This window comes from Amycolatopsis marina (assembly GCF_900111885.1).
Classification (GTDB): domain Bacteria; phylum Actinomycetota; class Actinomycetes; order Mycobacteriales; family Pseudonocardiaceae; genus Amycolatopsis; species Amycolatopsis marina.
Window position 1 is genome coordinate 1 of sequence record NZ_FOKG01000003.1, and the last position, 113260, is coordinate 113260.

A 113260-nucleotide genomic window follows, 5' to 3' on the forward strand; every position below is an offset into this window, starting at 1 on the left:
GAGCCGTCGGAGTGCCCGGCATCGGCCTGGGCCTGCTCGCGGGCCATCTGGGCGGAGTCCTTTTCCTCGCTCATCCCGATGGGACCCAGTCGGCGACCGTTGAGGAACTGCTCCACCACCGGCTCGTCCGAGGTCAGCAACACCTCCCGCGGCCCGAACATCACCAACTCCTTGCGGAACAACATCCCCAGGTTGTCCGGCACCGTCCGAGCCACGTTGATGTTGTGCGTCACGATCAGAATCGTCGCGTCGATCTGCGCGTTCAGATCAATCAGCAACTGCGACAAATACGCCGTCCGAACCGGATCCAAACCCGAATCCGGTTCATCACACAGAATGATCTCCGGATCCAGCACCAACGCCCGCGCCAACCCCGCACGCTTACGCATGCCACCGGAAATCTCCCCCGGCAACTTCGTCTCCGCGCCGGCCAGACCCGTCATCTCCAGCTTCTCCAGCACGATCCGCCGGACCTCGGTCTCCGACTTGCGCGTGTGCTCCCGCAACGGAAAAGCCACGTTGTCATACAAGTTCATCGACCCGAACAACGCGCCGTCCTGAAACAGCACCCCGAACAACTTGCGGGTCTCGTAAAGCTTGCTCTCGGAACAGGTGACGATGTCGACACCGTTGATGACGCACCGACCACGGTCCGGCTTGAGCAGGCCGATCATCGACTTCAGGAAGACGGATTTTCCGGTTCCCGACGGGCCGAGCATCACCGACACCTCGCCCGGAGGCAGCGTCAGCGACACGTCCCGCCAGATGGCCTGCTTACCGAAGGACTTGGTCAAACCTTCGATGACCACCTCGGCACCCATCGCACCTCCCGGAGCAACGTCGTCGTCTTCCTCAGCCTTGCCTCACTCGCGGCTCGCGCCCTGGCGTTCTCGCACGCGTCGTCGCACGGCGAAACCCGCGTCAAACAGGTGCAACGAGTTGAGTGCGCACAGGTTACTCACCAGTTTTTCCGCATCCACCATCCGACCGGACATTGTTCTGTCCACATGGCCCATTCAGGTGGTGGCAGCACCGTAGCCCACCGAGCCCGAGAACGCCGCCCTACCACCTGTTCCCCACCCGGACATGCGAAAGGGCGGGCACCCGAACCGGGTGCCCGCCCTCGAACGCGCGTGTTACTTGATGGAGATCTTGGCGCCAGCGGCCTCGAGCTTCTCCTTGGCGGCCTCGGCGGCCTCCTTGTCGACCTTCTCGAGGAGGGCCTTGGGAGCGCCCTCGACCATCTCCTTGGCCTCCTTGAGACCAAGACCGGAGACGACCTCGCGGACGACCTTGATGACCTGGATCTTCTTGTCGCCGGCACCCTCGAGGATGACGTCGAACTCGTCCTGCTCCTCAGCGGCCTCGGCGGGGGCGCCAGCGGCGGCCGGCGCGGCAACGGCGGCCGGGGCGGCCGCGGTGACGTCGAAGGTCTCCTCGAACTGCTTCACGAACTCGGAGAGCTCGAGCAGGGTGAGCTCCTTGAAGGCGTCGAGCAGTTCGTCAGTGCTGAGCTTCGCCATGATGGCGTTCCTCTCTAGTTACGACCTCGCGGTCAGGGGTTTGTCAGTTCAGCTCTCGGCTGGTGCTTCGGCCGCGTCCGTCGATTCGGCCTTGCGCTTGTCCTCCAGTGCGGCCGCCATGCGGGCAACCTGGGACGCCGGTGCCTGGAACAGCGCGGCGGCCTGGAACAGCTTGGCCTTGAAGGCGCCCGCTGCCTTGGACAGCAGAACCTCACGGGTCTCGAGATCCGCGATCTTCTGGATCTCTTCGACGCTGACGGGGCGGCCATCCATGTAGCCGCCCTTGATGACCAGGGACCCGTTGTTCTTCGCGAAGGCCTTCAGCGCCTTCGCCGCCTCGACCGGCTCACCTTCGACGAAGGTGATCGCGGTCGGACCGACGAAGAGGTCGTCGAGCCCCTCGATGCCAGCGTCCTCGGCGGCACGCTTGACGAGGGTGTTCTTCGCGACCCGGTACTTGGCACTGGAGCCGAGAGCGCGGCGCAGCTCGCTGAGCTGGGACACGGAGAGGCCGGTGTACTCGGTGACAACTGTTGCCGAGCTGGTGCGGAACCGGTCCGCAATCTCGGCGACGGCCGCCACCTTGTCGGGCTTCGCCATGGTCGCCTCCTCTCTTGGCTGGTAACTGCAGAGTCGACCGTGGCCGTCCCAGACCCCTGAAACGACGAAACGCCCCAGCGCAGCAGGCGCGGGGCGTTGTGGCGCGCGCGACGCATCGCGCGGCTGGCCTCGTTCCTCCTGCGCGGGCCGCCCGTCAGTACGGGGCCTTCGTCCACTTCACCAGGTGGCGGAGTGAAAACCAGCGGTCTTCGGTAGAACCGTCGACAAGAGTACCCCGACGCCCTGCCGCCCGTCCCGGCACCCCCGCCGAAGTGCAGTTAGCGGGCTAAATGCACTTCGGGGGGGTGTCGACGTGGCGCACCAGCGCCTCCTTTTGGGTGTTGGTGGGAGACGGGCGGTGTCGACGTGGCGCACTAGCGCCTCCTTTTGGGTGGTGGTGGGCGACGGGCGGGCCAGGTGGGCTGCCACTGACCGTGCCTGTGCGGGCATCATGGGTCACGTGGCGGAACGCAACGGAGACCAGCGGCCTGGCCCGGACGAGCAGCAGGACGGCGAGCAGCCGCCCGGGACGGCGATCGAGCCTGCCTACCCCGCCCCGCCTGCGCATCCCGCGCAGCCCACACCCCCGATCCAGCCGCCCGGCCAGTACGCGCAGCAGCCGGCGGCCGACCTCGACGCCGAACAGCTGCGCCAGTTCCAGCAGTTCCAGCAGTTCCAGGACTTCCTGCGATACAACGAGGCGCAGCGCCAGGCCGGCGGGGACATGGTGCCGCAGCCGACCCAGCAGCCCGCGCCGCCGTACCCGCAGGGCGGACCTCCTGCTCCTCCCGGCCCTCCCCCGCAACTGGTCCCTGTCGCGCCCCAGGAACCACCCCGCCGCCGGAAGGTGCCCCGCTGGTTGCGGCGACTCGCCGCCAAGCTGCTCGGCTGGGTGATCGTCCTGGTCATCCTCGGGCTCGCGGCCAACTGGGCGTACGACCGAATCTTCGGGGTCGAGAACGAGGACCTGCCCGCCTCGATGACCGGTGGTGGCACGTACAAGACGAACGATCTGCTCTCCGACCTGCCGTACGAGGCGGTCCGGCAGGTCTACGACGCCATCGCCCAGGAGGACCCGAGTACCGGGGAGCCGCCGGTCGCGCAGGCCTGCGGGCGCTTCGCGGAGGCGGTCCAGCAGCGCTTCGCCGTGAACCTCGGTTATGCCGACTGCAAGCAGGCCGTTCTCGCGCTGCACACCGACGTCACCGACATCAACGACTACGCCGAGTCGATCCCCTCGAGCGTCTCCGAACCGGTGAGCAGCGAGACGATACGCATCGACTCGTGCGACTTCGACATCGCCGGAGGGCCGGCGCTCGGCGTCTTCACCGTCAGTCAGGTCGAACTCGGCCAGTGGCTCATCACCGGCCACGAGCCGGGCCCACGCACCTGCCCCGCCCCGACCAGCACCTCCCGCTGAGTGCGTTTAGCGGGCTAAATGCACTCCCGCCGAAGGCGACCACCCCACGGGACAGCACCGGGGCAACAGTGCCCCGGAGCCCGGGGGCGGGTCTGTGACCTGCAGTTAGCGGGCTAAATGCGGTTCTCGGTGACGAAGGCTGCCAGGGTGCGGGAGAACTCCGGGGCCATTACCGCGGTGAGGTGGTCACCAGGGACGAGCTGGAGGCGGGCGTCGGACAACGCCGCGGCCAGCCGGTGCGGCTCGGCCGCCAGCGGGTCCGCGTCGCCGGCGAGCACCAGTGCCGGAACGGTGACGGCGTCGAGGTCCACAACCTGCGTCTGGATGGCTGACGCCACCGCGGCGAGTGCCTTGCGGTCCGCGCCGAGGCCGTCGGCCAACGCGCGGAACGCGGCCCCCTCGGCCGGCGCCTGCGCAGGGTCATCGGCGAGAAGTGCGGTACTGATGGCCTCCCTGGTGACGACCCTCGTGTCGACTCCCCCGCAGTCGATCACCCCCGAGCCGACCCCGCCGATCGCGAGCCTGCGCACCCTCGGGTCCCTGCCCGCGACCACGAGTGCGATCACCGCACCCATGGAGTAGCCCACCAGGGAGACCTCGTCCAGCCCGAGCTCGTCGAAGAGCGCCTGGACATCCCGGGCCATCGTGTCCTCGCCATAGCTGGCCGCATCATGCGGTTTTGCCGAGCGCCCGTGTCCGCGTGCGTCCAGGGAGATCACCGTGAGCCCGGCCGTACGCAGCGCTTTCACCACGCCGGGCCCCATCCAGTTCGCGTTGGTGTCCGCGGCGAAACCGTGCTGCAGCACCACCGGCGGAGCCTCGGCGGTGCCTTCCCAGATCGTGTAGTTGAGCGTGAGTCCGTCGAACGACGCGAAAGTCGGCATGGCGCGATCATCGCCCACCGGCAGTCCGAGCGGGGCAGGTAAGTGAGGTACGACAAAGAGAGGCGGCCCCGCGAAAGTTCGCGGGGCCGCCTCTCTTGTTCGAACTCGGACTAGCTCGCGTCCTCGGCGAGCAGGTCGCGGGTGCGCGACGGATCGACCTGGATACCCGGGCCCATCGTCGTGGAGAAGGTGATCTTCTTCAGGAACCGGCCCTTTGCCGCGGACGGCTTCGCCCGCAGGACCTCGTCCAGCGCGGCCGCGTAGTTCTCCACCAGCTTCTCGGTGTCGAACGAGGCCTTGCCGATCACGAGGTGCAGGTTGGCCTGCTTGTCCACGCGGAAGCTGATCTTGCCGCCCTTGATGTCGGCGACTGCCTTGCCGACCGCGGGGGTCACAGTTCCGGTCTTCGGATTCGGCATCAGCCCACGCGGGCCGAGGATGCGGGCGATACGCCCGACCTTGGCCATCTGGTCCGGCGTCGCGATCGCGGCGTCGAAGTCGAGCCAGCCACCCTGGATGCGCTCGATCAACTCGTCGGTACCGACCGCGTCCGCGCCGGCGGCCTCGGCCTCAGCGGCCTTGTCGCCGGTGGCGAAGGCGATGACGCGGACGGTCTTACCGGTGCCGTGCGGCAGGCTCACGGTGCCGCGGACCATCTGGTCGGCCTTGCGTGGGTCCACCCCGAGGCGCATGGCGACCTCGACGGTGGCGTCCATCTTGACCCTGGAGGTTTCCTTCGCGAGCTTGGCGGCCTCGAGCGGCGCGTAGAGGCGCTCGCGGTCGATCAGCTCGGCGGCCTGACGGTAGGCCTTGCTGCGCTTGGTCATGCTCTGTCCTTAACTTAGAAATGGATCAGGTGTGGTTGGGGCCAGCGCCTGGCCCTCCCACGGTGTGCGATCGGCATACACATGATTGCGTCGCAGGACGCCAACACGTGTGCACAGAACGCAAACTCGGAAGTACTCGAGTCAGCTCACTCGACCGTGATGCCCATCGAGCGGGCCGTGCCCGCGATGATCTTGGCGGCCTGGTCGACGTCGTGCGCGTTGAGGTCGCTCTTCTTCGTCTCGGCGATCTCCTTGACCTGGTCCCAGGTGACCTTGGCGACCTTGGTCTTGTGCGGCTCGCCGGAGCCCTTCTCGACCCCTGCGGCCTTCAGCAGCAGCTTCGCCGCGGGCGGGGTCTTGAGCTTGAAGTCGAACGAGCGGTCCTCATACACGGAGATCTCGACCGGCACCACGTTGCCACGCTGCGACTCGGTCGCGGCGTTGTAGGCCTTGCAGAACTCCATGATGTTGACGCCGTGCTGACCCAGCGCGGGGCCGACAGGCGGAGCCGGGTTGGCGGCACCCGCCTGAATCTGCAGCTTGATGATCGCTGCAAGCTTCTTCTTCTTGGGTGGCATTTCTGTGTGTCCTTCTAACTATCGCGTTTCCCGCGAACCTGCCAGTACCGCGGGAACTGCCGACCCTGTCCGGGCCGTCAGATCTTGGAGACCTGGTTGAACGACAGCTCGACCGGAGTCTCCCGGCCGAAGATCGACACCAGGACCTTCAGCTTCTGCCCGTCCGCGTTGACCTCGCTGATCGTCGCGGGCAGCGTCGCGAACGGGCCATCCATAACGGTGACCGACTCGCCGACCTCGAAGTCCACCTCGACAGCGGGTCCACCGAGCGCGCCTTCGCCCGATTCCTGCTCGCCCTTGCCGGCCTTGGCCGGAGCGGCCTTCTCCACCTGGGGCGCGAGGAACTTCAGCACCTCGTCGATGCTGAGCGGTGAGGGCCGTGAGGTGGCGCCGACGAAGCCGGTGACCCCCGGTGTGTTGCGGACCGCGCTCCAGGACGCGTCGTTGAGCTCCATCCGGACCAGGATGTAGCCGGGCAGCACCTTGCGCTGCACCTGCTTGCGCTGGCCGTTCTTGATCTCGGTGACCTCCTCGGTGGGCACCTCGATCTGGAAGATGTAGTCCTCGACGTCCAGCGTCTGGGTACGGGTCTCGAGGTTGGTCTTGACCTTGTTCTCGTACCCCGCGTAGGAGTGCACCACGTACCAGTCACCCGGGGCCGCGCGGAGGTCGGCACGCAGCTTCGCGACCGGGTCCTCTTCGACGTCGGGCTCGGGCTCGACCGGCTCGTCCTCGGCGCCCGCAGCGTCAACAGCGCCGTCGGTGTCGGTGTCGTCGTTCTCGGAGGTCTCGGCGTCCTCACCGACCTGCGCGTCATCGGCGCGGTCATCGGCCACGTCGACGGGCTCGGTGCGCTCGGAGCTTTCCTCGCTCGCGACCGCGGGCACCTGCTCGTCGGAAAGGCCGGTCAGGTCCTGACCGGCTCCTGAGCCGTTCTCGGAGGTCACTTTCCGTCCTCTCAATTGATCACGTATCGGGTACGCGGCTGTTCCACCACTACCTACGGCCGCACTCCCTTGCAGGCGCCGGTGACGCCCGACGACTCAGTCGCCGAACACCAGGGCCACGACCTCGTTGAAGCCGAGGTCGAGCACGAACACCAGCGACACCATGAACACCACGAAGATCAGCACCGCAGTGGTGTAGGTGACCATCTGCTTTCGGTTCGGCCAGATGACCTTGCGCAGCTCGGCCCAGACCTCACGAAGGAAGCGGCTCAGCCGCCGGAACAACGAAGGCTGCTTCGTGTCCGGGCGGTCCCGCTTCGGCGTCGGCCGCTCCTTGCCCGGCGACGCTCCGGCCTTGTCGGCCTTACCCGACTTCGATGCGGCCGAAGCTTTGCCCTTCGGCGCGGGAGCCTTGGCGCCATCCGCGGCATCCGCCCCGGCGCCCTCGCGCCCGGCGGAGGCGCGGCGCGCACGCCGAGCCGCGGCGGTGTCCGGACGGGAAGGGCCCTTCGGGTCCTTCTCCTGGTCCTTCTCGCCGTCCTCGCTCACGGGCTACTCCTCCGCTTCAACCAGTCACGCGTCCATCCGGAATCCACCTGTTCCACTTACGCAGGGGTGACAGGACTTGAACCTGCAACCTGCGGTTTTGGAGACCGCTGCTCTGCCAATTGAGCTACACCCCTTCGAGCGGCCCCGGTAGGAACCCGCTCATCAGGACGCCTTCCACCCTCCCCGCAGCCGAGCGGGGCAAGCTGTCATGCGTTCCAAGTTCGGCAGTCTACGGCAAGCCGTACCGAGACCCGCAACCGCGCCTCCCGGAGACCCGACTAAAGGTCCACCGCGCACGTTCCACAGCCCCTGATCACGGCCCGCGGCACGGTCCCCGGCACGGCGCTTGACACCGAGCATGAAAACATGGGACGCATGGCTACCACCGGAAGTCCTGTCACCAGCCCTGCCTCTCGTGTCTCGGCGCGCATCGCCGCGATCAACCCCTCGGCCACACTGGCCGTGGACGCCAAGGCCAAGGAGCTCAAGGCACAGGGCAGGCCGGTCATCGGTTTCGGCGCGGGACAGCCGGACTTCCCCACGCCCGACTACGTGGTCGAGGCCGCTGCCGCCGCGGTGCGTGACCGGGCCAACCACGGCTACACCGCCGCAGCGGGTCTGCCCGAGCTCAGGGAGGCGCTGGCGGCGAAGACGCTGCGCGACTCCGGCTACGCGGTCGACCCGGCCCAGGTCCTGGTCACCAACGGCGGCAAGCAGGCCGTGTACTCGGCATTCGCCACACTGCTGGACCCGGGCGACGAGGTGCTGCTCCTCGCCCCTTACTGGACCACCTATCCGGAATCGATCACCCTTGCGGGTGGAGTTCCCGTGCAGGTGACCGCCGACGAGTCGACCGGCTACCTGACCACGGTCGAGCAGCTCGAGGCGGCGCGCACCGAGCGCACCAAGGTCCTGCTGTTCAACTCCCCCTCCAACCCGACCGGCGCCGTCTACCCGCGTGAGCAGGTGGAGGCGATCGGCCGCTGGGCACTCGAGCACGGCATCTGGGTCGTCACCGACGAGATCTACGAGCACCTGGTCTACGACGGCGCCAAGGCCGAGTCGATGCCGGTCGTGGTGCCGGAACTGGCCGACACCACGCTGGTTCTCAACGGCGTTGCGAAGACCTACTCGATGACCGGCTGGCGGGTCGGCTGGATCATCGGCCCGAAGGACGTCATCAAGGCCGCCTCGAGCTACCAGTCGCACCTGTGCGGCAACGTGTCGAACGTTGCCCAGCGTGCCGCCCTCGCCGCCGTGTCCGGACCGCTGGACGCCGTCGAGGAGATGCGGAAGGCCTTCGACGCGCGGCGCAAGCTCATCGTCTCGCTGCTGTCCGACATCCCGGGAGTCGAGTGCCCGACCCCGCAGGGGGCCTTCTACGCCTACCCCTCCGTCAAGGGCGTGCTGGGCAAGGAGATCCGCGGGGAGCGTCCGGCCAACACCCTCGAACTGGCAGACCTGATCCTGCGCGAGGCCGAGGTGGCCGTCGTGCCGGGTGAGGCCTTCGGCACCCCCGGGTACTTCCGCTTCTCCTACGCTCTCGCGGAGCAGGACCTCGTCGAGGGCGTCAACCGGGTCGCAGCACTGCTGGCCGAGGCGAAGTAGCCGGAGCGACCGTGCCCGCACACCGCAGCGTTCCCCGGCTGCTGCTGGCGACGCTGGGTGTGCCCGCGGTCGCGATCGCGGGCGGCTGGCTCACCCGGCAGGCGCTCGCGCCCAGGCTGCCCGACCCCATCGCGGTGCACTGGGGCGTCGACGGCCCCGACCGATCGGCCGGGCTCACCGGGTTCACCACGGCCGCGCTGCTGATCAGCGCGGGAGTGGCCCTGCTCGGTACGGCGCTCGCGGTGGCGGCCCACTATCGCGGTGGTGGGCTCGGCCGGGCGGCCATCGCCTTCCATGCGGGTGCCGCCTGCTTCCCCGCCGCGATACTCCTCGCCACGTTGCTCGGCAATCTGGACCTGACGCACTGGGAGCAGGCACCCGCCCCCGTCGCCGTGGTGGCAGTCCTGCTCGGCGTGAGCGGAGCCGGTGCCGCGGCGGGCTTCCTGGTGGCCGGGTCTGCCCGGCGCGGATCGCGAGCCGAGGCCGGCATGCCCGCGGCGGGCGCCGAGGACGTCAACTGGAGCGGCGGGGCGACGAACACGCTGCTCGTCTGGACCATGTTGCCGGTCCCGGTCGTCCTGATCACCCTGGCCCTCGTCGGTGGCACCGGCGTCCCCGCCCCGCTCTACGTCATCGTGGCCGCGGTCGGTGTGCTCGCCGCCCTCGGGCTCGGCAAGCTGCGTGCGCAGGTCGATCGCACCGGCGTCTCGGTCGAGTTGGGACTGCTTCGGTTTCCACGCGGGCACTTCGCCCTCGCGGAGATCGCCGAGGCGGAGGTACGGACACTGACCTTCTGGGGCGCGGGCGGCGTGGGCTACCGGGTGAATCCGGTCAGCGGTGATGTCGCTTACAAGTTGCGCGGCGGACGGGCCCTGACCCTGGTGCTGCGGACGGGCCGCAACGTCTTCATCACCGTCGATGCCGCGGATGAGGCAGCCTCGGCGGTGAACGCGTTGTTGGGTCGCACATCGCAGACCGACGCCGAATGAGCTAGAAACTGAGGCATGACCAGGAAGAGAGCCGGCCTCGCCGTCGGCGCGGCCGTGCTGCTCCTCGTTGCCATCGCGGGCGGGGGCTATCTGTGGCAACGCAGCGATGACTCGGCTCTGCCCTCCCCGGAGAGTTCAGCGCCTCCCGCGGCAGGCCAGTCGGCGACCGGCGGCGGCGAAGGGCAGTACGTGGCGCTCGGAGACTCCTACACCTCTGCCCCGCAGATCGGCCCCGCTGTCGGTCCGAGCGGCTGTCACCGGTCCGAGAACAACTACCCCCACCTCATGGCGGCGGAACTGGATCCGGCGGGGTTCGTCGACGTCAGCTGCGGCGGTGCCACGACCGCACACCTCACCACACCGCAGGACATCGGCCAGGAAGTCCAGCCGCCGCAACTCGACGCCCTCACCCCGGACACCACGCTGGTCACCCTCGGCATCGGTGGCAACGACGTCGGGCTGGTCCAGCTCGCCTCCGAGTGCGTCTCAAGCGAGCAGTCCAAGTCCCCGTGCCGCGACCGGCTCACCGCAGGCGGCCTCGACCGCCTCGCGGAGGCCATCAAGAGCACGGAGACAAAGGTCAGCGCGGCGCTGACCGAGATCCACGACAGAGCGCCACAGGCCAGGGTGCTGGTGGTCGGGTACCCCACGGTTCTGCCCGCACCCGGCGAGGGCTGCTGGCCGGAGTTGCCGATCGGTGCTCCCGACGTGGCGTACCTGCGGGACGCGCTGGACGCACTCAACACGATGCTCGACGAGCAGGCGGCCGCGGGCGGGGCCGAGTTCGTCGACACGGCGACGCCCACCCTCGGGCACGACATCTGCAGGCCGCAGGACGTCCGCTGGGTGGAAGGCCTCACCAGCACCGCCGACTCCGCACCGCTGCACCCCACGGCTCGTGGGCAGCAGGCGATGGCGGAGGCGGTGCTCGCGGAGCTGAACCGCCCCGGTCCGTGAGTTCGCGGCTCAGCCAGGGCGGATGACCGCGTTGGCCTTGCCGAGAACGGTCCTGCCCTCGAACTTCGCGGTGATGTCGACGCGGGCGGTCCCGTCCTCGCGAAGTTCGCCGACCTTTCCGGTGAACTCCACGAGCGCACCGTCGGAGTCGTCGGGAACCACGACGGGCCGGGTGAAGCGCGCCCCGTAGGACACGAGCCTGCCCGGGTCGCCGAGCCAGTCCGTCACCAGCCTGCCGCCGAGGGCCATCGTGAGCATGCCGTGCGCGATCACGTCCGGCAGCCCGACCTCCTTGGCGAAGCGCTCGTTCCAGTGGATCGGGTTGAAGTCCAGTGCGGCGCCGGCGTACCGGACCAGCTGGTCGCGGGTGACACGCACGGCCAGCGGGGGCAGCTCGTCACCAGCTTGGACGGTCGCGGGCATTCAGGACCCCTCCCCTCGGACGACGAGCTGTGCACGGGAGGTGCAGACGTGCTCGCCGTTGTCATCGGTGATCTCGGCGCGCACGGTCAGGAAGTCGTTTCCCGCGCGGGCCATGACGTCCTCGATGTGGACGGTGAGTTCGAGGCGGTCACCGGCGTGGGCGGGCCTGGTGTGCGTGAACTGCTGTTGCCCGTGCACCATGCGCGCGTAGTCGAGGCCGAGTTCGGGATCGGCGACGATGCGATTGATCGCGGTCAGGTTGATGACGGTCAGGAAGGTCGGGGGCGCGATCACGTCCGGATAGCCGGCCGCCCGCGCCACCTCGGGATCGCGATAGAACGCGCTGTCGTCGCCGATCGCCGCGGCGAACTCGACGATTTTCTCCCTGCTGACTTCGTAGCTGCCGACCGGCGGATATGTCCGGCCCTCGAATGACGGATCCAGAGGCACCCGGGCAGGTTACCCGGCGGCGAAAACCGTCAGGGCCACCCTGGCCGCGTCGGATGCGGCCAGGGTGGCCCTGAAGGCACGAAGCGGGTCAGTTCAGCTGGACACCGTAGGCGTTCAGCGCCTCCACGACGGGCTGGAAGAAGGAGCTTCCGCCGCCCATGCCGGACGTGATGCCGAGGCCGGTGCTGCCGGAGAACATGCAGCCGCCGGAGTCACCGGAGTTGACCCGCGCCGAGGTCTGCACCAGCTGGTACACCGCGCCCTGTGAGTAGTTGACCGTCACGTTGGTGCGCTGCACCGTCCCGCAGGTGAGCCGGGTCGTGCTGCCGCTCTTGCAGATGTTCTGGCCCACGTAGGCGTTGGCCGCCGAGCTGATCCGCTGGGTCGAGCCGTTCCACAGGGTGACCGCGCCGGGTGCGCTGCCCGTGGTGTTGCGGATCAGGCCGTAGTCGTTGCCAGGGAAGCTGGCCGCGACCGAGGGACCGACGTTCCAGTTGGAGACCGCGCCGGTGCAGTGGCCCGCGTCGACGATGTAGTTCGTGCCACCGCGGTTGGTGTTGAACCCGGCGGAGCAACGGCTGCCACCGCCGGTGATGGCCTCACCGTTGTAGATGGCCTTGCTCATGCCGCCCGCGACGTGCTCGACGCGGACGGTGTCGCCGAGCCGCTTCGCGGTCGCCAGCAGCGCGCCGAGCGCCTTGCCCTTGGCCTGCTCGGCGACGGTGACCACAACCTGGTTGGTCCGCACGTCGGTGCCGATCGACGTGTGCGGGACCGCGGACACCGCCTCGAGCGCGTTCTGGGCGGAGTCGAGCTGCCGCGCCGACCGGGAGACGATCTTCGCGGTCGCACCGGCGCGGCTCGCCTCGGCCGCTGCCGCTTCGGTGAGGACGTTGACCACGGGCTTGCCCTGTGCGTCCAGGTAGGTTCCGGCCAACTGCTGACCGAGTTGCTCGGTCACCGTGTCCAGGACCTTGACGCTGGTCTCCTGTGTCCGCAGCACGTTCAGTGCGGCGGTTTCCGTGATGCCCTTGCTGGAGCTCAGCGCCTCCACCGCGGCCTGCTGGACCTCGGTCGAGTAGCCCTCGACACCGCCAGGTGCGGCGGCGACCGTGGGGGCGAGGAAGCCGAGCGCTGTCGCGCCGGCGACCGCGGCGATCGCGGAACGGGTGACGTGTCGTCGACTCAGGAGACCGACAAACTTCTTACGCATACCGCCAACTCACTTTCGCAGGGGGTCGATCGACGCTCCCGCGTTACCGAAGCAGCGCGACCACGCCGATCACAGTGGGTTGTCCGGACACGTTTTCTGTGACCGGTACCGGTGAAAACCGGCACACGACAGAGTGAAGTGTGTCACCCAACGATGGGTAGGACCTTTCGTTGGTTTTCGGTTGGAGCACGTTTATTTCCAACGAAAGTTGCAGTGTTCGCCGCATGCCCCGAAGCCCGACACAGCACTGAGGCCGTCCCCCAGGATGGGGAACGGCCTCAGTGAGATCTGGGGAGAACGCGTCAGCGCGTCTCTTTGTGCACCCGGTGCGTACCGCAGTTCGGGCAGAACTTCTTCATCTCCAAGCGGTCCGGGTCGTTACGCCGGTTCTTCTTGGTGATGTAGTTGCGGTGCTTGCACTCCTCGCACGCCAGCGTGATCTTCGGTCGCACGTCGGTGGCAGCCACAGCAAAGCCTTTCTCTAACTAATAGTTTCCCCGCACCGCAGCCAACTCCGAACGGAAGCCGACCACACCGGGGGTCCAGGGGGCCTGCCCCCTGGCCGGGGTCTGGGGGCTGGGCCCCCAGGGCAATGCGAAGCGAGTCAAGGTTTGCGCAATCCGCAAACACAGCTCACCCAACTCGCGTAGCGGGAGCGGGACTTGAACCCGCGACACCACGATTATGAGCCGTGTGCTCTAACCACCTGAGCTACCCCGCCTCAACGATCACTTCGTGTTCAGCATACCTGCCGACACTTCGTGATCACCGAGCCCCAATACGGAATCGAACCGTAGACCTTCTCCTTACCATGGAGACGCTCTGCCGACTGAGCTATTGGGGCGTGCTCAACCTCAAGCCTCGGAAAGAGTACACAGAGCCGGAACTCGCGCTGCGACCGGGGTACCCCATCCGAGGAAAACCTCAGCTCAGCAGGGTCAGGACGGTCTCGGCCTGCCGTCCGGGCGAGCGCGTCGTCCTGGCCTGCAGCCAGGCCTCGAGACGCTCCTCGGACAGCGGACGGGAGATCAGGTAGCCCTGCGCCACGTCGCAGCCCATCGCCTCCAGCTGGTCGCGTGCGACGTCCTCCTCGACGCCCTCCGCGACCACGGTGAGGCCGAGCGAGTGGCCGAGTTCGACGATCGAGCGGACCACGGCGAGGTCGCCGAGATCGGTCCCCATGCCGAGCACGAAGCTCTTGTCGATCTTGACCTGGTCGACCGGAAGCTGCCGCAGGTAGGCCAGCGACGAGTACCCGGTGCCGAAGTCGTCCACCGCGAGCACGATGCCCAGCTCGTGCAGTTCGCGCAGGATCGGCAGGGCGCGCTGCGGGTCGGCCATCACACCGGACTCGGTGAGTTCGAAGGTCAGCAGCTTCGCGGGCACGTCGAACCGGTTCAGCGCGGCCACGACCTTGGCGGGGAAGTCCGCATCGGCGAGGTTGCGGACCGAAAGGTTCACCGCGGCCGAGATCCGCAGGCCCTCGTCGAGCCACTTGCGCACGCGCCGCAGCGACTGTTCGAGCACGAACTCGGTGAGCGCGCCGATGAGGCCTGCCGCCTCGACCGCGGGCACGAACTCGTCCGGGTCGAGCTTGCCGAACTCCGGGTGCTGCCAGCGCACCAGTGCCTCGACACCCTGCACCTGCCGTCCCGGCAGCGAGACCTTCGGCTGGTAGTGCACGCTGACCTGGCCGTCCTCGAGCGACTGCCGGAACTGGGTGACCAGTTGGAACCGGCGCATGAAGATCTGGCCCATGCTGGGCACGTACCCGCGAACCTCCTCGCCGCCGCGGGTGGCCCGGACGGCGACGTCGGCGCGCTGCAGCATGCCGTCCACGTCGACCGGCTCGTCGTTCTCCTCCACGACAGTGGCCGCGTAGCCGACCATGGCGTTGGCCTCGACCGTGAGGCGATCGACGGGGTACGGCTCGGACAGCTCGGCGCGCAGGCGCTCCGCGGTGTCGTGTGCCTGCTGTGGCGTGTGGTCCACCAGCAGCGCGGCGAACGACGCGCCTTCCAGCCTGGCCAGCGGGACCTGCGGGCCCAGTGCGTCCCGAATGCGCCTGCCCGCCGCGATCACCATCCGGTCGGCCCAGGCGTAGCCCAGAGCGTCGCTGACGGTGGAGAACACGTCGAGGTCAACCCGGAGCACCACCGCGCCGTCGCGCTCCCGCAGCGGGTCCTTGGCGACCTGCCGGAAGCCCGGCCGGTTCAGCAGGCCGGTGAGCGGATCGTGGTAGGCGTCGTGGCGCAGGGTCGCGAGCAGCCGACGGTTGTCCAGCGAGGTGGCCAGATGGCTGGCCATCGTGCCGAGCAGCTGAACGTCGTACTTGCCGAATCCCCGCCAGCGGGAGAGCCGGTCGTGGGCCTCGACGACGCCGAGCAGCTGGTTCGCGCTGCGCAGGGGAACGACCAGCGCCTCCTGTGCGCCGCGGTCGAGCAGCGCGGCGCGGACGTCGGGATTGGCCTCGGTGATCCGGAAGTGCCGCACATGCGCGCCAGGCAGCCGCATCAGCGGATCGTCCGCGACCGCGTCGCCCGGCGGCAGCGGCTCCCCGACCACGACCATGCGCATCACGTCGTCGGGTTCGAGGCGCAGCCTGAGCACGACCCTGCCCGCCGCGAGCTGGTCCTTGACGCGCTCCGCGATCGTCACCCACTCGTCGATGTCGACGCCCCTGCCGAACTCGTCGGTGCGGCTGGCGGGGCGGGCGGCGGCCTGCTGCCCCGACCTCGCGACCATCAGGCTCACGTCGGAGAGAGCTTCCATGTCGCGCTGCTCCCGGAGCAGATCGGAGTAGGCCCAGTAGAGCGCGGCGAGGCCGAGGAAGACGGCGAGCACCAGCGGCCAGGCAGCGGGCTCGTTCGCGATGACGAGGTACCCGGACAGCCCGACCGAGGCGTTGACGAAGCCGACCACCAGAATCCGGCCGGTCAGGCGCAGCGCGGTGCCGACGCGCATCCTGCGGCGCAGCACGCGTACGGCGGCCAGCGCGAGCAGGGTGCTGGCCAGCGGTGCGGTCAGCGTGCCCGCGAGCGCCGCGACCCAGGGCATGCCCTCCGCGCCCATGGCCTGCTTGACCAGGCCCGCGATGGCGAACGCACTGGTGATCTCGAGCAGGAACGCGCCCGCGTTGTAGAGCACGCGGCCGGAGACCCGGCGGGCGAGCAGGGTGCTGATCCCGGCGACGACGTGCGCCGCGAGCACGACCTCGAACGGCGCGATGAAAAAGCCGATGACCAGTGGGATCTCGGTGAAGGAGATGGTCCAGGAGATTCCGCTGCGGACGTCGACGTTGATTCCGAGCTGTTCCGCGAGCAGGAACGCCACCGCGAGCAGCGGGCCGATCCACAGGAGTTCGACGCCGCCCTCGAACGGCAGCCAGGACGAGACCGCTATGGCGGCGAGGATGCCCGACGTGAGCACGACCGCCGTGTACATCCGGAACCGGCGCTCGTCGGACCGCGATTCACCCCGAGCACTTCTGGGAGTCGCGCTTTCGGGGGCCGGAATAGCCGGCGGTGACACAGCCGAGGTCGAACCGGCGGATTGGCCGTGTGACTCCGGCATGCAACCTCCTCGTCCTCTGCGCGAACGAGAACTCACTGTACCCCGGAGGGCGTATATCGGCCGCGCAACGGGCCACATCAGATCACCTCTCCGTTAACACGGGGCCAACAAGGACGCCACGGACCGACCACCGGGTGACATCAGCCTGGAAGAGATAGCCCCGCGTGACCGGATTCGCCGCCGGTCTTTTATTCCCCGAATGAGCCGGATCGGCGCTCGCTACCAGCGAACGAGGAAGGGAAACAAACCACCTCTCCGCAAAGTTGAGCCTTATGCACTCAACAGACAGGAGCGGACAGACATGAGCCGAACACAGCTGCTCCCCATGCTCACTCTGCACGATGACGTTGTGCTGCCCGGAATGATCGTCCCGCTCGACCTCGGGGACGACGAGACGCGTGCGGCCGTCGACGCGGCGCAGGCCAGGACACCGAGTGCCGAGACCCTTCCCGGCATCAGGTCCGGGCAGACGCGCCCGGCAGAGGTGCTGGTCGTGCCGCGGATCGACGGCGAACTCGCCGAGATCGGCACGGTGGCGACCATCGAGCGGGTGGGACGCATGCCCGACGGCGAGCCCGCCGCACTGGTGCGCGGCACGCGCCGCGCGCTGGTGGGCGCCGACGTGCGGGACGGGGCCGACGACGACTCCGGCGAGGTCCGGTGGGTACTGGCCACCGACGCCGTGGAGACGCCGGTCGACGAGCGCACACGCGAGCTGGCCGCGGACTACAAGGCGGTCGTGATCTCGGTGCTGCAGCATCGCGGGATCGGTCAGATGATCGACGCGGTGCAGCAGCTCGACGATCCCTCCACGATCGCCGACCTCTCCGGCAACGCGCCCTACCTCGGCGCCGCCCAGAAGCTGGAGCTGCTGCGCACGCTGGACGTGGCCGAGCGGCTGGAGAAGGCGCTGGAGACGGGTCGCGAGCACCTGGCCGAGCTGGAAGTCAGCGACACCATCCGCAAGGACGTCGCGGAGGGTATGGAGAAGCAGCAGAAGGAGTTCCTGCTGCGCCGTCAGCTGGAGGCGATCCGCAAGGAACTCGGCGAGCTGGACGGCAGCGACGCCGAGGACGACTACCGCAGCAGGGTGGCGGCCGCCGAGCTGCCCGAGCACGTGCGCAAGGCCGCACTGGCCGAGGTGGAGAAGCTGGAGCGGACCTCGGAGCAGTCGCCGGAGGGCGGCTGGATCCGGACCTGGCTGGACACGGTGCTGGACATGCCGTGGAACCGGCGGACGACCGATGTGCACGACATCGCCGCTGCCAGGGCGATTCTGGACGCCGACCACGCCGGGCTGGCCGACGTGAAGGAACGGATCATCGAGTACCTGGCGGTTCGCCAGCGCCGCGCCGAGGCGGTGGCTGCCGCCGAGGCGCGGTCGGACACCGCAGAGCAGGGGTCGGCCGCGCTGCGCGGCAGGCACTCCGGAGCCGTTCTCGCACTGGCGGGTCCGCCCGGGGTCGGCAAGACCTCGCTGGGTGAGTCCGTGGCCAGGGCGATGGGCCGGGAGTTCGTTCGCGTCGCGCTCGGCGGCATCCGGGACGAGGCGGAGATCCGCGGGCACCGGCGCACCTACGTCGGCGCGCTGCCCGGCCGGATCGTGCGGGCCATCAAGGAGTCGGGCTCGATGAACCCCGTTGTGCTGCTCGACGAGGTGGACAAGGTCGGCGCCGACTACCGGGGTGACCCGACGGCGGCTCTGCTCGAGGTGCTCGACCCCGAGCAGAACCACACCTTCCGCGACCACTACCTGGAGGTCGAGCTCGACCTGTCCGATGTGGTGTTCCTGGCCACCGCGAACTCGCTGGACACCATTCCGGGGCCGTTGCTCGACCGGCTGGAGCTGGTGACGCTGGACGGCTACACCGAGCACGAGAAAGTCACCATCAGCCGCGACCACCTGCTCCCCCGCGAGCTCGAGCGGGCGGGCCTCGGCGCCGAGGATGTCCGGATCACCGATGCGGCGCTGAGCCGGATCGCGGCCGAGTACACCCGCGAAGCCGGGGTCCGCGAGGCGAACCGGACGATCGCGAAGGTACTGCGCAAGATCGCGACCAGGGTGGCGCTCGGCGAGTCGGATCTGCCGGTTGCGGTGGACACGGACGATCTGGACGACTACCTCGGGCGGCCGCGGCACGTGCCGGAGTCTTCGCTGCCGACCTCGACGCAGCGCACCTCGATCCCGGGTGTCGCGACGGGCCTCGCGGTGACCGGAGCGGGCGGCGACGTCCTCTATGTGGAGGCCTCACTGGCGGACGCGGAGACGGGCGGCACCGGCCTGACCCTGACCGGGCAACTCGGTGAGGTGATGAAGGAGTCGGCGCAGATCGCCCTGTCGTACCTGCGCTCCCGGGGTGCGGAGCTGGAGCTGCCGGTCGGCGACCTGAAGGAGCGGGGTGTGCACATTCACGTTCCGGCCGGAGCGGTGCCGAAGGACGGTCCTTCGGCGGGCGTCACGATGACCACGGCGCTGGCTTCGCTGCTGTCGGGCCGTGTGGCGCGCGCGGATGTCGCGATGACCGGCGAGGTGTCGCTGACCGGCAGGGTGCTGCCGATCGGCGGGGTCAAGCAGAAGCTGCTTGCCGCGCACCGGGCCGGGATGACGACGGTGATCATCCCGCAGCGCAACGAGGCCGATCTGGACGACGTGCCGTCCGAGGTGCTCAGCCAGCTCGACGTGCACCCGGTGGCCAGCGTGCGTGAGGTGCTCGAGCTGGCGCTGGCGCCCGCGGCGTCGCCGGTGGCGCAAGCCGCCTGATCCAACCCGGCGGGGTCGGTACTTTCGTCGGGAAAGACATCCCGAGCCTCTCGCACTTTCCCGGGAAAGTGCCGTCCCGTCCGGCGCACTTTCCCGGGAAAGTGCGTGGCCTGCCGCGGCTTCGCCCAGCCCAGGCGCCCCCCGGCCGCGCACTTTCGCGGGAAAGTGCGAGAGAAGTTCATCAGGGCGCCGATTCGTGTCGACCACCAACCGTGTCTGACTGAGTACTCTCCGATCCGCTCCCATCACTCCCTGCGGATTCTCGGAGGTACCCGTGAAGAGACGCCACTTCCTGCGCGCAGCCGTGGTCGGCGCCGGCGTCACGGCGTTCGGCAACACGCTCTCCCCTTCGGCGTTGGCCGATCCGGCGCAGCACGGAACGAGCCCGTACGGCCCGCTCGGGCAGGCCGACGGCAACGGAATTCAACTGCCGTCCGGTTTCACCAGCCGCGTCGTGGCCCGCTCCGGGCAGCAGGTGGCCGGTACCGGTTACCCGTGGCACCGAGCTCCGGACGGCGGGGCCGTGTTCGCCGACGGCGACGGCTGGATCTACGTGTCCAACTCGGAGATCACCCCTGGCGGCGGGGCGAGCGCGATCCGGTTCGGCTCCGGCGGCGACATCGTTGGCGCGCACCGGATTCTCGACGGTACAAGGCAGAACTGTGCTGGCGGCGCGATGCCGTGGCAGACCTGGCTCTCCTGCGAGGAGACCGACCGCGGTTACGTCTTCGAGTGCGACCCGCGCGGACCCGCCTCATCAGCGGTGCGGCGCGCGGCGATGGGCCGGTTCAAGCACGAGGCGGCGGCCGCGGATCCGGTGCGGAAGGTGATCTACCAGACCGAGGACGTGTCCGACGGCTGCTTCTACCGCTTCGTCCCGGACACCTGGGGCGAGTTGAGTTCCGGCACCCTCCAGGTGCTCACGGCCGGCTCGGCGACCTCCGGGTCGTTCACCTGGACCACGGTCGCAGACCCGGACGGCTATCCGACCGCGACGCGGAAGCAGGTCTCCGGGGCGAAACGGTTCAACGGCGGCGAGGGGCTGCACTACGCGAACGACACCGCCTGGTTCACCACGAAGGGCGACAACCGGGTCTGGCAGGTCAACCTCGCCTCCGGGACGTACGAGCTGGCCTACGACGACTCGCTGGTCAGTCCGGGCAACCCGCCCCTGACCGGGGTGGACAACGTGACCGGGGCGTCGTCGGGGGATCTGTTCGTCGCCGAGGACGGCGGGAACATGGAGATCTGCATCATCACCCCGGACGACGTCGTCGCACCGTTCCTGCGGATCAACGGCCAGAGCGGTTCGGAGATCACCGGACCGGCCTTCACCCCTGCCGGCGACCGGCTGTACTTCTCCTCCCAGCGCGGTACCTCGGGATCGTCGAGCGGCGGCATCACCTACGAGGTGCGCGGTCCGTTCCGGACGGCCTGATCACCTGGGTTTCCCCTGCGTCGTGGTGTTCGTCTCCGTGGTTCCCGCCACGGAGACGAACAGCCACGAACACCACGACGGCCAGCACGACAAGGCCGATCACGATCTTCTGGAACACGCTCGCGTAGTCCTGCACGAGGTGCCAGTTCTCGCCGAGGCCGAAGCCGGCGAGGACGAAGATCGTGTTCCACAGCAGACTGCCCAGCGTGGTGAGCGCGAGGAACACCGGGAACCGCATCCGCTCGATCCCGGCCGGCACCGAGATGAGGCTGCGGAACAGCGGCACCATCCGGCCGAGGAACACGGCCTTGGTGCCGTGGCGGGCGAACCACGCCTCCGTGCGGTCGAAGTCGGCGGCCTTGAGCAACGGAATCCGGATGACCAGGGCCCGTGTCCTGTCCCGGCCGAGCAGCATGCCGAGGTAGTACATGATGATCGCTCCGAGCACGGACCCAACGGTCGTCCAGGCGAGCGCTCCCGCCAGGGTGAACGTGCCCTGGCTCGCGGAGAACCCCGCGAGGGGAAGGACCAGTTCGCTGGGAATCGGCGGGAACAGGTTGTCCATGCCGACGATGAGCGCGGCTCCGGGACCGCCGAGTGAGTCCATCAACTGCACGGCCCAGCCGGCGAGCCCGTCGAGGGGTTCGGCGGCGGGAGGTTGAACGGTCATGAAGCGCCTTTCTCCTGACGAATCGGCCGGTACCGACGCTAGGAATCCGGCGTGGGGCACGCCATGGGGTACACGGCCCGGTACACCTGTGGAAAACCACAGTCCGCCGCGCACACGGGCTGGCTAGCCTGCCCATATGACCACTGCTGCCGACCCGAGCACTTCGCGGCGCGTGGGCCTGGGCACAGTCGGGTTGCTGATCGGCGGCGCGCTGGCCTTCGTCGAGTTCGGCTACGTCGTACTCACCGCTCCGCTGCTGCTGTTCCCGGTCACGCGAGCGAGGGTGCACACGGGCGCCCGCACCCTGGCCGAGGTGGAACGGTGGCGGATCGCGAGGTACCTGGACAGCGAGGCGTCGAGGGACTACGCCGGTTTCCGCGCGCTGCAGTACGTCGCGGTTCGGTCGGTGGTGGGCGGGCTCGGCGCGGGGATCTTTCTGTTGATGCTGTTCGGCATGATCGGCGGAGTGATCATGCTCGGGCAGGTGCTGAACGGGCTGCCGGTCGGCGGCGGGGACCCACTGGGCACGGACTCGGACTGGTACGACCCGTTCGCGGTCCTGTTGTTCGGCACGCTGCTGACGTTCCTCGCCGTACAGGGATTGCTGGGGGTGGCCTCGCTGGACCGGCGGCTGGCACAGCATTTTCTCGGGCCGACCTCACAGGAACTGTTGCGGCGCAGGCTTTCCTTCGTCACCCGGAGCCGGGCGGAGGTGGTGGACGCCGTCAACGACGAGCGTCGCCGGATCGAGCGCGCACTGCACGACGGGGTGCAGCAGCGGCTGGTCGCGCTCGGCATGGTGCTGGGCAGGGCCCGGCGTTCGTCCGATCCGGACCGGACGGACGAGCTGTTGCGCCAGGCACATGAGGAGGCGCAGCAGGCACTGCTGGACCTGCGCGAGGTCGCGTGGCGGGTGTACCCGGTCGCGCTGGACTCCGGCGGCCTGCACGGGGCACTGGAGGCCCTCGCCGAGCGGTCCGGTGTGCCCGTCGACCTGACGTTCACGCTGCCCGAGCGACTGGACACCGCGACCGAGACCGTCGCGTACTTCGTGGTTTCGGAGGGGGTGACCAACGCGATCAAGCACGCACGGGCGAGCCGGATTCAGATTGACGTGTCCCGAACCGGCGACCTGCTCGTCGTGCGCGTCCGCGACGACGGTGCCGGCGGCGCGAGACCGGAGGGCGACGGTCTCTCCGGCCTGGCGCGCAGGGTGTCCGCCGCCGACGGCACGTTCACAGTGGACAGTCCCGTCGGCGGTCCGACGACAGTCCGGGCGGAGCTACCGTGCGCATAGTCCGGCAATGCCCGTCCCGGCGGGGTTTGGAGCGCCTGAGGCGGGGACGGCAGGGAACGGGGTGGGGCAGCCATGCGGGTAGTGCTCGCTGAGGATTCGACGTTGTTGCGGGAGGGGCTTGTCCGGCTGCTGGCCGAGGAGGGGCACGACGTCGTCGCGTCGGCGGGCGACGGGGACGCGCTCCTGAACGCGGCCGGGGCGCATCGGCCCGACGTCGTCGTGACCGACGTGCGGATGCCGCCGACCCATACCGACGAGGGCCTGCGCGCGGCACTGGAGATCCGGCGGCGGTGGCCGGAGATCGGCGTGCTCGTGCTCTCGCAGTACGTCGAGAAGCGGTACGCGACCGAGCTGATCACCGGCGACACCGGCGGCGTCGGCTACCTCCTCAAGGACCGGGTGGTGCAGGTCGGCGAGTTCCTCGACGCGCTGGAGCGGGTGGCCACGGGTGGGGCCGCGTTCGATCCCGAGGTGGTGCGCCGCCTGCTGGCCCGGACCAGTCACGCCGATCCACTGTCCCGGCTGACCACCAGGGAGAACGAGGTCCTCGGCCTGATGGCCCAGGGACACACCAACGCCGGTATCGCCGGCCAGCTGTACGTGTCCCAGAGCGCGGTGGAGAAGCACGTGAATGCGATCTTCGACAAGCTCGACCTCGGCCACACCACCGGGTTCAGCCGCCGCGTGCTCGCGGTGTTGCGCTACCTCGGGTCGTAGGCCAGACCGGCTAACGGAGTTCACCTTCCAGTAAACCCATCGTGAACATGTCGTACCAACGGCCGTCACGCCGGAAAACCTGCCGCAGTCTGCCTTCGGTGACGAAGCCGACCTTGTCGTAGACGCGGCGTGCGGAGTGGTTCTCGGTGACGACGGTCAGCGTGATCTTGTGCAGGCGCATCTTCTCGAACCCGTACCGGCAGATCGTGCGCATGGCATCGGTGGCGTAGCCGCGCCCCCAGTAGTCCTTCTCGCCGAGGTAGATGTCGAGTTTGGCACAACCGATCTCCGGTTCCGCGTCGTGCAGCAGAACGAGACCGATGAGCTTCTCCTCGTTGATCGCCTCGATGCCGTAGACCACGTCGCCGTAGGCGTTGCGCGGGCGTTCGGCCAGCCACCGCCGGATCCTGGACAACGGCTGTGCGTAGTCGTCGTTCATCCATCGCATGACGTCCGGGTCGTGGTTCCAGCGCCACATCGCCTCGGCATCCCACTCGTCCATCGCCCGCAACGCGACCAGGTCTCCTCGCACCCGCAAGAAGTAGCACGGCAAGTTCGGCAGCTCAAACCAATAACAAGACCACAAGGATGCCGCGGGCCATCCGCCCGCGGCATCCTCGTGGGTCACGTCAGGTTGCCGTAGAACTTCCTGAGATCGGCGACGAGCAGGTCGGGAGCCTGGTGTGCGGTGTAGTGCCCACCACCGTCGAGTTCGGTCCAGTGCACGAGGTTCTTGTGGTCCCGCTCGGCGAACGGGCGGATGGACTGGAAGTCGCCCGGTGCCATCGCGAGTCCGATCGGGACGGTCGTCGGCTCGGTCGGGTGCTCGGCGTGCGCGTCCTCGTAGTAGATGCGCGCCGCGGAGTTGGCCGTTCCGGTGAACCAGTAGATCGCGACGTTGGTCAGGATGAAGTCGGGATCGAGCCCGCCGAACAACTGGGCGTTCCAGCCGAGCTGACCGACCGGCGAGTCGAGCAGTGCGTAGGACAGCGTCTGCGGCTGCTGCGCGTGCAACTGGTTGAACGCGGACATGTTGTCGTTGAACCACTTCAGGTGCTCGAGCGCGGCGAGGTCCTGCTCGCTGAGGTTCGCGAACTCGGCCGGGTCGCCCGAAGGGAACGAGAAGATCTGGGTTACGTGCACGCCGACAACGTGCTCGGGATCGATGCGGCCCACCTCGGGCGAGACGAACGAGCCACCGTCGTTGCCGACCGCTCCGTAGCGGTCGTAGCCGAGCCTGCCCATCAGTTCCGCCCATGCCGCGGCGATGCGGTACCGGTTCCACCCGCGCTCCCGGGTCGGACCGGAGAACGCGAAGCCGGGCATGGACGGGATGACCAGGTGGAACGCCTGCGCCGGATCGCCGCCGTGGGCGCGCGGGTCGGTCAGTGGGCCGATCACGTCCAGATACTCGACGAAGGACCCGGGCCAGCCGTGGGTGAGGATCAACGGCAGCGCGTCGGGCTCCGGGGAGCGGACGTGCAGGAAGTGGATGTCCTGTCCGTCGATGGTCGTGACGAACTGCGGAAACTCGTTGAGCCTTCGCTCCTGGGCGCGCCAGTCGAAGTCGTTCGCCCAGTACTCGGCCAGTTCCCGGACCTCCGTCAGCGGCACGCCGTAGTCCCGGCCGACGCCGGGCAGTTCGTCCGGCCAGCGGGTGGCGGCCAGCCTGGCCCGCAGGTCGTCCAGGTCGGCCTGCGGAATGTCGATGCGGAAGGGGTGGATCTCGCTGCTCTTCGTCATGAACACAAGCTATGCGGGCATTAGGAACAGCAGCTTCCTAATGCCCGCATCTTCCGGAAAACTTCCGCGATTCCGGTCAGCTAGGAGCCTGCCTCCTCGAGCCGGAAGCCGACCTTCATGCCGACCTGCACGTACCCGATGTCGTCGTTGTCGATCACGCCGCGGATCTCGGTCACCTCGAACCAGTCGAGACCGCGCAGTGTCTGCCCCGCGCGCTTGAGTCCGCCCCGGATGGCGTCGTCGACGCCCTCGGACGAGGTTCCGACGATCTCGGTCACGCGATAGGTCTTGTCGGACATGGCTGCCTCCAACTCGATCGGTGGCCTCCCAGTGTGCGACGCGAACCCGCCCGACGCAGTGCGCGAACACCCGGTCAGGCGAGCGCGGGTGTGCGTTCCCGGACGAACAGGTACAGCACCGCGGAGGTCAGCATGATCCCGCCCGCGACCCAGGTGCCGACCGCCCAGCTGCCGGTCACGTCGCGCAACACGCCACTGACCACGGGGCTCGCCACCGCACCGATCTCGGAGATCAGGTTCAGCAGCCCGAACGCCGAACCGCGTTGCGACTCGGGCACAAGATCGCCGGTGATGCCCTGGGCGATGGGCTGCAGTGCGTTGAAGAACAGGCCGGACACGAACAACAGGGCACCGAGCAACAGCAGGGACGGCTTCTCACCGTCACTGATGGACAGTGCGAACGCGAATACGAGCAGCGAGTAGATCACCGTGAACGAGACCAGCAACGGCTTCCTGCCCTGCCCCCTGCGCAATGCGCGGTCGGCGAGCCAACCACCGACCGGGAAGCCGAGGATGCCCGCCCCGGCGTTGAACGCCGCGGTCAACGCTGCCGCGAGCAGTGAGCTGTTGGCGGTCTCCCGGACGATCTCGACGGACCAGAAGCTGAAGAACCACAGGTTCCACAGAATGGCGGTGTATGCGATGTAGACGATCACGATGTCGCGGCCGAGCAGGGTGGCGGCCTCGGCGGTGCGGCGCAGGCGCAGCACGATCACGGCGATGACGACAGCGGCGAGCGCACCGGAACCGAGCGCGGTCGCCCAGGTCGGCCAGCGCAGCTTCTCCGCGACGACGAAGAGGAGCAGCACGGCGGCGAGCAGCGGGGCGGAGACGACCAGCAGGCGCAGCAGCGGCGGTCCCATCCGCAGGCGACCGCCGAGCTTGCGATGGAAGAAGGCCCAGCAACCGAAGCCGACGATCGCCGAGACGACGGCGAAGACGAGGAACGGCACCCGCCAGGCCTCATCGCCCAGGTTCATCCCGGACCCCCAGCTGATGAGCAGCGGCGTGCCGATGATGCCCGCGGTGAGGCCGATGGAGAGTCCGGAGATCACCACGCCGAGACCGAGGGTCCGGCGGCGGGGCGGTGTGTGGGTGAGGATCAGTGTGCGGTCGTTGGAGTAGAAGACACCCTCGCCGAGCCCGGTCAGGACGCGCGCACCGACGAACGCGATCAACCCGACCACCAGGCCGGACACCGCCGTCATGACCGCCGCCCACAGCAGCGAGACGACGATCATCTCGCGGTGGCCGAACCGGTCCCCGAGCCTGCCGCCGGGGTACTGGGTGAGCATGTAGCCGGTGAAGAACAGCGATCCGACCAGGCCGCCGAGTGCGCGCGGGTCCGTCGCCTCACCGATGAAGCCGACCTCGTTGGCGATCATCCAGCTGACCACGGGCCCGGTCAGGGTCCGGTCGGCGTAACTCACCACCCAGCCCAGCAGGAGCATCACCCACAGACCGCGATAGGGCGTACCGCCGGTCGTTCGCGTCGGCAGGAACGGGGTCGGACTGGGAGCACTCATGACGGCCTCTCCGCTGAGGTGAACAAGTCCAGTGTTCGCATAGTGAACTACTGTGACGAGAGCGAACAATCGAGGACCATAAGGATGTCACCCGACGGTGTCAATGCTTGCGTGAGCGGCCGCGGAAACCTGCGCGGGAAGCACGAATTCCTTTCACTCAATGAAAACAGCGATGGCGATCACAGGCCCGCTCCCCCGACGGTGTCGAGCACAGCTCACCCACCACCGAAGGAGCGCTGGGAGTCAATGCCGACATTCGCCCGCAACCAGTGGTACGTCGCCGCCTACGGCAGGGAGATCGGTCGCGAACTGTTCGCGCGCACGATCCTCGGCGAGCCGATCGTCTTCTACCGCACCGAAACCGGCGAGCCGGTCGCGCTCGCCGATCGCTGCGTGCACCGCCGATTCCCGCTCTCGGAAAGCAACCTCGACGGCGACCGGATCGTGTGCGGCTACCACGGCTTCACCTACGACACCACCGGCACGTGCGTCGCTGTTCCCGGCCAGAACCGGGTGCCACGCACCGCGCGAGTGCCCAGCTATCCCGTGATCGAGCAGGACTCCTTCGTGTGGGTGTGGATCGGCGATCCCGCGCGGGCCGACACCGCCCGCATCCCCCGCGCACCATGGCTCGCCGATTCCGGCTACGCCACCGTCAGTGGGATGGAACCGCTCGCCGCGCGCTACGAGCTGCTGGTGGACAACCTGATGGACCTCTCCCACGAGACCTACCTGCACGGCGGCTACATCGGCACGCCGGAGGTGGCGAGCACCCCGATCACCACGGAGGTGGACGAGGAGCGGGAGATCATCTACGTGAGCAGGCACATGGACGACGCCGAGTGCCCTGCGTTCTACTCGAAGTCGACCGGACTCGAAGGCCGCATCACCCGGTGGCAGGACATCGAGTACCACCCGCCGTGCCTGTACCTGCTGCACAGCAGGATCGCCCCGGTCGGCGTACTGCCACGCGAGGACGGCAGCGACCCGGATGCCTTCCATGTCGAGGTCGTCTACGCGATCACGCCCGAGACGGAGCACAGCACGCACGACTTCTGGGCCGTGGCAAGGGATTTCGCTCTCAAGGACGAGGGGGTGTCGGAGTTCCTGCGGGAGAACAACCGCACCGTGGTGCTCCAGGACGTCACGGCGCTGGACATCCTGGAGAAGGTGGTGGCCGCCGAGGCCGACGGGTACCAGGAGCTGAGCATCAACATCGACACCGGCGGCCTCGCGGCCCGGCGCTTCCTGAAGCGGATGATCGAGCGGGAACAGGAAGTCCGGGCATGACCGTCAGGGCGGAGATGCTCAGCGGGGACACCATCTTCCGCATCCACTGGCGACTGGGCACCGACCGGCTGGTCGGGGTGTGTCACTGCGGGGCCGAGCACGAGGCCGAGGACCCGATCGTGTTGTGGGACTGGCTGCTGGCCCATCCGCGACATCCGGAGGGTGGCGATGAGTGACCGCAGGGAACTCCTCGTCGCGGCCAGGGAACAGGTCGCGGACGGAGTGGTGCGGCTGACCCTGCGGGATCCGAACGGCGATCCCGTCCCGGCCTGGGAGCCCGGCGCGCACATCGACCTCCTGCTGGACGAGGGCCTGGAACGCCAGTACTCGCTGTGCGGCGACCCGGCCGACCGGACGGAACTGCGGATCGCGGTCCTGCGCGAGCCAGTGGGCCGAGGCGGTTCGGCCAAAGTGCACAGCGAGCTGGTGCCGGGCAGCAGGGTGCGGATTCGCGGGCCGCGCAACAACTTCGCGCTCGTCGATGCCAAGCGCTACCTCTTCCTGGCGGGTGGCATAGGGATCACGCCGATCCTGCCGATGCTCGCCGCCGCCGACGCGGCCCGCGCCGACTGGCGACTGGTCTACGGCGGACGCACCCGCGCTTCGATGGCGTTCGCCGACGAGCTGCGGGCCGAGTTCGGCGACCGCGTGACGGTCTGCCCGCAGGACGAGACGGGGCTGCTCGATCTCGACGCCCTGCTCGACGCGCCGGATCCGGCGACGGCGGTGTACTGCTGCGGGCCCGAACCACTGCTGGCCGCCGTCGAGCAGCGGTGCGGGAGCTGGCCACCGGGCGCGTTGCACGTGGAGCGTTTCGCCGCGGTGGCGGACAACGGGCCGCGCGCGGGGTTCGAGGTGGAGCTCGCGCGGTCCGGGAAGACGCTGACGGTGACGTCCGATCGCTCCATCCTGGAAACCGTCGAGGACGCCGGAGTCCAGGTGCTGTCCTCCTGCCGGGAGGGTACCTGCGGGACCTGCGAGACCGACGTCGTCGAGGGCACCCCCGACCACCGCGACTCGCTGCTCACCGAGCAGGAGCGGGAGGCGGGCGAGACCATGATGATCTGTGTCTCCCGGGCACAATGCGCAAAACTCGTGCTCGACCTGTAGCCGATGCGGCCGACCGTGTGCGCCGGGTATCGCACTTTCCCGGGAAAGTGCGATGGGGCAAGCCGGTGACCTGGGACGCGAATTTTCGGACTCGCACTTTCCCGGGAAAGTGCGAGTGGTGGTGTCGCCGTGCGGGATGGAGGAGGGCGTGGTGGACGGTGCAGTCGGTGAGGCGGCGGACGGGCGGTCGGTGACGGCCAAGGTGCTCGCGATGCTGGCCGCCTTCACTCCGACCACCCCGGCGCTGACGCTCAGCGAGCTGGCCCGCCGGGCCGGGATCTCCCTGCCCACCGCCCATCGGCGCGCCAGGGAGCTGCTGGAGTGGGGCGCGCTGGAGCGCGACGGCGACGGCCGCTACCGGGTGGGGCTACGGCTGTGGGAGGTCGCCTCGTTGGCACCTCGCGGGCTGCGGCTGCGCGAGGTGGCGATGCCGTTCCTTGAGGACCTGTACGAGGTGACGCACGAGAACGTGCAGCTTGCCGTGCGGGAGGGCCTGGAACTGGTGTTCGTCGAGCGGATCGCGGGCAGACACGCCGTTCCTGTGCTCACCAGGGTCGGCGGCCGGTTCGCTCTGCACGCCACCGGGGTGGGACTCGCGCTGCTCGCGCACGCCCCTGTCGAGGTGCAGGAGCAGGCGCTGACCGCGCCGCTGCACGCCTACACGGTCAAGACCGTCACCGATCCGGAGCGGCTGCGCTCGATGCTCGCGGCGACGCGGCGCGACGGCTACGTCGTCAGCGACGGCCAGGTCACCACGGACGCCTTGTCGGTGGCGGCGCCGATCCGTGAGGGCGGCGAGGTGGTCGCCGCGGTGTCGCTCGTGGTGCGGGCCGAGGGTGCACAACCGCTCGCGCTGGCCCCACTCGTGCAGGCCGCCGCCCGCGGGATCTCGCGCTCCCTCGGCCCCGGCCGGTGAGGCGAAAGTTCAGTCCTGTTTGGCCTGGCCCTCGGCGATCTCCTTGTGGACCTCGTCCATGTTGAGGTCGCGGGCCTGCCCGATCACGTCCTCGAGTGCGTTCTCCGGCAGCGCACCGGGGTTGGCGAAGACCAGCACCTTGTCGCGAATCACCGCCAATGTCGGGATGGACTTGACGTCGAAGGCGGCCGCCAGCTGCGGTTGCGCCTCCGTGTCGACGGTGGCGAAGACGACGTCGTCGTGCTTCTCCGAAGCCCGCTCGTAGACCGGGGCGAACTGCCGGCACGGGCCGCACCAGCTCGCCCAGAAGTCGATCAGAACGAAGTCGTTGCCGGAGACGATTTCGTCGAAGTTATCCGTGGTCAGCTCGACTGTGCTCATGACTGGATAACACTTCCAGCGTGCACACAATTCCGTCAACCGGCGATCGGGGGTAGCCGCACCTCCACCCGCAGGCCGCCGTCCGGCCCCGGTTCGGCTCGCACCTCACCCTGGTGGGCGTGGGTGACCGAGCGCACGATGGACAGTCCGAGACCCACCCCGGCGGCATCGGCCAGCCGCTCGCTCCCGAGCCTGCGGAACGGCTCGAACAGGCCGGCTATCTCCTCCTCGGGCACCTCCGGTCCGGTGTTGGTGACCACCAGCGAGCAATCGACGCCGACCTCGACGGTGACCGACCCGCCCCGCACGTTGTAGTGGACGCCGTTGCGCACCAGTCGACAAGGCGCTCCAGCAGGACCGGATCGCCGGAGACCGTGCAGGGCCGCAGTGCCTCGTCGACGGTGACACCCCGATCCCTGGCGAGCTCGCCCACGCCGGCCAGCAGCCGGCCCACCAGCTCGTCGAGCCGCACCGGGATCCGGCGGGAGAGCCCTCGGTCGCTGCGCGCGAGCGTGAGCAACCCGTCGATCAGCCGTTCGCTGCGCTCGCCGTTGTGCAGCAGGTGGGTCGCGAGCCTGCGCAGCTCCAGGTCGGCCTCCGGATTCGCCAGTGCGACCTCGACAAGGGTGCGCTGCACGGCGAGCGGTCCGGCGGACGAACCTGATCGACGAACAGGAGACGTCGGGGCTGTCGGTGGTGCCCGCGCGACCGGACCTGCTGGACGTGCTGGAGGGCACCGTGCACGACGGAACGTTCCTGAACCCGGCCAACTCGGAGTACCCGGTGGTGGTGCTGGGGTCACTGGCGGCATCGCGGCTGGGAATCACCGGCGTCGACGCGGCGCGACCGCCGCAGGTGTGGCTGGGCGACCGGTGGTTCACCGTCGTGGGCATCCTCGACCCGGTGACGCTGGCACCGGAGATCGACCGGTCGGCGCTGGTCGGCTGGGGCGCGGCAGCGAGACATCTCGGCTTCGACGAGCATCCGACGACGGTGTACGTGCGGGCCGAGGAGCACGCGGTCGAGGACGTCCAACGGGTCCTCGGGGCGACGCTGAACCCGCAGAGCCCGAACGAGGTGGAGGTCAGCAGGCCGTCGGACGCGCTGGCCGCCAAGGAACTGACCGACTCGGCCTACAGCTCGCTGTTCCTGGGACTCGGTGGGGTCGCGCTGCTCGTCGGAGGTGTCGGCGTCGCGAACACGATGGTGATCTCCGTGCTCGAACGACGGCGGGAGATCGGGCTGCGCAGAGCACTCGGGGCGACGCGGCGGCAGATCCGGGGACAGTTCCTCGCCGAGTCCGTGCTGCTCTCGTTGCTCGGCGGCGTGAGTGGGGTGCTGCTCGGGGTGCTGGTGACCTCGGGATACGCGTTGAGCCAGCAGTGGCCGGTGGAGATCCCGATCGTGGCGGCGCTCGGGGGCGTCGCGGCGGCCGCGCTGATCGGCGCGGTGGCGGGGGCATACCCGGCGGTGCGGGCATCCCGGCTCACGCCGACGGAGGCACTCGCCTGAGTACCGGTCCGGTGGCGTCTGTCGGGGTCCGGAGCGGGTCGCGAGTCGGGGGCGTCACCGGGCCGGTCTGGCTCAGTTACCCAGCAGGTTCAGCAGATAGGCCACGAAGAAGCCGACGCCGATCAGGATGACGAGCACCGCGGCGGAGATGCCGATGATCGGCCCCGCCTTGGATCGTTGTGGCTCCTGGTGACTGACCCCGGACACCTGGGCGGAGTCCGGCGGCGTGTCGCCCGGCCGTACTCCCCCGCCGGGCTCGAGGCCTGCCGTGTCCTTCGGATCGGGGTCCGGCGGTTGCGCAGTCATGAACGGCGGGTACCCCTCGATCCGGTTGTTCAATCGGCGGCGGTCCGGGTACCCGCCGGCATGACTTCGAACAGTGATCTCCGCGCATTGGCCCTGGTCTGCAGCCTCAAGCCCACGCCTGCCGAGTCGAGCAGTGAACTGATGGCGCAACAGGTGATTGACGCCCTCGGAGAGCACGGCGTCGACAGCGAGTGTGTTCGCGTGGTGGACCACGAGATCCATCCCGGCGTGAAACCGGACATGGGCAAGGGGGACGAGTGGCCGTGGCTGCGCGAGAAGCTGCGGCTGGCCGACATCCTGATCCTGTCGACGCCGACATGGGTCGGGCACATGTCCAGCGTTGCGCAGCGGGTGCTGGAGCGACTGGACGCGGAGCTGTCGGAGACCGACGAGCAGGGTCGGCCGTCGATGTACGGCAAGGTCGCGGTCGCCGCGGTGGTGGGCAATGAGGACGGTGCACACAAGATCGTGGCGGACACGTTCCAGGCACTCAACGACATCGGGTTCACCATTCCGGCGCAGGGCAGCACCTACTGGAACGGCGAGGCGATGCACCCGAAGGACTACGTCGAACTCGCCGAGACACCCAAGGCCGTGGCTTCGACCACGAAGTCCCTCGCGGCGAACGCGGCGCATCTGGCCCGCCTGCTCAAGGCGCAGCAGTATCCGGCGGATTGAGCCGGGCAGGGCAGGTCACGCGCGATCAAGGTCGACGCCGAGCGCTCACGAAGTGTCCGTCCCAGAGGTGCCGGCGGGGAGCGGGGGCTCGCCTGCCCAGGGTGGTGCCGTGGGCTTTGCCGGTGTGCCCTGCTTCTTCTCCTCCCCGTTCTTGCCCGCGTCGGTCTGACCGGCTTCGGTGATGGCCTCGTCCGTCGGCGGGACGTTTCCGCGGCGAACAGGTCCGGCCCGGCGTTCTCGCAGTGGATCGCGGCGCAGGTCGACCATGAGCGCGACACACAGCGCGACCATCACCACGACGAACGGCGCGGCGACGATGACCGTGAACGTCTGCAGGGCTCCCAGTCCGCCGACGTAGAGCAGTACCGCCGCAACCGCCGCGCTCAGGCCTGCCCACAGCGCGACGAGGTACTTGTTCGGCTCCCGCGCGCCGTGCGAGGAAAGTGTGGCCAGCACGAGTGCGCTGGAGTCGGCGCCGCTGATCCAGAAGATGGCCACGAGGATCATCACCATGATGCCGGTGGCGGTGTATCCCGGGTAGTTCTGCAGCACCGTGAAGAACTGCTGGGCCGTGCCGCCACTGCCCGAGATGTCGGCCCCGCTCAACTCGAGATCCAGCCCGGCCCCACCCAGCACGGTGAACCAGAGCGCCGAAACCGCGGTGGGCACGAACAGCACCCCCGCGACGAACTCCCGAACCGTTCGGCCGCGGGAGATGCGGGCGATGAACGTGCTGACGAACGGTGTCCAGGAGATCCACCAGGCCCAGTAGAAGATCGTCCAGCTGGAGAACCACTCGGTGCCACCGAACAGCGGAACCGAGAAGCTCATCGGCACCAGGTTGGACAGGTAGGCGCCGATGGAGGCCGGTATCAGGTCGAAGATGAACACGGTCGGCCCGACGATCAGCACGAAGAGCAGGAGCAGCGCGGCTAGCACCATGTTCGTGTTCGACAACCATTTGATGCCGCGACTCACTCCGCTGATCGCGGAGATGATCGCCAGTGTGACCAGCACGAAGATGACGAAGAACGCCGCTCCCTTGGAGCCGCGGCCTTCGGTGAAGCCTCCGCCGAGGTCGGTGACCAGGGCCAGCCCACCGGCGATCTGCAGGGCCCCGAGGCCGAGCGAGGTAGCACCGCCGAACTTGGTCGCCACAATGGACCAGATGTTGACGAACCGCCCCCACCACGTGTACTCGACCTCCTTGTCCCGGACGAGCGACTGGAACGGCGAGCTGATCAGATTGCCCCGGCCCTTCCGGAACGTCGAGTAGGCCAGCGCGAGTGCCACCACGGCATAGATTGCCCACGGGTGCAGTCCCCAGTGGAAGAACGTGTAGGCCATGGAATGGCGGGTGGCCTCCTCGGACGAGGGCGCGACGTCCAGACCTGGTGCGGGTTCCGTGAGGTGGGCGATGGGTTCCGCGACGCCGAAGAAGATCAGTCCGATCCCCATACCCGCGCTGAACATCATGGCGATCCACGAAGAGGTGGAGAACTCGGGCGGTTCGTTGTCACGGGACAAGGGAATACGCCCGTACTTGCTGAGCACGAGCCAGAATGCGAAAACCACGAAGCCGGTCGCGGCCAGCACGTAGATCCATCCGAGATCCGCGACCAGCCAGGACAGGATCGCCGACCCGACCTCGCCGACGCCGACAGGAAAGATCGCGCCGACAACGCAGAACGCGATGATCAGACCGAGCGAGATGCCGAACACCACTCGATCGATACGGGGTTTCTCTGTTGCGTCTGCCATGTTTCCCTCGCGGTGCTGCTCGCTCGGACCGGTGACGTGCTGCCGGTGGCCGGTGTACCCGTTGACCGGCAAGGAAAACCACGTCTTGAGCGATGTCGTGGCTTGATGGCTACGCTTTCGAGGTATGGCCGTTCACGAGCAAGCTGACGAAACCGAAACCCCGCGGTACACGCGGACGGGGGACGAGGGCTTCACCACTCTCGGTGATCGCAGTCGTGTCGAGAAGACGGATCCCAGGATCGCTGCCTACGCCGCCTGTGAGGAGGCGAACACGGCGATCGGGGTGGCACTCGCAGGCGGCGCCTTTCCGAAGAATGTCGCGACCGTGCTGGCCCGGCTGCAGAACGATCTCATCGAGGTGGAAGGCGACCTCGGAACGCCGACGAAAAGGCGTGGCGACCGGCAGACACGCATCGACGACGACTACATCCGGCGGGTCGAGGAGGCGTGCCGGCATTTCAGTTCCGAATTGCCTGAACTGAGCAGTTTTGTGGTTCCGGGCGGCACCCTGGGCGGCGCGATGCTCTATCGGGCCTACACCGATGTGCGGCGCGCCGAGCGCGCGACCTGGGCAGCGGTGGAGCAGTGTGGCGACGTCAACACCCTGGTCGGCCGCTACCTCAACCGGTTGGGCGAGCTGATGTTCGTACTTGCCCGCGCGGCCAATTCGGAACACGGCGACACCATGTGGGAACCCGGGCTGACGGCGCGCGTCGGCCTACTGCCCACTGAGGACGATGCCACGGCGCAGACCTGACGCACAGGCACACTCAGCCCCACCAGAAGGCGGTGGCGATGATCGCGTAGAGCGCGATGAGCGCTGCGCCTTCGAACCAGATCGCCTCGCCGTCCAGCACCACCACGACGGTCAGCACGACTGCCATCACCAGTGCGGCGACGAGCAAGGGTGGCAGCACGAGCGTGAACGTGGCCGCACCGAGCAGGGGCGCGACGAGCACCAGAACGGGCGCCAGCACGAGCGCGATCTGCAACGGGCTCTGCAGGATCACCGACACGGCGTAGTCCGGCTTGTTCTGCCAGGCGAGCTGCACGCCGACGACGTTCTCCACCGCGTTGCTCGCGATCGCGACGATGACGAGACCGGCGAACGCCTGGCTGATGTTCAGGGCCTCGATGGTCGGCTCGAGCGCCTCGACGAACCAGTCGGAGATGAATCCGGCGCCGACCCCGGCCGCAGCGAGCACCCCGATTCCCAGGGCGAACGGCCACTGCGGCGGTGGTCCCTCTCCTGACTCCTGCTGCTGTGACTTCGGCTCGGCGGCCGCTTGATCCTTCAGTTCGCCGCGTGGCTGTTCGTCGCCGGCCTGCTTGCTCGCCGTCGCGCGCAACGAGAGTGCGAACAGGACCAGCAGCACCACTGCCACCACTCGCGACAACCAGTCCTCGTGGCCCGCGGCCGGGCTGTGCAGGGCCGCGGTGAGCGAGGGGACCAGCAGCGCCGCCACCGCCAGCAGCAGCATCAGGCCGGTCAGCCTCGCCGACTGGGCACCGAACCGCATCGGACCGTGGCGCAGCCCGCCCACGACGAACGCGAGCCCCAGGATGAGCAGCACGTTGGCCAGGATCGAGCCGACGATCGCCGCCTGCACGACTCCGATCAGCCCGGCGTTCAGCGCGAACAGCGCGACGAACAGCTCGGGCAGGTTGGCGAACGCGCTCTGCACGACCCCGGTCAGGTTGGGACCGAGCCGGTCCCCGACCGCCTCCACGGCGACACCGATCAGCCGCGCCAGGAACGCCAATGCCACCGCGCTGACGGCGAAGGTGACGACATGCCCGATGCCGAAGAGCCGCGAGAGAAAGGTGGCGAGCACCGCCGCGACCACGAACGACAGCAGTCGCACGTCGCGTCCGCGAATGTTGAGGCGCTCCATGACAGAACCGGACTGCTCGCCCACGACACCACCCCGCTCGATCGCCTGCGCGCGAGAAGACCTACCCGGGCTCGCGAGGAGCAAACGTGGGGCGGTCGGAGTGACGCCGTACATACGAGAAACGCCCCGGTGGCCTGTCTGTGCAGGTCATCGGGGCGTTCTGGCCGGTGTGGCGAGTGAAGGATTCGAACCTTCGAAGGCAGTGCCGTCTGATTTACAGTCAGATCCCTTTGGCCGCTCGGGCAACTCGCCATGGCCGGGCGTGCCAGCCACGAACTATCGTACATAAGACGGTGGCGGCCCAACGACCACCCCCGGGCCGGAGCTAGGGTTGGGCCGACCCGACAGGCCGACGAACGAGGTGTGAGCACGTGGCGGATCCGTCATTCGACGTGGTGAGCAAGGTCGATCGCCAGGAGGTGGACAACGCGCTGAACCAGGCGAGCAAGGAGCTGTCCACCCGCTTCGACTTCCGAGGAACCGGCACCAAGATCGACTGGTCCGGCGAGGAGGCGATCGCGATCGAGTCGGAGACCGAGGAGCGCGCACTGGCCGCCGTCGAGGTCTTCAAGGAGAAGCTGATCAAGCGCAACATCTCTCTGAAGGCGTTCGAGGCAGGCGAGCCCGCCATCTCCGGCAAGGTCTACAAGATCAACGGCAAGATCATCCAGGGCATCTCGTCGGAGAAGGCCAAGCAGATCGCCAAGTACATCCGCGACGAGGGCCCGAAGGGCGTGCAGGCGCAGATCCAGGGCGACCAGCTCCGGGTGTCCGGCAAGAAGAAGGACCACCTGCAGGACGTCATCTCGGCACTGAAGAACAAGGACTTCGAGATCGCGCTGCAGTTCACCAACTACCGGTAGCCAGCCACGACACAGGGGCACGGCCCCGGTCGACTCGCCGTCGCCGGGGTCACCGCTCGTGTGCGGGGTCGCCGTTCACCGGGTCGTCACTCAGTCATGCACGGCGCCGTCGTTGTCGACGCGCCATCCGCCTCGCTCGGCGTGCACCTCCTCGCACGCCGAACAGTCGTAGACGTGCGGCGACTTCCGGCGCGAGCCCACCTCGTGGATGAGTCCGCACAACATCCCAACCACGGATCCGGGCGGCGGGTCCATGGAACGGCACGTGCGGTGCCGCACCCCACCGACCACTGGTCGGTACCCGGCCTTGAGATCGTCGGCGCTGCGGCTCGACATCGGGTAAAGGCGTCTGATCCACCACATAACGTCAGGGTGTCCGATATGCCGGTCTTAACCGTGTCACCGCGGGCAACCACTCGAACGAGCTACACCGGCACCGGCGGATCACCGCCAGCGACTTGCCCCGGGCATGCCGGATCTGGCGCAGCATGCGCGAACCGCGAACTGCGAACTCGGGCGCCGGAACTGCGAAGTCGGGCGTCGGAAGTGCAAAGTGGGGGCTTCGTGGTGTAATCGGGCGGTTGCTTAGGGGAAGGGGTGTGGCTGTGGGGCTCGTGCGGGGGTTGGTGTTGGGGCTTTCGCTGGTCTTGTTCGCGGGGATGCTGGCGCCGGTTTCGGCCGTGGCGGGTGGGCGGACGTTGCTGCACCCTGGCCAGGGTGCGTATCCGCGGCTGATTCGGCTGGAACACGGTGGGCTCGGGCGGGACGGGCGGATCATCGCCGTCGTCAACAGCCGGGACCGCGCCGGGCACTACACGCCGGTGTACGAGAGCCTCGACGAGGGCCGCTCGTTTCGGCGGATCGGTGAGATCCGCGATCCCGAGGGCAGGGGTGGCATGTGCTGCGGCACCCTCTACGAATTGCCCGAACGCGTCGGCGCGATGCGCGCGGGCACGCTGCTCTGGGCGGCCAGCTACGGCCATCAGTCCGGCCCCAACCGACGAATCGGCATCAAGGTCTGGGCCAGCCGCAACGGCGGGCGCAGCTGGACCTACCTCTCCGAGGCCGCCCGCTCGCACAACCACGACGGCGTCTGGGAGCCGGAGTTCAACGTCGACACTGGCGGCAGGCTCTGGTTGCACTACGCCGACGAGACCGAGGCCCCGAAGCACGCCCAGGTGCTCAACCGGATCTCTTCCACCGACGGTCTGACCTGGAGCAACAAGCAGCACACCCTGGCGATCTCCCCGCACCGGGTGCGCCCCGGCATGCCGATCGTGCGGCGCCTGCCGGACGGGCGCTACTACTTCGCCTACGAGATCTGCAACTACGGTGACCGCTTCTGCGACCCCTACTTCAAGATTTCCGCCGACGGCGCCGACTTCGGCGATCCGGGCAAGCCCGGCACCAGGGTGAGCGCGGCGGGCGGCAAGCACTTCCAGCACGCGCAGACCGTCACCCTGTTCCCCGGGGGCAGGAACGGCACCCGGCTGCTCATGGTGGGCCAGATCTACGTCGATGCGAAGGGGAAGCCATTGCCCGGCAACGGCCGCACCCTGCTCGCCAACGACAACTTCGGCTCCGGCAACTGGTACGAGGTTCCGGCCCCAGTCCATGTCACGAAGCCCTACGACAACTGGTGCCCGAACTACAGTTCCACCCTGCTGCCCGTGGACGGTGGGCGAAATGTTCTGCAGATCGCCGCCGACTACGACTCCGACCGGGTGTGCCGGGCCTACTTCGCCAAGGGCCCCGCGTCCTGACCGGAGTTCGACCGCGCCGCGAAGGCCACCCGATAGTGTGGGTCGCGGATCATCCAGGTTACCCAGTAGGGAGCAACGCATGAGGGGCATCGTGCTGGCCGGCGGCAGCGGAACACGCCTGCACCCGATCACACAGGCCGTCTCCAAACAGCTGCTCCCGGTCTACGACAAGCCGATGATCTACTACCCGCTCTCGGTTCTCATGCTCGCCGGGATCCGCGAGATCCTGATCATCTCGACCCCCGCGGACCTGCCCAACTTCCGCAGGCTGCTCGGTGACGGTGACCAGTACGGCCTGCGGCTCAGCTATGCCGAGCAGCCCAGCCCCAACGGTCTGGCCGAGGCCTTCATCATCGGTGACGACTTCATCGGCGACGACGACGTCGCGCTGGTTCTCGGCGACAACATCTTCTACGGCCAGGGCTTCTCCGGCCGCCTCCAGCAGGAGGTGTCCACTCTCGACGGCTGCACGCTGTTCGGCTACCCGGTGAAGGACGCCGAGCGCTACGGCGTCGGCGAGGTGGACGAGAACGGCAGGCTCATCTCGATCGAGGAGAAGCCGCAGCACCCCCGCTCGAACAAGGCGATCACCGGGCTGTACTTCTACGACAACCAGGTCGTCGACATCGCCCGCTCCCTCACCCCGTCGCCACGGGGGGAGCTGGAGATCACCGACGTGAACCTGACGTACCTGCGCCAGGACCGTGCCCGGCTGCTCGACCTGGGCCGCGGCTTCGCCTGGCTGGACACCGGGACCCACGACTCGCTGCTGGAGGCGGCACAGTTCGTGCAGGTGCTGGAACATCGCACCGGCGTGCGCATCGCCTGTCTGGAGGAGATCGCCCTGCGGATGGGATACATCGACGCGGACGCCTGCTTCGCGCTCGGCGCCAAGCTGGCCAAGTCCGGCTACGGCGAGTACGTGATGGCCGTGGCCAAGTCGGCCGGAGCCACGGGCTGATAGTTCCGCTCTCAGCGGTTCCAGCCCGCGGCCATCTGCTCGAGCCTGCGCACCCGGTCCTCCATCGGCGGGTGGGTGGAGAACATCCGCGACAACCGCTCGCCGGGCCGGAACGGGTTGGCGATCATCAGGTGCGACTGGGAGACGACCTTGGGTTCCGGCGCCAGCGGTGCGATCTGCGTCCCACGCTGGAGTTTGCGCAACGCCGACGCCAGCCCGAGAGGGTCACCGGTGAGTTCGGCCCCCGACGCGTCCGCCTCGTACTCCCGTGACCGGCTGACCGCCATCTTCACGACGCCGGCGGCGATCGGCCCGACCAGCACCACCAGCAGCATGACCAGTGGGTTGCCACCCTCGCGGTTGTTGCCGCCGAACATTCCCGCGAACATCGCGATATTCGCGGCCACACTGACCACACTGGCCAGTGCGCCCGCGACGCACGAGATGAGAATGTCCCGGTTGTAGACATGCGACAGCTCGTGACCGAGCACCGCGCGCAGTTCCCGTTCGTTGAGCAGTTCCAGGATTCCCGCCGTGCAGCACACGGCGGCGTTGCGCGGGTTGCGACCGGTGGCGAAGGCGTTGGGCGCCTGGGTGGGGCTGACATAGAGGCGGGGCATCGGCTGCCGCGCCGACGTCGCCAGTTCCCGCACGATCCGGTACATCGCGGGCTGCTCGGCCTCGGAAACGGGCCGTGCCCGCATGGCCTTCAGCGCCAGCGTGTCCGACTTGAAGTACGCGTAAGCGTTCATTCCCAGTGCCACAGCAAGGCCGATGACGAGCGCTCCCCTGCCGAACACCGCGCTGATCCCGACGATGATGGCGCTGAGCAGGCCGAGCAACAGCGCGGTCTTCAACCCGTTCTGATGCCTGTGCACTCCTGCGCCTCCAAATCCGCGACGTCCCCGCTGATGACAACGTGTGACAGCCGGTCAGAGTTCCGCCCACCGATCCTCACCCGGGCATTCGCGCAGCACAACAGGCGTGCAAGCGAAGATCGGGTTACCGTCCTGCCAGTGGCGTGATACCCACCCGGCTGGGGGAGGAACCGTGCGCGGACCGATCGAAGGCGGACTGTTCGTACTGGCCCTCACCGCCGCGCTCATCACGTCGCCCGCCACTCCCGCGGACGGCACCGGCGTGTTGCGGGTGCCGGTCGGCGACCGCCCGTTCGCCCTCGCCGTCGACTCCGCGACCGACACGGTCTACGTCGGCAACAGCGGCGACGGCTCGATCTCCATCGTGGACGGCGCGCGAGGTGTCGTGCGGACCACCGTGGACGTCGGTGGCAGGGTGACCGACCTCGCGGTGAACGAGATCACCCGAAAGTTGTACGCGAGCGATGCGGACAGCGGCACGGTCACGGTGCTCGACGCGCTCCGCGGGCGGGTACTGGCCACCATCGCCGCTGGTGCGGGCACCTCGACCCTGGCCGTGGACGAGGTGACCGACACGGTCTACGCGGCAGGGACGTCTTCCGGCCAGGTGGCCGTGATCGACGGCGGCACCGACACCGTGCGGGCGAGGGTCGCGGTGCACGACTCGGAACTGAACAGCGCGGCCACCGACCCGGATCGGGCACTGGCGTACTTCACCGCGGGCGACGACGACAAGCTCGTCGTGTTCGACACCGCGCAGGAGAGGGTCGTCGACCGGGTGCCGGTCGGCCGGGTGCCCGCCGATACCGCGGTGCACGCCGCCACGAACACCGTCTTCGTCGCCAACGCCGGAATTCACCATCTCTCGGTGGTGAGCGGAAACATCTGGCAACAGGTGTCGACGATCCTGTTGCACAGCGCGGGCTCCTCGGTCGCGGTGCACCAGAAGAGCGGTGACGTCTACACCAACGGCGGACCGAACGGACTCATCAGGATCAGCGGCGCGACCGGCGCGACCGACGGCGTGGTCTCGCTCGGCATCAACCCCGGTCGCATCGCGGTGAACCAGCTCGACGGCACCGTCTTCCTCACGGATCCACTGCACGACGCACTGACCGTCATCCGCGATTTCTGAACGGCCAGAGCGACCGCCCGAGCTGGAGTGACTCCGGGGGTACGTTGGAAAACGCAGACATCCCACGAGAACCGGAACGGAATGCACATGCGACTTGGCCTGCAGATTCCCGACTTCACCTGGCCGAACGGTTCCACGGCACTCGGCCGGGAACTCGCGACCGTTGCCCGTACCGCGGACGAGGCAGGCTTCGACTACCTCGCCGTGATGGACCACTTCTTCCAGATCTCGGTCGTCGGCCCACCCGAGAACGACATGCTGGAGGCCTACACCACGCTCGGATTCCTCGCCGCGCACACCGAGCGCGCGAAGCTGCTGACCGTGGTCACCGGCGCCTTCTACCGACACCCCGGATTACTCGCGAAGGCAGTGACCACATTGGACGTACTGTCCGGCGGCCGCGCGATCCTGGGTGTCGGCGCTGGCTGGAACGAGGAGGAGGCGAAGGGTCTCGGCTTCGAGTACCCGTCCACAAAGGAGCGTTTTGAACTACTCGAGGACGCGTTGCAGTACTGCCTGCGTATGTGGGACGACACCGAGGAGCCCTTCGCCGGCAGGCACGTGAACGCCGAGCGGATGCTGAACGTGCCGCAGGCCCTTTCGCGCCCGCACCCACCCATCATGATCGGCGGCGGAGGCGAGAAGAAGACGTTGCGATTCGTCGCCAGGTACGCGCAGGCCTGCAACCTGTTCAACACGCCGGACCTCGAGCACAAGCTCACCGTACTGCGCGAGCACTGCGAGCGTGAGGGGCGCGACTACGACGAGATCACCAAGACCGTCTACCAGCCGATGGACACCGGCGACAACGGCGAGAAGACCGATGAACTGCTGACCGAGCTGCGCCGGCTGGCCGGGCTCGGCGTCGACGCGGCCCTCGGTTACATGCCGCAGGTGCACGACACCTCGCGGATCGAGCGGTTCGGCAAGGATGTCATCGAGGTGGCCGCCGGGTTCTAGTGCTGACTCCGCCCTTGTCCGGCATGCTGTAGCTGACCCCGCACGGCAGCCGGACAAGGGCAGGTGAGATGACCAGCGGTGAGCAGGACGAGACACCCGGCACCGACCACGGGTACCGGCTGCGCGGCGGGCGGCAACCGGATGTCTCCGCGCTGACCAACGTGCTCGCCCATCGCGGCGCCGATGTCACCGAACCGCTGATCTTCCTCGCCTCCGGCGGCATCGGCGCCGGCTACGTCCTGTGGGAATTCACCCGCGACGGCAGCAAACCGCTTGTGCTGGGATTCCGTTCCCAGTGGCAGCACACCCAATTCTGGCTCAAGTCCACAGTGGAACGTCTCGGGCTGCGAATGGACCTACACACCACGCGCGGGGCGCGGGGTGCCGCGAAGCGGCTGTCCGCCGCGCTCGACGCGGGTGAGCCCGCGATCGTGCAGCCGGACCGTTTTCCACTCGGCTACTGGTATCTCCCCGAGGCGGCCGACGGAATAGGCGGCCATCTCGTCGTCGCGTACGCCCAGTCCGGCGACCGGGTGCACCTCGACGACCGCAATCGAGCCCCGCTCACGGTGGAACGCTCGGCACTCGACAAGGCGCGCGGCAGGGTGGGCTCGGCGAAGAACCTGCTCGCGGTGGTGCGCACCGGTGATCTCGACCGCGACCGCCTCGCCGACGCCGTCAGGTCCGGGCTTACCGACTGCACCCGGCGGCTCGCCGCCAAATCCACGTCGTTCGCGCTGCCCGCCTGGCGCAAGTGGGCCACCCTGCTGACGGACGAGCGTGCGGCGAAGGGCTGGCCTGCGGTGTTCGCCGACCGTCGCGGCCTCGTCGGCGCTCTGCTGTCGATCTGGGAGGGCGTCGATCCCGCGGGCATGGGCGGCGGGCACCTGCGCGACCTCTTCGCCGACGGCCTCGCCGAGGCCGCTGTCCTGCTGGACGCTCCCGAACTGGAAGCCCACGCGGCGAACTGGCGGGACATCAGCAGACGCTGGCGCGAGTTCGCCGACGCCGCGCTACCCGAGGACGTGCCCGAGTTCGGCTGGATGCGCGGGCTGACGGCTCGGGTACGGGAAGGCGTGACCGCGGGCGACGCCGGGCAGCAGGCCGCCGCCGAGGCAGGCACCGAGCTGTGGCGGCTGCGGGCCCACTACGACGCGGAGGATCCGTTCACCGAACGGCAGGCAGGGTCGTTGTTCACCGACCTCGGCAGCAGGCTGCGCGACATTCACACGGCCGAGACCGGCGCCGTCGCCGCACTCTCCCAGGTCACCACTCGATAACCCCCGTAACAACCACGGCCCGGCAGGCGAATCAGGAGACGACGTGACTGCCTTCCGGGCAGCGGAGGGGAGCCTGATGGAGATCAGCGTCTTCGGCCTGGGGTACGTGGGATGCGTGTCCGCCGCCTGTCTTGCCGGTCGCGGTCACCAGGTCGTCGGGGTGGATGTCAATCCGCTCAAGATCGATCTCGTCCGGGCGGGCAAGGCACCGGTGGTCGAGGAACGGATCGGTGAACTGACCTCGGAGGTCGTGCGCAGCGGTGCTCTGCGCGCCACCACCGACGTCGCGGAGGCGATCGCGAACAGCGAGGTCTCGCTGGTCTGCGTCGGCACCCCGTCCGCCCCCAACGGGAGCCTGTCCACGACCTACCTGGAGCGGGTGACCGAGCAGATCGGCGCGGCGCTCGCGGAGCAGGACCGCAGGCACACGGTCGTCTTCCGCAGCACGATGCTGCCGGGAACGTGCCTCGATCTGCTTGTCCCCATCCTGGAGAAGGCATCGGGACGCACCGCGGGAGTGGACTTCGGTGTCGCGGTGAACCCGGAGTTCCTGCGCGAGGGCAGCAGCGTCCGGGACTTCCTCGACCCGCCCAAGACCGTCATCGGTGAGCTCGACGCGGCCAGCGGCGACGCCGTGAGCCGCCTCTACGAAGGGCTGCCGGGCGAGGTGTTCCGGGTGCCGATCCCGGTCGCGGAGATGACCAAGTACGCCGACAACGCGTTCCACGGACTGAAGATCGGCTTCGCCAACGAACTCGGCGCGGTGTGCTGGGCGCTCGGGCTGGACTCGCACCGGGTGATCGACGTCTTCCTCGCCGACCGCAAGCTGAACATCAGCCCCGCCTACCTGCGTCCCGGCTTCGCCTTCGGCGGCTCCTGCCTGCCGAAGGACCTGCGGGGTCTGGTCTACGCCGCCCATCGGGCGGACGTGTCCGTGCCGATTCTGGAGAACGTGCTGCCCTCGAACGAGGAGCACCTCCAACGCGCGTTCGACCTGGTCGCGCGCACCGGGAAACGCCGGATCGGGCTGTTCGGCCTCTCGTTCAAACCGGGGACCGACGACCTGCGCGAGAGCCCATTGGTGGAACTTGCCGAACGGCTCCTCGGCAAGGGCTACGACCTGCGCATCTACGACGCGAACGTGAGCCTGTCGCGGCTGATGGGCGCGAACCGCGAGTACATCGAGAGCAGGCTGCCACACCTCGGCCAGCTGCTCGTCGGCTCCGTGGCGGAAGTGCTCGACCACGCCGAGGTCTGCCTGGTCGGCAGCACCGACCCCGCGGTACTGGCATTGCTGCCGCACAACGGGCCGACGCTCATCGACCTTGTCCGCATGCCCGACGCCGAAGTGCGCCGGGCCGAGGAAGGATACGTCGGCCTTGCCTGGTGAAAGAGCGTCGGAAATGAAGCTTTCACGTCCTCAGGGCGACAGCCGGAACGCGCCCACCGAAGGTCCGCTATCGGGGCGGCAGGGCAACACGCGCCCAGAGACGAGCCATCCCACCGCGGAATGCCCTGGCGACGCGATCGCGGGCGCGCGTTCGCGGGAATGCGGTGAAAGAGTTTCGGACGGCCGCAGGGCGCTCGTCCTCGTCGAGAACCTTTCCGTGCCGTTCGACCGGCGGGTATGGCAGGAGTGCACCACCCTGCGCGACGCGGGCTGGGACGTGCACGTGATCTGCCCACAGGGCACGAAGCGGGACACGGAGGCCGAGACCGAGATCGACGGGGTGCACATCCACCGCTATCCCCTGCGTGCCGCCACCGGCGGGCCCGCCGGGTACCTGCAGGAGTACGGGACCGCGCTCTGGCACACCTTCCGGCTCGCCAGGAAGGTACGGGCGCTGGGCCGGATCGACGTCGTGCACGCCTGCAATCCGCCGGACCTGCTGTTCCTGGTGGCGCTGATGCTGAAGCGCCAGGGCACCCGCTTCGTCTTCGACCAGCACGACCTGGTTCCCGAGCTGTACCTCTCCCGGTTCGACCGGGGGCGGGACCTGCTCTACCGCGCGGTGTGCGCCCTGGAACGACGCACCTATCGCGCGGCGGACGTGGTGATCTCCACCAACGAGAGCTACCGCGACGTCGCGCTGAGCCGGGGCGGGAAGCGTCCCGAGGACGTCTTCGTCGTGCGCAGCGCGCCCGCGGTGGAGCGGTTCCGTCCTGTCCCCGCCGAACCCGAGCTGAAGAACGGCAAGGAGCACCTGCTCTGCTATCTCGGCGTGATGGGCCCGCAGGACGGGGTCGACTACGCGCTGCGCGCACTCGCTCACCTGCAGGACGACCTCGGGCGCGCGGACTGGCATGCGGTGTTCGTCGGTTCGGGCGACACCTTCGACGCGATGGTGGACCTCGCGTCGGAACTCGGGCTCACCGACCGTGTGGAGTTCACCGGGCGGATCCCGGACGCCGACCTGGTCCGCTACCTGTCCACCGCGGACGTCTGCCTCTCCCCGGATCCGAAGAACCCGCTGAACGACGTGTCCACGATGAACAAGATCATGGAATACATGGCGATGAGCAGGCCCATCGTCTCGTTCGACCTGCGCGAGGCCCGGGTGTCGGCAGGCGATGCTGCCGTCTACGCCCCCGCCAACGACGAACTGGAGTTCGCGAAGCTGGTCGACCGGCTGCTGGACGACCCCGGTGAACGAGCGCGCATGGGCGGTCTCGGCCAGGAGCGGATCGAGGGACCGCTGTCGTGGGCGCACTCCAGGACGGCGCTGCTCGCGGCCTACTCCGCTGCCTGCCGGTGAACAACCCTCCGGGGTAACGCTCGGTTTCTTTTCGAACAACTCTCCGGCCCGGCTGTAACCAAAGCGATCAGCGGCGCGACGTGAGAGGAAAGCCATTCGCGGATCCGCGACCTGAGGGAGGCGCAGACGTTGGACGACGACCTCGTGCGTCTGCCCGTACTCGGGCGGATTCTGCGCAGACGGTGGCGCCTGCTCACCGTCCTCGCGGTGCTGGGCGCGCTCGTCGGCGCCGCCTCCTCGCTGGTGCTCTCCCCCGGCTACGTGACCTCGACCAGCATTCTGCTGCAGGGACCGCGGGAGCCGGACCAGATCCTCACCGAGACCCAGATCGCGACGAGTTCCGTGGTCCTCGACCGCACGGCAGCGGCGCTGGCCTGGGGCGTCAGCGGAACCGACCTCGCGCGTTCGGTCACCGCCGAGGCCGTCGACGGCAACGTGATCGAACTGGGCGCGACGGCCGAGACCCCGGAGAAGGCGCAGCAACTCACCGACCAGGCGGCCGCCGAGTACGTCACCTTCTCGACCCAGCTCGCGGGCAACAGCGGGGACGCCGCCGCCCAGTTGCAGACCGAGCTGCGCGAGACGCTGCAGCAACGGGTGACCGCGACGAACGAGCGCATCACCGAGTTGCACAACTCGATCGCGAACCAGGGCACGACCGTGGAGAGCGTCCAGATCAGCACCGAACTCGAAGCGCTTCGCTCCGCACTGCGCGACGCCATGACCAACCTGACCGAGGCCGGGGAAACCTCCGGCCAGTCCAAACAGGTCGTCATGGGTCCCGCGCCGAGACCGGCGGCCCCGGCCAGTCCGACCCTGCTCCAGCTCGTCGCAGCGGGCGCGGCGCTGTTCGTTCTGCTCGGCATCGCCGGGCATTTCGTCGCGGCGAGGGCGGACCGGCGACTGCGCGCGGAGTCGGACATCGCCGCCGCTCTGGGCGCACCGCTGCTCGGCGACGTCGACGTGCCGGACATCGGGGAAACACCGGCCTTCCGGGGGCCGTTGGGCAGGTTGCGCGAGCTCGTGCTCGGTCGGCGGCCGTGGAACGCGGAGGTCCGCGCCGGACTCGACGAACACGCGCAGGGCGTACGGGATCAGCGCGTCCTCACCCGGCTCCGGGCGGCGACCAGCACGCCCTCACAGGTGCTCCTGCTCGTGCCCGATGACGACCTCCCCGCACACCGCGTCGCGGACCGGTTGGCCGCGGCGGCGGCCACCGACCCCAAGGCCAGGATCACCCTGCGCGTCACCGCTGTCGCCGTGCACCGGCCGACGGTCGACGACGCAGGCCACCTTTCCGGAGCCGTCGTGGTGCTCACCTCGGGCAGCAGGACGGCGTGGGAACTCGTGGGCATCGCCGAGGCGTGCGCCGACTCGGGCCATGCCGTCCTCGGCGCCGTCCTCGCCTACCGGGCCGAACCGGTGGCTCGGGAGCGGGGTTCGGCCCCCGCGAAAGCCGGGGCGGCCGCGGCGTCCTCGGACTCGGCGATGGCGGGTTCGGCATGAGCACCGGTTCCCGTTCCGAGTCCCAGCCGCTGCTGGACCTGCAACGACTACTGGTGACCGTGCGCAGGCGACGGCGCACCTGGCTGTCCCTGGGGCTGCTCGGACTGCTGCTCGGCGCGGCGGTGGCGGTACTGCTGCCCGCGCCCCCGACCGCTGTCACGCAGCTGCTGGTCGTGCACGAGGACGACCAGCCCTCCGACGGCGGCAGCCTCATGCGCACCGACATCGCCCTGCTGCAGACGACCAGGGTCGCGACAGCGGCGCTGGAACTGCTGGGGTCGCCCGAACGTCCCACGGACTTCCTCAAGACCTACGAGGGCACCGCCATCACCGGCAACGTGCTGCAGCTGACGGTCAAGGGGTCGAGCGACGACGATGCGCTGGCCCGGACCACCGCACTGGCCGAAGCCTTCATCGCCGACCACGTCCAACGAGTCCAGGCGGCCGCGGACGCGGAGGCGAAGGCACTGAGCGACCAACGCGACCGGCTCCAGAAAGAACTATCCGAAGTGGACTCCACGATCGCCTCGACCGAGGCCGAGTTCGGGACGGAGACCGCACCGCAACTCGAGACCCTCTACGCCAGAAGGGCGGACCTCGCCGCACAGGTGTCCGAACTGGGCAGACGCGCGGACGAGGCGGGCATCGGCGCCCCCAGGGTCGCGGCAGGCACGCAGATCGTGGACGCACCACGGATGTTGCCCGGCTCGCTCCGCTCCACGGTCGCCCTGAACGCGCTGATCGGACTTGTCCTCGGGCTCGCGGCGGGCCTCACCCTGACCGCGATCACCGGCGTTGTCCGTGACCGGCCCGTCCTGCGGCGGGAGATCTCCGCCCACCTCGGGGCGTCCGTGGTCGCCCAGCTGTCCCGGCCCCGCAGGGGACCAGCCCGGCTCTGGCGCCGCTCCCCCGGCGTCACCCGGCGGGCACGCACGGCTGCCACCCTCGCCAGGTTGGTCCGGGAGAACGGCACCGGTGGCTCGGCCGCGGTGTCACTGCTGGACCTCGGCAGCCCGCGTACGACGGCGGATCTCGCGCTCGACATCGCGCGGGCACTCGCGGCCGACCGCCCGGTGACCGTCGTCGACGACCTGCCGGGTCAGCACCTGGCCTCGCGGGTCACGTCGGCCGAACCGATCCGGGTCGTGGCGTTCGACGACGCCGCGGCGGGAGACGGCGACACACCGGCCGCTGGCTCGCGGCGGCGTGTCGGCCTCGGCTCGGTAGCGCCGGGGACCGCGTGGACCGACCTCCGCCGCCTCGGCGGCGAGACGCTGCTCGTGGTGCGCGCGGGCCACGCGAACACCGCCTGGCTGCACACGGTCGCCAGGCAGCTGGCGGACAGCCGGATCCCGATCATCGGCGTCGTGCTGGTGGATCCCGACCCGCGTGACCAGTCCGACGGCACGCTGTGGGACGGGTTGCACACGGCGCTGCGCGGACGAGGAGCGCCGGCCGGGGGCAGTGCCGCACCCGGCGGCGGCAACAGCAATGGCAACGGCGGTGTCGTCCACGACGGGGACCTGCCGACGAAGCGCTTCCCTCCGGTCGGTTCCGCCGGGCTGCGCGGAACCGTGTGAACGCGAGTGGCGCGACAGGCAGGAGGGCGGGACAGCAATGTGCGGCATCGCAGGCACCTACTTGTGGCCGGACGGGGGCCCGCTGACCGACCGGCTCACCAAGGTCCTCGCCCACCGCGGACCGGACGGCAGCGGGCGGTACTCCCACCGGGCGGGCCAGGGTGAGGTCAACCTCGGCCACCGCAGGCTGTCGATCATCGACCTGTCCTCCTCGGGCGCTCAGCCGATGGTCGCCGACGGGCTCGCGCTGACCTACAACGGCGAGCTCTACAACGCGCCGGAACTGCGCACCGAACTCGAGGCCGCGGGCGTCCGCTTCCGCGGGACCTCCGACACCGAGGTCCTGCTGGCCGCGTGGCGGCGCTGGGGCACCGACTGCCTGCCCCGGCTGCGGGGCATGTTCGCGTTCGCGGTGTTCGACGAACGGACAGGGGAGCTGGTGCTGGCACGCGACCAGCTGGGGATCAAACCCCTGTTCCTGCTCCGCCGCGGCGGCGGGCTCGTCTTCTGCTCCGAACTCAAGGCGCTGGCGGGCGAGCTCGGCGGGTCGATGCGGATCGACGAAGCCGCGATGGTGGCTTCCCTGCTGTACTACTGGGTGCCGGACAGCCGTTGCGCGTTCCGGGACGCGGAGAAACTCCCGCCGGGCACCTGGTTGCGCCTGCGGCCGGACGGGCGGACCGAGCAGCGGCAGTACTACTCCCTGCGGGACGTCGCCACGGAGGGAGAGGCCGCTGCGCAGGACCCCGCGGCCCAGCCGGACCTGGCGTCGATCGTGGCCGATTCGACGCGGCGGCACCTGTTGTCCGACGTGCCGGTCGCGACGTTCCTCTCCGGGGGCCTCGACTCGAGCTATCTGACGGCCCTCGCGGCACAGCACCAGCCCGGCATCTCGGCCTACACCATCGGGTTCAGGGCGGAGGACGCGAAGTTCGAGGCGATGCCCGACGACCTGCGTTACGCCCGGCAGGTGGCCGCGAGGTTCGGCGTCGACCTGCACGAGATCGAGATCGCGCCGCAGGTGCTGGATCTGCTGCCGCGGATGACTTACCACCTGGACGAGCCGATCGGCGATCCCGCCGCGATCAACACGTTCCTCATCTGTTCCGCCGCGAAGGACGCGGGCGTCAAGGTGCTGCTGTCCGGGATGGGCGCCGACGAACTGTTCGCGGGATATCGCAAGCATCTGGCGAACCTGCTCGCCGCGCGCTACCAACGGCTGCCCGGCGTCCTGCGGCGGCCGGTGGCGGCGGGGGTCGGCAGGCTGCCGGTCGCGACCTCGCGCAGGGGCTACCGGTCGGTGCGGTTCGCCAAGCGCTTTCTCTCCTTCGCGGAACTGCCGGAGGAGACCGCCTTCCGCCGCAGCTACACGATGTACGACCGCCCCGAACTGCTCGGCCTGCTGAACCCCGACCTCGCGGGCGCCGTTGACGACGTGCTGACCGAGCACGCCGACACCTATCACGACAATGCGCTCAGCGATGTCGTCAACCGGATGTGCCTCGCGGACAGCCGGTTGTTCCTGCCCGGCCTGAACCTCGCGTACACCGACAGGTCGAGCATGGCCGCGTCGACCGAGGTGCGAGTGCCGTTCGTCGACGTCGAGGTGGTCAGGGCCGCGTTCGCCACCCCCGGAAACCGCAAGATCGTCGGCCGCAGGGGAAAGGTCGCGCTCAAACAGGCGGCGACGTCGATCCTGCCGGACGAGATCGTGCACCGGCCGAAGGGCCTGTTCAGCGCGCCGCTGCGGGCGTGGATGAGTCGGGACCTCGCACCGCTGGTGCAGGAGGTCATCCACGACGGCGCGCTGGTGAACTCCGGCTTCCTGCGGCGCGAGGCGTTGCAGCGGCTGGTCGCCGAGGACGCCGCGGGCAGGCAGGACAGGGCCAAGCACCTCTGGCACATCCTCACGTTGGAGTACTGGTATCGCGGCGCCACAGCCGCCGGTGCCGGTGAGTGAACACTTTCCCGGGAAAGTGCGGGACTGGAGACGTTCCGTCGCAGGTCGCGGGGTTGGTTTCTCGCACTTTCCCGGGAAAGTGCGAGACAGGGAAAACAGGGAGCAGCAGTGAAGCAGGTCGTACAGAACTACAAGAGTGGCGAGCTGACGCTCATCGATGTTCCTGAGCCCGCGTGCAAGCCGGGTGGGGTGCTGGTGCGCACAGACTTCTCGCTGATCTCCACCGGGACCGAGATGATGAAGGTCTCCGAGGCGAGCATGTCCATGCTGGGCAAGGCGAAGGCCCGGCCGGACCAGGTCGCCAAGGTCATGCAGAGCGTGGCGGGCAACGGTCTCGCGGCGACCTACCGGAAGGTGAACAACAAGCTCGACTCCTACACCCCCCTCGGCTACTCCCTGTGTGGCGTGGTGGAGGAGGTCGGCGCCGGTGCCGACGTGTCCGTCGGCGATATCGTCGCGTGCGCGGGAAACGAACACGCGCTGCACGCCGAGCTGAACTGGGTGCCCCGCAACCTGTACTCGCGCGTTCCCGACGGGGTGGATCCCCGTCACGCCGCTTTCGGCACCGTCGGCGCGATCGCGATGCAGGGGGTCCGGCGTGGTGAGCCGCAGCTGGGGGAACTGGCGCTGGTCATCGGCCTCGGGCTGATCGGGCAGTTGGTCGTGCAGTTGCTGACCGCCGCGGGGGTCCGGGTGGTCGGTGTCGACCCGGACCCGGATCGGTGCGCGCTGGCCGAACGCCTCGGGGCGCTGGTCTGCAGCGCCCCCGGTTCGGGCGTGGTGGACTCGGCCGTCGGCGAGCTCTCCGGCGGTCACGGCGTCGATCAGGTGTACCTGGCGGCGGGCGGCAGCACCAACGAGCCGGTGGAGCTGGCCGCGCGGCTGAGCCGGGATCGCGGCGTGGTGGTGGACATCGGCAAGTGCACCCTCAACCTTCCGTGGAACGCCTACTACGAGAAGGAACTGGACGTCCGGTTCTCCCGCTCCTACGGCCCCGGCCGCTACGACCCCGGGTACGAGCTGGAGGGCCGAGACTACCCGATCGGCTATGTCCGGTGGACCGAACGGCGCAACCTGGAGTGCTTCCTCGACCTCGTCGCGGCGGGCCGGATCGACGTCGAGCCGCTGATCTCGCACGTCGCGGACTTCGCCGAGGCGGTGCGGACCTATCGGAGGCTCAACGATGGCGAGCTGAAAGCGGTGGCCGTGCTGTTCGACTACCCGCGGCAGACGGCGGCAGCCGAACCCGCTACCCGGGCTTCCGTGCGACTGCCGGTTCCCGCGTCGGCAACGGTGTCCAGGCCGGTCGCGGCGAAGCACTCGCCGGTGCGGATCGCGTTCGTCGGAGCGGGCAACTACGCCTCGTCGATGCTGCTGCCGCATCTGGCGGAGCGCAAGGATGTCGAGCTGCGCCAGGTGGTCACCACCTCGGCGCTGTCCGCCGCCAACGCACAGCGCAAGTTCGGCTTCGCCACCGCCGCCACCGACATCGACACGGTGCTCGCTGATTCCACTGTGGACGCTGTGTTCGTGGTGACCCGGCACAGTTCGCATGCCGAGCTGACGCGGCGCGCGCTGCTCGCGGGAAAGGCCGTGTTCGTCGAAAAGCCGCTGGCCCTCAGCGAGTCCGAACTGGACGATGTCCTGGCCGCTGTCGAGGAGTCCGGCAACGACCGGCTACAGGTCGGTTTCAACCGCCGCTTCGCGCCGCTGCTGCGCAGGGCCAAGGGCCGCTTCGGCAGGCGTGTGGGTCCGGCGACGGTGCGCTACCTGGTCAACGCGGGCCGGTTGGAGCAGGGCAGCTGGTACGGCAAGCAGGACACCGAGGGTTCCCGGTTCGCCGGTGAGGGCGGGCACTTCGTCGACACGGTCAGCTGGCTGCTCGACGGGGATCCGGTTTCGGTGTACGCCTGCGCCACTCCGGGACAGGACGACCTGCAGGTCATGCTGCGTTATCCGGACGGGTCCACGGCCACGATCACCTACGCCACCACCGGTGCCGCGAGCTTCCCGAAGGAGACCCTCGACGTGATCGCCGACGGCAAGGTGCTGAAGTTCGACGACTTCCAGCGTGCCGCGTTCTTCGGCCGAAAACGTTCGGCGAGTCCGAAACTTCCGCGGGGGCGGGACAAGGGCCAGCGTGCGGAACTCGACGCGTTCGTCGACGCGGTACGGACCGGCGGGCCGATGCCGGTGCCCGTCGCGTCGCTGGCCAGGACCACGCTCGCCACGCTCGCGGTGCGGACGAGTCTGGCCACGGGTGCGCCGGTCCGCCTCGACGCCCCTTCCGTCGCGGCGCCCACCGTCCCTGCGCTCGTCGGCAGCAGGACACCGCGATGATGTCGCCGGGGTGGTACCTGCGGCGCCTGTCCCGAATGGGACCGAGGGAGATCGCGGGTCGCGTGACCGACGTGGTGCGCAGGCACCGTTGGCGGTCCGTGGCCGACAATCCCGGTTTCGCGGGCACAGGCACGCCCTGGCTGGCGAACCTGCGGTTCACCGCCGTACTGGACTCGCGGGTCATGGCAGGCGCCCCCGCCGATGCGGCTGCGCGCCTGCTCGCCACGGCGGAGGAGCTGATGGACGGTCGGGCCGAGTATTTCGGCGTCGTCCGCGACGACCTGGTCTCCCCGGACTGGTCGCTGGATCCGCGCACCGGAAGGCGGGCACCCGCGGACGCCTACACCTTCGACATCCCGTACCGGGACGAGGAGGCAGTCGGTGACATCAAACAGATCTGGGAACCGTCACGGCACCAGCACCTGACGGTTCTCGCCGCGGCCTACGCACGCACCGGGGACGAGCGGTTCGCCGAGCGGGTGGCCGACCACCTCAAATCGTGGTGGGCGGCGAACCCGCCGCTGCGCGGGGTGCACTGGACCAGCGGGATCGAGCTGGGCATCCGGTTGCTGTCGTGGGTGTGGGTGCGCAGGCTGCTCGACGACTGGCCCGGTGCCGCGGGTCTGTTCGAGGAGAACCCCGAGGCGCTGCACCAGATCCGGCAACACCAGCGCTGGCTGGCGGCCTTCCCCAGCCGGGGCTCCTCGGCCAACAACCACGTCATCGCGGAGGCCGCGGGACAGCTCGCCGCCGCCTGCGCCTTCGACTGGTATCCCGAGTCGGCGCGGTGGCGGGCACAGGCGCTCAAGTCGCTGTACACGCAGTTGCGGAAGAACACGTTCGACTCCGGGCTGAACCGGGAACTCGCGACCGAGTACCACGGACTCGTCCTGGAGCTGGGAATGGCGGCGGCGGCCGAGGCCCACGCCGCCGGAGTCGAGGTTCCGCTGTCGATGTGGTCGGTGCTGCTGCGGATGACCGATGCCCTCGCCGCCGTCCTCGACTCGCGACTGCGGCCGCCCCGGCAGGGCGACGCCGACGACGGACACGGCCTGATCGTCGACGGCGCGGGCACGGACCGCTGGGGATCGCTGCTGGCGACAGGGGATGCCTGGTTCGGCAGGCTGAACTGGTGGCCGTCGGCACCGGAATCCGACATCCGCACCGCATTGCTGACCGGGCTCGCCACCGCGGTGCCGGTACCAGCGGCCGTCGGCCGACCGCTGCGCAGGCCCGACCACTTCGCCGACGCGGGGCTGACGATTCTGCGCAGCGCCGCGGGCGACCCGCGGGGGGAGATCTGGTGCCGGTGCGACGGCGGCCCGCACGGCTTCCTCTCGATCGCCGCGCACGCGCACGCCGACGCACTGTCGGTCGAGGTGCGCCACGACGGGATCGACATCCTCGCCGATCCCGGCACGTACTGCTACCACGGTGAACCGCGCTGGCGGGCGTACTTCCGGTCCACGCTCGGCCACAACACGCTGGAGCTGGAGGGGCAGAACCAGTCCACATCGGGCGGTCCGTTCCTGTGGACACGGCACGCCCGAAGCCGGGTGCTCGTCACGGAGCAGCCGCCGGAAGGGGTCGCCCGCTGGCGTGCCCAGCACAACGGCTACTCGCGCAGGCGGCGTGCCACGATCCACCGCCGTACCGTCGAGTTCGACACCGCGGAGCGCGAACTGCGCATCCTCGACGAGGTTCGCGAAGGCGGGCCGGAGTGCAGGCTCGCGTTCCACATCGGACCCCGGATTGAGGTGCAACTCGCCGGGACCACCGCCCGGCTCGGCTGGGTCCCCGTGGACGGTGGCGCGAGGCGGGAGGCCGTGCTCGAACTGCCGCCGACGCTGACCTGGTCGGCGCACCGCGGCGAGACGGATCCCCCGCTGGGCTGGTACTCGGCGGGCTTCGGCCGCAAGGTCCCCGCCTGCACGCTTGTCGGAACCGGCCGGACGAGCAAGGAAGAAACCGCAGCACTGGCAACCCTGTTGCGGTTCCAGGCATAGGCCCGCCCACCCGAGAAGAGACGACACCGTGCGCCGACCGAGAAGACACGCCACGCCGATGGCGGCGTTCGGTGCGCTGTCCCTGCTGGTGCTCACCGCGTGCTCGCCCCGGGAACCCGCGCCACGGACGCCCGAACCCGTCCGGATCGCCGCTGTCTGCGACGCGACCCAACCCGGCCCCGCACAGCCACCCGACGGTGCGGTAAGGGTGGACCCGGCCGTACCGGGTGATCTCATCGACAAGACCGAGGCCAGTCCGGCGGGCACCACTTTCTGGCTATCCGCGGGCGAGCATTCCCTCGGCACCGGCCGCTACTCGCAGGTCGCACCCAAGCAGGGCAACACCTATCTCGGCGCTCCCGGTGCCGTCCTCGAAGGCGGCCAGGTCAACCAGTACGCGTTCACGGGGGACGCGGCGGACGTCACGATCCGGCACCTCACGGTCCAGGGTTTCGTCCCGCCGCACAACGAGGGCGTGGTCAACCACGACTCCGCCGACGGCTGGGTGCTCGAACACAACACCATCCAGCACAACGGCGGTGCGGGGCTGATGGCAGGCGCCAGGCAGCAGGTCCGCGGCAACTGCCTGCGGGAGAACGGCCAGTACGGCATCAACGCCTACAAGGCAGGCAACACCATCACCGGCCTGGTGGTGGAGGGCAACGAGATCGTCGGGAACAACACCGACGACTGGGAGAGCCGGATCGAGGGCTGTGGCTGCACCGGCGGGGTGAAGTTCTGGGCGGTGAACGGCGCCGACGTCGTCGGCAACTGGGTGCACGACAACCGGGGCGTCGGGTTGTGGGGCGACACGAACAACAACGACTTCCTGATCGCCGGCAATCTGATCGAGCGCAACGACAGCACCGCGATCTTCTACGAGACCAGCTACAACGCGGTGATCCGGGACAACACCATCCGCGCCAACAACTGGGTGGAGGGCCGGACGTTCGCCGAACGGGGCGACAGTTTCCCCGCAGCGACGATCTACCTTTCCGAGTCGGGGGGCGAACCCCGGATCCCGGCCCGCACCGACAGGATCGAGATCGTCGGCAACGTCCTGGAGGACAACTGGTCGGGCATCACGCTGTGGGAGAACGCCGACCGGTTCTGCAACAGCCCGGCCAACACCTCCAGCGGTTCGTGCACACTGCTCGTCGACGACCCGGCCACATGTTCCGCGCCGGGGATCGAGACCGAGCCGCTGCTCAGCGACTGCCGCTGGAAGACCCAGCGCGTGGAGATCCACGGCAACCGCTTCACCCTCGACCCCGCCGTCGTCGGGTGCACGGTGAGCTGCGGCCGGATGGCACTGCTGTCGAACTTCGGCACCTACCCGGACTGGTCGCCCTATGTGGACGAGACCGTCCAGGAGTCGATCACCTTCGAGCAGGACAACCAGTGGCACGACAACACCTATGTCGGCCCGTGGAGCTTCATGCCCACCGACACCAGTCAGGTGCTCGAACCGGAGCAGTGGCAGACCCCGCCGTACCGGCAGGACCAGGGCAGCACCTTCGCTCCGAACGGGGGTGGCTGAGGTGAGCACGGACGACACCACGCACCGGCAGGGCGGGACCGTGACCGCCGTCGCGGCCGGCGGACGGGGAACCACACCGCGGCAGGTCGGGCTGATCTGGGCGTTGCTGGTCCTCAACACGCTCGGTTCCACCGGTGCCGTCACGGTGGTCCCGATCCCGCGCCTGGTCACCCAGGTGCTGACGATGGGCGCGCTGGTGCTCGCGTTCGGGCTGGCCCTGCTGATCAACACCCGGCTGCGGGTGCGACCGAGCGCCTACCTGCTCCTGCTCACCCTGATGGTCCTGGTCAGCGTGATCGCCAGCGCGAATCTGGAATCGGGCTTCGGCGCACTGTTCCGCTGTGCGCGCTTCGCGATGTTCGTCGGGACGCTGTGGCTGCTCACGAGATGGTGGGACGGCACGCTCACCTTCGTGCGGCACCACATCCGGGTGCTCGCCGTGGTGCTGCTCACCGTGGGACTGGGCGCGCTCATCTCCCCGGGACTGGCCTTCCCGGACAGCTACGGCGGCAGACTCGTCGGCGCGCTGTGGCCGCTGACGGCTCCGCAGGTCGGCCAGTACGCCGCGATCACGGCGGGCCTGACCCTGTTGCTCTGGCTCGCGCGGCGCACCGATGGCCGCAGCGCCGCGCTGATCGCCCTTCCGGCGATCGGCATGCTCCTGCTCAGCCACACGCGAACGGCCGCCGTCGGGCTCGTCGCCGCCCTGCTGGCAGGCGGCCTCTCCCTCACCCTGACCAGCGCCCGTGCCCGCAAGGTGTTCACCTGGGGCGTCGCCGTGGCCGGGGTCGCCGCCGTGGCGGCGGGCCCCGCGGTCCAGGCCTGGTTCCAGCGTGGCCAGACCGAGGAGAACTTCACCAACCTCACCGGCAGGGCGAAGGTGTGGGACGCCCTGCTGGCCGCACCCCGGACGACGAGTGAGTACGTGTTCGGCGTCGGCCTGACGGACAAGTCGTTCGACGGGCTCCCGATCGACAGCAGCTGGCTGGCGGTCTACCACGAACAGGGCTACCTGGGCGTCGCGATCCTGGTGGCCTTCCTGCTCACCCTGGTGGTGGTCGCGGCGCTGCGGCCGCCTTCGGTGTCGCGGTCCTGCGCGATCTTCCTGATCGTCTACTGCCTCACCACGTCCTACACGGAGGCCGGGCTCGGCGACGCCTCGCCGTACCTGCTGCACCTCGCCGTCGCCTGTGCCCTGCTGGCCCGGCCTGCGACTTCGGAAGTGGTGAGGGCATGAGCGACCGTCCGTTGCGGGTTCTCGTGGTGCACAACAGGTACCGCTCCGAGCAGCCGAGCGGGGAGAACAACGTCGTCGACCAGGAAACCGCGCTGCTGGCGGGCGCTGGCCATCGGGTCGAGTCGTTCGAGCGGCGCAGCGACGACATCGCCGCGATGTCCCTGTTCGGCAAGGCCACCGTCCCGGTGCGGGTGCCCTGGAACCCGGCGGTGCGCGCCGAACTCACCGCGCTGCTGCGGGCACGGCGACCGGACATCGTGCACATCCACAACACGTTCCCGCTGCTGTCGCCGTCGGTGCTGGCCGCCTGCGCCGACGCGGGCGTGCCCGCGGTCGCGACGCTGCACAACTACACGATGACCTGCGCGCCGGGCACGTTGTACCGCGACGGCAGGGTGTGCACGGACTGCGTCGGCGGCTCGCCGTTGCCGGCCGTCCGCAACGGCTGCTATCGCGGCTCCCGGCTCGCCACCGTGCCACTGGCGATCGGCATGGCCGCCAACCGCGAGCGCTGGTGGTCGGGAGTGGCCCGGTTCTTCTGCATTTCCGACGCGCAGCGGCAGATCCTCGTGCACGCGGGCATGCCGGAGCAGCGGCTGGCGGTGAAGCACAACTTCGTCACCGACCCCGGCGCGGTGCGCACCGGGCCCGGCGAGCACGTGCTCTACCTCGGCAGGCTCACCGAGGAGAAGGGCGTGCGACTGCTGATGACGGCGTGGGACGCGGTGCGCGACCGGTCGGCGCCGCGGGTGCCGCTCGTGCTGGCGGGCACCGGCCCGCTGGAGGACGAGGTGCGCCGGTGGGCCGACGGTCGCGCGGACGTGCGGTACCTGGGTCTGCGGGACAAGGCCGAGTGCCGGGAACTCGCCGCGCGAGCCATGGCGATGGTCGCGCCGTCGACCTGGCTGGAGACCTTCGGCCTCGTGGTCGTGGAGGCGATGGCGGCCGGTGTCCCGACCGTGGCCGCGGCGCACGGCGCGTTCGTCGAACTGGTGGCGGACGGCCGGACCGGTCTGCTGCACCGCCCCGGTGACCCGGTGGCGTTGGCGAACTGCCTGCGGCGGGTGCTGGTGGACCCGGCTGCCGCACGGGACATGGGCACCGCGGCCCGGCTGCGGTACGAGGAGGGCTTCACCCCCGCGGTGGGGCTGCGGCGGCTGATCGCGGGCTACGAGTCGGTGCTCAGCGAGGCCCCGGCGGAAACCGGCGGAGAGGCGGGCGGGCATGGCACGCAGACTGTGCGATGAGGACAACTATCCCGCCGCGCTCCTCGCGGTGGCCGGTTACGGGCTCGCGGAGGCGACGCGGCCGTTCCCGACTGCCGCGCTGGACGACGCGGCGTGGGACCGGCTGCTGGAGGCCGCCCGGACCCACCGGTTGATCGGCCAGCTGCGCGCCGCCGCCGATGCCGGGACGATGCCCGCCACGCGGGAGCAGACCGCGCGGGTGCGCACCGCGCACCGGTCGATCCTGCTGCGGGTGTTGTCGCTGGAGGCCGAACTGGTCGGCGTCGCGGAGCTGTTGGGCGCGGCCGGTGTCGAGTTCAGGGTGCTCAAGGGCAGCTCCTTCGCGCAGCTGGACTACCCGCAGACCGCGCTGCGCTCGTTCATCGACCTCGACATCCTGGTCCGCGCCGACGACATCGACCACGCGGTCGCGGCACTGACCGAAGCGGGCTTCGCGCGAACTCTCGCGCAACCCCGGCCGGGCTTCGATCGCAGGTTCGACAAGGGCACGACGCTGCGGAACCCGAAGGGTTTCGAACTGGATCTACATCGGACGTTCGTGCTCGGTCCGTGGGGTGTGCTGGTCGATCTGGCCGAGTTGTGGCGCGAGGGTGAGACGTTCGGGGTGGGTGGCCGGACACTGACCGCCCTGTCGCGGCCGAACCGGTTCCTGCACGCGTGTTATCACGCGGCACTCGGTGACTGGCCGCTGCGACTGGGCTCGCTGCGCGACGTCGCGCAGCTGCTGCCGCACACCGACGCCGAGGGCGCCGCGCTGATCGGGACGGCCGAGCGCTGGGGGGTGCGCGCGGTGGTGGCGGCCGCCGTCGCCGACGCCACCCGCCTGCTCGGCCTCGAACTGTCCTGCGCGTTCACCGAATGGGCGCGCACCTACGTGCCGAACCGGCAGGAGGAGGGCTGGCTGGCCCTGCACACGCACGCGCACAAGACCTTCGCCGCACAGGCGATCGCGACCGTCCCCGTGCTCCCGAGCCTGCGGGACAAGGCGGCCTACCTGCGCGCCCTCGTACTGCCGGACACCAGGTACACCGAGGGCAGGCACGCCTCCGCCCTCTCCCGCTTCCGCTTCGCACTCCGCGAAGCCCGCCGCGGCCGCGGCTGACTCGGCAGATCCCCGGCCCGAGTTTGCAGATCCGGGGCCCGACTTGGCACTTCCGGCGGCCGAGTTCGCAGTTCAGGCGCTCCGGGCCGCCCGGTCGGACGCCAGCCACGCCTGCTGCAGCAGTGCCATGGACGGCGCGTGCGGGGTGTGGGAGAGCCAGTTCGCCCGAAGTGCCTCCGGATCGACGAGCTCGGGATCGACTCCGCCGCCGGTCCAGCCGCGGGCGAACTCCCTGGCGTGTTCGGTGAAGACCGCGTTGGTGAAGACCGCCTTGGTGCCACGCTCGAACACCGCCTGGGGCAACAGGTCGTCGAACAGGTGACGCATCGTGGCGGTCCGGCCGCTCCAGCCCCAGAACCCCGCCGCCGTGGCCACCGAGACGACCAGCTCGGGCTCCGCGAACATCTGGACGTACTCGACGTCGATCTCGGCTCCCAGCACCCGGATCGATTCGTAGGACCGCCTCGCGCACCGCCTGATGGTGAACTGCCAGGCGTTCCTGCCCGCGTGCAGCGCGTACGCGGCGGCATCGGCGGCATCCCTGCGCGCCAGCAGCGCCTCGACCGGCGCACGCAGCCACGGACGCCGGTAGCGCTGCCGCAGCGCCGTGTGCGAGCGCGTCCGCGCCGGCGCCAATGCCCGCACGACGTCCTGGTAGACCCCCGGGCGCACGCGGCCTCGCGCCTTGATCGACTTGGTCAGCGGGGTGATGCGCTTGAGCCCGAAGAGTTCGTCACCGCCCTCCCCGGTCAGCAGCACGCCGCCCCGCGCGAGGTCCATCATCCGCCAGGTCGGGGCGAAGTTCGGCGACCACACGATGCCGTGCCTGCGCAGCAACGGCGCGGCGATCGGCCCGATGGGATCGTGTTCGTCGTGCACGGTCAGCGTGACGCGCTCGGCGATCCCGAGGTGGTCCAGCACTGCGTGCTGCCACTCGGCCTCGTTCGACTTCGGCGCGTCCGGATAGGTCAGCGTGACCGGAATCGGCAGGGGCAGCCCCTCCCGGCGGGCAGCCGCCACCGCGGCGGCCAGTACCACCGAGGAGTCCCGTCCGCCGGAGAACGCGACCAGGCACGGCGACCGCCGCAGATGCCGCACCAGGAGCCGGTCGAGCACGCGGCGAGGGCCGTCGCCAGCGGCGGAGGGGAACGGCACGTCGTCGTATCCGTTGACCCAGCCGCCCGCGATCTCCAACGGGTCCATTGCGTACACGCTCACGGGTTGCCTTTCCTGGTCCCGCATCCGTTCGGGCGGATATGCCCGCGGGGCCGTCGTCCATTTCCGGCCCCGCGGCACACCGTCAGGAGTAGTTGTCGTCGTCACCGAGAATGGGCAGGATCCAGGTGAGACTGTCGGCTTCCTTGCCGAACAAGTTCGCCTGAGTCAGCTCCGTGACCGATCCCAGCATGGAGATCTCCGGTGCCTCGTATGGCTTGCGCATGTACACCTCCTCACACGCATAGATCGGACAAGCTCGACCCTGAGACCGAAGGTGACTTCCCGTCACTTTCGGCCCCATTTTCGTAGAGAAAAAACACACGCGGGCGATCTGGCTGAGCACTGTTTCTTGTACAAGTCGGGTGATGCACAGTCGTTGGTTCATCTGCTGCTTGTGTCTCACCCGCATACGCCCGCCACGAGCCGGCCTCCGCAAGCTCCGGCCGCCTCCTGTCGGTCGCATTGTGCATAACCCTCACGGTAGTGGATTCGGGCATTCAGCCGATCTGTTACACCCGAACGCAATATTTACCAGTCGGTGACGCAACCGGTATCCCAGTGCTCAGATCGGTTCCGTTTTTCCGGAAGTCAGCCTGAACGCGGCTACGCTGCAGCAGTGCATCCGGTCAGAATCCTGAAGTCAGCGACGGCGACGCCGCGACTGATCGTGGCCGCGGCCGGAGAGGTGGGCCGGGCCGACCGGGCAGGCGCCCTGGTCGCCTCGGTCTACCAGGTCATCGGGGCGGGATCGGCGCTCGGCGTGGTCGCGGCGGGCAAACTGACCTTCGACGCGCTGCTCACCCCGGAACAGGCCGCGCTCGGCCTGACACCGTCGATTCTGCTGCTGGCTCTGATGACCGCACTGTCCGGTTCGATCGGTCCACTACAGACCCAGCAGCACCGGCTGCTCGGCGAACGTGTCTCCCAGCGCGTCTGGGACAGGGTGCTCGACACCACCGCGAGAGCGGACCTCGTCACCTACGAGTCGTCCGGCTTCGCGACCGCGCTCGAACGGGTCCAGCAGCACGCGCTGACCCGGCCGTTCGCGGTCACCACGTCCCTGCTCGGCCTCTCCGGCAGCCTTCTCGGGGTCGGAGCCATGTCCGCCGTGCTGATCGGCGTCGAGCCCCTGCTGGTGCCGATCCTGCTCGCCGCGGGCCTGCCCGCGGTCCTGCTGTCCCGTTGGGCCAGCCGCACGGAGTTCTCGTTCGCGCACCGGCTCACCGGGCTGTTCCGGCGCCGCAACTACCTGCGGCAACTGCTGACGCAGCGACCGTTCGCCGCCGAACTGCGCGCCTTCGACTCCACCGGACCGTTGCGACGCAGGCACCAGGCAGGCAACGACGAGATCAACTCCGCGCTGCGCAAGCAGGTGCGCCGCAGGCAGCTGATCGCCACGCTGACCACCCTCGGCGTGGCGGCAGCCCTCACCGGTGCGCTGCTGGCCATCATCGAACTGGTCGAAAGGGGCCGGATCGGCCTCGCGGAGGCGGGCGCGGCCGCGATCGCCGTGCGCCTGCTCAGCGGCCAGCTGACCACCTTCTTCAGGTCGATCGGCGGGCTGCTCGAATCGGCGCCGTTCCTCGCCGACCTCGAGCGTTTCGTGGCCTCGGGCCCACCGGCTCCGCCGAAGGGGAACAAGCGTGCGCTCGCCGAGGGTGTGCGGCTGGACGGCGTCAGCTTCCGGTATCCGGGACAGGACCGCAGCGCGGTCGACTCGGTGGACATCGAGATCCACGCAGGCGAGGTCGTCGCCCTGGTCGGCGAGAACGGATCGGGCAAGACCACGCTCGCCAAGATCGTGGCCGGGCTGTACGAGCCCGAGGAGGGCACCCGGCACTGGGACGGCTCCGCTGTGCCCGCCCCGGACGTGCGGGCCTCGACCACGGTCATCTTCCAGGACTTCGTCCGCTACCAGATGACCCTGCGCGAGAACATCGTCATCAGCGACGGTTCCCGGTCAGCGGACACCGAAGCCGAGAACGACCGAGCCGTCGAAGCGGCCAGGCAGGCGGGCGTACTCGGCGCGGCCCGGCGGCTGGCCGACGGCATGGACACCATGCTGGGCCGCGATCTGGACGAGGGGGTCGACCTCTCCGGTGGCCAGTGGCAGCGAGTCGCACTCGCCAGGGCGTTGTACCGGGACACCCCGCTGGTGGTGCTCGACGAGCCCGCGGCAGCGCTCGACCCGCGCGCCGAGCACGAGTTGTTCGCCGACGTCCGCGCCACCCTCGGCGGCCGCGCTGCGCTGCTGATCTCGCACCGCTTCTCCAGCACCCGAATGGCCGACCGGATCTACGTGATGGACGACGGCCGGGTGGTGGAGTGCGGCACCCACGACGAGCTGATGGCCAGTGCGGGACAGTACGCGGAGTTGTACCGGCTCCAGTCGGCCGCCTACCGCTGACCCGTCCCCCTCGCATTTTCCCGGGAAAGTGCGCGACATGGCGACCCCGTTCCCAGGTCAGCGCCACCCACCCTCGCACTTTCCCGGGAAAGTGCGCTACCTGCTCAGGGGTACGGCGGGTGAGCGCACGGCATCCAGCAATCCGGTGAGCACCTCCGGCCGGAACGGCGGCCCCCAGGGGATCACCGCCTCGGCGACGGGCACCCGCTCGACCAGATCCGCCAGTGCCTGGAACGAGTCGCCCATCGTCGCCGGATCGCGCCAGCCGAGCACCCTGGGGAACTGGCTCAACCGCAGCAGGGCCCGCGCCGGGCTCAGCCGGTGCACCCCGACCTCGACGGCCTCCCGGCTCGGCCGGGGCACCACGCACGCCGCCAGCGGCAACGGGCCGTCCGCGACAGCGGCAGGTCGCAGTGACAGCCGCCCGTCGGCGGTCGGGCGCGCGGCACCCGCCGGGGCGCTGTCGGCGAGTTCCCTGGCTGCCGCCCGCAGCCGATTCTCGGTGCTGCCCGGGTACACGCGAGCGGCCGCCGCGCCGATGACGTCGACGCGCAGTACGTCGTCGGCCACCAGCGCGCATCCCGTGCCGCACAACGCGGCGGCGAGAGTCGACTTGCCCATTCCGGACGCCCCGACGAACGCCAGCGCGCGGCCGTCCAGCTGGACGGCGCTGGCGTGCAGCACCAGGTGGCCGCGCAGGGTGAGGTGCACGGCGAGCAGGGCACCCGCGGCCAGCACGGGCAGCAGGCCGCGGTCGGCAGCGGGGTCCCAGTGCGCGCTGACCCTGGCCAGCTCGTGATCGCCGACGAAGTCGCAGACGCCCGGATACCGCAGGATCGTGTGGTCGTCCCGCCGGACCAGGGTGTAGAAAACGGTGCCGTTCCGACGGTTCAGCGCGGCGAGCAACTCACCTTCGGGTCGTTCCTCCGGCACCGGCGCGTCCTCGCCGACGCGGAGCACGAAGTCCGGTCTCCCCGCGGGGGGTGGTGCCGGGGACAGCGGGAGTTCGGCTTCGCTACTGACGGCGAGGCCGTGCGCGCGGTAGTGGAACGCCATCGCGGCCGTCACCGGCGCGCCGAGCCCAGCGCCGCGTACGCCGAGGCCGCGGGATCGAGGGAGGCCCCGTCGATCTCCAGCCAGGAATGGGCCGAGAACTCACCGTTCGCGTCCCGCCGCACCCCGATACGCAACACGGGGCCGAGGTTGCGCAGCCGGTAGCCGATCAGCAGGCACCGGCGCAGGCAGGTGTCCCCCGCTGGCCAGCGCGACACGACGAAACACGCCACTCCGACGGTGGGGCGGGTCCTGCGCGGCAGCACCGCGTGCCGCGCGGCGGCCGGTGCCGCGCTCGTCAGGTCCCAGCCCACCCCCAGCCTGCGGCACGTCGTCGGCAGGTCACTGGTGCGCAGGCTGATCTCGATCAACATCATCGCGGAAACGGCGAGGAGCAGCTCCAGGACGAGCCGGACGCGCCTGCGCGGTGTCATGTCAGTGCAGGAGTTCGGCATCGCGAAGCCGGTCCAGGAAGAGCTCGATGTCCCGCCGGGCGACGGCCGGCTCGACCTCGTACTCCGCGATGATGGTTTCGACGAGTTCGTCGACGGAGGTGTCCTCGGCGAGCAGTTCGAACACCCTGGTGCCCACCCCGGTGATGGTGAAGTAGCGGGAGGTCGGCAGGTTGAGAATGATCGTTTCGTCCCCGATGGTGCGGGCGGAGACTTCGGCAGTTCGCAGGCGCATGGTCCGGTGTCCCTCTCTCTCCGCTGCTTGCCGGTGAATTCGCTGGTGAGCGCCCTCGTGTTACGCCGAACGGCCTTCTACACCGAAACGAAACCAAGGCCTGCGCCGATTCCGGAGAGGTGAAGCTCTCGTGATCAGTCCTCCCGTCGACAGCCTGCCCGCATCGCCCGCCGTTCCGGCTCCGCTGCGCCTGCCGCTCGGCCTGCTGGCCACGCTCGCCGCACTGGCGATGCTCACCCTCGGCCTCTACTACTCCGGGCACAGCTCCCCCGGAGACCTCGACCGGACCCTCATGTCCGCGGCCGGTGAACCCGCGGAGCCAGCCCGGACGCTGGCGTTGTTCGTCGACTTCGGTGGCGAACCGGTCGGCGCGGTGATCCTGGTGACCGTCCTCGGCGTGCTCTGCCTCGCGCTGCGCCGCGTCCGGCTCGCCGTGCTCGCACTGGCCGGTCCGGCGTTGACGGTCATCGCGACCACCCTGCTCAAGCCGGTGTTCGGCCGCACCATCAACGGCGAGCACCTGTCCTACCCGAGCGGCCACACCGCCATGGCCGCCGCACTGGCGGTCGTCTTCCTGCTCCTGATCGTCCAGCTCTTCGAGATCTCCCGGATCCCGGGCACGGCACTGGTGCTCGCGGGCTCCGCGGTGGCGGGCGCGGAGATGGCGTGGTCGCAGGTCGCGCTGGGCGCGCACTACCCCACCGACACCATCGGCGGCTACTGCACCGCGCTCGCGGTCACCCCGCTGACGGCCCTGGCACTGGACCGCGTCGGTGTCAGCAGTCCGGCGCGCCGCCGGTGAACGAACTGCACGTGTCCTGACCGTAGGGCTCCGACCGCCACTGCTCGGGCGTCAGCGCCCGCGAGGTGTCGTGCGCCAGGAACCGCCATGGACCCGTGTAGGTGTTGCCGTGCCAGCGGTTGTCCTGGCCGAACGTGATCGCCTCGGCGACGCCGTGCCCGTGATAGGGCGACCAGTCGGGGTACGTGCCGTAGTTCGCCAGCACGGCCATCCGTCCACACAGGTCGCCGTCGCAGTCGACGCGGGCGGGGTCGAAACGGAACGTGTTGTCCCGGATGTCCACCCGCTGGGTCTTCCATCGGCAGTCGTCGTACAACGGGGCCGAGGCGATCCCGGGCCGCGTGCACGTCGCACGGGACTCCACCAGTTCCGTGCAGTAGCCGCTGGAGGTGTTGGCCGGGCTGTTGCAGAACCGGTCGGCGTTCTCCCACAGCGTGATGCCCGACCAGTTGTCCTCGAAGACGTTGCCGTGGATCTCGATCCGGTCGGTCCTGGCGGGCACCCGCGGCTCGCCGCCCGCTTCGGACAGGTACACCGTCCCCACCGGGAAGTTGTCGCCGCGCTCGGCGAACCTCGTGCCCTGCACCAGTGTGTTGCGACGGAAGGTGTTCTCCCGCAGGACGAGGTTGTAGCTGATCTCGTAGAAGACGGCCTCGGCCTCGTTGTCCTCGAAGAGGTTGCCCTCCACCAGGAAGTCGTTGTTGTTCGTGTCCGCCCACAGCCCGGCGCCGTGGTTGTGGTGGATCCAGTTGTCCCTGATGTCGGCGCCGTCGACGGCCCAGAATTTCATCGCACCGCTGCAGCCGCAGCCGGGCACCTTGGTCTCCCAGTCATCTGTGTTGTTGCCCGAGATCTCGTTGGCCTCGACGACCAGATCCGTGATGGTGTCGCCCTCCTGGTAGGCGTTGATGCCGTACTGACCGTTCTCCCGCAGGCAGTTGTGCCGGATCACCTGCCGAGCCCCCGCCATCAGTGCCGCGCCCCGGTTGTGCTGGATGGTGCTGTTCCGGATCACCCAGCCGTCGCCGGAGTCGTGATTGACCACGCCCTGGTCCTGTGGTGCGACGAACCCCTGGATGGTGAGGCCGTCGATGACCACGTTCTCCGCGCGCTGGGTGAACGCGAACCGGTTGAGCCCGCGGCCGTCCAGCACCGCACCGGGTGCGCCGAGGTAGACGTTGCCGTCCTTCGGGATCACCTGGCCGAACTCGTCGTCGCCGAGGGTGTGCGTTCCGGGTGCGAGCCAGAACGTGGTTCCCGCCGGGCCGGCCGCGGTCTTGGCGTGCAGGTCGTTGTCCACCTCCGGCCGGACGGTCACAGCACCGGCGGGCGGGGTGCTGTGGTTCGCCGGCTGGTTGTCACAGGGAGCCGTGGGGCCGGGGCCGTCCGCCACGGCCGCAGGAGGCGAGACCAGTACCGTCTGCACCACGCACAGGGCGACGAGGACGGCAGCACATCTTCTGACCATTCTGGACAATCTACGCAGGTTCGCTCTGCGTGGACGTCACCCGAAAGCGTTGACCAGGAGGGCTATGCACAACTCGGTTGACGGGGGTCGCCCCCCGCTCCGGCAATCTTCTTCCACCGACATGGGGCGCTCGCGGCGACCGAGTGCAGGTGACACGCACGGCAGGCGCACCTACGTGTGTGCATAACACTCCTTCGCCCCAAGTCAGGAGATGTTAGGAAAAGCGGCGAAAGACCGGCCGTACCGGCCTGCCTCCGGTCCACGCCAAGGGATCCTCCGCGTCCAGCGCCTTGCGGTACGTCGCGCAGGCCTGCGCGACCACCTCCACCGTCCGGTCGATGTCCTCCTCGCTCAGCGCGCTGCTGACCACGAAGGACGGACCGAGGACACCACCGGCTACGAGCTGGCGCAGGAAAAGGGTGCGGTACTCCTGCGAGGGCCGCAGTTCTCCGTCCAACGTGGCGAAGACCAGGTTGGACGCCCGGCCGCGGACAACGACGTGCTCGCCGACGCCCATGCCGGCGGCGACCTCCCTGACCCCGGCGGCCAGCCGTTCACCGAGTGCGTGCAGGCGCGCCGTGATGCCTTCCTCCAGATAAGTCCGCAGGACCGCCATGGCCGCGGCCAGCGAGTGCGTTTCCGCGCCATGGGTCGTGGACAGCAGGAAAACCCGTTCCCTCGAATCCCGCAGACCGCCCTGTTCCAGCAGTGCCCGCCTGCCCGCCAAGGCCGAGACGGCGAACCCGTTGCCGAGCGCCTTGCCAAAGGTGGAGAGGTCGGGCACGACCCCGTACAGTCCCTGCGCACCCGCCTCGGACCAGCGGAACCCGGTGATCATCTCGTCGAAGATCAGCACACATCCGAAGCGGTCGGCCAGCGATCGCAGACCCGCCAGGTAGCCGGGCGGAGGCTCCTGCTGCCCTGCGGCCTCCAGCATCAGGCAGGCCACCTGACCATCGTGCTCGCGCAGCAGCGCCTCGGTGGCCGCCAGGTCGCCGTAGGGAAAGTTGACCGTGAGTTCCGTGGTCCGCCCGGGAATCCCCGCGGGCATCGGGGTGGTCCCGATGAACCAGTCGTCGGTGGAGAAGAACGGCTGGTCCCCGCAGATCGCCACCAGCGGGCGGCCGGTCGCCGCGCGGGCGAGCCGGACGGCGGCGGTGGTCACATCCGAACCGTTCTTCGCGAACTTCACCATCTCCGCGGTCGGCACGGTCGCCAGGAACTGTTCCGCCGCATCGAGTTCGAGGATGCTCGGGCGGACGAAGTTCGCGCCCCTTCCGAGTTCACGACGTACCGCTTCGAGCACCCTGGGGTGGGCGTGGCCCAGGCTGACCGACCGCAGTCCCGAGCCGTACTCGATATAGGAGTTGCCATCGATGTCCCATACGTGCGCCCCGTGCCCGTGGGAGATGACCGGCGCCATACCGTCGGGGTACTGGTCATCCCCTTTCGCGTAGGTGTGCGCACCGCCGGGGATCAGCTCGTGCAGGCGGGCGTTCGCCGCCGTCGAACGGGGCAGTGTCGAATCGGGACGGTCCGGGACCGTCATGGCGACACCTCGGCGGTGACGAATTCGCGCCGCAGCCGGTCCAGCACGTCCGCCAGGGAGGGCGCCTGCCTGTCCCGCTCCGACATCATCGAGACGGGCAGCGGCCACGGAATGGCGAGTTCTGGATCGGCCCAGGAGATCGTGACGTCCTCGGCGGGGTCGTGGGGTCTGTCGATCCGGTAGGACACGTCGGCTGGATCGGTCAGTGCCTGGAAGCCGTGGGCACAGCCTGCGGGGACATAGAGCGTGACCTGGGTCTGCCCGGACAGCTCGAAGTACTCCTTGTTGAGGTAGGTCGGCGAGTCCGGGCGCAGGTCGACGACGACGTCGAACACCTCGCCTGCCGAACAGCGCACGAGTTTCGCCTCCCCCGCACCTGATCGCAGGTGCATTCCGCGCAGTACCCCCAGGGCCGAGCGCGACAGCGAATCCTGCACGAAGCCGTCCGGGTCGATCCCCACCGACCGCACCACCTCCCGGTCGAAGGTGCGGGCGAAGAAGCCGCGCTCGTCGGCGTGCGGCGCGGGCTCGAAGAGATAGGCGCCCGCGATCGCCGGGACTTCGGTCACGTTCATCGTGCCTCCTCGACCTGGAAAGTTCCTTCGGTTCCGGGAAAGAGCCGCTCGCACAGGTCCCGAAACTGCCGCTCGAGTTCACGGGAGTACTCGGCGCCGCGCTCCAGCATTCCGCGCCGCAACTGCTCGCGCTGCTTCTCCAGCACATCGAGCTGCTTCATCAGCAGCTCGACGTCGACCGCCCGCGCGGACTGACAGAACTCGCCGAGACCCATGTCGATCATGATCTGGTCGCTTTTCGCCGAGTAGCTGATCGAGATCGTCGGCTTTCCGAGTTTCACGGCGCAGACGACGTTGTGATAGCGAGTGCCGACAACGGAGTCCACTGTGGTCATCTGCCGCATCAACTCCGGGAGCGAGGTCACCGGCTCCGCGATCACCCGGGCAGAGTCCGTTTCGGACCTGGTGCGACACACGTCGCCCAGGATCTCCGCCACGACCACCTCGTCCACCCGGTCGCCGGTGAACAACCGGACCCCGTGGCCCGCGTCCAGCAGCCGGTGCACGAACCGCACCATCGCGTCGGCGTAGTTCGAGCGGATCTCCCCCGCGTGTTCCCGGTCGTCGTTGCCACCATGGAAGTCCATGACGCCGACACCGATCGTCCCCGGCTCGGGAGACGTCGGCTCCGGTGCGGGTAGCGCGTACACGAGGTCGGGGTAGACCAGGTCCCGGGAGGTGTCCACACCCATCTCGCGCATGGCTTGCCGGGACAGTGCGTCGCGGAACGAGCGGTAGTAGGCCAGCCGCGCGGACGAGGTGGACAGCCACCGGGTGAGTCGCTGGCCGATGACGTTGGCGCCGACATTGACGAGGGCGACCCTTGTTCCGACCAACTTGCCCGACGCGCACAGCAGGAACAGAGCGTAGGGAAAACCCCATGGCCGCAACGGAAGCGTCGTCTCCAGCACGCCCATCCCCGGCACGATGACGACGTCGAAGCGCCGGGTCCAGCGCACTGTCCTGGCCAGGTCGGCGATCTTGCCGACGACCTTGAGCGCCGACGCCGCAATATTGGAAGTCGGCCGCGGCCGGGCGTCGTACCAGTGCAGCTGGGTGGCCGGAATCGCGAACCGGCGGGTCACCTCCTCCGGCTCCGGGCAGAGGCAGTCGAAAACCGCGTCCGGGTACTGCCCGCGCAGGTGACTGAGAACGGCGTCGAGCGAACCGTCGTTACCCATGTTCCCCGAACCGAACAACCCGAACAGCCCGATTCTCGGTCCGGTCACGAGGTCCGCCTGTGCCTGCCGGGGACGACCGCGTCCACCGTCCCCGACAGGGAGTCGAGCTCGGCGGGGGCAGCGGGTTCGGGCACCGCGTCCCTTCGCCACGGCACGGCCCTGCTCACCAGCCACTGCGCGAGGTAGCGGTAGCACTCGCGACGCTGCGCCGAGGTCAGCGGCGCTCGCCGGATCGTGCCGATGAATCCGAGCACGTACTCACCGAGCAGCCGGACGGTCGGGTGCCGGACCGGGTCCGCCCGCCGGGGGTCGAGGTTGGCACAGCGGCTGCGTTTGGTCGGATTCGCGCGCTCGGCCCGGGTGGGGTGATCGCGGCGGAAATACAGGAGTTCGGGGACCTGGTGGAACCGGCCGTGCAGCGCGATCTCGGCGACGATCGTCCGGTCGGCGTGGTGGTAGCTGTCGTGCGGTGCGACCCGGCGCAGTGCGTCCGCGCGAATGACCCCGTAGAAGTCGTCGCCGCCCGGTGCGAAGAGCAGGCTCCGGAAGCGCTCCGGCGCGTGTGGTGAGTCAGTGGCCATGCTGTAGTCGAACGGCTCGGTCACCGCACCGGTGTTGTCGATGATGGCGTTCCAGGAGTGGGCGAGCACCACCTCCGGATCCGCGTCGAGCGTTTCGACACAGCGGCGCAACAGCTCCCGGCCGTACAGGTCGTCGTGGGAGGCCCACTTGAAGTACTCCCCCTTCGCCTCGGTGAAGACGAAGTTGTGGTTCGGTGCCGCCCCGATGTTCTTCGGCAGCCGGATATAGCGGATTCGGGAGTCCTCCTCGGCATACCGGCGGCAGATGCTCTCCGTCTCGTCGGTCGAGGCGTTGTCGGAGATGATCAGCTCGAAATCGCGGAAGCTCTGACCGAGCAGGGCGTCGAGCGCCTCGGCGAGGTACTCCGCTCCGTTGTAGACGGGGAGCCCGATACTCAGTCGCGGGACGTCGGTCATGGTGTCCTCATCTCGTGAACTCTTCGGTTTCTTCGAGCGATTCGTCGGACGTCGCATGGATGCCTGCCTGGTGCTCGCGGTGCGCGACCCGCAGTTGTCCCCACCAGATGGCGGCGCCGCACCACATGGCGATCGCGGAACCCCAGCTCGCCCCGAGCGCACCTGCGATGGTGGCGCCCGCGAGCCCGCCGCCGAGGTACCCCGCCGACGCGATCAGCTGGGAGCGCAGGCTGCGCCGTGCCGCACCGAGCGCACGCAGACCCGAAGCCGCTCCCGCGACCAGTCCGGCCCCCGTGACCGACAGCGTGACCGGAAGGATCAGCGCGGAAGCGGGTTCCCAGACCGAGTCCAGCACGAACTCGCCCGCGATGTCCGGCACGAGCAGCAGCGCGCAGCCCCAGACCAACGCCGCCGCGGCCTGGCTGCCACCCAGCACGAGGCAGAACTTCGGGAGCCGGTGCGGTGAGCGCCGCAGGACCCGCGCTGCCTCGGGAACCGCGACCAGGCTGAGGCCCATCAGCACGGCGAGGAACGGGCCGAGCAACAGTTCGGCTCCCCGGATCGCGCCGACCTCGCTGAGGCCGGCGATCGCGCCGAGGCCGTACATCCGCAACTGGGAGGCGCCACTGTTGCTGACGTTCTCCACGAGATAGCGCGGACCGAGGTCCCGCTGCTGACGCAGCCACACTGCCGCCTGCACGCCGGCCGGAACGACACCGGACTGCAGGTACCCGAACCCGGCCGCGACGCCGCCGGAAACGCCCCAGGCCAGCACGAACCAGAAGACGCTTCCCTGCTGGGCGGCGAGCACCAGTGCGGGAATCAGCGCAGCGCCCCAGACGACGTCGTTGACGAACGCCTTGCGCCCCTGTCCCGCTGCGAAGAAGGCAAAACGCCAGCTGTCCTGCAACAGCAGCATGGGGAACACGAGACCGAGCGCGACGAACGCGGCACCGAGCCCACCGCCGATGGCCAGTCCTGCGAGCACACTGACCACTCCGGACACGAGGCCGATGAGCAGGGCCGTGCCGGAGGACCTGGCCACCGCCGCGCGCCAGGCTGCGGGCGAGACCCCGCTGAACCGGACGACCAGTGGGTCGGTGGTGAGCCCCCGGGAAATGTTGAGCACCAGGCCGTAGGTCACCCAGGCAAGGGTGAAGACACCGAACTCGGTCACCCCGAGCGTGCGAGCCACATAGATGCCGACGGCGAAGTTGGTCATGCTGGACACGGCCTGGTCGGCCAGTCCCCAGCTGATCCGCCCCGCCACCGCACGCATCGCCGTCGAAGACCCGGCCGCACGATGTCTGCCGGCCTGCCTTGGCGGCGGACCGGGCGCCTCGGGTCCCGCGTGACGACCGTGGCTCACGTCCCGTCCGCCTCCTTGAGCAGCCCGGCATCCCGTAATGCGTCGGCGGCGGCGACGACCGTGTCGAACGGCAGTTCGGCACGGTCGGCGACGTCGAGCAGGCTGTGCTCGCCGTCGGAGAGGTTGAGCACCCAGAGCATCGCCAGCTGCGCCTGCTTCGCGTCGCTGCGCCCGCCGAGGGAGTCGTACAGTCCACGCCTGCCCAGCTGCGGTTCGCCGTAGGGGCTCAGGTTCACGTACGTCCGGTTGCGGTCCAGGACGGCGAACGCCTCGCGGCAGGTCGCCAGCGTGTCCGACATCGACTCGGCCAAGACGAAGTCCGGGTTGTCGGCGGAGGTGTGGTACTCCGGGTACCCCGCATGCGGGGTACGGGTCAGCGATCCGACGCCGAGGTTGAACCCCGGTGAGCAGAACTGGCGTTCGTCATAGCCGTACGGCGAGAACCGGACGATCTCGTGTGGACGACCGCTGGCGCGCAGCAGGTGCCGCAGCACCCGGTCTATCTCGGCGTCCCCGCGCCTGCTCTGCTTGTAGGTCAAGGAACCGCGATCACCGGCGCAGGCCAGCACCAGCCCGTGCCGGATCCGGTCCACCCGCTCGAAGTTGCGAGCCAGCCAGGTGATGGAGCCGATGGTTCCAGGAACGAACAGGAACCGGTAGGTGTGGTGCGGTGCGGCCGCGGCCAGTTCACCCGCGAGCGCCGTCGCCACCGCGATGCCGGCCAGGTTGTCGTTGGCCAGCGCGGGGTGGCACACGTGGCAGGACACGATGACCTCGTCGGCGACCTGCCCGGGTACGACGTACTCGCCATAGGTCAGGTGCCCATCGCCGAGCGTGGAGTCGATGTGCACCTCGTAGTCCCCATCCGGCATCGCGTCCAGTGTGTTCTGCGCGAGGCAGAATCCCCAGTCCGGCGCGTAGTAGCTGGTTCGGTACGGAATCCACGAGGGATGCTCGGGCAGGGTGTGCAGGTGCGACCGCAGCTGTTGCAGCGTCATGGTCGCCGATACCGGCACGCTGTAACTGACCACGTGCAGGCTCGAGTCGGCGAAGTCCACCACCCGGTTGCCCGCGCTGTCGGCGATGTAGGCGTCGCGGATGTTCCATTCCTGCGGCACGGTCCAGTCGAGGACCGGTGTGCCGGTCGGCACCTCGTGCACCCGCAGCGGGATGTGCTCGGACAGGATCTCCAGTGTCCGGCGCACCCCGTCGCCGGTGATGCTCCGGCAGAGCGGATACAGCCGCTCCACCAGTTCGTGCATCCGCGCGCCGTCCATCAGCGGTGCCGCAGGGTCTCGTCGACCTCGCCCGCGGCCGTCCGGTCCTTCAGCCAGGCCAGCCGGGTGAACCGCTGATCGAAGCCGTCCTTGGTGAGGCCGAACCGCCGGTACGCCTCGGTCAGCTCCACCGCACCGTCCTTGACCGACCACTCGCAGTCGAACCCGGGAACTGCCGCGCGGAAGCGGGAGAAGTCCACTCTGTACGAGCGCGGGTCCGCTCCGGCCTCACCGGTGATCAGCAGCCGGGAACCGGGTACGGCCTCCACCACCTGGTCGGCGATCTGCGCGACCGTCACGTTGTTGCGTTCGGTGCCGATGTTGAACGCCCGGTCGTGCACGGTCTCCTTCGGAGCCGTCAGCGCGGCGGCGAAGGCCCGCGCGATATCGCCCGCGTGCACCAGAGGCCGCCACGGGGTGCCGTCGGAGAGCACGCGCACCTCACCGGCGAGGCAGGCGTGCCCGACCAGGTTGTTCAGCACGATGTCGGCCCGCAGGCGGGGTGAGAACCCGAAGGCGGTGGCGTTGCGCAGGAAGACCGGCGAGAAACCGTCGTCGGCCAGTTCGTGCAGATCGTCCTCGACCCGCACCTTCGACTCGGCGTACGGGGTGACCGGTCGCAGTGGCGCGTCCTCCCCCACCAGGCCGTCACCGCCGGAGGCGCCGTACACCGAGCAGGTCGAGGCGTACAGGAACCTGCGCACGCCCGCGTCCTTGGCGAGCCTGGCCAGCCGGACCGAGGCGCTGTGGTTGATGTCGTAGGTGAGTTCGGGAGCCAGCGCGCCGAGCGGGTCGTTGGACAGCGCGGCCAGGTGCACGACCGCGTCCACACCGGACAGATGTTCCGCGGTGACGTCGCGCAGATCCACCCGGTGTCCGGGCGGATCCGCGGGCGCGTCTCCGAGCACACATCCGGCGAACAGTCCGGAGTCGAGACCGGTGACCTCGTGGCCCTCCGCGGCGAGCACCGGAGCCATCACCGTGCCCAGGTAGCCCTGGTGCCCGGTCAGTAGCACACGCATGGTCTTTCATCCCTCCGAACGATGGTGCGGTGCCCCGTGTCATATTCAAAACTCGGGTTATTCAGGTCCGTAGCGTGCGTCACCGATGCGGTGAACCGCACCGACCGCTCGCACGGGCCTGTCGGCCCGCGGTCGCTGGGTCGTTCTGCATAATCCCTCCTAGATCGAGGACAGCCTTGGTCACGGAGAAGCCCTCCGCGTAGTGCGCGTGGCATTCGATGCCCCGGATGCGCGCGAGCCCGAGGAACGCCTCCCTGTCGTACCAGGGGCGATGCCGCTGCGAGGGGTAGTGCTCCTGCAGCAACCGCACCTTGTCCTCGGCGATGTCATCGGTGAGCGGCTGGTAGGCCACCGGCCTGCCGAGATCGCCGTCCCACTTGACTATCTCGTAGCCGAGCACGAGGTGGTCGCGGAACGCCGTGGGCACCAGGGTGGCGAGGCCCCGGTGATCCTGGTGCGCGTCCTCGGTACGGGGCGCGAGGACGAGATCCGGTTCCGTCCGTGACCGCAACTCCTCCAGCGCGTTCTTCGCCTCGTCCCAGTGGACCGGCAGCCGTCCGTCGGGCAGTTTCAGCACGCTGACTTCGAGGTCCGCGTTCGGACAGAAGGCGGCGAGCGCGGCGCGCTCCTCGTCCTCCCTTTCGGTCCCGCCGCCGGAGAGGACAAGCGCGTCCACCCGGATTCCCGGGCTGGCGGAGCACAGGGTGAGCAGCGTTCCGCCCGCACCGATCGCGATGTCGTCACAGTGGGCGCCGAGTGCGACGATGCGACTGACCCCGGTGGCCCGCAGCGCCAGCATCAGGCGCTCGCGACGGCGGTGCGTCGTTCCCAGAGCGCCCAGGGGCGGTCTCCCTTGGCATATCCCTCGTCCAGGGCGTAGCGCTCCTTGACCGTGTCGGTCGGCTTCCAGAAGCCCCGGTAGGGATAGGCCAGCAGCCTGCCGCGCTTGGCGAGTTCCGCGCAGCCGTCGGCGACGAGGTCACCGTTCTTCGGGATGTGGTCGAAGATCTCCTGGCGCAGCACGAAGTACCCGCCGTTCTCCCACAGCGGCATCTCGCTGACAGCGGTGATCGAGCCGACCAGCCCGCCCTCGTCCATCTCCACACAGTGGAACGACGACTGGGGCGGAACGACCATCATCGACGCACCCGCTTCGGAGCTCTGGAACCGTTCGATCATCGCGGGCAGCGGCGCGTCGGTGAGCACGTCGGCGTAGTTGGCGAGGAACATCTCGTCGCCGTCGAGGTGCTCGCGCACGCGGCGCAGGCGCTCACCGATCGCGGACTCGATTCCCGTCTGGATGAAGGAGATCGACCAGTCGGAGATGTCGGTGGACAACAGCCTGGTCCTGCCGCCGGAGAGCACGAAGTCGTTGGACGTCGTCTCCTCGTAGTTGAGGAAGAAGTCCTTGACGTGGTGCGCGCCGTAGCCGAGGCAGAGCACGAACTCGGTGTGCCCGAAGTGGGCGTAGTAACGCATGACGTGCCAGATCAACGGCCGTGGCCCGACCATCTGCATCGGCTTCGGCACGTCCGACTGGGTTCCGCCACGCATGCGCATGCCGTACCCGCCACAGAAGAGGACGACCTTCATGGCTGGCTCCCCACGATGTCAAGAGTCGGTATGGGAAAGACCAGCCTGCCGCCCCATTCATACACATAGGACAGTTGTTCGGTGATCTCGTCGCGCAGGTTCCACGGAAGCACGAGAACGTAGTCCGGCCGGTCAATGGCGATCTGTTCGGTCGGCAGCACCGGAATTCGGGTTCCCGGAGTGAACCTGCCGTGCTTGTACGGATTGCGGTCGACGGTGTACGACAGGAGGTCGGGCCGGATACCGCAGTGGTTGAGCAGGGTGTTGCCCTTGCCGGGAGCGCCGTAGCCGACCACGGTCTCCCCGCGTTCGGCGGCGCCGGTGAGGAACTGCAGCAGTTCCCTGCGTACTCGCCCCACCCGCGCCGCGAACTCGGTATACCCCGAGAGCTCGTGCAGTCCGGCGGCTTTCTCCTGCGCCAGCACATCCAGCATCCGCTCACTCGGTTCGCCTGCCGCTTCGGTGGGTCTGGCCCACAACCGGATCGACCCGCCGTGCGTCGGCAGCAGCTCGACATCCACAACGGACAGCCCGCCGAGCGCGAGAGCCCTGGTCGCGGAATCCACCGTGTAGTACTGGAAGTGCTCGTGATAGATCGTGTCGTACTGGTTGTGCTGTACCAGGGTGAGCAGATGCTGCACCTCGATCGACACCCAGCCCCGGTCCGCCACCAGTGATCGCAGGCCGTGGGTGAAACCGACGATGTCCGGAATGTGTGCGTAGACGTTGTTGGCCACCACGAGATCGGCGGGACCGTGCTCCGCGCGCACGCCCGCACCGGTCTCGCTGTCGAGGAACGCGGTCACCGTCGGCACCCCCGCGTCGCGTGCCGCCTGCCCGACGTTCACCGAAGGTTCCACGCCGAGACAGCGGATTTCCTGTGCCACAACGTGCTTGAGCAGATACCCGTCGTTACTGGCCACCTCGACGACGAACGAGTCCCCGTCGAGGCCGAGCCGCCGCACCGCCCCCGAAACGAACTCGCGAGCGTGCCGCACCCAGGACGCCGAGTACGACGAGAAGTAGGCGTACTCGGTGAACGTCTCCTCCGGCGTGATCAGCGGCGGAATCTGTGCGAGCCTGCAGTCGGCGCAGAGACGCAGATGCAGCGGATAGGTGACTTCCGGCTGCTCGAGATCCTCGGCGGCGAGAAAGCGTTCACACGGCGGGGTCGCCCCGAGATCGACGATGCTGGCCAGGTTCGTCGAACCGCAGAGTCTGCACGTTGTCATCAACCCGCTCCAGGGCTCGCCGATCGTCAAGGGTGGTGCAACACCTGATTCGCTGGGCCGTGAGGGCTTGTTACAGAGTCACCGCGTGCCGCGGCGGACCGACTCCCAATCGAGACATGGCGAACACGGGCGGGCCGCCGGGGCCCGGCGATGACGACCGGAAGTGACGTACACCGAGCAACCTTGCCAACTGGTATTCGCTGGCCCGTATACTGAATTTCGGCGCAACGAACTTTGGAGGTCGTCGATGGACACGGCGGGCAGGAGGCTCGGTGCTCGAGCCCGTCGAGGCGCGCGCAGACGACAGGCGCTCTCGATCACCGCGCTCTGCGCGGCCGCCGTGCTCGTGCTGACCCTCGTCACCGTCCACGCGGTGCGCTCCGCGGGCGACACCGCGTCGGCGGTGACCGGGAAGCCGAGAATCGTGACCACGACGAACTTCCTGGACGACACCGTTCGCCAGATCGGTGGCGAGCACATCGACACGGTCCGGCTCATGCCGCCCGGCGTCGACCCGCACCTGTACCAGGCCAAGGCGAGCGACCTGCGCGAAATGCGGCAGGCCGACGCCGTCTTCGCGGTCGGGCTGTATCTCGAGGGCTCGCTGCAACGAACGCTCGAGGAGATCGGGCGATCGAGGCCCGTGCTGTTCGCGGGCTCCGCGATTCCCCGCGACCTGCTGCTCAGCCCGCCCTCGGACGCCGCGCCCGAGGAGGAGTACGACCCGCACGTGTGGTTCGACCCCGCGCTGTGGGCGTACGTCGTGCAGGCGGTCACCGACCAGCTGGCCGAAATCGACCCCGAGCACGCCGACGACTACCGGCTCAGGGGCGCCGAGTACCGCGCGCGGGTACTTGGCCTCACCGGGGAGATCCGAGCGCTCATCGAGCGGATCCCGGAAACGAAGCGGCAGCTCGTCACCTCGCACGACGCGTTCCGCTACTTCGGCAGGGCGTTCGGCATGAACGTCGTGGCGATTCAGGGGATCTCGACGCAGTCCGAAGCGACGACGACCGACGTCAACAGGGTCGCCGCCCGTATCGCCGACAGCGGGGTGCCTTCGGTGTTCGTCGAGACCAGCGTGCCGCGGCAGATGCTCGACTCGGTACTCGCGGCGGTGCGACAGCAGGGCAAGGACGTCCGTATCGGCGGGGAGCTGTACTCCGACTCGGCGGGCGACGACGGCACACCGGAAGGGACCTACCTCGGCATGATTCGCGCGAACGCCGCCCAGCTCGTGGCGGGGCTGACATGACCCTGACCGCGAACGAGAAGCAGCAAGCCGTGCAGGCGCCCGCGCTGGCACTCGACCGGGTCAGCGCTTCCTACGGGGGCCGGACCGTCCTCGACGATGTGACGCTGGAGATTCCGGCCGGCTTGCTGACCGCCGTGGTTGGCCCGAACGGCGCGGGCAAGTCGACGCTGGTCAAGGCGGCGCTCGGGCTGATGCCCGCGGTCCGTGGCCGGGTTCGCCTGCTCGGGGAACCACTGAAGCAGGTCCGGCGCAGGGTGGCCTACGTGCCGCAGCAGGACAGCGTCGCCCAGGACTTCCCGATCACCGCCGTCGAAGTCGTCGAGATGGGCCGCTTCCCGCACCGTGGCTGGTTGCGCAGGCTCACCCGGGAGGACGATGACCTCGTCGCGGCCGCCATGGACGAGGTCGGGGTCCTCGATCTCGCGAAGCAGCCGATCGACGAGCTCTCCGGTGGCCAGCGGCAGCGGGTGTTCCTGGCCCGCGCCCTGGCCCAGCAGGCTGATCTGGTGATCCTCGACGAGCCGTTCACCGCCGTGGACGCGCGGACGGAGTCGGCGCTGCTGGACGTGCTGAGCGGACTCTGTGCGCGGGGGCGCTCGGTCATCGCCGTGCACCACGACCTGCGCACCGTGCAGGAACGCTTCGACCACGCCGTCCTGCTGGCCGGCACCGTGGTCGCGGACGGGCCTGCCGGCACCGTGGTGACCCCGGCGAACCTGGAGCGCGCGTACGGCCTCACACCGCTCTCCCCGCGCACATGATCGGCGCCGTACTCGAGTGGTTGCCGCTGTCGTATCCCGACGCGGTGGTCGTCGTCGGCACCGCGGTCGTCGGCTTCGTCGCGGGCGCCCTCGGGCCACTGGTGGTGCTGCGCAGGCGGAGCATGTTCGGCGACGCGATGAGCCACGGCACCCTGCCGGGCATCGCGGTCGCGTTCCTCGTGACGGGGACGAAGGCCCCCGAGGCGCTGCTCATCGGCGCCGCGGTGTCGGCCGCGCTGGCCGCGTTCGGCATGATCGGGCTGGAGCGGGTCGGCCGGCTGCGCTCGGACGCGGCGATCGGTGTCGTCCTGTCCATCTCCCTCTCGCTGGGCATCGTGCTGCTCACCCACATCGCGGGCAGTGGCAACAGTGAGCAGTCCGGGCTCAACTACTACCTGCTCGGCCAGGCAGCCGGGATGGTCGAGCGGGACATCGTGCTCGCGCTGGTGCTCGGCCTGTTCGCCCTCACCGTCGTGACGATCGGCTTCCGGGTACTGCGCTCGGCGACGTTCGACCCCGGGTTCAGCGCGGTCGCCGGCGTCCCGACCTGGGCGGTCGACGCGGCCAGCACCGGTCTGCTCGCCCTGGCCGTGGTACTCGGCGTCCGCACGGTCGGCGCGATTCTCATGGTGGCGCTGCTGGTGGCTCCCGTGGTCGCGGCACGGCAGCTCACAACGCGGCTGAGCGGGCTGGTCCCGCTGTCCGGCGTGCTGGGGGCGCTGTGCGGCGTCGTCGGCGGGGTCGTCTCGGGCAGGGCCGAGTTGCCTGCGGGTCCGGTCATCGTGTTGCTGGCGACCGTGATCGCCCTGCTGGCGATCGTGTTCGCGCCACGGCGGGGCGTCCTCGCCAAGGCCCGCAGGCGCAGGGAGTCCCCGCCAAGGGAGGTCGCGTCCACATGACGTTCACCGCGGACGACCTGATGATCATCATCATCGCCGGGCTGCTGTCGACGGCCTGCGCGCTACTGGGCAGCTTCCTCGTCCTGCGGCGCCAGGCGCTGCTGCCGGACGCCGTGAGCCACGCGGTGCTGCCGGGGATCGTGGCGGTCTTCCTGCTCACCGGAGAACGCACGTCACCGGTGACGGTCCTCGGCGCCACCGCCTTCGGTGTCGCGTGCGTCGCGGCGTTCGAGTGGCTCCGGCGAACGAGGACGGTCGGCTCGGACGCGGCACTGGTGCTGGTCTTCCCCGCGCTGTTCTCGCTGGGCATCCTGGGCATCGGCCAGTTCGCGTCCGGCGCGCACATCGACCTCGACTCGGCCATCTACGGCGACATCACCTTCGCGCCGCTGCGCACGACGGAGTTGGCGGGCACGACGGTGCCGACGTCACTGGTCATCACCGCGACCGCGGCCGTGCTGACCGTGCTGCTCGTCATGCTGCTGTGGCGGCCGCTGCAGGCGAGCACGTTCGATCCGGACTTCGCCGAGCTCAGCGGCCTGCGTGGGCGGGTGGTCGGGCAGATCCTGCTGGTGGCCGTCGCGGCGCTGGCCGTGGTCGCGTTCGACAGCGTCGGCGCGATCCTGGTGATCACCTTCTTCGTGGTGCCGGCCTCCACCGCCCGCCTGCTGGTCAATCGGGTCCCCGCGATGCTGGTGGCGGCCGTCGCCGTTGGCTGGGTCAGCTCGGTCGCCGGGCACCGCGCCGCGGTGGAACTCGACACGTCGATCCCCGGCATGATCGGGCTCAGCAGCGCGGTCGTGTTCCTGCTGGCGCTGCTGCTCGCGCCGCGCCGGGGTCTCGCCTGGCGAGGCCTCCGCCGACTCCGCGCCGCCTGACCCGCACTTTCCCGGGAAAGTGCGAGTCGGCACACCCCGCCACCTCGAAAACCCTCGCACTTTCCCGGGAAAGTGCGATAGCCGGCGCGTGCACGTAGCGCACTTTCCCGGGAAAGTGCGGGCTGGGGCAGGGTTACTTGCGGATCTCCAGGGTGCAGCACTTGGGGCCGCCGCCCGCCTTGCGCAGCTCGGAGATGTCGACGAGGACGGGCTCGTACCCCCGCTCGGCGAGGCGGGCGGCCAGCGCGGTCGCCTCGCCGGGCAGCACCACGTTGTGACCGTCGGAGACCCCGTTCAGCCCAAGGCAGGACGCATCGGCCTCGTCGGCGCGCACCGCGTCGGGGAACAGCCTGGCCAGCACCCGGCGGGACCCCGGCGAGAAGGCCTCCGGGTAGTAGGCGACCTGCGCCGGCGCGGAATCGGTGGCCTCGGCGAGAACGAACAGGGCCGTGTCGAGGTGGTAGTAGCGCGGGTCGGTCAGCCGCAGCGACACCACCGGGACGCCGAGTGCCTCCTGCGCCTCGGCGTGCGCCTCCGGGTCGGTGCGGAATCCGGTTCCGGCGAGCAGCACCCGGCCGGTCCAGGCGAAGTCGCCCTCAGCCTCGTTGATCTTGGAAGGCATGATCACGTCGCGGTAGCCGTGCTCGACGAACCAGCGGCGGAAGTGCTCCGCCTCGGCGCTGCGCTCGGGCGCCCGGAACCGCGAGCCGAGAACCTGGGAGTCCACGACGGTGCCGGAGTTGGCCGCGAACACCATGTCGGGCAGGCCGGGCTGCGGCTCGATCTCGTCCACCGTGTGGCCGAAGCTGCGATAAGTGTCGCGCAGCCTGGTCCACTGGGCGAGCGCGAGGTCACGGTCCACCGGCTGGGTGGGATCCATCCAGGGGTTGATCGCGTAGTCGACGGCGAAGTACCGCGGCGGGCACATCAGGTAGTGGCGGGGCGTGGGCACACGAACGTCCGAAGATACAAGAGCCGTCATGATTCGAAATGTATGAGACCTGATCTGCGCAAGCAATCTCTGTCTCTTGTGCACATGCATGCTAAACATTGCGTGTGAACGCAATCGACCAGAGAATCATTTCGTGCCTCGTCACCAATGCCCGCTCCAGCTATGCGGAGATCGGCAAGGTCGTCGGGCTTTCGGCCCCGGCAGTCAAGCGGCGCGTCGACCGGCTGCTGGACGTGGGAGTGTTGCGCGGCTTCACCGCCGTGGTCGACCCGGAGGCGCTGGGCTGGGGAACGGAGGCGTTCGTCGAGGTCCACTGCCAGGGCAACGTGGCCCCCGCGCGCATCAGGGCCAGACTGGAACCACTGACCGAGGTGGTGGCCGCCTACACCGTTTCCGGCGCGGCGGACGCCATCGTGCACCTGCGAGCCGCCGACATCCACCACCTCGAGACCGCGCTGGAACGGTTGCGCGGACTGGAGATCATCGACCGCACGGTGTCGACCGTGGTGCTCTCCACCCTGCTCGAACGGCCGCCGAATCCGCAGGCCTGACCGAAGTGCCCGGCGGCGATGGGCCACGATGTGCCGATGACCGAACGCATCCTCAGCGAGCACTCCGGCGGCGTAGCGGTGATCACCGTGGACGCCCCCGAGCGGCGCAACGCGCTGACCCTGGACCTGTCCGCGCAGCTCACCGAGGCCGTGGCCGCCGCGGAGCGGGACGAAGACTGCCACGCGGTGATCGTCACCGGCGCGCCGCCCGCGTTCTGCGCCGGAGCCGACCTGAGCGCGCTCGGAGCGGCGAAGGAAGAAGGCCTGCGGGCGATCTACGAAGGTTTCCTCGCGGTGGCGCGGTGCACGCTGCCGACGATCGCGGCGGTCGGCGGCGCAGCCGTCGGGGCCGGGCTGAACCTGGCGCTGGCCGCCGACGTCCGCCTCGCGGGCCCGCGGGCCCGGTTCGACGCGCGCTTCCTGCAGCTCGGCCTGCATCCCGGTGGCGGGATGACGTGGATGCTCCAGCGTGCGGTCGGCGGGCAGCAGGCGACGGCGATGACCTTGTTCGGCGAGATCCTCGATGCGGATGCCGCGCAGCGGGCGGGGCTGGTGCTGCGTGTCGTGGAGGGAGACCACGATCGGCTGCTGGCCGCCGCACGGGAACTCGCGAAGCCCGCCGCAGAGGCGCCTCGTGAGCTCGTGACCGCCGTCAAGGCCGCCATGCGCACTACCCGCGAACTGAGCAAACACGCGGACGCCGTGGACACGGAACTGCCTCCACAGTTGACCTCACTCGACTCGCCGGAGTTCGCCGCGCGGCTGGCCGAGCTGCGATCACGAATCCGCGGCGGCGGTTCCGGCGAAGGGAGGCCAGGCTCACAGCAGTGAGCCGACACTGACTGTTACCATGAGTTACAGGTAAGCCGGGTCACACAGCCGCACGCGCGGCAAGAACAGCACGTAATCTCGAGGAATGGGCAATGGTGCGCCCACGACGGGAGAGAGGGATTCTCTAACCCATGAGCACGAGCGCTAACGGCAGCGGCAACGGTGCACTGTCGGCCAGCCGCCCGACAGAAGTCAGCCAGCTGGACCGAGTGGTGATCCGGTTCGCGGGCGACTCCGGTGACGGCATGCAGCTGACCGGCGACCGGTTCACCTCGGAAGCGGCGGCATTCGGCAACGACCTGTCGACGATGCCGAACTTTCCGGCGGAGATCCGGGCGCCGCAGGGGACGATCCCCGGTGTCTCCTCGTTCCAGGTCCATTTCGCCGACTACGACATCCTCACGCCCGGCGACCGGCCGGACGTGCTGGTCGCGATGAACCCCGCCGCGCTCAAGGCGAACGTCGCCGATGTTCCCCGCAGCGGCACGATCATCGTGAACACCGACGAGTTCACCAAGCGCAACATCGCCAAGGTCGGCTACGACGCCGACCCGCTCGAGGACGACTCGCTGTCGGCGTTCGAGGTGCACCGGGTCGCCATGTCGACGCTGACCAGGGGCGCGCTCGAGGAGACCGGTCTTTCGAAGAAGGACGCGGAGCGGGCGAAGAACATGTTCGCGCTCGGGCTCCTTTCGTGGATGTACCACCGGCCGACCGAGGGCACCGAGCGGTTCCTGCGGGAAAAATTCGCGAAGAAGCCGGACATCGCCGAGGCCAACGTCCTGGCTTTCCGTGCGGGCTGGAACTACGGCGAGACAACGGAGTCCTTCGCGACGACGTTCGAGGTCGCCCCGGCCAAGCTCGCACCCGGCACCTACCGGCAGATCACCGGCAACGCCGCGCTCGCGTACGGCATCGTCGCCGCGGGCCAGCAGTCCGGCCTGCCGATCCTGCTCGGCACCTACCCGATCACGCCGGCCAGTGACGTGCTGCACGAGCTGTCCAAACACAAGAACTTCGACATCATGACGTTCCAGGCCGAGGACGAGATCGCCGGCATCGGCGCGGCGCTCGGCGCCAGCTACGGCGGCGCGCTCGGCGTGACCTCCACGTCGGGGCCGGGCGTGGCACTGAAGTCGGAGACGATCGGGCTCGGCGTGATGACCGAACTGCCGCTCGTGGTGATCGACGTGCAGCGTGGTGGCCCGTCCACCGGCCTGCCGACCAAGACCGAGCAGGCCGACCTGCTGCAGGCCATGTTCGGCCGCAACGGCGAGTCACCGGTGCCGATCGTGGCTCCGGCGACCCCCGGCGACTGTTTCGACATCGCGCTGGAGGCCACGCGGATCGCGCTGACCTACCGCACCCCGGTGCTGCTGCTGTCCGACGGCGCCATCGCGAACGGCTCGGAACCCTGGCTGGTCCCGGACGCGAGTTCGCTGCCGGATCTGCGCACCCAGTTCGCCAGCGAACCGAACGCGACCGACGGGTCGGACGAGTTCTGGCCGTACGTCCGAGATCCGGAGACACTGGCGCGCGCATGGGCGATTCCCGGCACGGCCGGTCTGCAGCACCGCATCGGCGGTCTGGAGAAGCAGGACGGCACGGGGAACATCTCCTACGACCCGGACAACCACGACAAGATGGTCCGGCTGCGGCAGGCCAAGATCGACGGCGTCGACGTGCCCGACATCGAGGTCGACGACCCCAGCGGCGGGCAGGCTCGGGTACTGGCGCTCGGCTGGGGTTCCACCTACGGCCCGATCGGCGCTGCCTGCCGCCGGGTGCGTAAGGCGGGAATGCCCATCGCGCAGGCCCATCTGCGTTATCTCAACCCCATGCCGAAGAACCTGGGCGACGTGCTCGCGTCCTACGACACCGTGGTGGTGCCGGAGATGAATCTGGGGCAGCTGGCGATGCTGCTGCGGGCGAAGTTCCTCATCGACATCCACAGCTACACCAAGGTTGCCGGGCTGCCCTTCAAGGCGGAGGAACTGCAGGGCGTGTTCACCGACACCATCACCGGCGCCAGCAACCGCACCAAGGAGGTCGCGAAATGACGGCCGACGTACTTTCTACCGCGGAGGTCGCGAAATGACGGCCGACGCACTCTCTACCGCGGAGGTCGCGAAATGACGGCGACAGACCTCGGACTCCCCGCGCTGGGCGGCCTCACCGGCGTGCCCACGACCGACGAGCCGCAGAAGGCCAAGGAGTACAAGTCCGACCAGGAAGTGCGCTGGTGTCCGGGTTGTGGCGACTACGTCGTGCTCAACACGATCCAGTCGTTTCTGCCGCAACTGGGTCTGAAGCGGGAGAACATCGTCTTCGTGTCCGGGATCGGCTGTTCCAGCCGCTTCCCGTACTACATGAACACCTATGGCATGCACTCGATCCACGGGCGGGCCCCGGCGATCGCGACCGGGCTGGCCACGGCGCGGCCCGACCTCAGTGTGTGGGTGGTGACCGGTGACGGTGACGCCCTCTCCATCGGCGGCAATCATCTGATCCACACCCTGCGCCGCAACGTCAATCTCAAGATCCTGCTGTTCAACAACCGGATCTACGGGTTGACGAAGGGCCAGTACTCCCCCACCTCGGATCAGGGAATGGTCACCAAGTCCACCCCGATGGGCTCGGTGGACAACCCCTTCAACCCGGTCTCGCTGGCGCTCGGCGCGGAGGCCACGTTCGTCGGCCGCGCGCTCGACTCCGACCGCAAGGGCCTCACCGAGGTCCTCACCGCGGCGGCCGAGCACCGGGGTAGCGCGCTGGTCGAGATCTACCAGAACTGCCCGATCTTCAACGACGGCGCGTTCGACGTGCTCAAGGACTCCGACGAGTCCGCCCAGCGGCTCATCCCGTTGCGAGCCGGCGAGCCGATCCAGTTCGGGCCGGAAGGCGAGTACGGCGTGACCCGCAGCCCGTGGGGCGGTCTCGAGGTCGCGAAGGTGTCCGAGATCGGGACCGAGAACCTGGTGGTACACGATCCGACCATCGAGGACAGTGCGTACGCGTTCGCGCTGTCCCGGATCGGCGATCAGCACCTGAACCACACGCCGATGGGCATCTTCCGGCAGGTGCGGCGCCCGACCTATGACGACCAGGCTCGTGCCCAGGTCGAGCAGGCACAGCAGGCCAGGACCCCCGACCTCCAGGCGCTGCTGCGCGGCAAGGACACCTGGACGGTCGCCTGACCTCGTCAGCCGAGCGGGCGGAAACCCACCCGCTCGGCATCGGCCGGGGTGCGGAACCAGACCTCGGCGACCATCTGCGGGAACTGCGGTGAGCCGTCGGTGCAGTAGCGCAGGGCGGTGACGCTGGCCTTCACGGTGAAGTCAGGTGCGGGGCGGCCGCCACCGGGAAGTGGCATCGCCGAGCCCGGCCCGAACGGGCCGGACGGGATCGGCGCCCCACCTTGCTCGGCGCCGTGACTGCCGCGCGCGGGCGGAGGAGCCGGTGCGGCGGGATCGGCGGACGGGCCCGAGGGAACAGCGGGCTCGAACAACGAGCCACTGTGGGTACTGCCCTGATCCTGGGCGGGCTCCCTGCGGGAAACGGTACGCATAGACGGTTGGATGGGCTTCGGTGCGTCGAAGCCGCCACGGGGCGACTCGCGTCGCTGCCGCTTGGGCAGGCCCTGCGCGGTCTCGGCCCCGTCCTCGGTCTCGGGTTCCGTCTCCGGCTCCTCGGGTTCGGCGGCCTGGTGAGCCTGCGTCTGCTCCTCGTCTCGCTCGCCAAAGTCCCGCTCGCCGGTGTCCGGACCCACGTAGACCGGCTCGAACGGCTGGTGGGACTGCTCTTCGTAGTCTCCCGTCAGCGATTCCGCGCGCGCCTCGGTGTCGTAGGGCTGATCGTCGTAGGCGTCGTAGTCGCGTGCGTCGTCGTTCTCCGGGAACGTCTGGGGCTGGAACAGACTCACTCCCACGCTCGTCCGTTCCGCCGCCGACTCCTCCGGGAGCGCGACGTCCTGCTGCGCCTGCTCCTGATAGCCCTGGCTCTCGTCATTCGGGCCGACGGCGTAGTCCCGGTCGTACCCGGTCTCGTCGTATCGGCTCTCGTCGTGGCCGGTGTCGTCGTGGCCGGTGTCGAACTGGGCCTGCACATGACCATCGTCGTCGGCAGCGGAACCGGCGGGGTCGTAGGCGGGCGCCGGGTCGGCATCCCAGTCGTACTCGGCCAGTTCCCGTTCGACGGTCTCGTCGCGCCTCGCCTCACCGGCGTGCTCGAGGCTGTCACGTTCGAGCCAGGCGGGAGCGGGACTGACGTACTCGGTCGGCTCCGGGTCGGGCTCGGGAGCCTGCTCCCGTGCCGATCGCACCTGCTGGATCTGCTGGGTGTGTTCGGCGTCGTCACGCTGCGGCGGGGCCTGCTGCACGCGTGTGGGCTCGGGGTCGCGCGGAGGCGCCACAGCGGGAGCCGCCTCGGCCGTGAGGAGTCTGCGCTCCAGTTCACGCGCTCGTGCCTGCACCGGTCTGGCGAGCAGTGCCCATGCGAGCAACGCACCCAGCGCGAACGCAGCCACGCTCCACAGCCAAACCTGCCCGAAAATGGACATTTCCGCGTTGTCTCCCTTCCTACCCCTCCGGCGGGCGTCCTACCGTTCCCACCCGTCGCCGGGTGGGCTCAACGCGTGCGCGCGACGAGGTAGTCAGCGACCGACTCGCAGGCGTCACGGGCCGGTGAGGCCGGCAGCGCTGCCAACTCGGTCCTCGCGCGACGAGCGTAGTCGGCGAGAGTGATCTTGGCGCGCTCGAGGCCGCTGGACTCGCGCAGCAGGTCGAGCGCCTCCTGGACCAGGTCGTCCTCGGTGACGGGACCGGCGAGCAGCTCGACCAACCGAGGATTTGTCGACTTGTCGGCAATCGCGTACAGCATGGGCAGCGTACGGACGCCTTCACGCAGATCGGTGCCTTGCGACTTGCCCAGCTCGGTGGAAGGGGAGTCGATGTCGATGACATCGTCGGAGATCTGGAACGCGGCGCCGATGATGTCGCCGAACCGGCGCAGCGCATCGACGTACTCGTCCGGGGCGCCGGAGAGCATGCCGCCGAAACGCCCGGCCGTGGCGATCAGCGAGCCGGTCTTCTGCCCGATGACGCTGAGGTAGTGCTCGACGGGATCGTCGTCGCCGGTGGGACCGACGGTCTCGCGCATCTGCCCGGTGACCAGCTCGCTGAAGGTCTCGGCGATGATCCGCGCGGCGTCGGTGCCGAGGTCGGCCACCAGCCTTGACGCGTGCGCGAAGAGGAAGTCGCCGGTGAGGATCGCGATCGTGTTGTCCCAGCGGGCGTTGACGCTTTCCGCGCCCCGCCGCATCGTGGCCTCGTCCATCACGTCGTCGTGGTAGAGCGTGGCGAGGTGCACGAGTTCCACGGAGGCGGCCGCGGTGACCACGGCGTCCCTGCCGCCGGTGCCGAACTGCGATGCGAGCAGGGTGAACAACGGACGAAAACGCTTGCCCCCCGCGTCGACCAGGTGGCTCGCGGCGTCGTTTACCGCCTTGACGTCACTGCGGACGACCTCGTGCAGCAACCGCTCGACGTCCTGCAGCCCTTCGGCGAGGTTGCGCAGGAGGTCCTCGTCGGCGATCTGCAGGCCCACGGCTGCGCGCAACTTCTCCATAGCAGCGGCATCAGGCTGCGCCGAGGCACGCTCTCCCGCTGAGGCGCCATGAGGCACTGACACGTCGGCTCCGCCTTTCGGCACTGGGGTCACGGTCCCGCCAAGCCTAATGGCAAGGGCTCCGGTAACGGTGAGCGCGCTGGTCAAAGGCATGCGTGATGCGCGACACCGAGTCAGCCGAAAAGAGAATCCGCGCGGCGAGCAGCCGGAGGTGCTCGGCGCCGCCCTGAGTGCGTCGTTGCCCAGCATGCCCAACTGACCCACTGCGTCGTAGCCGCCACCCACAGCGCCTCCCCATCCCCTGCCCTGGGCAGAGCCGAGCAGCACAACCACGTCAGGAGACTCGGTAGGTGGCCTTGCCGACCCGATCGGCTGCGAAGGGGGATCAGCCGCGACGGATCTTGATGTCGTCCATGTTCGTCGCGCTCGAACCCAGACCGCGGTACGGCCAGCCGGCGTTGTCGAGCACCTCGGCGGCTTTGAGTTCGCCCTCGACGCGGGCGTCCTCCTCGGCCCGTTCCCCCGACGCTGTGACGGTGCAGCGGAACGTGAAGCCGTTCAGCGACCTTTCGTAGGTCAGGGTGCCGTCTTCGGTGAAGGCCGCGCGCAACAAGTCGTGGTCGTCGGCGGCGGCCACCAGCTCGGCGCGGGTCTCCTGGTCCGGGGCGTCGAACCTGCCCCGAACCAGGACCCTGAATTCGCTCGCGGTCATGACCGGAAAACGTACCGACCGGCTACCGCCCATGTACACGGCTTTTCCGAGCGGTCCCCGTCAGAAGGCGAAGCCGCCCGCTCCCGCCCAGTCGAGGGCGAAGGCTGGCGCGATGCCCAGCAGCAGGGTGACCAGCACGCCAAGGGTGATCGCCGCTGTGGTGAAGGCGCCGGGCACGCTCACCGTCGGCCCGTCGGGGGCTGGTTCGGAGAAGTACATCAGCACGACCACCCGGAGGTAGAAGAACGCCGCGACCGCACTGAACACCAGCGCGATCACCACGAGTGGGGCCATGCCGTCGGAGAGCGCTGCGGAGAACACCACGAACTTGCCGATGAAACCACTGGTCAACGGGATGCCGGCGAGCGCGAGCATGAGGAACGTGAACACGCCCGCCACCAGCGGCGACCTTTTCGCCAGCCCCGCCCAGGCCGAGAGATGCGTCGCCTCACCGGTCGAGTCGCGCACCAGGCTCAGCACACCGAACGCGGCGATCGTGGTGAAACCGTAGGCCAGCAGGTAGAACAGCGTGCCCGAGAGCCCGTCCTCGGTCATCGCGATCGCACCGATCAGCAGGAAGCCCGCGTGTGCGATCGAGGAGTAGGCGATCATCCGCTTGATGTCGGTCTGCGTCAGGCCGATGATCGCGCCGATCGCCATCGACACGATCGCGACGCCCCACAGCACGCCGCGCCACTCCCAGCTGGTCGACTCGAACGCGACGGTGAACACGCGCAGAATCCCGCCGAAGGCCGCGACCTTCGTGCAGGCGGCCATGAACGCCGTGATCGGTGTCGGCGCGCCCTGGTATACGTCCGGTGTCCACGTGTGGAACGGGCCGACGGAACCCTTGAACAGCAGGCCGACCACGAGCAGTCCGAGCCCGGCGAAGAGCAGGGTGTCGGACCGGTCCGTGCCCGCGGTGGCATTGGCGATCTCGGACAGCCGGACCGAGCCCGCGTAGCCGTACAGCAGCGCCAGTCCGTACAGGAAGAACGCGCTGGCGAACGCGCCGAGCAGGAAGTACTTGACCGCTGCCTCCTGCGACAGCAGCCTGCGCCGCCGCGCGAGGCCGCACATCAGGTACAGCGGCAGGCTCAGGACCTCGAGCGCGATGAACATCGTCAGCAGGTCGTTCGCCGCGGTGAAGGTCATCATGCCGCCGAGCGCGAACAGCGTCAGCGGGAAGACCTCGGTCTGCATCCCCGTGGAACCGACCTGCGCCCGGTCCTGCACGGTGCCCGGCCGGATCCCCGCCTGCGCGACGAACGCACCGCCCGGCTCGACGGACCGGTCCGCGATCAGCAGGATCGCACCGAGGGCCAGCGCCAGCAGGGTGCCCCAGAGGAACAAGGCGGGTGTGTCCACCGCCAACGTTCCGCTGAATGTGGTCAGGCCCTGCTCCGGCGCGTCCATGACATACGCGCCCAGCGCGACCCCGGCGCCTGCCAGTGTGAGCAGGCACAACGTGACCTGCGCGGGCCAGCGCTGGTGCTTGGGCAGGAAAGCCTCGAACAGCACGCTCAGACAGGCCGCGCCGAGAACCAGCACGATCGGCAGCACGGCCGCCCAGGCGATGGCCGGAGACTCCAGTGGCTGCGCCTGCTGGGCAAGAAGAACGTCGAGCATTGATCAGTTGCCTTCCTGCGTAGCCGTGTTTTCGGCGACCACAGCATCCATAGTGGCCTGCACAGATGGCGCCACGGTGTCCAGCACGGGTTTCGGGTAGAAGCCGAGACCGATGATCAGCACGACCATCGGCGCCAGCATCGCGATCTCGCGCCCGGACAGGTCCTTCATCGCCTTCTTCGCGCCCGCTTCGGGGGCCATCGTCGTACCGGGGCCGCCCCCCGCGCCGATCATCGCGTCCCCGCGAACCGGCCCGGTCATGATCCGCTGGTACAGCCAGAGCACGTACACCGCCGCGAGCACCATGCCGATCGTCGCGATGATCGCGAACACCGGCCTGGTCTCGAACGAGCCCAGCAGCACAAGGAACTCACTGATGAACGAGTTCGTGCCCGGCAGGGACAGTGTGGACAGTCCGGCGATCAGCAGCATCCCGCCGAGCAACGGCGTCACCTTCGACATCCCGCCATAGTCGGAGATGCGGGTGGAGCCGCCCCGCGCGATCACCATGCCGATCACCAGAATCAGCATGCCTGTCGCGAGGCTGTGGTTGAGCATGTACGACACCGAGCCGACCATCGCCTGCGAGGTGAACGCGAAGATGCCCAGCGCGATGAATCCGAAGTGGGCGATCGAGACGTAGGCGATGAACCGCTTGAGGTCCTGCTGACCGGCGGCGAGGATCGATCCGTAGATCACCCCGGCGACGGCGAGCACCAGCACCAACGGCGCCAGTTCGACGCTGGCGGCCGGGAACATCGGCAGGCAGTACCGCAGGAAACCGAACGTGCCGACCTTGTCCAGCACGCCGACCAGGAGCACGGCGACACCTGTCGGCGCCTGGCCGGCCGCGTCCGGCAGCCAGGTGTGCAACGGCACCAGCGGCGCCTTGATCGCGAATGCCAGGAAGAAGCCCAGGAACAGCCAGATCTGCGTGCTCAGCGGTGCCTCGCTGACGACCGTCACCAGGGTGGCCCAGTCGAAGGTGCCCTGCCCCAGTTCGTCACTGGCCAGTGAGTAGGCGCCGATCGCCGACGCCAGCATGATCAGTCCACCGAGGAACGAGTAGAGGAAGAACTTCACCGCCGCGTACTGCCGGTTCGGTCCGCCGTAGCCGCCGATGAGGAAGTACATCGGAATCAGCATGATCTCGAACAGCACGTAGAACAGGAAGACGTCGGTGGCGGCGAAGACACCGATGGTCAGCGCCTCCTGCACCAGGATCAGCGAGAGGTAGCCCCCCGCGCTGCGGCCCGCTGGCAGCTTGTCGGTCGTGCCGAGCGCGCCGATCACGATCGGCACCAGCAGCGCGATGACAGCGATCATCACCAGCGCGATGCCGTCCATGCCGAACGAGATGTGGATCCCGAAGGCCGGAATCCAGTCCATCGAACTCGCCTGCTGGATCCGCTCGCCACCGGGGTCGTAGGAGAGCCACAGCGGAATGATCAGCAGCAGTTCCGCCACCGACACCCCGAGTGCGACGAGCGTCGCCAGCTTGTCGTTGCCACGCAAGGCGGTCAGCGCCAGCGCGCCGGCCAGCGGCAGCAGAATCAGTGCGAGCAACAGTGTCATGCGAACCTCACCATGAGCAGCGCGACCACGAGCAGGAAGGACCCGCCCAGCATGGACAGCGCGTAGGAGCGGACGAAGCCGGTCTGCATCCGGCGCAGCCTGCCGGACGTGCCGCCGAGCAGCGCGGCCATCCCGTTCACGGCTCCGTCGACGCCACGGTTGTCGAGGTATACCGAGAACCGGGTGATCCAGACACCCGGCCTGGCGACCAGATTCTCGTTGACCGCGTTGCCGTACAGATCGTTGCGGGCGGCCTTGACCACGGCCGAGACCTCACGCGGCCGTTCCACCGAGGTGTCGCGCCTGCCGAACAGCAGCCAGGCGATGAGGGCACCGAGCGCGGACAGCCCCACCGTCAGGATCGGGACCAGTGCGTGCGGCAGCACGCCGTGCTCGGACTCCTGCAGCGCGCCGACCGAAGGAGCCAGCCACTCGATGAGCATGTCGCCCTGGGTGAACAGGAAACCCGCCGCGACCGAACCGATCGCGAGCACGATCATCGGCCCGGTCATCACCGGTGGCGACTCGTGCGGATGGAACTCGCGGCCGTCGGTGGACCGGATCTCCTTCCACCGCTGCTTTCCGAAGAAGGTGAGCAGCACAAGGCGCGTCATGTAGAAGCCGGTGATCCCGGCGCCCAGCAGCGCGGCGCCACCGAACACCCAGCCCCGCCAGCCCTCCTGGCCGAACGCGGCCTCGATGATCGCGTCCTTGGAGTAGAAGCCGGACAGGAACGGGAAACCGATGATCGCCAGGTAACCGAGGCCGAAGGTGGCGAAGGTGATCGGCATCTTCTTGTAGAGACCGCCGAACTTGCGCATGTCGACCTCGTCGTTCATGCCGTGCATGACCGAGCCTGCACCGAGGAAGAGCCCCGCCTTGAAGAAGCCGTGTGTGAGCAGGTGGGTGATGGCCAGCGCGTAGCCGAACGGGCCGAGCCCAACGGCCAGCATCATGTACCCGATCTGACTCACGGTGGAGTAGGCGAGCACCTTCTTGATGTCGTCATAGGCGCAGCCGATGATCGCGCCGAGCAGCAGCGTGAACGCGCCGACAATGGTGACCACCAACTGACCGGTGGGCGTCAGGTTGTAGATCGGGGCCGCGCGGGCGATCAGGTAGACACCCGCGGTGACCATCGTTGCCGCGTGGATCAGCGCGGAGACCGGTGTCGGGCCCTCCATCGCGTCCGGCAGCCAGGCCTGCAGCGGGAACTGACCGGACTTACCGCAGGCGCCGAGCAGGAGCAGTAGGGCGATCGCGGTGATGACGGCAGGCGACTGGTCGCCGATCCCGGCGAAGACCTCGGCGTAGCCGGTACTGCCGATGTGCTTCCACATCAGGAAGATCGCGATGGCCAGGCCGACGTCTCCGACGCGGTTCATCAGGAAGGCCTTCTTCGCGGCGGTCGCCGCGGAAGGCCGGTCCTGGTACCAGCCGATCAGCAGGTAGGACGCGAGGCCGACACCCTCCCAGCCGAGGTACAGCGTCACGAAGCTGTTGCCCAACACCAGAACCAGCATCGAGGCGACGAACAGGTTCAGGTAGCCGAAGAACCGCCTGCGCCCCTCGTCGTCGGACATGTAGCCGATCGAGTAGATGTGGATCAGCGAGCCGACACCGGTGATCAGCAGCACGAACGTCATCGAGAGTGGATCGACCCGGAGTCCGAAGTCGACCTGCAGCGCTTCGACGGGAATCCACGAGTACAGCGTTGTGTCGGTCGCCTGGTCGAAGCTGCTGGCGAAGAACATGGCCAGTGCGTACACAAAGGACGCGATGACGGTGGCACAGCCGAGCAGGTGTCCCCAAGCATTGGTGCGCCTCCCACCGACCAGCAGGATGAGCGCACCGAGCGCGGGAAACGCGACCAGCAGCCACGAGGAGGTGATCACTTACTCGGCTCCCTCAGTACTTCAGCAGGTTGGTGTCGTCGATCGAAGCGGACCGGCGAGTGCGGAAGATCGACATGATGATCGCCAGTCCGACGACGACCTCGGCGGCGGCGACGACCATCACGAAGAACGCCATCACCTGACCGTGGATCGAACCGTTGATCCGCGCGAAGGTGACCAGCGAGAGATTCACGGCGTTGAGCATGAGCTCGATACACATGAAAACGACGATCGCGTTGCGCCGCACCAGCACGCCGACCGCACCGATGGCGAACAGCAGCGCCGACAGCAGCAGGTAGTACGTCGGGGTCACTTCTGCCCCTCCTCGGCTTGAGTGACGGCGGAGTCGTCTTCGGCGGCGACGAGCGAATGCGCGTCCGGCCCGGCTTCGGCTTCCGCGGCCGCAGCCGCGAGTCGACGCTGCTCGACGTCGTACTGCGCCGTGGGAGTGGACTCGATCAGGGCGGAGAGTGACTCCGGCGCGATGGACCCGTCCGGGAGCAACGCGGGAGTCGCCACCGAGGTCGAGGTGGCGAACACGCCAGGTCCTGGCAGCGGCGAAGGCCGCTCGTACTCACCACGGAACCGGGCTTCCACCAGTTCCCGCTGGGACCGCTTGCCACCCTTGCCGTGCCGGTCGGTGTAGGCCAGCACCATCGCACCCATGGCTGCGGTGATCAGCAGGGCCGAGGTGAGTTCGAACGGGAACAGGTAGTCGGTGAAGATCAACCTGCCGAGCCCGCTCGCGCCACCACCGTCCGGGTTGGCCGGGTCCAGCAGCGGCGCCGCGGTCACCTCGGCCATCGAGCGGGTCAGCGCGGCCGCGAACAGTCCGGCCATCCCGATGCCGAGCAGCGCGGCGACCAACCGCTGTCCACGCAGGACCTCGACGACGGAGTCCGAGCTGTCCCTGCCGACCAGCATCAGCACGAAGAGGAACAACATCATCACGGCGCCGGTGTAGACGATGATCTGCGTGAACCCGAGGAATGGCGCCTGCTGCACCATGTACAGCGCGCCGAGGGTCAGCATCGTCAGCGCCAGCCAGAGCACCGAGTGCACCGCGTTGCGCGCGAAGATCATGCCGAGCGCCCCGGCGAGCGCGATCGGGGCGAGCACCCAGAACGCGATCGCCTCACCGGTCGTCACCGTGTTCTCGGCGGAACCCTGGGCGAGCACCAGGGCCGAAGAAAGCGCGATCATTGCATGGCCTTCTCGTCGGAGGTCTCGACCGTCTCGCCCTCGGGGACGCCCCGGTCGACGGCCAGCTCGGGGCCGTTGACGTAGTAGTCCTGCTCGTTGTCACCGAGCCGCATCGGGTGCGGCGGCTGCTCCATCCCGGACAACAACGGGGCGAGCAGGTCTTCCTTGGTGTAGATCAGCTTCTGCCGGTCGTCGTCCGCCAGCTCATAGAAGTTGATCATCGTGAGGGACCTGGTCGGGCAGGCCTCCACGCACAGTCCGCAACCGATACAGCGCAGATAGTTGATCTGGTAGTCGGCACCGTAGCGCTCACCCGGGGAGTAACGGGCCTCCTCGGTGTTGTCACCGCCCTCGACGAAGATCGCGTCGGCCGGACAGGCCCACGCGCAGAGCTCACAGCCAACGCACTTCTCCAGCCCGTCCGGATGCCGGTTGAGCTGGTGCCTGCCGTGGTAGCGCGGCGCGGCGGGCGCACCGATCTCCGGATACTCCTCGGTGGCCACCTTCTTGAACATGTTCGCGAAGGTGACGCCGAAGCCCTTGACGGGGTCAAACATTCCCATCGCGAGCCTCCTCTCTGTCCGACGTTCGAGCGCGACTGGAAAGCCGTAGACGGACCTCTGGCCCGCCTCCGCCTTTCCAGGCCCTCCGGGCAAGCACGCTCGTTCGGGTATAGGTGAGCAGAGCGCACACGTCAGGCACCGGCAACCACCTCTCTGTCGGCAGCCAGGCGGGAATCAGTCGTCATCGCCGCTGTCCTTACCGGAACCGACCGCGGCTGGTTCCTGCTTGCTCGCCCTGGCCTTGGCCTTGAGCGCCTTCTGGCGCGGCGTGGTGTCCGGGACCTTCAGGTCCAGTGGCGGGACGGGATAGCCACCGCCGGTGATCGGCACGGCATCTTCGTCCTTGATCTCCTTCTCCGGCAGCAGCAGCGTCAGCAGCACCAGGATGACGATCGTGACGCCACCGACGACCAGGATCTGGCCGGTGGTCACCTCAGCGTCGTTGCGGATCGCGCGGATCGCGGCGATCAGCATGAACCACACGAGCCCGACCGGCACCAGGACCTTCCAGCCCAGCTTCATGAACTGGTCGTACCGGAAACGCGGCAGCGTGCCACGCAGCCAGATGAACCCGAACAGCAGCAGGAACACCTTGCCGAAGAACCACAACAGCGGCCAGAAGCCGGTGTTGAGCACGCCGTCGCCGATCGTGGACAGCGGCCACGGGGCCATCCAGCCACCGAGGAACAGCGTGGTGCAGAACGCCGAGACGATGACCATGTTGACGTACTCGGCGAGGAAGAACATGGCGAACTTCATCGAGCTGTACTCGGTGTGGAAGCCACCGACCAGTTCGGACTCCGCCTCCGGCAGGTCGAACGGAGCGCGGTTGGTCTCACCGACCATGGAGATCAGGAAGATCACGAAACTCGGCAGCAGCAGGTAGAAGTACCAGCCGCCCTGCTGCGCGTCGACGATCTCGCCGGTGGACAGCGACTGCGAGTACAGCGCGACACCGAGGATCGAAAGTCCCATCGCGATCTCGTAGGAGATCACCTGCGCCGCGGAGCGCAGTCCACCGAGCAGCGGATAAGGGGAACCGGACGACCAGCCGGCCAGCACGATGCCGTACACACCGATCGCCGAGGTCGCCAGCACGACAAGCACGCTCACCGGCAGCTCGATCAACTGCAGCACGGTGCGCTCGCCGAAGATCGTCACCTCCGGTCCGAACGGGATCGGGGAGAGGCCGATCAGCGCGGGCACCGCCGAGATCACCGGGGCCAGGAAGTACACCTTCCGGTCGGCGCTGTCCGGGATGATCTGTTCCTTGAACGGCAGCTTCAGCGCGTCGGCGAGGGACTGCAGGTAGCCGTTCGGGCCCACCCGGTTCGGGCCGGGGCGGTTCTGCATCCGGCCGACGGCCTTGCGCTCCCACACGATCAGCCCGATCGTCATGATCGGGCCGATCAACAGGATCACCACGGCCTTGAGCAGGATCAGCCACAGTGGATCGTCGGCCAGCAGTTCGGCCCGGCTCAGCTGCTCCGGCGCCTGCGCCAGCAGGGTGGTCATTCCTCACCTCCGGCCGTGATGGTCACCACGGCGCCATGTCCGGCGCCCAGCGACGCGCGGACTCTCGAGCCATCGGAGTTGCCCGGCAGCCACACCACGCCGTCGGGCAGGTCGGCGACCTCCACCGGCAGCGTGATCGAACCCCGGTCGGTGGAGACGGTCACCCGCGGCCCGACCGACTTCGCGGCCGCGGCGGACAGCCGTGCCACGGCGGGCCGGGCAGTGCCCGCCAGGTGTGGCTCCTCGTCCTGCAGCGAGCCGTTGTCCAGCAGTTGCCGCCAGGTCGCCAGCAGCGCCTCGCCCTTGCCCACGGTGGTGGGGGTCAGGCCAGGAACGTCCGGAGCCGCGGGCGGCACGACCGCCACCGTGGCGGTGACCTTGGCGAGGTCGGCGGCGGAGGCGGCCGGGGTCTGAGTGAAGATGTCGGCGTCCATCTCGACGGCCAGGGTGTCCAGCACCCGGCAGTCGGGCAGCGCGCCCGTGTCGCGCAGGGTCACGTCGAACTTCCGGCTCCTGCCCTCCCAGTTGAGGTAGCTTCCGGCCTTCTCGACCGCGGGCGCCACCGGCAGCACGACGTCGGCGTGCTCGGTCACCGGGCTCCCGCGCAGCTCCAGGCTGACGACGAACTCGGCCGCCGCGAGCGCCTGCTCGGCGAGCGCGGGGTCCGGTAGGTCACCGGGGTCGACACCGCCGACCAGCAGGCCGGACAGGTCGCCGCCGGCGACCGCATTGAGCATTCCGCTGGTGTCCCTGCCCGGCCGAGCCGGGAGCGCACCGGATTCGAGGCCCCACAACCGTTCCACCTCGGCGCGTGCGTCGGCATCCTCGACGGTGCGGCCACCGGGCAGCAGGGTCGGCAGCGCACCGACCTCGACTGCGCCCCGGTCCCCCGCCCTGCGCGGGATCCACGCCAGCCGCGCGCCGGTGCGTTCGGACAGTCGGTGCAGCGCGGAGAAGAGCCCCGGCACCTCCGCTGCCCGCTCGCCGACGAGCACCACCGCGCCCGCGCGCTGCAACTGCTCGTCCAGGTCGGCGGCGTGGCGGGCGATGCCGTCCACCGCCGCGGTCTCGGCTCCGGGCTCACAGGCCAGCAGTTCGCCGAAGGTCTTGCGCACCGAGGAGGTCGTCCACTGTCCCAGGTGGACGACCTTGGTGCCCTGGTCCCTTGCGGCCTTGCGCAGCCGCAGGAACACGATCGGCGCCTCGTCCTCCGGCTCGAACGCCACGCACAACACCACCGGCGCCGACTCCAGGCTCGCGAAGCTCACATGCTCCGGCGTGGTGCCCACGACGCGCGAGGCCAGGAAGTCCAGTTCCTCGGCGGAGTGTGCTCGTGCGCGGAAGTCGATGTCATTGGTGCCCAGCGCGATGCGGGCGAACTTGGTGTAGGCGTAGGCGTCCTCGACGGTCAGCCTGCCGCCGGGCAGAACCCCGACTCCCTTGGCGTCCCTTGCCTTGGCCAGTCCGTCGGCCGCGACGCGCAGCGCCTGGGTCCAGGAGGACTCCTCCAGCTGCCCGGTCTGCTGGTTACGCACCATCGGACGGCGCAACCGGTCGGGAGCGCCCGCGTACCGGAAGGCGAACCGCCCCTTGTCGCAGATCCACTCCTCGTTGACCTCGGGGTCGTCCCCGGCGAGCTTGCGCATCACCTTGCCGCGGCGGAAGTCGGTGCGCTCGGCGCAACCGGAGGAACAGTGCTCGCACACGCTCGGCGAGGACACCAGGTCGAACGGCCGGGAGCGGAACCGGTACTGCGCGCTGGTCAGCGCGCCGACCGGGCAGATCTGGATGGTGTTGCCGGAGAAGTAGCTCTGGAACGGCTGGCCGCTGGTGGTGCGGGACGCCATGTCCAGCACGTCGGCCGTCTCCGCCGTCCCGATCTGCTGGTGCGCGCCACGCTCCAGCAACTCGATGAACGGGTCGCCCGCGATCTGCGCGGAGAACCGGGTGCAGCGCTGGCAGAGCACGCAGCGTTCCCGGTCGAGCAGCACCTGGGTGGAGATCGGCAGCGGCTTGGGGAAGGTGCGCTTGGTGTCGCGGAAGCGGGAGTCCGCGCGACCGTGCGCCATCGCCTGGTTCTGCAGTGGACACTCGCCACCCTTGTCGCAGACCGGGCAGTCCAGCGGGTGGTTGATGAGCAGCAGCTCCATCACGCCCTGCTGGGCCTTGTCGGCGACCGGCGAGGTGAGCTGGGTCTTGACGACCATGCCGTCGGCGACGGTCATCGTGCACGAGGCCTGCGGCTTCGGCATCGGCCGCCCGTTCATCTCGACCTCGACCAGGCACTGCCTGCACGCGCCTGCCGGGTCCAGCAGCGGGTGGTCACAGAAGCGCGGGATCACCGTGCCCAGCCGTTCGGCGGTGCGGATGAGCAGCTCGCCCTTCGGCGCGATGACCTCCTCACCGTCGATGATGAGCTTGACGTGCCCCTCGGGGACCGGGGTTTCCGCGGTCTCGGGCTTGTCCGGTGCGATCGTCATGAGGACGCTCCAGCCAGCGCGGGTGTCTGTTCTGCCTTGCTCGGGTGCTGCTTCTCGCACAGCGCGAGGAATTCGTCCCTGAAGTACTTGATGCCGCTGGTGATCGGGCTGACCGCACCGTCGCCGAGTGCGCAGAACGAGCGGCCGAGGATGTTGTCGCAGACGTCGAGCAGGGTGTCGATGTCCTCCTCCGTGCCCTTGCCCTCGACCATGCGCTCCAGCACCTGCGCCAGCCAGTAGGTGCCCTCACGGCAGGGAGTGCACTTGCCGCAGGACTCGTGCTCGTAGAACTGCGTCCACTTCATCACGGCCCACGGCACCGACACGGTCTCGTTGAACACCATGACCGCGGTCGTGCCGAGCATCGAGCCGGCCTCGGCCGCGCCCTCGAAGTCCAGCGGGGTGTCCAGGTGTTCCGCGGTGAACATCGGGGTGGAGGAACCGCCGGGAGTCCAGAACTTGAGCGGGATCCCGTCCTTCATCCCACCGGCGAGTTCGAGCAGCTCCCGCAGGGTTGTCCCCAATGGACACTCGTACTGCCCTGGCTTCTCCACGTGCCCGGAGATCGAGTAGATCTTCGGGCCGGGCGACTTCTCGCTGCCCATCTCCCGGAACCAGCCGGAGCCGCCGTTGACGATGTAGGGCGCGCTGGCGATGGTCTCGACGTTGTTCACCGTGGTCGGCGCGGCGTAGAGCCCGGCGGCCGCGGGGAACGGCGGCTTCAGCCGGGGCTGCCCCCTGCGGCCCTCGAGGGAGTCCAGCAGCGCCGTCTCCTCGCCACAGATGTAGGCGCCGGCACCGGCGTGCACGGTGATGTCGAGGTCGAAGCCGCTGCCGAGGATGTCCTTGCCGAGGTATCCGGCGCCGTAGGCCTCGCGCACCGCCGCGTTGAGCCTGCGGATGCAGTGCAGTGCCTCGCCGCGCACGTAGATGAAGCAGTGGTGCGAGCGCATCGCGTAGGCGGCGATGATGCAGCCCTCGATGAGCGAGTGCGGATCCGCCATCATCAGCGGGATGTCCTTGCAGGTCCCCGGCTCGCCCTCGTCCGCGTTGATGACCAGATAATGCGGCTTGTCCTCGTTGGGCGGCATGAAGCTCCACTTCACACCGGCCGGGAAGCCCGCACCACCACGACCACGCAGCCCGGCGTCCTTGATCAGCTGCACCAGCTGTTCCGGCGTGCCGCGCAGCGCCTTCCGGATGGCGGTGTAGCCCTCGAGCTGCTCGTAGGTCTCCAGGCGCCAGGAGTTCGGGGACAACCAGCGCTTGGTGAGAACCGGGGTAACGGGATCGACGCTCACTTCTTCTCCACCTCCGGCAGGGCCGCGTTGTCCGGCATCACGGGAGCGGTCCAGCCGCGTTCCTCGGCCAGCCTGGCTCCGCGCAGCGTTTCCACCGCGGCGGAGGGACCGTTCACATCGGCGCGGTAGGTCTGCTCGTCCTCCGGAAAGAACCCGGCCAGCTGCAGCTCGGCACCCTTGAAGTCGGACAGCGGTGCACCACGGGTGGGCGCGGGACGCTCGCCCTTGCGCAGCGCGTCCACCAGCTCGACAGCGCTGTCCGTGGTTTGGTTGTCGTAGTACTCGTAGTTGACCTGCAGCACGGGCGCGAGGTCACACGCGGCGAGACACTCCGCGTGCTCGAGCGTGATCGACCCCGACTCCCCGGGCGTGCCGGAGGTCTCCTCGTGGCCCAGCGGCGCGCCCTCCGTACCGAGGTGCTCCTGCAGCTTCCGGTAGATCGCGTCACCACCCATCGCCGCGCAGAGGGTGTTGGTGCAGACGCTCACGAGGTGCTCGCCGCAGGGGCGGCGCTTGTACATCGTGTAGAACGTGGCGACCGCGCTGACCTCTGCGTCAGACAGGTCGAGTTGCCTGCCGCAGAAGGAGATTCCCTCCTGGCTGACGTAGCCCTGCACCGACTGCACCAGGTGCAGCATCGGCAGCAGCGCAGACCGCGGCTGCGGGTAGCGGCTGATCAGGTCCTGCGCCTTGGCGACCACGTCCGGGCCGAAGGGGTCCGCGGGCGGGTTGTCCTCGAGGATCCCCTCGGCCCCGTCCGGCGCGATGGCGACGACATCGGTGTCGCCCGCCGCGGAGGAGTAGGTTTCCGCGCTCTGGTTCGGGCCGGGTTCGGGCAGCGGTGTCGTCTCCGTCATCGGTCCACACCTCCCATCACTGGGTCGATCGAGGCAACCGCGGCGATCACGTCAGCGACGAGGCCGCCTTCCGACATGGCCGGCATCGACTGCAGATTCACGAAACTCGGCTCCCGGACGTGCACCCGCATCGGCCGGGTGCCGCCGTCGGAGACCACGTGGTAGCCGAGCTCCCCGCGCGGGGACTCGACCGGCACGTACACCTGCCCCGGCGGAACCTTGAAGCCTTCGGTGACGAGCTTGAAGTGGTGGATGAGCGACTCCATCGACTGACCCATGATCTTGCGGACGTGCTCCAGCGAGTTGCCCATCCCGTCACTGGAAATCGAGAGCTGGGCAGGCCAGGCGATCTTCTTGTCCTCGACCATCACCGGCCCCGGCTCCAGCTTCTGCAGCACCTGCCGGATGATCCGCAGCGACTGGTGCATCTCCTCGACCCGGATCAGGTACCGGGCCCAGCAGTCGGCGTCGGTGGAGGTGGGCACGTCGAACTCGAACTCCTCGTAGCAGGAGTACGGCTCGACCTTGCGCAGGTCCCACGGCAGACCGGCGGACCGCAGCACCGGCCCGGTCACGCCGAGCGAGAGGCAGGCGTCCACCGGTAGGTAGCCGACGTCCTTGAGCCGGTTGCGCCAGATCGGCTGGCCGGTGAAGAGCTTGTCGTACAACGGAAGCCGCTCGTCCATCACCTTGCAGAACGCGGTGACGACCTCGTGGAAGTCGTTCGGCATGTCCTGGGCGAGGCCGCCGGGACGGATGAACGCGTGGTTCATCCGCAGGCCGGTGAGGTGCTCCAGCAGGTGCAGCGCCTCCTCCCGCTCGCGGAAACCGAGGGTCATCGCGGTGGTCGCGCCGAGCTCCATACCGCCGGTGGCGATGTAGACCATGTGTGAGGCGATCCGGTTGATCTCCAGCAGCAGCACCCGCAGCAGCGCGGCCCTGCGGGGCACCTCGATGCCGAGCAGCTTCTCCACCGCGAGGCAGTACGCCATCTCGTTGGACAGCGGCGCCAGGTAGTCCATCCGCGTCACGAAGGTGACGCCCTGGGTCCAGTTGCGGTACTCGACGTTCTTCTCGATGCCGGTGTGCAGGTAGCCGATGACCGACCGGAGCTGGGTGACGGTCTCGCCCTCCATCTCCAGCACGAGCCGGAGCACGCCGTGGGTCGAAGGGTGCTGCGGGCCCATGTTGATGATCATGCGCTCGTCGTGCTCGGCGTCGCCGATCACGTCGTCCCAGTCACCGCCGCTGACCGTGTAGATGCGGCCCTCGGTGGTTTCCCTTGACTCGGCGTAGTCCGCCGCGCCGGTGCTGTCCGAGCCCTCGGCCGTGGTGTCGGTGCCGGTGCTCTTCTCGGCGATGTTTTCGCTGGTAGTCACGAGTACGACTCCCCTTGTTCCGGGCTGCACCAGTGGTCGCGTCGCGTCACGAGTACGCCCTCCGCTCGTCCGGCGGCGGGATCTCCGCGCCCTTGTACTCAACCGGGATGCCGCCGAGCGGGTAGTCCTTGCGCTGGGGGTGGCCGTCCCAGTCGTCCGGCATGAGGATTCTGGTCAGCGCGGGATGGCCGTCGTAGATGATCCCGAACATGTCCCACGCCTCCCGCTCCTGCCAGTCGGCGGTCGGATAGACCTCCACGACGGAGGGAATGTGGGCGTCCTCGACCTCGAGGGTGACCTCAAGGCGGATCCGGCGACGGAACGTCATCGAGGTCAGGTGGTACACCGAGTGCAGCCGCTGCGGCACATCCGGGCCGTAGTCCACTCCGGACACCGAACTGCACAACTCGAACCGGAGCCCCGGGTCGTCGCGCAGTGTGCGGCAGACGGCGAGCAGGTGGGCCCGGTCGACGTAGAAGGTGATCTCGCCGCGGTCGACGGTCACCTGCTGGATGGCCTCGGCAGGCACGCCGTTGTCCGACAGTGCCGCGTAGAACTCGTCGGCGAACTCGTCGAACCAGCCGCCGTAGGGCCGCTCGGTCGCGGGCGGGGTGTACGCGGGAAGGCGGAGCCCGCCGTAGCCGGAGGTGTCCCCACTTCCCGCGACACCGAACATTCCCTTGCGCTGCCTGCCCGCGACGACCGGCTCGGCCGCCTGCGCCGGGCGCGCTCCGCCGGGGCGCAGCCCGGTCTCGCTGCGCTCGGCGCTGGACTGCTCGCCACCCGTTTCTGGTTTCTCAGCCATGACCGATCACTTCTTCGCGAACTTGATGGACGAGGGGACGATCTCGGTCTGCTCGCCGCTTGCGGCGCGCAGCGCGGCACGACGGGGGCCCATGGGCTCGTCCTGGATCTTGGCGTGCAGCTTGAGGATCGCGTCGAGCAGCATCTCCGGCCGCGGCGGGCAGCCGGGCAGGTACATGTCCACCGGAACGATGTGGTCGACGCCCTGCACCACCGCGTAGTTGTTGAACATGCCGCCGGACGAAGCGCAGACGCCCATCGCGAGGACCCACTTGGGCTCGGCCATCTGGTCGTAGATCTGGCGCAGGACGGGGGCCATCTTCTGCGTGACCCGGCCCGCGACGATCATCAGGTCGGCCTGCCTCGGCGTCGCGCTGAACCGCTCCATGCCGAACCTGGCGATGTCGTAGCGCGATCCGCCGGTGGTCATCATCTCGATCGCACAGCAGGCCAGCCCGAAGGTGGCAGGCCAGAGCGAGTTCTTCCTGGCCCAGTTGACCAGGCCTTCCAGGCTGGCCAACAGGATGCCGTTGGGCAGTTTCTCTTCGAGTCCCATGAGCGCTCCTAGTCCTCAGCCTCGGCGATGTGTGAGCCGATCATCAGTTCCAATCCAGCCCGCCGCGCAGCCACACGTAGATGTCCGCGATGAAGAACGTCGCGATGAAGATGGCCACCGCGAACACACCCCAGAGCCCGAGGGCGTCGGCGGAGACGGCATACGGGAAGAGGAACACCATCTCGATGTCGAACAGGATGAACAGCATCGCTGTCACGTAGTAGGCGATCGGCATCCGGCCACCGCCGACGACCGGCTGCGGCGAGGGCTCGATCCCGCACTCGTAGGCCTCGAACTTCGCCCTGTTGTAGCGCTGCGGACCGACCAGCGGGCCGAGCAGCACCGAGAACACCGCGAATCCGGCTGCCATGACGAAGAGCAGGACGAGCGGCAGGTACATGTCGAGGTTCGGGGCCGCCCCCTGCGCCAGTTGCCCGGTCGCTTCTGACATCAGCACGGGTCTTGCCTTCCTTTCCGCGCCGCTGCTGCATGGACGTGATGTGTGCAACGACCTCGGCGGCACCCTAAGGGACTCAAATCACACCGCCGGGCGTTAGGGCATCCTTACTCCGCGTGCACACCACCCCATCGACAGCGACCCAACGACCGACCGCTTGTGAAAATCTTCACAAGCCTTGCGTCGGCGTTGTGAAGCGATTCACAAAGCATGAGGGCAGTGTAGGACGCGACTCACACCCTTGTCGCCGGGCCCCGTGGTATAAGGGTGCCCTAACTTGACGGGCGGACAACGACCTTCGGCACACGCCAGGCCGAAGACCTGCACGAAGAGGGCCGGACATCGCGGACGACACCATCGGGGCGCCGCGTTCGTGTGAGTTAACCCACGCGGCCGCTGTGGGTGAGCAGCGTCAACGAGGGCTGGGTGCGAGCCGCGACGCGATCGAGATGAGGCGGTCGACAGCGTCGCCGCCGGAGGCGTCGTAGCAGCCGGACAGGCCCTTGTAGACCAGCGGAATCAGCGGATTGATGCGCAGCCCGTACTTCGTGGCGGCCCGCATGACCTTCGGCTTGCCGATGGCCTTCGCGAAAACGTTACCGAGCTGGTAGTAACCGCCCATCTTTTCCTTGAGCGCCAGCGGGTAGCCGTGCAACGCCCGCTCCCTGGACGGGCCCTCGGGCCGGGCGAGCGCCTGCACCACGAACTCCGCGGCCAGCTGGGCGGACTCCATCGCCGCCGAGATGCCCTCGCCGTTGAACGGGCTGACCATGCCGCCCGCATCACCGAGCAGCAGCAGCCCGTCGCGGTAGTGCGGGGTGCGGTTGAAGCCCATCGGCAGGCCCGCGCCGCCGATCCGGCCGACGGCGTTCTCCTCGCGGTAGCCCCATTCCTCCGGCGTGGAGTCCAGCCAGGAGCGCAGCAGTGCCCGGTAGTCCGTGCTGCGGAACGCCTTCGAGGTCGAGAGCATGCCTAGCCCGACGTTCACCGTGCCGTCGCCGAGCGGGAAGGCCCAGCCGTACCCGGGCAGCAACCGGGGCCTGCGCGGGTCGCTGCGGTCCCACAGCTCGAGGTGCCCCTCGATGAACGGGTCGTCGTGCCGGGGGCTCGTGTAGTAGCGGCGCACGGCCACGCCCATCGGCCGCTTCTCGTGCTTGTCGATCCCCACCGACAGCGCCAGTCGCGCGGACACGCCGTCGCAGGCGAGCACGAGTGGAGCACGGAAATCGGCGGGACGCTTGACTCCGTCCTCGCCGCCGACCTTCGCCTGCACGCCGATCACGCGCCCCGTACGTTCGTCGGTGACGGCGCCGGTCACGGTGGTGCGCTCCTGCAACCGTGCGCCTGCCTTCACCGCGGTCTTGGCCAGCAGGTCGTCGAAGTCGTGGCGGGTGCGGGAGACACCATAGGGCGGATAGCTGGTGAGTTCCGGCCAGTCCAGCTCCAGCGTCAGGTCGCCGGTCAGGATGCGCAGCCCCCTGCTGTGCACCCAGCCCGCCTCCTGCCTGGTGTCGATCCCCAGGTCGATCAGTTGCTTCACACCGCGCGGGGTGAGGCCGTCGCCACACACCTTCTCGCGCGGGAAGGCGGTCTTCTCCAGCAGCAGGACGTCCACGCCGGAACGGGCGAGGTAGGTGGCGACAGTGGAACCGGCAGGACCGGCTCCGACGACGATGACCTCGGCATCCTGCCTGGAAGTGTTCATGGCCCCCAGACTAACCGCGTGATACGCGCCTCCTGGGGGTGGCGGTCCCAGGCGGGACTGGTGCGGCGCGGGCTTCGGCGGAGTACGAAGGTGGACAACGCGTCGCGCCCATGGGGGCTACGGGAAGGGCGGACGGAATGACGGACGGGACAAGTGGCAGATCGGGCACCTGGCGGCAGCGACTGGCCGTCGGCCTCGGCCTGCTCTTCGTACTGATCGCCGCCGGGCTGCTCGCCACGGTTCCGGGCGAACTGGCGGAAAAGCGCAGGTACCTCGCTGCGCCCCCCTGCCCGGAGAGCACGTCGTCGGACACGTGCACCACGCTGGTTCCGGCGACCGTGGTGGGCAAGCGGTCGCTGGGTGGGCGCCTGAGGACGTACGCGCTCGACATCGTCGAGCAGGACACGAACGTGGTGCAACGCCTTCGGTCGGTCGAGTACGCGCCGGTCTACAGCTCCGTGAGTGCCGGTGACGAGGTAGTGCTGACGTACTGGCGGGGGGAGATCGCCGCCGTGACGTTCGGCAGCGCGGTCCAGCAGACCCGGGACTCACCGATCCGAGGATGGCGGGCTCCCCTCGGCTTCGGTCTCCAGTCCCTGTTCCTGGGACTCCCGCTGCTGGTTATCGCCGTGTGGAGCCGCTACCACTCCCCCTCCCCGCAGCAGCCCTACCCGTGGAGCGTCGGCTGTCTCGCGGTGGCGACCGTATTTCCGGGGCCCATCGCCCTTCTCGCGAGCCGCGAGGACAGCGACATCCCGGAGGTGCTCCTGGCCACAGCGGTTGCCGTACCCGTGGGCGCAGCCGTCGGCGCTCTGGTCACCGGATGGCTACGGTGGCGGGCAAGGTGGCGGGCGAAAAGAAACGAGAATGCGAGCGATATCACTCCGGTTCTCCCCACCGGGACGAAGTTCGTGCCTGCGACCGTGCTCGGCGACGTGCCGTACAGCCAGGACTTCTTCGACCGGCTGATCGTGGGCGAAGGGCGTCCGGCCGCGACGCCCGACCGCAAGGGGCGCGTCGCTGTCCGAAAAACGCTGCCGGAGACGCTGACCGTGCAGCGCGTCCGCGCCTTCCGGCCCGACGACCCCGACCACTGGTCGCTGGCCTACAAATACAACGGCGTCGTCCTCGAATGTCGGGACGGTGACCGAACCGTGCACATCATCACCCGGCGGCGCGACGCCCCGCTGATCCTCGGTGCCCTGGTCGGTTCACCCGACCCCGCCGACAGTGCCAACGCCGGCTCCGGACAGCCGGCGGGTCCGTCGTGAGCCGCGCTGGACGGAAGTCAGCCTTCGCCTTTCCTGACCGCGCGGTGGATCGCGACAGCACCGAAGGTCAGGTTCAGCCACTCCACCTTCGTCCAGCCGGACGCGGCGATCATCTCCCCGAACGCGCGCTGGTCCGGCCAGGTCAGCATCGACTCGGCCAGGTAGCTGTAGGCGTCCGGGTTGCTCGAGGTGCGCTTCCCGACCCAGGTCAGCGCCCGCAGGATGAACTTGCGGTAGATGAACCGGATGGGCGCGAACGTCGGCGTCGAGACCTCGCAGATCACCAGCCTGCCGCCAGGTCGGACCACACGCGCGATCTCGGCGAGCGCCGCCTTGGTGTCGACGAAGTTGCGGATTCCCAGCGAGACCGTCGCCGCGTCGAAACTGGCGTCGGCGAACGGCAGGTGCAGCGCGTCAGCGGCCACCATCGGCACATCGCGGTGCCGCCCGGCGCGCAGCATGCCGAGGGAGAAGTCCGCGGCAAGGCACCACGCGCCGTTCTGGGCGTACTCCTCTGTGGACACTCCGGTGCCCGCGGCGAGATCGAGCACCTTCTCTCCCTCGCGCGCATCCAGCACCTTGGCTGTGGTGATCCGCCACCTGCGGTCGAAGCCGAAGGTCATGAAGGAATTCGCCCGGTCGTAACCGGAGGCGACGTCGTCGAACATGGCGGCGACTTCGCGTGGATCCTTGTCCAGGCTGGCTCGGGACATAGCCGTCACCCTAGCCGGAGCCATCCGGGCACGCGCCCGGTTGCCCGTACACCGGATTTCCGATCAGTGCTCGGCGCCGAGCACACCCAGCATCTCCGCCACCGAATCGCCCCAGGAGAACTGCTCCGCCCGCGCCCGCGCCGCTGCCCGGCGGATGCTCTCCGGGCTCTCCAGCAAACCGGTCACGGCCGTCGCGAAGGCGGGTGCGGCATCCGGCACCGCGGTTCCGGCGGCCCCTCCCGTCGGACCGACGATCTCCCGCAACGCCGAGGACGCCGACACCACGACCGGAGTCCCCGAGGCCAGTGCCTCCAGCGCGGCGAGGCCGAACGTCTCGTGCGGTCCGGGAGCGAGTGAGACATCGGAGCTGGCCAGTAGCCGGGCCACGTCCATGCGGTCACCGAGGAAGCCGAGGAAAGTCACCGGGAGGCCGCGGGCCCTGCGTTCCAGCGCCCTGCGCCGTGGGCCGTCTCCCGCGACCACGAGCCGCACCCGCGCACCGGCCTC

105 protein-coding genes, 4 tRNA genes and 1 pseudogene (1 of these 110 cut by a window edge) are annotated in these 113260 nt (G+C 68.9%); 43 read left to right on the forward strand and 67 right to left on the reverse strand.

Annotation, left to right across the window (positions count from 1 at the left end; genetic code table 11):
• The 3 genes from BM199_RS06195 to rplJ form a co-directional block, all read right to left on the reverse strand.
• Window positions 1–821, reverse strand: an 821-nt coding sequence (locus tag BM199_RS06195; RefSeq protein WP_143101778.1) for an ABC transporter ATP-binding protein, incomplete at its 3' end; no start/stop codon positions are given.
• A gap of 315 nt (window positions 822–1136) precedes the next feature.
• The gene (gene rplL / locus BM199_RS06200; protein ID WP_091671001.1) at window positions 1137–1523 is read right to left on the reverse strand and encodes a 50S ribosomal protein L7/L12; all 387 of its coding nucleotides are present in this window, start codon (window positions 1521–1523) and stop codon (window positions 1137–1139) included.
• A 48-nt stretch (window positions 1524–1571) separates the two neighbouring features.
• A complete protein-coding gene (gene rplJ, locus BM199_RS06205; protein ID WP_091671004.1) occupies window positions 1572–2123 on the reverse strand; it encodes a 50S ribosomal protein L10 in 552 nt (183 codons plus the stop codon).
• 451 nt (window positions 2124–2574) lie between these two features.
• Here rplJ and BM199_RS06210 point away from each other — a divergent pair, with 451 nt between their 5' ends.
• A complete protein-coding gene (locus tag BM199_RS06210; RefSeq protein WP_091671007.1) occupies window positions 2575–3543 on the forward strand; it encodes a hypothetical protein in 969 nt (322 codons plus the stop codon).
• A 113-nt stretch (window positions 3544–3656) separates the two neighbouring features.
• Here the strand turns inward: BM199_RS06210 and BM199_RS06215 are convergent, their stop codons facing one another.
• The 6 genes from BM199_RS06215 to BM199_RS06240 all read right to left on the reverse strand — a co-directional run bounded on the left by BM199_RS06215 (window position 3657) and on the right by BM199_RS06240 (window position 7462).
• Entirely contained in the window at window positions 3657–4427 is a 771-nt protein-coding gene (locus tag BM199_RS06215) for an alpha/beta fold hydrolase (RefSeq protein ID WP_091671010.1), read from the reverse strand.
• A gap of 110 nt (window positions 4428–4537) precedes the next feature.
• Entirely contained in the window at window positions 4538–5254 is a 717-nt protein-coding gene (gene rplA / locus BM199_RS06220) for a 50S ribosomal protein L1 (protein WP_091671012.1), read from the reverse strand.
• A gap of 146 nt (window positions 5255–5400) precedes the next feature.
• Entirely contained in the window at window positions 5401–5832 is a 432-nt protein-coding gene (gene rplK / locus BM199_RS06225) for a 50S ribosomal protein L11 (protein ID WP_091671015.1), read from the reverse strand.
• A 77-nt stretch (window positions 5833–5909) separates the two neighbouring features.
• Window positions 5910–6779: a transcription termination/antitermination protein NusG gene (nusG, locus tag BM199_RS06230; RefSeq protein ID WP_091671018.1), complete on the reverse strand. Its 870-nt coding sequence runs from the start codon at window positions 6777–6779 to the stop codon at window positions 5910–5912.
• Between the two features lie 96 nt (window positions 6780–6875).
• Window positions 6876–7328, reverse strand: a complete 453-nt coding sequence (gene secE / locus BM199_RS06235; RefSeq protein ID WP_091671021.1) for a preprotein translocase subunit SecE — start codon at window positions 7326–7328, stop codon at window positions 6876–6878.
• Window positions 7329–7389: 61 nt separating this feature from the next.
• Window positions 7390–7462: transfer RNA gene (locus BM199_RS06240), tRNA-Trp, on the reverse strand.
• A 241-nt stretch (window positions 7463–7703) separates the two neighbouring features.
• Between BM199_RS06240 and BM199_RS06245 the strand changes: the two genes are divergently transcribed.
• From BM199_RS06245 to BM199_RS06255, 3 genes are read left to right on the forward strand one after another with little or no spacing between them, the layout of a single operon-like run.
• On the forward strand, window positions 7704–8936 hold the full coding sequence (locus BM199_RS06245; RefSeq protein ID WP_091671024.1) for a pyridoxal phosphate-dependent aminotransferase: 1233 nt from the start codon (window positions 7704–7706) through the stop codon (window positions 8934–8936).
• Between the two features lie 11 nt (window positions 8937–8947).
• Window positions 8948–9925, forward strand: coding sequence for a hypothetical protein (locus BM199_RS06250; protein ID WP_091671027.1), 978 nt, complete (start codon window positions 8948–8950; stop codon window positions 9923–9925).
• A gap of 15 nt (window positions 9926–9940) precedes the next feature.
• On the forward strand, window positions 9941–10882 hold the full coding sequence (locus tag BM199_RS06255; RefSeq protein WP_091671029.1) for an SGNH/GDSL hydrolase family protein: 942 nt from the start codon (window positions 9941–9943) through the stop codon (window positions 10880–10882).
• A gap of 9 nt (window positions 10883–10891) precedes the next feature.
• On the opposite strand, the gene BM199_RS06260 is transcribed toward BM199_RS06255, so the two are convergent.
• The 7 genes from BM199_RS06260 to BM199_RS06290 form a co-directional block, all read right to left on the reverse strand.
• Window positions 10892–11305, reverse strand: coding sequence for a MaoC family dehydratase (locus tag BM199_RS06260; RefSeq protein WP_091671032.1), 414 nt, complete (start codon window positions 11303–11305; stop codon window positions 10892–10894).
• Window positions 11306–11755, reverse strand: a complete 450-nt coding sequence (locus BM199_RS06265; RefSeq protein WP_091671035.1) for a MaoC family dehydratase N-terminal domain-containing protein — start codon at window positions 11753–11755, stop codon at window positions 11306–11308.
• A gap of 88 nt (window positions 11756–11843) precedes the next feature.
• Window positions 11844–12968, reverse strand: a complete 1125-nt coding sequence (locus BM199_RS06270; RefSeq protein ID WP_091671038.1) for a S1 family peptidase — start codon at window positions 12966–12968, stop codon at window positions 11844–11846.
• 302 nt (window positions 12969–13270) lie between these two features.
• Window positions 13271–13435 carry a 50S ribosomal protein L33 gene (rpmG, locus tag BM199_RS06275; RefSeq protein ID WP_091505072.1) on the reverse strand — a complete coding sequence of 55 codons (165 nt, stop codon included), beginning with the start codon at window positions 13433–13435 and terminating at the stop codon, window positions 13271–13273.
• 180 nt (window positions 13436–13615) lie between these two features.
• Window positions 13616–13689, reverse strand: a tRNA-Met gene (locus BM199_RS06280).
• A 50-nt stretch (window positions 13690–13739) separates the two neighbouring features.
• Window positions 13740–13812, reverse strand: a tRNA-Thr gene (locus BM199_RS06285).
• A gap of 80 nt (window positions 13813–13892) precedes the next feature.
• Complete coding sequence (locus BM199_RS06290) at window positions 13893–16541, reverse strand: putative bifunctional diguanylate cyclase/phosphodiesterase (RefSeq protein ID WP_091671041.1); 2649 nt, start codon at window positions 16539–16541, stop codon at window positions 13893–13895.
• A gap of 301 nt (window positions 16542–16842) precedes the next feature.
• On the opposite strand from BM199_RS06290, the gene lon reads away from it, so the two are divergent.
• Both lon and BM199_RS06300 read left to right on the forward strand, forming a co-directional pair.
• Window positions 16843–19302, forward strand: coding sequence for an endopeptidase La (gene lon / locus BM199_RS06295; protein ID WP_091671043.1), 2460 nt, complete (start codon window positions 16843–16845; stop codon window positions 19300–19302).
• A 274-nt stretch (window positions 19303–19576) separates the two neighbouring features.
• Window positions 19577–20740 carry an alkaline phosphatase PhoX gene (locus tag BM199_RS06300; RefSeq protein WP_091671046.1) on the forward strand — a complete coding sequence of 388 codons (1164 nt, stop codon included), beginning with the start codon at window positions 19577–19579 and terminating at the stop codon, window positions 20738–20740.
• On the opposite strand, the gene BM199_RS06305 is transcribed toward BM199_RS06300, so the two are convergent.
• Window positions 20703–21410 (reverse strand): DedA family protein, encoded by a 708-nt coding sequence (locus BM199_RS06305; RefSeq protein WP_091671049.1) that lies wholly within the window; start codon window positions 21408–21410, stop codon window positions 20703–20705. The genes BM199_RS06300 and BM199_RS06305 overlap by 38 nt on opposite strands.
• Window positions 21411–21546: 136 nt before the next feature.
• On the opposite strand from BM199_RS06305, the gene BM199_RS06310 reads away from it, so the two are divergent.
• Together BM199_RS06310 and BM199_RS06315 are read left to right on the forward strand one after the other, a co-directional pair.
• On the forward strand, window positions 21547–22707 hold the full coding sequence (locus tag BM199_RS06310) for a sensor histidine kinase (RefSeq protein ID WP_091671052.1): 1161 nt from the start codon (window positions 21547–21549) through the stop codon (window positions 22705–22707).
• Between the two features lie 72 nt (window positions 22708–22779).
• Window positions 22780–23424: a response regulator gene (locus BM199_RS06315; RefSeq protein WP_091671055.1), complete on the forward strand. Its 645-nt coding sequence runs from the start codon at window positions 22780–22782 to the stop codon at window positions 23422–23424.
• A 10-nt stretch (window positions 23425–23434) separates the two neighbouring features.
• On the opposite strand, the gene BM199_RS06320 is transcribed toward BM199_RS06315, so the two are convergent.
• The 4 genes from BM199_RS06320 to BM199_RS06335 form a co-directional block, all read right to left on the reverse strand.
• The gene (locus BM199_RS06320; protein WP_091671059.1) at window positions 23435–23926 is read right to left on the reverse strand and encodes a GNAT family N-acetyltransferase; all 492 of its coding nucleotides are present in this window, start codon (window positions 23924–23926) and stop codon (window positions 23435–23437) included.
• Window positions 23927–24048: 122 nt separating this feature from the next.
• A complete protein-coding gene (locus tag BM199_RS06325; RefSeq protein ID WP_091671563.1) occupies window positions 24049–25167 on the reverse strand; it encodes an epoxide hydrolase family protein in 1119 nt (372 codons plus the stop codon).
• Window positions 25168–25247: 80 nt separating this feature from the next.
• A complete protein-coding gene (locus tag BM199_RS06330) occupies window positions 25248–25466 on the reverse strand; it encodes a dodecin (RefSeq protein WP_091671061.1) in 219 nt (72 codons plus the stop codon).
• A gap of 74 nt (window positions 25467–25540) precedes the next feature.
• Window positions 25541–26992 carry an MFS transporter gene (locus tag BM199_RS06335; RefSeq protein WP_245788192.1) on the reverse strand — a complete coding sequence of 484 codons (1452 nt, stop codon included), beginning with the start codon at window positions 26990–26992 and terminating at the stop codon, window positions 25541–25543.
• Window positions 26993–27238: 246 nt separating this feature from the next.
• On the opposite strand from BM199_RS06335, the gene BM199_RS06340 reads away from it, so the two are divergent.
• The 4 genes from BM199_RS06340 to BM199_RS06355 all read left to right on the forward strand — a co-directional run bounded on the left by BM199_RS06340 (window position 27239) and on the right by BM199_RS06355 (window position 30308).
• Entirely contained in the window at window positions 27239–28282 is a 1044-nt protein-coding gene (locus BM199_RS06340; protein WP_091671064.1) for an aromatic ring-hydroxylating dioxygenase subunit alpha, read from the forward strand.
• Window positions 28279–28458 (forward strand): hypothetical protein, encoded by a 180-nt coding sequence (locus BM199_RS06345; protein ID WP_091671066.1) that lies wholly within the window; start codon window positions 28279–28281, stop codon window positions 28456–28458. Before BM199_RS06340 ends, BM199_RS06345 begins: the two co-directional genes overlap by 4 nt.
• Window positions 28451–29392, forward strand: coding sequence for a PDR/VanB family oxidoreductase (locus BM199_RS06350; RefSeq protein WP_091671069.1), 942 nt, complete (start codon window positions 28451–28453; stop codon window positions 29390–29392). Before BM199_RS06345 ends, BM199_RS06350 begins: the two co-directional genes overlap by 8 nt.
• Window positions 29393–29528: 136 nt before the next feature.
• Window positions 29529–30308, forward strand: a complete 780-nt coding sequence (locus BM199_RS06355; protein WP_091671073.1) for an IclR family transcriptional regulator — start codon at window positions 29529–29531, stop codon at window positions 30306–30308.
• Between the two features lie 9 nt (window positions 30309–30317).
• On the opposite strand, the gene BM199_RS06360 is transcribed toward BM199_RS06355, so the two are convergent.
• The 3 genes from BM199_RS06360 to BM199_RS06365 are packed head-to-tail and all read right to left on the reverse strand — an operon-like array spanning window position 30318 to window position 31326.
• Window positions 30318–30689 carry a thioredoxin family protein gene (locus tag BM199_RS06360; RefSeq protein ID WP_091671076.1) on the reverse strand — a complete coding sequence of 124 codons (372 nt, stop codon included), beginning with the start codon at window positions 30687–30689 and terminating at the stop codon, window positions 30318–30320.
• A gap of 35 nt (window positions 30690–30724) precedes the next feature.
• Window positions 30725–31021, reverse strand: a complete 297-nt coding sequence (locus tag BM199_RS34450; RefSeq protein WP_245788193.1) for a sensor histidine kinase — start codon at window positions 31019–31021, stop codon at window positions 30725–30727.
• Window positions 30907–31326, reverse strand: a complete 420-nt coding sequence (locus BM199_RS06365) for a histidine kinase (protein ID WP_245788225.1) — start codon at window positions 31324–31326, stop codon at window positions 30907–30909. Before BM199_RS06365 ends, BM199_RS34450 begins: the two co-directional genes overlap by 115 nt.
• Before the next feature lie 5 nt (window positions 31327–31331).
• On the opposite strand from BM199_RS06365, the pseudogene BM199_RS06370 reads away from it, so the two are divergent.
• Window positions 31332–32201, forward strand: a pseudogene (locus BM199_RS06370) (ABC transporter permease); the annotation flags it as partial.
• Window positions 32202–32273: 72 nt separating this feature from the next.
• Here the strand turns inward: BM199_RS06370 and BM199_RS06375 are convergent.
• The gene (locus BM199_RS06375) at window positions 32274–32507 is read right to left on the reverse strand and encodes a DUF6480 family protein (protein WP_091671566.1); all 234 of its coding nucleotides are present in this window, start codon (window positions 32505–32507) and stop codon (window positions 32274–32276) included.
• A gap of 60 nt (window positions 32508–32567) precedes the next feature.
• Here BM199_RS06375 and BM199_RS06380 point away from each other — a divergent pair, with 60 nt between their 5' ends.
• Window positions 32568–33185: a flavodoxin family protein gene (locus BM199_RS06380; RefSeq protein WP_091671081.1), complete on the forward strand. Its 618-nt coding sequence runs from the start codon at window positions 32568–32570 to the stop codon at window positions 33183–33185.
• Window positions 33186–33230: 45 nt separating this feature from the next.
• Here the strand turns inward: BM199_RS06380 and BM199_RS06385 are convergent, their stop codons facing one another.
• The gene (locus BM199_RS06385) at window positions 33231–34946 is read right to left on the reverse strand and encodes a BCCT family transporter (RefSeq protein ID WP_091671568.1); all 1716 of its coding nucleotides are present in this window, start codon (window positions 34944–34946) and stop codon (window positions 33231–33233) included.
• Window positions 34947–35070: 124 nt separating this feature from the next.
• Here BM199_RS06385 and BM199_RS06390 point away from each other — a divergent pair, with 124 nt between their 5' ends.
• On the forward strand, window positions 35071–35703 hold the full coding sequence (locus BM199_RS06390; protein ID WP_091671084.1) for a cob(I)yrinic acid a,c-diamide adenosyltransferase: 633 nt from the start codon (window positions 35071–35073) through the stop codon (window positions 35701–35703).
• Window positions 35704–35716: 13 nt separating this feature from the next.
• Here BM199_RS06390 and cax read toward each other — a convergent pair whose 3' ends face one another.
• Window positions 35717–36865 (reverse strand): calcium/proton exchanger, encoded by a 1149-nt coding sequence (cax, locus tag BM199_RS06395; RefSeq protein ID WP_177242496.1) that lies wholly within the window; start codon window positions 36863–36865, stop codon window positions 35717–35719.
• 146 nt (window positions 36866–37011) lie between these two features.
• A tRNA-Tyr gene (locus BM199_RS06400) sits at window positions 37012–37093 on the reverse strand.
• 119 nt (window positions 37094–37212) lie between these two features.
• Between BM199_RS06400 and BM199_RS06405 the strand changes: the two genes are divergently transcribed.
• Window positions 37213–37704: a YajQ family cyclic di-GMP-binding protein gene (locus BM199_RS06405; protein WP_091671090.1), complete on the forward strand. Its 492-nt coding sequence runs from the start codon at window positions 37213–37215 to the stop codon at window positions 37702–37704.
• Window positions 37705–37794: 90 nt separating this feature from the next.
• On the opposite strand, the gene BM199_RS06410 is transcribed toward BM199_RS06405, so the two are convergent.
• Window positions 37795–38067 carry a hypothetical protein gene (locus tag BM199_RS06410; RefSeq protein WP_143101779.1) on the reverse strand — a complete coding sequence of 91 codons (273 nt, stop codon included), beginning with the start codon at window positions 38065–38067 and terminating at the stop codon, window positions 37795–37797.
• Window positions 38068–38363: 296 nt separating this feature from the next.
• Here BM199_RS06410 and BM199_RS06415 point away from each other — a divergent pair, with 296 nt between their 5' ends.
• Together BM199_RS06415 and rfbA are read left to right on the forward strand one after the other, a co-directional pair.
• Window positions 38364–39467, forward strand: a complete 1104-nt coding sequence (locus BM199_RS06415; protein WP_091671570.1) for a sialidase family protein — start codon at window positions 38364–38366, stop codon at window positions 39465–39467.
• Between the two features lie 79 nt (window positions 39468–39546).
• On the forward strand, window positions 39547–40428 hold the full coding sequence (gene rfbA, locus BM199_RS06420) for a glucose-1-phosphate thymidylyltransferase RfbA (protein WP_091671095.1): 882 nt from the start codon (window positions 39547–39549) through the stop codon (window positions 40426–40428).
• 11 nt (window positions 40429–40439) lie between these two features.
• Here rfbA and htpX read toward each other — a convergent pair whose 3' ends face one another.
• A complete protein-coding gene (htpX, locus tag BM199_RS06425) occupies window positions 40440–41306 on the reverse strand; it encodes a zinc metalloprotease HtpX (protein ID WP_091671097.1) in 867 nt (288 codons plus the stop codon).
• A 172-nt stretch (window positions 41307–41478) separates the two neighbouring features.
• On the opposite strand from htpX, the gene BM199_RS06430 reads away from it, so the two are divergent.
• From BM199_RS06430 to BM199_RS06495, 14 genes are all read left to right on the forward strand, one after another.
• A complete protein-coding gene (locus BM199_RS06430) occupies window positions 41479–42441 on the forward strand; it encodes a YncE family protein (protein WP_091671100.1) in 963 nt (320 codons plus the stop codon).
• Window positions 42442–42528: 87 nt separating this feature from the next.
• Window positions 42529–43401 (forward strand): LLM class F420-dependent oxidoreductase, encoded by an 873-nt coding sequence (locus BM199_RS06435; RefSeq protein ID WP_091671571.1) that lies wholly within the window; start codon window positions 42529–42531, stop codon window positions 43399–43401.
• A 68-nt stretch (window positions 43402–43469) separates the two neighbouring features.
• Window positions 43470–44681 (forward strand): BtrH N-terminal domain-containing protein, encoded by a 1212-nt coding sequence (locus BM199_RS06440; protein WP_091671103.1) that lies wholly within the window; start codon window positions 43470–43472, stop codon window positions 44679–44681.
• Between the two features lie 76 nt (window positions 44682–44757).
• Window positions 44758–46071: a nucleotide sugar dehydrogenase gene (locus BM199_RS06445; protein ID WP_091671106.1), complete on the forward strand. Its 1314-nt coding sequence runs from the start codon at window positions 44758–44760 to the stop codon at window positions 46069–46071.
• Between the two features lie 13 nt (window positions 46072–46084).
• Window positions 46085–47437 (forward strand): glycosyltransferase family 4 protein, encoded by a 1353-nt coding sequence (locus BM199_RS06450; RefSeq protein WP_091671108.1) that lies wholly within the window; start codon window positions 46085–46087, stop codon window positions 47435–47437.
• A 129-nt stretch (window positions 47438–47566) separates the two neighbouring features.
• The gene (locus BM199_RS06455) at window positions 47567–48943 is read left to right on the forward strand and encodes a YveK family protein (RefSeq protein WP_091671111.1); all 1377 of its coding nucleotides are present in this window, start codon (window positions 47567–47569) and stop codon (window positions 48941–48943) included.
• The gene (locus tag BM199_RS06460) at window positions 48940–50523 is read left to right on the forward strand and encodes a Wzz/FepE/Etk N-terminal domain-containing protein (RefSeq protein WP_091671114.1); all 1584 of its coding nucleotides are present in this window, start codon (window positions 48940–48942) and stop codon (window positions 50521–50523) included. Before BM199_RS06455 ends, BM199_RS06460 begins: the two co-directional genes overlap by 4 nt.
• Before the next feature lie 37 nt (window positions 50524–50560).
• Entirely contained in the window at window positions 50561–52483 is a 1923-nt protein-coding gene (asnB, locus tag BM199_RS06465) for an asparagine synthase (glutamine-hydrolyzing) (RefSeq protein ID WP_091671116.1), read from the forward strand.
• Window positions 52484–52591: 108 nt separating this feature from the next.
• Window positions 52592–54823: a bi-domain-containing oxidoreductase gene (locus BM199_RS06470; RefSeq protein ID WP_091671119.1), complete on the forward strand. Its 2232-nt coding sequence runs from the start codon at window positions 52592–52594 to the stop codon at window positions 54821–54823.
• The gene (locus BM199_RS06475; protein WP_091671573.1) at window positions 54823–56829 is read left to right on the forward strand and encodes an alginate lyase family protein; all 2007 of its coding nucleotides are present in this window, start codon (window positions 54823–54825) and stop codon (window positions 56827–56829) included. Before BM199_RS06470 ends, BM199_RS06475 begins: the two co-directional genes overlap by 1 nt.
• 58 nt (window positions 56830–56887) lie before the next feature.
• Entirely contained in the window at window positions 56888–58369 is a 1482-nt protein-coding gene (locus tag BM199_RS06480) for a right-handed parallel beta-helix repeat-containing protein (protein WP_091671122.1), read from the forward strand.
• Between the two features lie 91 nt (window positions 58370–58460).
• Window positions 58461–59606, forward strand: a complete 1146-nt coding sequence (locus tag BM199_RS06485) for an O-antigen ligase domain-containing protein (RefSeq protein ID WP_425425506.1) — start codon at window positions 58461–58463, stop codon at window positions 59604–59606.
• 11 nt (window positions 59607–59617) lie between these two features.
• Window positions 59618–60853 carry a glycosyltransferase family 4 protein gene (locus tag BM199_RS06490; RefSeq protein ID WP_091671576.1) on the forward strand — a complete coding sequence of 412 codons (1236 nt, stop codon included), beginning with the start codon at window positions 59618–59620 and terminating at the stop codon, window positions 60851–60853.
• Window positions 60831–61955, forward strand: coding sequence for a nucleotidyltransferase family protein (locus BM199_RS06495; protein ID WP_091671124.1), 1125 nt, complete (start codon window positions 60831–60833; stop codon window positions 61953–61955). Before BM199_RS06490 ends, BM199_RS06495 begins: the two co-directional genes overlap by 23 nt.
• Before the next feature lie 72 nt (window positions 61956–62027).
• On the opposite strand, the gene BM199_RS06500 is transcribed toward BM199_RS06495, so the two are convergent.
• Together BM199_RS06500 and BM199_RS33765 are read right to left on the reverse strand one after the other, a co-directional pair.
• Entirely contained in the window at window positions 62028–63173 is a 1146-nt protein-coding gene (locus tag BM199_RS06500; protein WP_245788194.1) for an asparagine synthase-related protein, read from the reverse strand.
• A gap of 82 nt (window positions 63174–63255) precedes the next feature.
• Window positions 63256–63396, reverse strand: coding sequence for a hypothetical protein (locus BM199_RS33765; protein ID WP_177242497.1), 141 nt, complete (start codon window positions 63394–63396; stop codon window positions 63256–63258).
• Between the two features lie 393 nt (window positions 63397–63789).
• Between BM199_RS33765 and BM199_RS06505 the strand changes: the two genes are divergently transcribed.
• Window positions 63790–65580, forward strand: coding sequence for an ABC transporter ATP-binding protein (locus BM199_RS06505; RefSeq protein WP_091671130.1), 1791 nt, complete (start codon window positions 63790–63792; stop codon window positions 65578–65580).
• A 96-nt stretch (window positions 65581–65676) separates the two neighbouring features.
• Here the strand turns inward: BM199_RS06505 and BM199_RS06510 are convergent, their stop codons facing one another.
• Genes BM199_RS06510 through BM199_RS06520 form a run of 3 tightly spaced genes read right to left on the reverse strand, consistent with a single transcriptional unit; the run spans window position 65677 to window position 67320 of the window.
• Complete coding sequence (locus BM199_RS06510) at window positions 65677–66648, reverse strand: hypothetical protein (protein WP_245788195.1); 972 nt, start codon at window positions 66646–66648, stop codon at window positions 65677–65679.
• Entirely contained in the window at window positions 66645–67067 is a 423-nt protein-coding gene (locus BM199_RS06515) for a lasso peptide biosynthesis B2 protein (protein WP_245788196.1), read from the reverse strand. Before BM199_RS06515 ends, BM199_RS06510 begins: the two co-directional genes overlap by 4 nt.
• Before the next feature lies 1 nt (window position 67068).
• Window positions 67069–67320, reverse strand: a complete 252-nt coding sequence (locus BM199_RS06520) for a PqqD family protein (protein ID WP_091671135.1) — start codon at window positions 67318–67320, stop codon at window positions 67069–67071.
• A gap of 130 nt (window positions 67321–67450) precedes the next feature.
• Here BM199_RS06520 and BM199_RS06525 point away from each other — a divergent pair, with 130 nt between their 5' ends.
• The gene (locus BM199_RS06525) at window positions 67451–68122 is read left to right on the forward strand and encodes a phosphatase PAP2 family protein (RefSeq protein ID WP_245788197.1); all 672 of its coding nucleotides are present in this window, start codon (window positions 67451–67453) and stop codon (window positions 68120–68122) included.
• On the opposite strand, the gene BM199_RS06530 is transcribed toward BM199_RS06525, so the two are convergent.
• From BM199_RS06530 to BM199_RS06580, 11 genes are all read right to left on the reverse strand, one after another.
• A complete protein-coding gene (locus BM199_RS06530; RefSeq protein WP_091671138.1) occupies window positions 68097–69590 on the reverse strand; it encodes a right-handed parallel beta-helix repeat-containing protein in 1494 nt (497 codons plus the stop codon). The two genes, BM199_RS06525 and BM199_RS06530, sit on opposite strands and share 26 nt — an antisense overlap.
• 214 nt (window positions 69591–69804) lie before the next feature.
• Window positions 69805–71139: a glutamate-1-semialdehyde 2,1-aminomutase gene (locus tag BM199_RS06535; RefSeq protein WP_091671140.1), complete on the reverse strand. Its 1335-nt coding sequence runs from the start codon at window positions 71137–71139 to the stop codon at window positions 69805–69807.
• Entirely contained in the window at window positions 71136–71714 is a 579-nt protein-coding gene (gene rfbC, locus BM199_RS06540; protein ID WP_091671143.1) for a dTDP-4-dehydrorhamnose 3,5-epimerase, read from the reverse strand. The genes BM199_RS06535 and rfbC overlap by 4 nt, the downstream gene beginning before the upstream one ends.
• A complete protein-coding gene (locus BM199_RS06545; RefSeq protein WP_245788198.1) occupies window positions 71711–72943 on the reverse strand; it encodes a polysaccharide pyruvyl transferase family protein in 1233 nt (410 codons plus the stop codon). Before BM199_RS06545 ends, rfbC begins: the two co-directional genes overlap by 4 nt.
• Complete coding sequence (locus BM199_RS06550) at window positions 72940–73893, reverse strand: glycosyltransferase family 2 protein (protein WP_091671145.1); 954 nt, start codon at window positions 73891–73893, stop codon at window positions 72940–72942. Before BM199_RS06550 ends, BM199_RS06545 begins: the two co-directional genes overlap by 4 nt.
• A 7-nt stretch (window positions 73894–73900) precedes the next feature.
• A complete protein-coding gene (locus tag BM199_RS06555) occupies window positions 73901–75172 on the reverse strand; it encodes an MATE family efflux transporter (RefSeq protein WP_091671148.1) in 1272 nt (423 codons plus the stop codon).
• A gap of 86 nt (window positions 75173–75258) precedes the next feature.
• Window positions 75259–76524: a DUF4910 domain-containing protein gene (locus BM199_RS06560; RefSeq protein WP_177242498.1), complete on the reverse strand. Its 1266-nt coding sequence runs from the start codon at window positions 76522–76524 to the stop codon at window positions 75259–75261.
• Window positions 76525–76538: 14 nt separating this feature from the next.
• Complete coding sequence (locus BM199_RS06565; protein ID WP_091671153.1) at window positions 76539–77561, reverse strand: NAD-dependent epimerase/dehydratase family protein; 1023 nt, start codon at window positions 77559–77561, stop codon at window positions 76539–76541.
• Between the two features lie 79 nt (window positions 77562–77640).
• Window positions 77641–78360 (reverse strand): PIG-L deacetylase family protein, encoded by a 720-nt coding sequence (locus BM199_RS06570; RefSeq protein ID WP_091671156.1) that lies wholly within the window; start codon window positions 78358–78360, stop codon window positions 77641–77643.
• On the reverse strand, window positions 78360–79154 hold the full coding sequence (locus BM199_RS06575) for a sugar phosphate nucleotidyltransferase (RefSeq protein WP_091671159.1): 795 nt from the start codon (window positions 79152–79154) through the stop codon (window positions 78360–78362). The genes BM199_RS06570 and BM199_RS06575 overlap by 1 nt, the downstream gene beginning before the upstream one ends.
• Window positions 79151–80386: a class I SAM-dependent methyltransferase gene (locus BM199_RS06580; protein ID WP_091671162.1), complete on the reverse strand. Its 1236-nt coding sequence runs from the start codon at window positions 80384–80386 to the stop codon at window positions 79151–79153. The genes BM199_RS06575 and BM199_RS06580 overlap by 4 nt, the downstream gene beginning before the upstream one ends.
• 247 nt (window positions 80387–80633) lie before the next feature.
• On the opposite strand from BM199_RS06580, the gene BM199_RS06585 reads away from it, so the two are divergent.
• From BM199_RS06585 to BM199_RS06600, 4 genes are read left to right on the forward strand one after another with little or no spacing between them, the layout of a single operon-like run.
• Window positions 80634–81641, forward strand: coding sequence for a metal ABC transporter solute-binding protein, Zn/Mn family (locus BM199_RS06585; RefSeq protein ID WP_091671164.1), 1008 nt, complete (start codon window positions 80634–80636; stop codon window positions 81639–81641).
• Complete coding sequence (locus BM199_RS06590; RefSeq protein WP_091671167.1) at window positions 81638–82402, forward strand: metal ABC transporter ATP-binding protein; 765 nt, start codon at window positions 81638–81640, stop codon at window positions 82400–82402. The genes BM199_RS06585 and BM199_RS06590 overlap by 4 nt, the downstream gene beginning before the upstream one ends.
• Entirely contained in the window at window positions 82399–83301 is a 903-nt protein-coding gene (locus tag BM199_RS06595; protein ID WP_091671169.1) for a metal ABC transporter permease, read from the forward strand. The genes BM199_RS06590 and BM199_RS06595 overlap by 4 nt, the downstream gene beginning before the upstream one ends.
• Window positions 83298–84179: a metal ABC transporter permease gene (locus BM199_RS06600; protein ID WP_091671172.1), complete on the forward strand. Its 882-nt coding sequence runs from the start codon at window positions 83298–83300 to the stop codon at window positions 84177–84179. The genes BM199_RS06595 and BM199_RS06600 overlap by 4 nt, the downstream gene beginning before the upstream one ends.
• 133 nt (window positions 84180–84312) lie before the next feature.
• On the opposite strand, the gene ddaH is transcribed toward BM199_RS06600, so the two are convergent.
• On the reverse strand, window positions 84313–85161 hold the full coding sequence (gene ddaH / locus BM199_RS06605; RefSeq protein ID WP_342741695.1) for a dimethylargininase: 849 nt from the start codon (window positions 85159–85161) through the stop codon (window positions 84313–84315).
• A gap of 74 nt (window positions 85162–85235) precedes the next feature.
• Between ddaH and BM199_RS06610 the strand changes: the two genes are divergently transcribed.
• The 4 genes from BM199_RS06610 (at window position 85236) to BM199_RS06625 (ending at window position 89710) form a co-directional block, all read left to right on the forward strand.
• A complete protein-coding gene (locus BM199_RS06610; RefSeq protein WP_091671177.1) occupies window positions 85236–85682 on the forward strand; it encodes an Lrp/AsnC family transcriptional regulator in 447 nt (148 codons plus the stop codon).
• Window positions 85683–85718: 36 nt separating this feature from the next.
• Entirely contained in the window at window positions 85719–86513 is a 795-nt protein-coding gene (locus BM199_RS06615) for an enoyl-CoA hydratase (RefSeq protein ID WP_091671581.1), read from the forward strand.
• A gap of 131 nt (window positions 86514–86644) precedes the next feature.
• The gene (locus BM199_RS06620; RefSeq protein WP_091671180.1) at window positions 86645–88573 is read left to right on the forward strand and encodes a 2-oxoacid:acceptor oxidoreductase subunit alpha; all 1929 of its coding nucleotides are present in this window, start codon (window positions 86645–86647) and stop codon (window positions 88571–88573) included.
• Window positions 88574–88645: 72 nt separating this feature from the next.
• Complete coding sequence (locus tag BM199_RS06625) at window positions 88646–89710, forward strand: 2-oxoacid:ferredoxin oxidoreductase subunit beta (protein ID WP_091671183.1); 1065 nt, start codon at window positions 88646–88648, stop codon at window positions 89708–89710.
• 5 nt (window positions 89711–89715) lie between these two features.
• On the opposite strand, the gene BM199_RS06630 is transcribed toward BM199_RS06625, so the two are convergent.
• The 18 genes from BM199_RS06630 to BM199_RS06715 form a co-directional block, all read right to left on the reverse strand.
• Window positions 89716–91071: a sunset domain-containing protein gene (locus BM199_RS06630; protein ID WP_091671186.1), complete on the reverse strand. Its 1356-nt coding sequence runs from the start codon at window positions 91069–91071 to the stop codon at window positions 89716–89718.
• Between the two features lie 68 nt (window positions 91072–91139).
• A complete protein-coding gene (locus BM199_RS06635; protein ID WP_091671187.1) occupies window positions 91140–92138 on the reverse strand; it encodes a polyprenyl synthetase family protein in 999 nt (332 codons plus the stop codon).
• 385 nt (window positions 92139–92523) lie between these two features.
• Window positions 92524–92850, reverse strand: coding sequence for a DUF6204 family protein (locus tag BM199_RS06640; protein ID WP_091671189.1), 327 nt, complete (start codon window positions 92848–92850; stop codon window positions 92524–92526).
• A 60-nt stretch (window positions 92851–92910) separates the two neighbouring features.
• Window positions 92911–94479, reverse strand: a complete 1569-nt coding sequence (gene nuoN / locus BM199_RS06645) for an NADH-quinone oxidoreductase subunit NuoN (RefSeq protein ID WP_091671191.1) — start codon at window positions 94477–94479, stop codon at window positions 92911–92913.
• A 3-nt stretch (window positions 94480–94482) separates the two neighbouring features.
• The gene (locus BM199_RS06650; protein ID WP_091671193.1) at window positions 94483–96054 is read right to left on the reverse strand and encodes an NADH-quinone oxidoreductase subunit M; all 1572 of its coding nucleotides are present in this window, start codon (window positions 96052–96054) and stop codon (window positions 94483–94485) included.
• Entirely contained in the window at window positions 96051–97949 is a 1899-nt protein-coding gene (gene nuoL / locus BM199_RS06655) for an NADH-quinone oxidoreductase subunit L (RefSeq protein WP_091671195.1), read from the reverse strand. The genes BM199_RS06650 and nuoL overlap by 4 nt, the downstream gene beginning before the upstream one ends.
• Window positions 97950–97962: 13 nt before the next feature.
• Window positions 97963–98262, reverse strand: a complete 300-nt coding sequence (gene nuoK, locus BM199_RS06660; RefSeq protein WP_091671197.1) for an NADH-quinone oxidoreductase subunit NuoK — start codon at window positions 98260–98262, stop codon at window positions 97963–97965.
• Window positions 98259–99152, reverse strand: a complete 894-nt coding sequence (locus BM199_RS06665; RefSeq protein ID WP_091671199.1) for an NADH-quinone oxidoreductase subunit J — start codon at window positions 99150–99152, stop codon at window positions 98259–98261. Before BM199_RS06665 ends, nuoK begins: the two co-directional genes overlap by 4 nt.
• Window positions 99149–99808, reverse strand: a complete 660-nt coding sequence (gene nuoI / locus BM199_RS06670; protein WP_281245673.1) for an NADH-quinone oxidoreductase subunit NuoI — start codon at window positions 99806–99808, stop codon at window positions 99149–99151. Before nuoI ends, BM199_RS06665 begins: the two co-directional genes overlap by 4 nt.
• An 81-nt stretch (window positions 99809–99889) precedes the next feature.
• The gene (nuoH, locus tag BM199_RS06675; RefSeq protein ID WP_091671203.1) at window positions 99890–101230 is read right to left on the reverse strand and encodes an NADH-quinone oxidoreductase subunit NuoH; all 1341 of its coding nucleotides are present in this window, start codon (window positions 101228–101230) and stop codon (window positions 99890–99892) included.
• On the reverse strand, window positions 101227–103710 hold the full coding sequence (locus tag BM199_RS06680) for an NADH-quinone oxidoreductase subunit G (RefSeq protein WP_091671205.1): 2484 nt from the start codon (window positions 103708–103710) through the stop codon (window positions 101227–101229). The genes nuoH and BM199_RS06680 overlap by 4 nt, the downstream gene beginning before the upstream one ends.
• Window positions 103707–105011 (reverse strand): NADH-quinone oxidoreductase subunit NuoF, encoded by a 1305-nt coding sequence (nuoF, locus tag BM199_RS06685; RefSeq protein ID WP_091671206.1) that lies wholly within the window; start codon window positions 105009–105011, stop codon window positions 103707–103709. The genes BM199_RS06680 and nuoF overlap by 4 nt, the downstream gene beginning before the upstream one ends.
• Window positions 105008–105868 (reverse strand): NADH-quinone oxidoreductase subunit NuoE, encoded by an 861-nt coding sequence (gene nuoE, locus BM199_RS06690; protein WP_091671208.1) that lies wholly within the window; start codon window positions 105866–105868, stop codon window positions 105008–105010. The genes nuoF and nuoE overlap by 4 nt, the downstream gene beginning before the upstream one ends.
• On the reverse strand, window positions 105865–107247 hold the full coding sequence (locus BM199_RS06695; protein ID WP_091671210.1) for an NADH-quinone oxidoreductase subunit D: 1383 nt from the start codon (window positions 107245–107247) through the stop codon (window positions 105865–105867). The genes nuoE and BM199_RS06695 overlap by 4 nt, the downstream gene beginning before the upstream one ends.
• A 46-nt stretch (window positions 107248–107293) precedes the next feature.
• Window positions 107294–108052 carry an NADH-quinone oxidoreductase subunit C gene (locus BM199_RS06700; protein ID WP_091671212.1) on the reverse strand — a complete coding sequence of 253 codons (759 nt, stop codon included), beginning with the start codon at window positions 108050–108052 and terminating at the stop codon, window positions 107294–107296.
• Between the two features lie 6 nt (window positions 108053–108058).
• Entirely contained in the window at window positions 108059–108607 is a 549-nt protein-coding gene (locus tag BM199_RS06705) for a NuoB/complex I 20 kDa subunit family protein (RefSeq protein WP_091671214.1), read from the reverse strand.
• Window positions 108608–108650: 43 nt separating this feature from the next.
• A complete protein-coding gene (locus BM199_RS06710) occupies window positions 108651–109058 on the reverse strand; it encodes an NADH-quinone oxidoreductase subunit A (protein WP_091671583.1) in 408 nt (135 codons plus the stop codon).
• Window positions 109059–109476: 418 nt separating this feature from the next.
• Window positions 109477–110769, reverse strand: coding sequence for a geranylgeranyl reductase family protein (locus tag BM199_RS06715; RefSeq protein ID WP_091671215.1), 1293 nt, complete (start codon window positions 110767–110769; stop codon window positions 109477–109479).
• A gap of 137 nt (window positions 110770–110906) precedes the next feature.
• Here BM199_RS06715 and BM199_RS06720 point away from each other — a divergent pair, with 137 nt between their 5' ends.
• A complete protein-coding gene (locus BM199_RS06720; RefSeq protein ID WP_091671217.1) occupies window positions 110907–112040 on the forward strand; it encodes a hypothetical protein in 1134 nt (377 codons plus the stop codon).
• A gap of 17 nt (window positions 112041–112057) precedes the next feature.
• Here the strand turns inward: BM199_RS06720 and BM199_RS06725 are convergent, their stop codons facing one another.
• Together BM199_RS06725 and BM199_RS06730 are read right to left on the reverse strand one after the other, a co-directional pair.
• Window positions 112058–112753, reverse strand: a complete 696-nt coding sequence (locus BM199_RS06725; RefSeq protein WP_091671218.1) for a demethylmenaquinone methyltransferase — start codon at window positions 112751–112753, stop codon at window positions 112058–112060.
• Between the two features lie 63 nt (window positions 112754–112816).
• Window positions 112817–113260: the 3' portion of a glycosyltransferase gene (locus tag BM199_RS06730; protein ID WP_091671220.1), read on the reverse strand. Its footprint extends 678 nt past the window's final position; only the last 444 of its 1122 coding nucleotides appear in the window; its start codon lies beyond the right edge, outside the window; it ends in the stop codon at window positions 112817–112819.

What these genes read in the sequence shown, in the direction of transcription:
- rplL (WP_091671001.1), bottom strand. Translation starts at nt 1,523, where the DNA reads ATGGCGAAGCTCAGCACTGACGAACTGCTCGACGCCTTCAAGGAGCTC.
- rplJ (WP_091671004.1), bottom strand. Translation starts at nt 2,123, where the DNA reads ATGGCGAAGCCCGACAAGGTGGCGGCCGTCGCCGAGATTGCGGACCGG.
- BM199_RS06210 (WP_091671007.1), top strand. Translation starts at nt 2,575, where the DNA reads ATGGGTCACGTGGCGGAACGCAACGGAGACCAGCGGCCTGGCCCGGAC.
- BM199_RS06215 (WP_091671010.1), bottom strand. Translation starts at nt 4,427, where the DNA reads ATGCCGACTTTCGCGTCGTTCGACGGACTCACGCTCAACTACACGATC.
- rplA (WP_091671012.1), bottom strand. Translation starts at nt 5,254, where the DNA reads ATGACCAAGCGCAGCAAGGCCTACCGTCAGGCCGCCGAGCTGATCGAC.
- rplK (WP_091671015.1), bottom strand. Translation starts at nt 5,832, where the DNA reads ATGCCACCCAAGAAGAAGAAGCTTGCAGCGATCATCAAGCTGCAGATT.
- BM199_RS06245 (WP_091671024.1), top strand. Translation starts at nt 7,704, where the DNA reads ATGGCTACCACCGGAAGTCCTGTCACCAGCCCTGCCTCTCGTGTCTCG.
- BM199_RS06255 (WP_091671029.1), top strand. Translation starts at nt 9,941, where the DNA reads ATGACCAGGAAGAGAGCCGGCCTCGCCGTCGGCGCGGCCGTGCTGCTC.
- BM199_RS06260 (WP_091671032.1), bottom strand. Translation starts at nt 11,305, where the DNA reads ATGCCCGCGACCGTCCAAGCTGGTGACGAGCTGCCCCCGCTGGCCGTG.
- BM199_RS06270 (WP_091671038.1), bottom strand. Translation starts at nt 12,968, where the DNA reads ATGCGTAAGAAGTTTGTCGGTCTCCTGAGTCGACGACACGTCACCCGT.
- BM199_RS06290 (WP_091671041.1), bottom strand. Translation starts at nt 16,541, where the DNA reads ATGCCGGAGTCACACGGCCAATCCGCCGGTTCGACCTCGGCTGTGTCA.
- lon (WP_091671043.1), top strand. Translation starts at nt 16,843, where the DNA reads ATGAGCCGAACACAGCTGCTCCCCATGCTCACTCTGCACGATGACGTT.
- BM199_RS06305 (WP_091671049.1), bottom strand. Translation starts at nt 21,410, where the DNA reads ATGACCGTTCAACCTCCCGCCGCCGAACCCCTCGACGGGCTCGCCGGC.
- BM199_RS06310 (WP_091671052.1), top strand. Translation starts at nt 21,547, where the DNA reads ATGACCACTGCTGCCGACCCGAGCACTTCGCGGCGCGTGGGCCTGGGC.
- BM199_RS06315 (WP_091671055.1), top strand. Translation starts at nt 22,780, where the DNA reads ATGCGGGTAGTGCTCGCTGAGGATTCGACGTTGTTGCGGGAGGGGCTT.
- BM199_RS06320 (WP_091671059.1), bottom strand. Translation starts at nt 23,926, where the DNA reads ATGGACGAGTGGGATGCCGAGGCGATGTGGCGCTGGAACCACGACCCG.
- BM199_RS06325 (WP_091671563.1), bottom strand. Translation starts at nt 25,167, where the DNA reads ATGACGAAGAGCAGCGAGATCCACCCCTTCCGCATCGACATTCCGCAG.
- BM199_RS06330 (WP_091671061.1), bottom strand. Translation starts at nt 25,466, where the DNA reads ATGTCCGACAAGACCTATCGCGTGACCGAGATCGTCGGAACCTCGTCC.
- BM199_RS06335 (WP_245788192.1), bottom strand. Translation starts at nt 26,992, where the DNA reads ATGAGTGCTCCCAGTCCGACCCCGTTCCTGCCGACGCGAACGACCGGC.
- BM199_RS06340 (WP_091671064.1), top strand. Translation starts at nt 27,239, where the DNA reads ATGCCGACATTCGCCCGCAACCAGTGGTACGTCGCCGCCTACGGCAGG.
- BM199_RS06345 (WP_091671066.1), top strand. Translation starts at nt 28,279, where the DNA reads ATGACCGTCAGGGCGGAGATGCTCAGCGGGGACACCATCTTCCGCATC.
- BM199_RS06350 (WP_091671069.1), top strand. Translation starts at nt 28,451, where the DNA reads ATGAGTGACCGCAGGGAACTCCTCGTCGCGGCCAGGGAACAGGTCGCG.
- BM199_RS06355 (WP_091671073.1), top strand. Translation starts at nt 29,529, where the DNA reads ATGGAGGAGGGCGTGGTGGACGGTGCAGTCGGTGAGGCGGCGGACGGG.
- BM199_RS06360 (WP_091671076.1), bottom strand. Translation starts at nt 30,689, where the DNA reads ATGAGCACAGTCGAGCTGACCACGGATAACTTCGACGAAATCGTCTCC.
- BM199_RS06375 (WP_091671566.1), bottom strand. Translation starts at nt 32,507, where the DNA reads ATGACTGCGCAACCGCCGGACCCCGATCCGAAGGACACGGCAGGCCTC.
- BM199_RS06380 (WP_091671081.1), top strand. Translation starts at nt 32,568, where the DNA reads ATGACTTCGAACAGTGATCTCCGCGCATTGGCCCTGGTCTGCAGCCTC.
- BM199_RS06385 (WP_091671568.1), bottom strand. Translation starts at nt 34,946, where the DNA reads ATGGCAGACGCAACAGAGAAACCCCGTATCGATCGAGTGGTGTTCGGC.
- BM199_RS06390 (WP_091671084.1), top strand. Translation starts at nt 35,071, where the DNA reads ATGGCCGTTCACGAGCAAGCTGACGAAACCGAAACCCCGCGGTACACG.
- BM199_RS06410 (WP_143101779.1), bottom strand. Translation starts at nt 38,067, where the DNA reads ATGTGGTGGATCAGACGCCTTTACCCGATGTCGAGCCGCAGCGCCGAC.
- BM199_RS06415 (WP_091671570.1), top strand. Translation starts at nt 38,364, where the DNA reads ATGCTGGCGCCGGTTTCGGCCGTGGCGGGTGGGCGGACGTTGCTGCAC.
- rfbA (WP_091671095.1), top strand. Translation starts at nt 39,547, where the DNA reads ATGAGGGGCATCGTGCTGGCCGGCGGCAGCGGAACACGCCTGCACCCG.
- BM199_RS06435 (WP_091671571.1), top strand. Translation starts at nt 42,529, where the DNA reads ATGCGACTTGGCCTGCAGATTCCCGACTTCACCTGGCCGAACGGTTCC.
- BM199_RS06440 (WP_091671103.1), top strand. Translation starts at nt 43,470, where the DNA reads ATGACCAGCGGTGAGCAGGACGAGACACCCGGCACCGACCACGGGTAC.
- BM199_RS06445 (WP_091671106.1), top strand. Translation starts at nt 44,758, where the DNA reads ATGGAGATCAGCGTCTTCGGCCTGGGGTACGTGGGATGCGTGTCCGCC.
- BM199_RS06450 (WP_091671108.1), top strand. Translation starts at nt 46,085, where the DNA reads ATGAAGCTTTCACGTCCTCAGGGCGACAGCCGGAACGCGCCCACCGAA.
- BM199_RS06460 (WP_091671114.1), top strand. Translation starts at nt 48,940, where the DNA reads ATGAGCACCGGTTCCCGTTCCGAGTCCCAGCCGCTGCTGGACCTGCAA.
- asnB (WP_091671116.1), top strand. Translation starts at nt 50,561, where the DNA reads ATGTGCGGCATCGCAGGCACCTACTTGTGGCCGGACGGGGGCCCGCTG.
- BM199_RS06475 (WP_091671573.1), top strand. Translation starts at nt 54,823, where the DNA reads ATGTCGCCGGGGTGGTACCTGCGGCGCCTGTCCCGAATGGGACCGAGG.
- BM199_RS06480 (WP_091671122.1), top strand. Translation starts at nt 56,888, where the DNA reads ATGGCGGCGTTCGGTGCGCTGTCCCTGCTGGTGCTCACCGCGTGCTCG.
- BM199_RS06495 (WP_091671124.1), top strand. Translation starts at nt 60,831, where the DNA reads ATGGCACGCAGACTGTGCGATGAGGACAACTATCCCGCCGCGCTCCTC.
- BM199_RS33765 (WP_177242497.1), bottom strand. Translation starts at nt 63,396, where the DNA reads ATGCGCAAGCCATACGAGGCACCGGAGATCTCCATGCTGGGATCGGTC.
- BM199_RS06515 (WP_245788196.1), bottom strand. Translation starts at nt 67,067, where the DNA reads ATGACACCGCGCAGGCGCGTCCGGCTCGTCCTGGAGCTGCTCCTCGCC.
- BM199_RS06520 (WP_091671135.1), bottom strand. Translation starts at nt 67,320, where the DNA reads ATGCGCCTGCGAACTGCCGAAGTCTCCGCCCGCACCATCGGGGACGAA.
- BM199_RS06530 (WP_091671138.1), bottom strand. Translation starts at nt 69,590, where the DNA reads ATGGTCAGAAGATGTGCTGCCGTCCTCGTCGCCCTGTGCGTGGTGCAG.
- BM199_RS06535 (WP_091671140.1), bottom strand. Translation starts at nt 71,139, where the DNA reads ATGACGGTCCCGGACCGTCCCGATTCGACACTGCCCCGTTCGACGGCG.
- rfbC (WP_091671143.1), bottom strand. Translation starts at nt 71,714, where the DNA reads ATGAACGTGACCGAAGTCCCGGCGATCGCGGGCGCCTATCTCTTCGAG.
- BM199_RS06550 (WP_091671145.1), bottom strand. Translation starts at nt 73,893, where the DNA reads ATGACCGACGTCCCGCGACTGAGTATCGGGCTCCCCGTCTACAACGGA.
- BM199_RS06555 (WP_091671148.1), bottom strand. Translation starts at nt 75,172, where the DNA reads ATGCGTGCGGTGGCGGGGCGGATCAGCTGGGGACTGGCCGACCAGGCC.
- BM199_RS06560 (WP_177242498.1), bottom strand. Translation starts at nt 76,524, where the DNA reads ATGCACGAACTGGTGGAGCGGCTGTATCCGCTCTGCCGGAGCATCACC.
- BM199_RS06565 (WP_091671153.1), bottom strand. Translation starts at nt 77,561, where the DNA reads ATGCGTGTGCTACTGACCGGGCACCAGGGCTACCTGGGCACGGTGATG.
- BM199_RS06570 (WP_091671156.1), bottom strand. Translation starts at nt 78,360, where the DNA reads ATGCTGGCGCTGCGGGCCACCGGGGTCAGTCGCATCGTCGCACTCGGC.
- BM199_RS06575 (WP_091671159.1), bottom strand. Translation starts at nt 79,154, where the DNA reads ATGAAGGTCGTCCTCTTCTGTGGCGGGTACGGCATGCGCATGCGTGGC.
- BM199_RS06580 (WP_091671162.1), bottom strand. Translation starts at nt 80,386, where the DNA reads ATGACAACGTGCAGACTCTGCGGTTCGACGAACCTGGCCAGCATCGTC.
- BM199_RS06585 (WP_091671164.1), top strand. Translation starts at nt 80,634, where the DNA reads ATGGACACGGCGGGCAGGAGGCTCGGTGCTCGAGCCCGTCGAGGCGCG.
- BM199_RS06590 (WP_091671167.1), top strand. Translation starts at nt 81,638, where the DNA reads ATGACCCTGACCGCGAACGAGAAGCAGCAAGCCGTGCAGGCGCCCGCG.
- BM199_RS06595 (WP_091671169.1), top strand. Translation starts at nt 82,399, where the DNA reads ATGATCGGCGCCGTACTCGAGTGGTTGCCGCTGTCGTATCCCGACGCG.
- BM199_RS06600 (WP_091671172.1), top strand. Translation starts at nt 83,298, where the DNA reads ATGACGTTCACCGCGGACGACCTGATGATCATCATCATCGCCGGGCTG.
- ddaH (WP_342741695.1), bottom strand. Translation starts at nt 85,161, where the DNA reads ATGACGGCTCTTGTATCTTCGGACGTTCGTGTGCCCACGCCCCGCCAC.
- BM199_RS06615 (WP_091671581.1), top strand. Translation starts at nt 85,719, where the DNA reads ATGACCGAACGCATCCTCAGCGAGCACTCCGGCGGCGTAGCGGTGATC.
- BM199_RS06620 (WP_091671180.1), top strand. Translation starts at nt 86,645, where the DNA reads ATGAGCACGAGCGCTAACGGCAGCGGCAACGGTGCACTGTCGGCCAGC.
- BM199_RS06625 (WP_091671183.1), top strand. Translation starts at nt 88,646, where the DNA reads ATGACGGCGACAGACCTCGGACTCCCCGCGCTGGGCGGCCTCACCGGC.
- BM199_RS06630 (WP_091671186.1), bottom strand. Translation starts at nt 91,071, where the DNA reads ATGTCCATTTTCGGGCAGGTTTGGCTGTGGAGCGTGGCTGCGTTCGCG.
- BM199_RS06635 (WP_091671187.1), bottom strand. Translation starts at nt 92,138, where the DNA reads ATGGAGAAGTTGCGCGCAGCCGTGGGCCTGCAGATCGCCGACGAGGAC.
- BM199_RS06640 (WP_091671189.1), bottom strand. Translation starts at nt 92,850, where the DNA reads ATGACCGCGAGCGAATTCAGGGTCCTGGTTCGGGGCAGGTTCGACGCC.
- nuoN (WP_091671191.1), bottom strand. Translation starts at nt 94,479, where the DNA reads ATGCTCGACGTTCTTCTTGCCCAGCAGGCGCAGCCACTGGAGTCTCCG.
- BM199_RS06650 (WP_091671193.1), bottom strand. Translation starts at nt 96,054, where the DNA reads ATGACACTGTTGCTCGCACTGATTCTGCTGCCGCTGGCCGGCGCGCTG.
- BM199_RS06665 (WP_091671199.1), bottom strand. Translation starts at nt 99,152, where the DNA reads ATGATCGCGCTTTCTTCGGCCCTGGTGCTCGCCCAGGGTTCCGCCGAG.
- nuoH (WP_091671203.1), bottom strand. Translation starts at nt 101,230, where the DNA reads ATGACCACCCTGCTGGCGCAGGCGCCGGAGCAGCTGAGCCGGGCCGAA.
- BM199_RS06680 (WP_091671205.1), bottom strand. Translation starts at nt 103,710, where the DNA reads ATGACGATCGCACCGGACAAGCCCGAGACCGCGGAAACCCCGGTCCCC.
- nuoE (WP_091671208.1), bottom strand. Translation starts at nt 105,868, where the DNA reads ATGACGGAGACGACACCGCTGCCCGAACCCGGCCCGAACCAGAGCGCG.
- BM199_RS06700 (WP_091671212.1), bottom strand. Translation starts at nt 108,052, where the DNA reads ATGGCTGAGAAACCAGAAACGGGTGGCGAGCAGTCCAGCGCCGAGCGC.
- BM199_RS06705 (WP_091671214.1), bottom strand. Translation starts at nt 108,607, where the DNA reads ATGGGACTCGAAGAGAAACTGCCCAACGGCATCCTGTTGGCCAGCCTG.
- BM199_RS06710 (WP_091671583.1), bottom strand. Translation starts at nt 109,058, where the DNA reads ATGTCAGAAGCGACCGGGCAACTGGCGCAGGGGGCGGCCCCGAACCTC.
- BM199_RS06715 (WP_091671215.1), bottom strand. Translation starts at nt 110,769, where the DNA reads ATGAACACTTCCAGGCAGGATGCCGAGGTCATCGTCGTCGGAGCCGGT.
- BM199_RS06720 (WP_091671217.1), top strand. Translation starts at nt 110,907, where the DNA reads ATGACGGACGGGACAAGTGGCAGATCGGGCACCTGGCGGCAGCGACTG.
- BM199_RS06725 (WP_091671218.1), bottom strand. Translation starts at nt 112,753, where the DNA reads ATGTCCCGAGCCAGCCTGGACAAGGATCCACGCGAAGTCGCCGCCATG.